Source organism: Mesorhizobium sp. M0514, assembly GCF_040321145.1.
Classification (GTDB): Bacteria; Pseudomonadota; Alphaproteobacteria; order Rhizobiales; family Rhizobiaceae; genus Mesorhizobium.
The window spans coordinates 1-112,822 of the sequence record NZ_JAMYQZ010000005.1 but is presented as its reverse complement, the minus strand read 5'-3'; the positions used below and the strand labels follow the sequence as shown (position 1 = coordinate 112,822).

112 protein-coding genes and 1 pseudogene (1 of these 113 cut by a window edge) are annotated in these 112,822 nt (G+C 60.6%); 73 read left to right on the top strand and 40 right to left on the bottom strand.

Features of this window, described 5'->3' with window-relative positions; translation table 11 throughout:
* A pseudogene (locus NKI61_RS04055) lies at window positions 1–361 on the top strand (SDR family NAD(P)-dependent oxidoreductase); its annotated part reaches 42 nt to the left of the window's first position; the annotation flags it as partial.
* A gap of 90 nt (window positions 362–451) precedes the next feature.
* Window positions 452–700, top strand: a complete 249-nt coding sequence (locus NKI61_RS04050) for a hypothetical protein (RefSeq protein WP_023681163.1) — start codon at window positions 452–454, stop codon at window positions 698–700.
* Window positions 701–876: 176 nt separating this feature from the next.
* On the opposite strand, the gene NKI61_RS04045 is transcribed toward NKI61_RS04050, so the two are convergent.
* Complete coding sequence (locus tag NKI61_RS04045) at window positions 877–1,293, bottom strand: response regulator (protein WP_023741815.1); 417 nt, start codon at window positions 1,291–1,293, stop codon at window positions 877–879.
* On the bottom strand, window positions 1,290–4,403 hold the full coding sequence (locus NKI61_RS04040; RefSeq protein WP_023704632.1) for a CheR family methyltransferase: 3,114 nt from the start codon (window positions 4,401–4,403) through the stop codon (window positions 1,290–1,292). The genes NKI61_RS04045 and NKI61_RS04040 overlap by 4 nt, the downstream gene beginning before the upstream one ends.
* A gap of 158 nt (window positions 4,404–4,561) precedes the next feature.
* Here NKI61_RS04040 and NKI61_RS04035 point away from each other — a divergent pair, with 158 nt between their 5' ends.
* Together NKI61_RS04035 and NKI61_RS04030 are read left to right on the top strand one after the other, a co-directional pair.
* Complete coding sequence (locus tag NKI61_RS04035) at window positions 4,562–5,116, top strand: response regulator (protein ID WP_050588792.1); 555 nt, start codon at window positions 4,562–4,564, stop codon at window positions 5,114–5,116.
* Window positions 5,117–5,118: 2 nt separating this feature from the next.
* On the top strand, window positions 5,119–5,409 hold the full coding sequence (locus NKI61_RS04030) for a hypothetical protein (protein ID WP_031197822.1): 291 nt from the start codon (window positions 5,119–5,121) through the stop codon (window positions 5,407–5,409).
* 225 nt (window positions 5,410–5,634) lie between these two features.
* Here NKI61_RS04030 and NKI61_RS04025 read toward each other — a convergent pair whose 3' ends face one another.
* The 4 genes from NKI61_RS04025 to NKI61_RS04010 form a co-directional block, all read right to left on the bottom strand.
* Window positions 5,635–5,898, bottom strand: coding sequence for a hypothetical protein (locus tag NKI61_RS04025; protein WP_023681159.1), 264 nt, complete (start codon window positions 5,896–5,898; stop codon window positions 5,635–5,637).
* Between the two features lie 338 nt (window positions 5,899–6,236).
* Complete coding sequence (locus NKI61_RS04020; RefSeq protein ID WP_023681158.1) at window positions 6,237–6,401, bottom strand: hypothetical protein; 165 nt, start codon at window positions 6,399–6,401, stop codon at window positions 6,237–6,239.
* Between the two features lie 244 nt (window positions 6,402–6,645).
* Window positions 6,646–8,139 (bottom strand): alpha,alpha-trehalose-phosphate synthase (UDP-forming), encoded by a 1,494-nt coding sequence (locus NKI61_RS04015; protein WP_352838871.1) that lies wholly within the window; start codon window positions 8,137–8,139, stop codon window positions 6,646–6,648.
* Window positions 8,140–8,433: 294 nt separating this feature from the next.
* Entirely contained in the window at window positions 8,434–8,658 is a 225-nt protein-coding gene (locus NKI61_RS04010) for a hypothetical protein (protein WP_023830864.1), read from the bottom strand.
* A 192-nt stretch (window positions 8,659–8,850) separates the two neighbouring features.
* Between NKI61_RS04010 and NKI61_RS04005 the strand changes: the two genes are divergently transcribed.
* Together NKI61_RS04005 and NKI61_RS04000 are read left to right on the top strand one after the other, a co-directional pair.
* Window positions 8,851–9,321, top strand: a complete 471-nt coding sequence (locus NKI61_RS04005; RefSeq protein ID WP_352838870.1) for a GFA family protein — start codon at window positions 8,851–8,853, stop codon at window positions 9,319–9,321.
* 173 nt (window positions 9,322–9,494) lie between these two features.
* Entirely contained in the window at window positions 9,495–10,379 is an 885-nt protein-coding gene (locus NKI61_RS04000) for an alpha/beta fold hydrolase (protein WP_352838869.1), read from the top strand.
* Here NKI61_RS04000 and ligD read toward each other — a convergent pair.
* From ligD to NKI61_RS03985, 3 genes are all read right to left on the bottom strand, one after another.
* On the bottom strand, window positions 10,359–13,001 hold the full coding sequence (ligD, locus tag NKI61_RS03995) for a DNA ligase D (protein ID WP_352838868.1): 2,643 nt from the start codon (window positions 12,999–13,001) through the stop codon (window positions 10,359–10,361). The two genes, NKI61_RS04000 and ligD, sit on opposite strands and share 21 nt — an antisense overlap.
* 162 nt (window positions 13,002–13,163) lie before the next feature.
* The gene (locus NKI61_RS03990; RefSeq protein ID WP_023817832.1) at window positions 13,164–13,457 is read right to left on the bottom strand and encodes a hypothetical protein; all 294 of its coding nucleotides are present in this window, start codon (window positions 13,455–13,457) and stop codon (window positions 13,164–13,166) included.
* Complete coding sequence (locus NKI61_RS03985; protein WP_155921617.1) at window positions 13,454–13,678, bottom strand: hypothetical protein; 225 nt, start codon at window positions 13,676–13,678, stop codon at window positions 13,454–13,456. The genes NKI61_RS03990 and NKI61_RS03985 overlap by 4 nt, the downstream gene beginning before the upstream one ends.
* A gap of 192 nt (window positions 13,679–13,870) precedes the next feature.
* On the opposite strand from NKI61_RS03985, the gene NKI61_RS03980 reads away from it, so the two are divergent.
* Window positions 13,871–14,863: a YihY/virulence factor BrkB family protein gene (locus NKI61_RS03980; RefSeq protein WP_023739551.1), complete on the top strand. Its 993-nt coding sequence runs from the start codon at window positions 13,871–13,873 to the stop codon at window positions 14,861–14,863.
* A gap of 73 nt (window positions 14,864–14,936) precedes the next feature.
* Entirely contained in the window at window positions 14,937–15,233 is a 297-nt protein-coding gene (locus NKI61_RS03975; protein WP_023668045.1) for a hypothetical protein, read from the top strand.
* A 91-nt stretch (window positions 15,234–15,324) separates the two neighbouring features.
* Here the strand turns inward: NKI61_RS03975 and NKI61_RS03970 are convergent, their stop codons facing one another.
* Window positions 15,325–16,725, bottom strand: coding sequence for a phospholipase D family protein (locus tag NKI61_RS03970; RefSeq protein WP_023752159.1), 1,401 nt, complete (start codon window positions 16,723–16,725; stop codon window positions 15,325–15,327).
* 422 nt (window positions 16,726–17,147) lie between these two features.
* Between NKI61_RS03970 and NKI61_RS03965 the strand changes: the two genes are divergently transcribed.
* From NKI61_RS03965 to NKI61_RS03945, 5 genes are all read left to right on the top strand, one after another.
* Window positions 17,148–17,675 carry a YciE/YciF ferroxidase family protein gene (locus NKI61_RS03965; RefSeq protein ID WP_023681150.1) on the top strand — a complete coding sequence of 176 codons (528 nt, stop codon included), beginning with the start codon at window positions 17,148–17,150 and terminating at the stop codon, window positions 17,673–17,675.
* 215 nt (window positions 17,676–17,890) lie between these two features.
* Window positions 17,891–18,103 (top strand): hypothetical protein, encoded by a 213-nt coding sequence (locus NKI61_RS03960; protein ID WP_245259911.1) that lies wholly within the window; start codon window positions 17,891–17,893, stop codon window positions 18,101–18,103.
* Between the two features lie 68 nt (window positions 18,104–18,171).
* Window positions 18,172–18,948, top strand: a complete 777-nt coding sequence (xth, locus tag NKI61_RS03955; RefSeq protein WP_352746679.1) for an exodeoxyribonuclease III — start codon at window positions 18,172–18,174, stop codon at window positions 18,946–18,948.
* Between the two features lie 119 nt (window positions 18,949–19,067).
* Window positions 19,068–19,631: a hypothetical protein gene (locus NKI61_RS03950; RefSeq protein ID WP_033000226.1), complete on the top strand. Its 564-nt coding sequence runs from the start codon at window positions 19,068–19,070 to the stop codon at window positions 19,629–19,631.
* Between the two features lie 14 nt (window positions 19,632–19,645).
* A complete protein-coding gene (locus NKI61_RS03945) occupies window positions 19,646–19,942 on the top strand; it encodes a SemiSWEET family sugar transporter (protein WP_023681146.1) in 297 nt (98 codons plus the stop codon).
* Between the two features lies 1 nt (window position 19,943).
* Here the strand turns inward: NKI61_RS03945 and NKI61_RS03940 are convergent, their stop codons facing one another.
* The gene (locus tag NKI61_RS03940) at window positions 19,944–20,543 is read right to left on the bottom strand and encodes a cupin (RefSeq protein ID WP_023681145.1); all 600 of its coding nucleotides are present in this window, start codon (window positions 20,541–20,543) and stop codon (window positions 19,944–19,946) included.
* 125 nt (window positions 20,544–20,668) lie between these two features.
* A complete protein-coding gene (locus tag NKI61_RS03935) occupies window positions 20,669–21,178 on the bottom strand; it encodes a pyridoxamine 5'-phosphate oxidase family protein (protein WP_023712198.1) in 510 nt (169 codons plus the stop codon).
* 120 nt (window positions 21,179–21,298) lie between these two features.
* Between NKI61_RS03935 and NKI61_RS03930 the strand changes: the two genes are divergently transcribed.
* Window positions 21,299–21,487 (top strand): hypothetical protein, encoded by a 189-nt coding sequence (locus tag NKI61_RS03930; protein ID WP_023681143.1) that lies wholly within the window; start codon window positions 21,299–21,301, stop codon window positions 21,485–21,487.
* A gap of 192 nt (window positions 21,488–21,679) precedes the next feature.
* On the opposite strand, the gene NKI61_RS03925 is transcribed toward NKI61_RS03930, so the two are convergent.
* Window positions 21,680–22,597, bottom strand: coding sequence for a glycoside hydrolase family protein (locus NKI61_RS03925; protein WP_023681142.1), 918 nt, complete (start codon window positions 22,595–22,597; stop codon window positions 21,680–21,682).
* Between the two features lie 353 nt (window positions 22,598–22,950).
* On the opposite strand from NKI61_RS03925, the gene NKI61_RS03920 reads away from it, so the two are divergent.
* The 3 genes from NKI61_RS03920 to NKI61_RS03910 are packed head-to-tail and all read left to right on the top strand — an operon-like array spanning window position 22,951 to window position 25,837.
* A complete protein-coding gene (locus tag NKI61_RS03920; RefSeq protein ID WP_023681141.1) occupies window positions 22,951–24,123 on the top strand; it encodes a glycosyltransferase family protein in 1,173 nt (390 codons plus the stop codon).
* Window positions 24,124–24,125: 2 nt separating this feature from the next.
* Entirely contained in the window at window positions 24,126–25,268 is a 1,143-nt protein-coding gene (gene glf, locus NKI61_RS03915) for a UDP-galactopyranose mutase (RefSeq protein ID WP_023681140.1), read from the top strand.
* Window positions 25,269–25,315: 47 nt separating this feature from the next.
* Window positions 25,316–25,837 carry a ferritin-like domain-containing protein gene (locus tag NKI61_RS03910; protein WP_023681139.1) on the top strand — a complete coding sequence of 174 codons (522 nt, stop codon included), beginning with the start codon at window positions 25,316–25,318 and terminating at the stop codon, window positions 25,835–25,837.
* A gap of 69 nt (window positions 25,838–25,906) precedes the next feature.
* Here the strand turns inward: NKI61_RS03910 and NKI61_RS03905 are convergent, their stop codons facing one another.
* Entirely contained in the window at window positions 25,907–27,064 is a 1,158-nt protein-coding gene (locus NKI61_RS03905) for a hypothetical protein (protein ID WP_023691420.1), read from the bottom strand.
* A 299-nt stretch (window positions 27,065–27,363) separates the two neighbouring features.
* On the opposite strand from NKI61_RS03905, the gene NKI61_RS03900 reads away from it, so the two are divergent.
* The 5 genes from NKI61_RS03900 to cyoD all read left to right on the top strand — a co-directional run bounded on the left by NKI61_RS03900 (window position 27,364) and on the right by cyoD (window position 32,501).
* A complete protein-coding gene (locus NKI61_RS03900; RefSeq protein ID WP_352838867.1) occupies window positions 27,364–28,254 on the top strand; it encodes an MBL fold metallo-hydrolase in 891 nt (296 codons plus the stop codon).
* A gap of 197 nt (window positions 28,255–28,451) precedes the next feature.
* A complete protein-coding gene (gene cyoA, locus NKI61_RS03895) occupies window positions 28,452–29,417 on the top strand; it encodes a ubiquinol oxidase subunit II (RefSeq protein ID WP_084627195.1) in 966 nt (321 codons plus the stop codon).
* Window positions 29,418–29,419: 2 nt separating this feature from the next.
* Window positions 29,420–31,420, top strand: coding sequence for a cytochrome o ubiquinol oxidase subunit I (gene cyoB / locus NKI61_RS03890; protein ID WP_352838885.1), 2,001 nt, complete (start codon window positions 29,420–29,422; stop codon window positions 31,418–31,420).
* The gene (locus NKI61_RS03885; protein WP_352838866.1) at window positions 31,417–32,094 is read left to right on the top strand and encodes a cytochrome (ubi)quinol oxidase subunit III; all 678 of its coding nucleotides are present in this window, start codon (window positions 31,417–31,419) and stop codon (window positions 32,092–32,094) included. Before cyoB ends, NKI61_RS03885 begins: the two co-directional genes overlap by 4 nt.
* Entirely contained in the window at window positions 32,091–32,501 is a 411-nt protein-coding gene (cyoD, locus tag NKI61_RS03880; RefSeq protein WP_023712206.1) for a cytochrome o ubiquinol oxidase subunit IV, read from the top strand. The genes NKI61_RS03885 and cyoD overlap by 4 nt, the downstream gene beginning before the upstream one ends.
* 217 nt (window positions 32,502–32,718) lie before the next feature.
* On the opposite strand, the gene NKI61_RS03875 is transcribed toward cyoD, so the two are convergent.
* Window positions 32,719–33,609 carry a LysR family transcriptional regulator gene (locus NKI61_RS03875; RefSeq protein WP_352838865.1) on the bottom strand — a complete coding sequence of 297 codons (891 nt, stop codon included), beginning with the start codon at window positions 33,607–33,609 and terminating at the stop codon, window positions 32,719–32,721.
* Between the two features lie 151 nt (window positions 33,610–33,760).
* Between NKI61_RS03875 and NKI61_RS03870 the strand changes: the two genes are divergently transcribed.
* Window positions 33,761–34,144, top strand: a complete 384-nt coding sequence (locus NKI61_RS03870) for a DUF1330 domain-containing protein (protein WP_023748057.1) — start codon at window positions 33,761–33,763, stop codon at window positions 34,142–34,144.
* A gap of 99 nt (window positions 34,145–34,243) precedes the next feature.
* Window positions 34,244–35,086 carry an SDR family oxidoreductase gene (locus NKI61_RS03865; protein ID WP_023752166.1) on the top strand — a complete coding sequence of 281 codons (843 nt, stop codon included), beginning with the start codon at window positions 34,244–34,246 and terminating at the stop codon, window positions 35,084–35,086.
* Between the two features lie 131 nt (window positions 35,087–35,217).
* Here the strand turns inward: NKI61_RS03865 and NKI61_RS03860 are convergent, their stop codons facing one another.
* Entirely contained in the window at window positions 35,218–38,547 is a 3,330-nt protein-coding gene (locus NKI61_RS03860; protein WP_352838864.1) for a DEAD/DEAH box helicase, read from the bottom strand.
* A gap of 310 nt (window positions 38,548–38,857) precedes the next feature.
* Between NKI61_RS03860 and NKI61_RS03855 the strand changes: the two genes are divergently transcribed.
* The 3 genes from NKI61_RS03855 (at window position 38,858) to NKI61_RS03845 (ending at window position 40,333) form a co-directional block, all read left to right on the top strand.
* Entirely contained in the window at window positions 38,858–39,697 is an 840-nt protein-coding gene (locus NKI61_RS03855) for a Crp/Fnr family transcriptional regulator (RefSeq protein ID WP_245259912.1), read from the top strand.
* 19 nt (window positions 39,698–39,716) lie between these two features.
* Entirely contained in the window at window positions 39,717–39,953 is a 237-nt protein-coding gene (locus tag NKI61_RS03850) for a DUF6894 family protein (RefSeq protein ID WP_023725511.1), read from the top strand.
* Between the two features lie 203 nt (window positions 39,954–40,156).
* Complete coding sequence (locus NKI61_RS03845) at window positions 40,157–40,333, top strand: hypothetical protein (protein ID WP_023725512.1); 177 nt, start codon at window positions 40,157–40,159, stop codon at window positions 40,331–40,333.
* A gap of 186 nt (window positions 40,334–40,519) precedes the next feature.
* Here the strand turns inward: NKI61_RS03845 and NKI61_RS03840 are convergent, their stop codons facing one another.
* The 4 genes from NKI61_RS03840 to NKI61_RS03825 all read right to left on the bottom strand — a co-directional run bounded on the left by NKI61_RS03840 (window position 40,520) and on the right by NKI61_RS03825 (window position 43,140).
* Window positions 40,520–40,912 (bottom strand): response regulator, encoded by a 393-nt coding sequence (locus NKI61_RS03840; RefSeq protein ID WP_352838863.1) that lies wholly within the window; start codon window positions 40,910–40,912, stop codon window positions 40,520–40,522.
* 240 nt (window positions 40,913–41,152) lie between these two features.
* Window positions 41,153–41,683, bottom strand: coding sequence for a DUF1003 domain-containing protein (locus NKI61_RS03835; RefSeq protein ID WP_023687817.1), 531 nt, complete (start codon window positions 41,681–41,683; stop codon window positions 41,153–41,155).
* A 19-nt stretch (window positions 41,684–41,702) separates the two neighbouring features.
* Window positions 41,703–42,761, bottom strand: a complete 1,059-nt coding sequence (locus NKI61_RS03830; RefSeq protein ID WP_023736067.1) for an alpha/beta fold hydrolase — start codon at window positions 42,759–42,761, stop codon at window positions 41,703–41,705.
* 124 nt (window positions 42,762–42,885) lie between these two features.
* Window positions 42,886–43,140: a hypothetical protein gene (locus tag NKI61_RS03825; RefSeq protein WP_352838862.1), complete on the bottom strand. Its 255-nt coding sequence runs from the start codon at window positions 43,138–43,140 to the stop codon at window positions 42,886–42,888.
* Between the two features lie 223 nt (window positions 43,141–43,363).
* On the opposite strand from NKI61_RS03825, the gene NKI61_RS03820 reads away from it, so the two are divergent.
* From NKI61_RS03820 to NKI61_RS03760, 13 genes are all read left to right on the top strand, one after another.
* Window positions 43,364–46,516, top strand: coding sequence for a GAF domain-containing hybrid sensor histidine kinase/response regulator (locus tag NKI61_RS03820; RefSeq protein ID WP_023696348.1), 3,153 nt, complete (start codon window positions 43,364–43,366; stop codon window positions 46,514–46,516).
* Between the two features lie 365 nt (window positions 46,517–46,881).
* Complete coding sequence (locus tag NKI61_RS03815) at window positions 46,882–47,850, top strand: manganese catalase family protein (protein WP_023681124.1); 969 nt, start codon at window positions 46,882–46,884, stop codon at window positions 47,848–47,850.
* Window positions 47,851–47,985: 135 nt separating this feature from the next.
* A complete protein-coding gene (locus tag NKI61_RS03810) occupies window positions 47,986–49,035 on the top strand; it encodes a chemotaxis protein CheB (protein ID WP_352838861.1) in 1,050 nt (349 codons plus the stop codon).
* 272 nt (window positions 49,036–49,307) lie between these two features.
* A complete protein-coding gene (locus tag NKI61_RS03805) occupies window positions 49,308–50,090 on the top strand; it encodes a heme-binding protein (RefSeq protein ID WP_031202575.1) in 783 nt (260 codons plus the stop codon).
* Window positions 50,087–51,964: a methanol/ethanol family PQQ-dependent dehydrogenase gene (locus NKI61_RS03800; RefSeq protein ID WP_031205621.1), complete on the top strand. Its 1,878-nt coding sequence runs from the start codon at window positions 50,087–50,089 to the stop codon at window positions 51,962–51,964. The genes NKI61_RS03805 and NKI61_RS03800 overlap by 4 nt, the downstream gene beginning before the upstream one ends.
* A gap of 58 nt (window positions 51,965–52,022) precedes the next feature.
* Window positions 52,023–52,814, top strand: a complete 792-nt coding sequence (locus NKI61_RS03795; protein ID WP_023815901.1) for a substrate-binding domain-containing protein — start codon at window positions 52,023–52,025, stop codon at window positions 52,812–52,814.
* Window positions 52,811–53,344, top strand: a complete 534-nt coding sequence (locus NKI61_RS03790; protein ID WP_023681119.1) for a c-type cytochrome — start codon at window positions 52,811–52,813, stop codon at window positions 53,342–53,344. The genes NKI61_RS03795 and NKI61_RS03790 overlap by 4 nt, the downstream gene beginning before the upstream one ends.
* Complete coding sequence (gene coxB / locus NKI61_RS03785) at window positions 53,341–54,354, top strand: cytochrome c oxidase subunit II (protein ID WP_023668010.1); 1,014 nt, start codon at window positions 53,341–53,343, stop codon at window positions 54,352–54,354. Before NKI61_RS03790 ends, coxB begins: the two co-directional genes overlap by 4 nt.
* The gene (gene ctaD, locus NKI61_RS03780; protein WP_352838860.1) at window positions 54,351–56,321 is read left to right on the top strand and encodes a cytochrome c oxidase subunit I; all 1,971 of its coding nucleotides are present in this window, start codon (window positions 54,351–54,353) and stop codon (window positions 56,319–56,321) included. The genes coxB and ctaD overlap by 4 nt, the downstream gene beginning before the upstream one ends.
* Complete coding sequence (locus NKI61_RS03775) at window positions 56,318–56,923, top strand: cytochrome c oxidase subunit 3 (RefSeq protein WP_023733209.1); 606 nt, start codon at window positions 56,318–56,320, stop codon at window positions 56,921–56,923. The genes ctaD and NKI61_RS03775 overlap by 4 nt, the downstream gene beginning before the upstream one ends.
* Window positions 56,923–57,264, top strand: coding sequence for a hypothetical protein (locus NKI61_RS03770; protein ID WP_023687807.1), 342 nt, complete (start codon window positions 56,923–56,925; stop codon window positions 57,262–57,264). The genes NKI61_RS03775 and NKI61_RS03770 overlap by 1 nt, the downstream gene beginning before the upstream one ends.
* Window positions 57,261–58,139, top strand: a complete 879-nt coding sequence (locus tag NKI61_RS03765) for a cytochrome c oxidase assembly protein (protein WP_023700004.1) — start codon at window positions 57,261–57,263, stop codon at window positions 58,137–58,139. The genes NKI61_RS03770 and NKI61_RS03765 overlap by 4 nt, the downstream gene beginning before the upstream one ends.
* Complete coding sequence (locus NKI61_RS03760) at window positions 58,120–58,536, top strand: c-type cytochrome (protein WP_023700003.1); 417 nt, start codon at window positions 58,120–58,122, stop codon at window positions 58,534–58,536. Before NKI61_RS03765 ends, NKI61_RS03760 begins: the two co-directional genes overlap by 20 nt.
* Window position 58,537: 1 nt before the next feature.
* On the opposite strand, the gene NKI61_RS03755 is transcribed toward NKI61_RS03760, so the two are convergent.
* From NKI61_RS03755 to NKI61_RS03720, 8 genes are all read right to left on the bottom strand, one after another.
* Window positions 58,538–59,344, bottom strand: a complete 807-nt coding sequence (locus tag NKI61_RS03755) for a lanthanide ABC transporter permease protein PedC (protein ID WP_023691435.1) — start codon at window positions 59,342–59,344, stop codon at window positions 58,538–58,540.
* Window positions 59,341–60,066, bottom strand: a complete 726-nt coding sequence (locus tag NKI61_RS03750; protein WP_023700002.1) for a lanthanide ABC transporter ATP-binding protein PedB/LutE — start codon at window positions 60,064–60,066, stop codon at window positions 59,341–59,343. The genes NKI61_RS03755 and NKI61_RS03750 overlap by 4 nt, the downstream gene beginning before the upstream one ends.
* Complete coding sequence (locus tag NKI61_RS03745; protein WP_023729523.1) at window positions 60,063–61,025, bottom strand: PQQ-dependent catabolism-associated beta-propeller protein; 963 nt, start codon at window positions 61,023–61,025, stop codon at window positions 60,063–60,065. Before NKI61_RS03745 ends, NKI61_RS03750 begins: the two co-directional genes overlap by 4 nt.
* A complete protein-coding gene (locus NKI61_RS03740) occupies window positions 61,013–62,188 on the bottom strand; it encodes a lanthanide ABC transporter ABC transporter substrate-binding protein PedA1 (RefSeq protein WP_023714660.1) in 1,176 nt (391 codons plus the stop codon). Before NKI61_RS03740 ends, NKI61_RS03745 begins: the two co-directional genes overlap by 13 nt.
* Window positions 62,185–62,856 carry an ABC transporter ATP-binding protein gene (locus NKI61_RS03735; protein ID WP_352512460.1) on the bottom strand — a complete coding sequence of 224 codons (672 nt, stop codon included), beginning with the start codon at window positions 62,854–62,856 and terminating at the stop codon, window positions 62,185–62,187. Before NKI61_RS03735 ends, NKI61_RS03740 begins: the two co-directional genes overlap by 4 nt.
* A complete protein-coding gene (locus NKI61_RS03730; RefSeq protein WP_352673098.1) occupies window positions 62,856–63,740 on the bottom strand; it encodes an ABC transporter permease in 885 nt (294 codons plus the stop codon). Before NKI61_RS03730 ends, NKI61_RS03735 begins: the two co-directional genes overlap by 1 nt.
* The gene (locus NKI61_RS03725; RefSeq protein WP_031204096.1) at window positions 63,634–64,668 is read right to left on the bottom strand and encodes an ABC transporter substrate-binding protein; all 1,035 of its coding nucleotides are present in this window, start codon (window positions 64,666–64,668) and stop codon (window positions 63,634–63,636) included. Before NKI61_RS03725 ends, NKI61_RS03730 begins: the two co-directional genes overlap by 107 nt.
* Before the next feature lie 157 nt (window positions 64,669–64,825).
* Window positions 64,826–65,167, bottom strand: a complete 342-nt coding sequence (locus NKI61_RS03720; protein WP_023667997.1) for a DUF768 domain-containing protein — start codon at window positions 65,165–65,167, stop codon at window positions 64,826–64,828.
* 188 nt (window positions 65,168–65,355) lie between these two features.
* Here NKI61_RS03720 and NKI61_RS03715 point away from each other — a divergent pair, with 188 nt between their 5' ends.
* The 4 genes from NKI61_RS03715 (at window position 65,356) to NKI61_RS03700 (ending at window position 68,683) form a co-directional block, all read left to right on the top strand.
* Window positions 65,356–66,312, top strand: a complete 957-nt coding sequence (locus NKI61_RS03715) for an NAD(P)/FAD-dependent oxidoreductase (protein WP_352512456.1) — start codon at window positions 65,356–65,358, stop codon at window positions 66,310–66,312.
* A gap of 165 nt (window positions 66,313–66,477) precedes the next feature.
* A complete protein-coding gene (locus NKI61_RS03710; RefSeq protein ID WP_352673101.1) occupies window positions 66,478–67,764 on the top strand; it encodes an SDR family oxidoreductase in 1,287 nt (428 codons plus the stop codon).
* Window positions 67,764–68,246, top strand: a complete 483-nt coding sequence (locus tag NKI61_RS03705; protein WP_352838859.1) for a DUF2269 family protein — start codon at window positions 67,764–67,766, stop codon at window positions 68,244–68,246. The genes NKI61_RS03710 and NKI61_RS03705 overlap by 1 nt, the downstream gene beginning before the upstream one ends.
* A gap of 110 nt (window positions 68,247–68,356) precedes the next feature.
* On the top strand, window positions 68,357–68,683 hold the full coding sequence (locus NKI61_RS03700) for a low affinity iron permease family protein (RefSeq protein ID WP_023681103.1): 327 nt from the start codon (window positions 68,357–68,359) through the stop codon (window positions 68,681–68,683).
* A 215-nt stretch (window positions 68,684–68,898) separates the two neighbouring features.
* Here NKI61_RS03700 and NKI61_RS03695 read toward each other — a convergent pair whose 3' ends face one another.
* Complete coding sequence (locus tag NKI61_RS03695; RefSeq protein WP_023667991.1) at window positions 68,899–69,174, bottom strand: hypothetical protein; 276 nt, start codon at window positions 69,172–69,174, stop codon at window positions 68,899–68,901.
* Window positions 69,175–69,391: 217 nt separating this feature from the next.
* On the opposite strand from NKI61_RS03695, the gene NKI61_RS03690 reads away from it, so the two are divergent.
* The 9 genes from NKI61_RS03690 (at window position 69,392) to NKI61_RS03650 (ending at window position 78,610) form a co-directional block, all read left to right on the top strand.
* Complete coding sequence (locus NKI61_RS03690) at window positions 69,392–70,498, top strand: NAD-dependent epimerase/dehydratase family protein (RefSeq protein WP_023681102.1); 1,107 nt, start codon at window positions 69,392–69,394, stop codon at window positions 70,496–70,498.
* On the top strand, window positions 70,495–71,568 hold the full coding sequence (locus tag NKI61_RS03685; protein WP_352838858.1) for a GDP-mannose 4,6-dehydratase: 1,074 nt from the start codon (window positions 70,495–70,497) through the stop codon (window positions 71,566–71,568). The genes NKI61_RS03690 and NKI61_RS03685 overlap by 4 nt, the downstream gene beginning before the upstream one ends.
* Complete coding sequence (locus NKI61_RS03680) at window positions 71,565–72,857, top strand: TIGR04295 family B12-binding domain-containing radical SAM protein (RefSeq protein WP_023725527.1); 1,293 nt, start codon at window positions 71,565–71,567, stop codon at window positions 72,855–72,857. The genes NKI61_RS03685 and NKI61_RS03680 overlap by 4 nt, the downstream gene beginning before the upstream one ends.
* The gene (locus NKI61_RS03675) at window positions 72,842–73,942 is read left to right on the top strand and encodes a glycosyltransferase family 4 protein (protein ID WP_023681099.1); all 1,101 of its coding nucleotides are present in this window, start codon (window positions 72,842–72,844) and stop codon (window positions 73,940–73,942) included. The genes NKI61_RS03680 and NKI61_RS03675 overlap by 16 nt, the downstream gene beginning before the upstream one ends.
* A 2-nt stretch (window positions 73,943–73,944) precedes the next feature.
* Entirely contained in the window at window positions 73,945–75,075 is a 1,131-nt protein-coding gene (locus NKI61_RS03670; protein WP_352838857.1) for a CgeB family protein, read from the top strand.
* The gene (locus NKI61_RS03665; protein ID WP_352838856.1) at window positions 75,072–76,166 is read left to right on the top strand and encodes a CgeB family protein; all 1,095 of its coding nucleotides are present in this window, start codon (window positions 75,072–75,074) and stop codon (window positions 76,164–76,166) included. The genes NKI61_RS03670 and NKI61_RS03665 overlap by 4 nt, the downstream gene beginning before the upstream one ends.
* Window positions 76,163–77,266, top strand: coding sequence for a CgeB family protein (locus tag NKI61_RS03660; RefSeq protein ID WP_023725529.1), 1,104 nt, complete (start codon window positions 76,163–76,165; stop codon window positions 77,264–77,266). The genes NKI61_RS03665 and NKI61_RS03660 overlap by 4 nt, the downstream gene beginning before the upstream one ends.
* Window positions 77,267–77,289: 23 nt before the next feature.
* On the top strand, window positions 77,290–78,330 hold the full coding sequence (locus NKI61_RS03655) for a UDP-glucuronic acid decarboxylase family protein (protein ID WP_023681096.1): 1,041 nt from the start codon (window positions 77,290–77,292) through the stop codon (window positions 78,328–78,330).
* Between the two features lie 94 nt (window positions 78,331–78,424).
* The gene (locus NKI61_RS03650) at window positions 78,425–78,610 is read left to right on the top strand and encodes a hypothetical protein (RefSeq protein WP_023667982.1); all 186 of its coding nucleotides are present in this window, start codon (window positions 78,425–78,427) and stop codon (window positions 78,608–78,610) included.
* An 8-nt stretch (window positions 78,611–78,618) separates the two neighbouring features.
* On the opposite strand, the gene NKI61_RS03645 is transcribed toward NKI61_RS03650, so the two are convergent.
* Complete coding sequence (locus NKI61_RS03645; RefSeq protein WP_352521484.1) at window positions 78,619–80,433, bottom strand: hypothetical protein; 1,815 nt, start codon at window positions 80,431–80,433, stop codon at window positions 78,619–78,621.
* A gap of 85 nt (window positions 80,434–80,518) precedes the next feature.
* On the opposite strand from NKI61_RS03645, the gene NKI61_RS03640 reads away from it, so the two are divergent.
* The 11 genes from NKI61_RS03640 (at window position 80,519) to NKI61_RS03590 (ending at window position 89,491) form a co-directional block, all read left to right on the top strand.
* Window positions 80,519–81,622, top strand: a complete 1,104-nt coding sequence (locus tag NKI61_RS03640) for an inositol-3-phosphate synthase (RefSeq protein ID WP_023681094.1) — start codon at window positions 80,519–80,521, stop codon at window positions 81,620–81,622.
* The gene (locus NKI61_RS03635; RefSeq protein ID WP_023667978.1) at window positions 81,619–82,215 is read left to right on the top strand and encodes a histidine phosphatase family protein; all 597 of its coding nucleotides are present in this window, start codon (window positions 81,619–81,621) and stop codon (window positions 82,213–82,215) included. Before NKI61_RS03640 ends, NKI61_RS03635 begins: the two co-directional genes overlap by 4 nt.
* Before the next feature lie 14 nt (window positions 82,216–82,229).
* The gene (locus tag NKI61_RS03630; protein ID WP_023714676.1) at window positions 82,230–83,330 is read left to right on the top strand and encodes a CgeB family protein; all 1,101 of its coding nucleotides are present in this window, start codon (window positions 82,230–82,232) and stop codon (window positions 83,328–83,330) included.
* Window positions 83,330–84,133, top strand: a complete 804-nt coding sequence (locus NKI61_RS03625; RefSeq protein ID WP_023712232.1) for a sugar phosphate nucleotidyltransferase — start codon at window positions 83,330–83,332, stop codon at window positions 84,131–84,133. Before NKI61_RS03630 ends, NKI61_RS03625 begins: the two co-directional genes overlap by 1 nt.
* 3 nt (window positions 84,134–84,136) lie before the next feature.
* Window positions 84,137–84,898, top strand: coding sequence for a TIGR04290 family methyltransferase (locus NKI61_RS03620; RefSeq protein ID WP_023687791.1), 762 nt, complete (start codon window positions 84,137–84,139; stop codon window positions 84,896–84,898).
* Entirely contained in the window at window positions 84,891–85,823 is a 933-nt protein-coding gene (locus NKI61_RS03615) for a glycoside hydrolase 5 family protein (RefSeq protein ID WP_023681092.1), read from the top strand. Before NKI61_RS03620 ends, NKI61_RS03615 begins: the two co-directional genes overlap by 8 nt.
* Before the next feature lie 36 nt (window positions 85,824–85,859).
* Window positions 85,860–86,987 carry a glycosyltransferase gene (locus tag NKI61_RS03610; RefSeq protein ID WP_373420135.1) on the top strand — a complete coding sequence of 376 codons (1,128 nt, stop codon included), beginning with the start codon at window positions 85,860–85,862 and terminating at the stop codon, window positions 86,985–86,987.
* Window positions 86,988–86,995: 8 nt separating this feature from the next.
* Window positions 86,996–87,973 (top strand): GNAT family N-acetyltransferase, encoded by a 978-nt coding sequence (locus tag NKI61_RS03605; protein WP_023714679.1) that lies wholly within the window; start codon window positions 86,996–86,998, stop codon window positions 87,971–87,973.
* Window positions 87,974–87,977: 4 nt separating this feature from the next.
* Complete coding sequence (locus tag NKI61_RS03600) at window positions 87,978–88,880, top strand: class I SAM-dependent methyltransferase (protein WP_023681090.1); 903 nt, start codon at window positions 87,978–87,980, stop codon at window positions 88,878–88,880.
* Between the two features lie 73 nt (window positions 88,881–88,953).
* The gene (locus NKI61_RS03595) at window positions 88,954–89,172 is read left to right on the top strand and encodes a hypothetical protein (RefSeq protein WP_023681089.1); all 219 of its coding nucleotides are present in this window, start codon (window positions 88,954–88,956) and stop codon (window positions 89,170–89,172) included.
* A 142-nt stretch (window positions 89,173–89,314) separates the two neighbouring features.
* Window positions 89,315–89,491 (top strand): hypothetical protein, encoded by a 177-nt coding sequence (locus NKI61_RS03590; RefSeq protein WP_023681088.1) that lies wholly within the window; start codon window positions 89,315–89,317, stop codon window positions 89,489–89,491.
* Here NKI61_RS03590 and NKI61_RS03585 read toward each other — a convergent pair whose 3' ends face one another.
* The 5 genes from NKI61_RS03585 to NKI61_RS03565 all read right to left on the bottom strand — a co-directional run bounded on the left by NKI61_RS03585 (window position 89,492) and on the right by NKI61_RS03565 (window position 95,424).
* Complete coding sequence (locus tag NKI61_RS03585; protein WP_023681087.1) at window positions 89,492–90,055, bottom strand: sigma-70 family RNA polymerase sigma factor; 564 nt, start codon at window positions 90,053–90,055, stop codon at window positions 89,492–89,494.
* A gap of 623 nt (window positions 90,056–90,678) precedes the next feature.
* Window positions 90,679–91,650, bottom strand: a complete 972-nt coding sequence (locus NKI61_RS03580) for an amino acid ABC transporter permease (protein ID WP_023687785.1) — start codon at window positions 91,648–91,650, stop codon at window positions 90,679–90,681.
* A 19-nt stretch (window positions 91,651–91,669) separates the two neighbouring features.
* Window positions 91,670–92,950: an NAD(P)/FAD-dependent oxidoreductase gene (locus NKI61_RS03575; protein WP_023687784.1), complete on the bottom strand. Its 1,281-nt coding sequence runs from the start codon at window positions 92,948–92,950 to the stop codon at window positions 91,670–91,672.
* Between the two features lie 144 nt (window positions 92,951–93,094).
* Window positions 93,095–93,922 (bottom strand): transporter substrate-binding domain-containing protein, encoded by an 828-nt coding sequence (locus tag NKI61_RS03570; RefSeq protein ID WP_023691453.1) that lies wholly within the window; start codon window positions 93,920–93,922, stop codon window positions 93,095–93,097.
* A 299-nt stretch (window positions 93,923–94,221) separates the two neighbouring features.
* Window positions 94,222–95,424 carry an MFS transporter gene (locus tag NKI61_RS03565; protein WP_023714681.1) on the bottom strand — a complete coding sequence of 401 codons (1,203 nt, stop codon included), beginning with the start codon at window positions 95,422–95,424 and terminating at the stop codon, window positions 94,222–94,224.
* A 176-nt stretch (window positions 95,425–95,600) separates the two neighbouring features.
* Between NKI61_RS03565 and NKI61_RS03560 the strand changes: the two genes are divergently transcribed.
* From NKI61_RS03560 to NKI61_RS03545, 4 genes are all read left to right on the top strand, one after another.
* Window positions 95,601–96,512, top strand: coding sequence for a LysR family transcriptional regulator (locus NKI61_RS03560; RefSeq protein WP_023691455.1), 912 nt, complete (start codon window positions 95,601–95,603; stop codon window positions 96,510–96,512).
* 289 nt (window positions 96,513–96,801) lie between these two features.
* A complete protein-coding gene (locus NKI61_RS03555) occupies window positions 96,802–97,005 on the top strand; it encodes a hypothetical protein (protein WP_023667962.1) in 204 nt (67 codons plus the stop codon).
* Window positions 97,006–97,229: 224 nt separating this feature from the next.
* Window positions 97,230–97,484 carry a hypothetical protein gene (locus tag NKI61_RS03550; protein ID WP_023699977.1) on the top strand — a complete coding sequence of 85 codons (255 nt, stop codon included), beginning with the start codon at window positions 97,230–97,232 and terminating at the stop codon, window positions 97,482–97,484.
* Window positions 97,485–97,797: 313 nt separating this feature from the next.
* Window positions 97,798–98,772: a L,D-transpeptidase family protein gene (locus NKI61_RS03545; RefSeq protein ID WP_023736093.1), complete on the top strand. Its 975-nt coding sequence runs from the start codon at window positions 97,798–97,800 to the stop codon at window positions 98,770–98,772.
* 88 nt (window positions 98,773–98,860) lie between these two features.
* Here the strand turns inward: NKI61_RS03545 and NKI61_RS03540 are convergent, their stop codons facing one another.
* The 5 genes from NKI61_RS03540 to NKI61_RS03520 all read right to left on the bottom strand — a co-directional run bounded on the left by NKI61_RS03540 (window position 98,861) and on the right by NKI61_RS03520 (window position 105,890).
* Window positions 98,861–100,831 carry a CHASE2 domain-containing protein gene (locus tag NKI61_RS03540; protein WP_352838855.1) on the bottom strand — a complete coding sequence of 657 codons (1,971 nt, stop codon included), beginning with the start codon at window positions 100,829–100,831 and terminating at the stop codon, window positions 98,861–98,863.
* Between the two features lie 90 nt (window positions 100,832–100,921).
* A complete protein-coding gene (locus tag NKI61_RS03535) occupies window positions 100,922–101,746 on the bottom strand; it encodes a FecR family protein (protein WP_023815926.1) in 825 nt (274 codons plus the stop codon).
* Window positions 101,743–103,017: a tetratricopeptide repeat protein gene (locus tag NKI61_RS03530; protein ID WP_023667957.1), complete on the bottom strand. Its 1,275-nt coding sequence runs from the start codon at window positions 103,015–103,017 to the stop codon at window positions 101,743–101,745. Before NKI61_RS03530 ends, NKI61_RS03535 begins: the two co-directional genes overlap by 4 nt.
* Before the next feature lie 475 nt (window positions 103,018–103,492).
* Window positions 103,493–104,680, bottom strand: a complete 1,188-nt coding sequence (locus NKI61_RS03525; RefSeq protein ID WP_352838854.1) for a magnesium transporter — start codon at window positions 104,678–104,680, stop codon at window positions 103,493–103,495.
* Between the two features lie 493 nt (window positions 104,681–105,173).
* Entirely contained in the window at window positions 105,174–105,890 is a 717-nt protein-coding gene (locus NKI61_RS03520) for a pentapeptide repeat-containing protein (RefSeq protein ID WP_023687777.1), read from the bottom strand.
* Window positions 105,891–106,778: 888 nt separating this feature from the next.
* On the opposite strand from NKI61_RS03520, the gene NKI61_RS03515 reads away from it, so the two are divergent.
* The 5 genes from NKI61_RS03515 to NKI61_RS03495 all read left to right on the top strand — a co-directional run.
* Window positions 106,779–107,045 (top strand): hypothetical protein, encoded by a 267-nt coding sequence (locus tag NKI61_RS03515; protein WP_352838853.1) that lies wholly within the window; start codon window positions 106,779–106,781, stop codon window positions 107,043–107,045.
* Window positions 107,046–107,335: 290 nt separating this feature from the next.
* The gene (locus NKI61_RS03510; RefSeq protein ID WP_352838852.1) at window positions 107,336–108,799 is read left to right on the top strand and encodes a TolC family protein; all 1,464 of its coding nucleotides are present in this window, start codon (window positions 107,336–107,338) and stop codon (window positions 108,797–108,799) included.
* A gap of 37 nt (window positions 108,800–108,836) precedes the next feature.
* Complete coding sequence (locus tag NKI61_RS03505) at window positions 108,837–110,969, top strand: type I secretion system permease/ATPase (protein ID WP_023687775.1); 2,133 nt, start codon at window positions 108,837–108,839, stop codon at window positions 110,967–110,969.
* Between the two features lie 43 nt (window positions 110,970–111,012).
* Complete coding sequence (locus tag NKI61_RS03500; RefSeq protein ID WP_023667951.1) at window positions 111,013–112,302, top strand: HlyD family type I secretion periplasmic adaptor subunit; 1,290 nt, start codon at window positions 111,013–111,015, stop codon at window positions 112,300–112,302.
* Window positions 112,292–112,822, top strand: a 531-nt coding sequence (locus NKI61_RS03495; protein WP_352838851.1) for a ribbon-helix-helix domain-containing protein, incomplete at its 3' end; no start/stop codon positions are given. The genes NKI61_RS03500 and NKI61_RS03495, both read left to right, overlap by 11 nt.

Here is a 112,822-nt window from a genome sequence, read left to right as displayed (position 1 = left end):
TTCAAGCCACAGGAACAGAAGTGGCCGGGTTTGGCCAGCAAAATGGTGCCGCGCCCGGACCACGGCGAAACGACCTACAAAGGATCAGGCAGGCTTGCCGGCCGCAAAGCGCTGATAACCGGCGGCGATTCCGGTATTGGTCGTGCGGCGGCGATTGCATTCGCGCGCGAGCGTGCGGACGTTGCTTTCGGCTACCTCCCCGAAGAACAGGAAGACGCCGACGAACTGGTGGACCTAATAAAAGCGGCAGGTCAAAAGGCTTGCCGGCGATATCCGCAATGAGGCCTTTTGCAGAAAGCTGGCCGATGAAGCAGCAACGACCCTCGGCGGTCTCGACATCCTGGTCAGCAACGCTGCCCGCCTCACTCGAGTCCACGGTCCTCAAAAAGGGCCGCCAAGGCCACCGCTCCTTAGGCGTGGTGGGCTTTCAGACTGTCTACAGGAGGAACCAATGGCTGGCGATGAAATAGAAAGAAGGCGACTGCAGATGTTGATCGAACAATATCTGGAGACCCGTAAGCGACGGCACGATTTCGTGTCGATCGCGAATGCCGAACTCGCGATCAAGGCGGTCATGCCGCATTGCCCGGTGTCAAACGCAGCGTTGGCAGAGATGATTGCCGCTGGCGCCGTCACTTACGGCCTTGGCGTCCTATTCGACGCGAAGCAAACCGAGGGCGAACTGCCCGTTGTTTGCTAGGCTCATCGCCTGACCAATCGTCGCGCCGTCGCGAAGTTTCGCCCAGCTCTGGAATACGCCAGACCGGGAGCATGCCATCGTGCCGGCCGGATCGCAGGCACTTGCCGGCGACGTCGTCTCGGGCCTGGACCCGAATGTCGTCGCATATCTGATGAAAAACCAGTGTCTTTGTGCAGTTACCGGGCTTCTCGTTGGGTTGGCACCGTTCCGCTGTCCTGGTGTCTTGCCAAAGCTGTCGGTTGAACACCGAGCATATTTCGCACGGCCTCGACCAGCGCGGCAGCCCACACGGGTTTTGACAGCATCTTGTGATGACGCAAATCCTGCGGAATGTCGGATGTTGTGTACCCACTGACGAAAATAAACGGAATTCCGCGTTGCGCTAGAAGAGGGACAAGGGCAGCGCTGGTCTCGCCGCCGAGACCAATGTCCAGGACCGCGGCAGATATGACTTCACTCTCGATCAGCTTTTTCGCGCGAGCAACGGACGGCACTGGCCCGGCGATGGCGAAGCCGGCCTCTTCCAGAATTGCGCGGTGCTCCTCCGCGACCAGCCATTCATCTTCGACGATAAGGATACGAGATGCAGTCACGTTTCGCTCTCCCGATGATCAAACGGAAACTCAATCCGCAAGCTCAAACCATCGGAACCGAAAGATGTTTCAAAATTTCCGCCAAGCCGATACTCAATTTCGCCTTTCACCAGCGAAAGACCAAATCCCGTCTTCTCAGGCGGAATGACAGCGGGACCGCCGCTTTCTAACCATTCGAGCTGAAAACCGTGATCCGACGCCGACCAAGTCACGGACACCACGCCGTTTGGCACGGACAAGGCGCCATATTTTCCAGCATTCGTGGCAAGTTCATGGATCACCATGCCAAGCGACAGGCCCTGCTGAGGCTTGAGCCGAATGTCCTCGCCTGTGGTGTTGATGCGTTCCAGCCCGAACGGCTCGACTTCCTGCCGCACGATTTCCTCTACCGAGACCTCTTTCCAGCTTTCACGCGAGAGCACTCCGTAGGCCCGGGCCATGGCGCGCAGGCGACCGATGAGCGCTTCGGCGAAAGCCTCCGAAGAGGGAGCATTTTTCAGGGTCTGACTGGCAATGCTGACCGTAACAGCCAGCATGTTCTTGACCCGATGGTTGAGTTCCGAGATCAATACCCGCTGGTGGGCTTCGGCTTCAGCCATGGTCGTCACATCGACAAAGGTCACCACCACGCCCTGGATTTTCCGCGCGCTGTCGCGGTAGGGGATCAGCCGCACGAGATAGTGGATGCCGTTGCTATCGCGCGGCAGCTGGTGCTCGATCATCTCGCCGGCCCTGAAAACCTGGGCAATATGGTCGCGCAGGTGCGGATAATCGAGCCGGCTGGCAAGATCGGTCAGCGGTCTTCCGATGTCGGTCGGCAGCAAGTTGAAGAACGAAGACGCCGCCGGCGTGAAGCTGCGGATAACCAGCTTGGTATCGAGAAAAACAGTCGCGATCTGTGTGCTCTCGAACAGGTTCTTCAGATCGCTGTTGGCACGATCGAGATCCTCGATCTTGGAAACCAGTTCGGCATTGATGGTGTTCAATTCCTCATTGAGGGACTGCATTTCTTCCTTGGAGGCCTCGAGCTCCTCATTGGAGGACTGGGCTTCTTCGTTGACCGAGACGAGTTCCTCATTGGAAGATTTCAACTCCTCCAACGCGGTCTCATATTCTTCGATCGTCGATTGCAGGCGCTCGCGCGTATCGCGGAGCTCGCGTTCGAAATCAGCAATCCCAGATGCCACCGGCTGTCGAACCTTTAGAGCCTCCAGCCGCGGCTGCGGCTGGCCCACCGGCTCGAACAGGACGAGAAACAGCGGCTCGCCGCTGCCGCGATCAGTCAAGGGCTCGATCGTCAATGTGACGAATTGGACACGATCTTCATCTTCTTCAATGGCTATCGCTTCGCGCACAACCGTGCGCCGGCCCTCGGCGGCTTCCCGCAAAGCGCCGCGCAATTCCAGACGCAGGCCGCTGCGTGCCATTGTGAGCAATTGTCTGCTCGGCACCCCTTGCGGCGGCTCGAGATATTTGCCGGTTCGGACCGAGTAATAGACGACATCGCCATCACCATTGACGACGACGTGAGCCGGAGCGAAGCGTTCGAGAACCTGCGCTTCAACGGTTTGCCTTAGGGAATAAGACAACCCGCGGCGGGCATGAGTGTCATTGGCGCTGGAAAAGTTGCTTGCAGGCGCAGCATTCAACAAGATCGGCAGCCGCGGCGGCGCCGTATGTTCTCGTGCCTTGAATATCCGTTGTTTCTTGTCGACCGGTGCAAACAGATCGGCATGCTGGCTTATGCTCTCGGAGGTGCCAAGGAACAGATAGCCGCCGGGCTTCAGCGAATAGTGGAAGGTCGGAATAACCTGCTTTTGCACATCGGGGCCGAAATAGATCAGCAGGTTCCGGCACGACACCATGTCCATGCGCGAGAAGGGTGGATCACGGATGACGCTGTGCGCCGAGAAGATGCAGAGATCACGTACGCTCTTGCTCAAGATGAAACTTGTGCCGTCATTGCTGAAGAAGCGTTCGCGACGTTCAGGCGAAACGCCCGCAAGCAATGACTCCGGATAGCGCGCCGAACGTGCGATGCCCAACGCCGCGTCATCGATGTCCGTGGCGAAAATCTGGATGCGCGGCACAGCCGAAAGTGTATCCATATGCTCGCGCATCAGCATTCCGATCGAGAAGACTTCCTCGCCGGTTGCGCAGCCGGGCACCCAGACGCGGATCGTATCGTTGGCGTCCTTGCCTTCGAAAAGTTTGGGGATGACGGTTTCTTCCAGGGTCTTGAAAGCGTCCGTATCGCGGAAGAAATTTGTCACGTTGATCAGCAGGTCGCGAAACAGCGACCGCACTTCCTCCGCATTTGAACGAAGCAACTCTATATAGGCATCGATCGCCGTGTTCTGTGTTATTTGCATGCGTCGCCTGACGCGACGCAAGAACGTCTTGGCCTTGTAGCCCGAGAAATCATGTCCCGAATGGCTGCGCAGGATCGCGTAGATTTCCTCCTGGCCCTTGCGGAGTTTCAAAGCACTGGCCTTGCCATCGTCAGCTTCAAGCTCGTCGAGCAGTTCAAAGCTATGGGCAAATTCCATGAGTTTCGCACCCATCTCATCGGCCGGGATGGCGATATCGATCAGACCGGAACTGATCGCGCTGCGCGGCATGTCGGGATTGCTCGGACCCGACTCGTCGGAGAGTTGCGCCAGCGTCAGGCCGCCATGCTCCTTGATTGCCTTGATGCCCAACGTACCGTCGGAATCGCCGCCCGACAGGACGACGCCGACGGCGTATTCGCCCTGATCCTCGGCCAGCGCGCTGAAAAAGATATCGATGGGCTTGCGCTCCCTGGACACCGAATTCGGTTGGCGCAGCTTTAGGCTGGAATTTTCGATGGTGAGGATCGCGTTGTGCGGCATCACATAGACGGTGTCAGGATGGATATCCATTGCATCTTCAGCGACACGAACCGGAATTCCGGTGTAAAGCGCAATCACTTCGTGCAGCAGACTTTCCCGTTCCGGGCTGAGATGCGTGACGATCACGAACGCCATCCCGCTCGAAGACGGCATCCCGCGAAAAAATCCCTCCATGGCGGCAATGCCGCCCGCAGAGGCGCCAATACCGACTATGGGGAACCTCGGCAGCTTTTGCATCAATTGTCCTGCTTCAGTGAAATGCAACGCGGCAGCGCTGATTTCGATCCAATGTGTAAACCGTTCCTGGTCGAATTCCCATCCCGCACCGCCGATAGCCACGGAACCGATGGACGCGACCGCCGTTTAGAGCCCGGAGGGCTGCTATGTTATTAGGCATGCGAATTCTGCTCGTCGAGGACGAATTCTTGCTGGCAAGCGAACTTGCCTCTTATTTCAGCGATTGTGGGGCGACCGTTTTGGGGCCGGTGTCGTCAGTCAGCCGGGCTCGACGATATATCGATTCAGCGGACGGGGCGGTGCTGGACATCGATCTTAACGGTGAGACTGTTTTTCCCCTCGCCGATGAGCTGACGGACAGAGGCATCCCGTTCGTATTCTTCTCCGGAAACGATCAGATCACCCTGCCGGAGCGGTTCCGGTACACCCAAAACCTCTCCAAGCCGGCCGGGTTCAGGACGGTTGCCGGGATCCTCGCCGCGCAATCAACAGCGCTTGGTGAAGACAATGTCTTCCGCGCTCTTCCAAAACTGAGGCTGTCCGCGCGGCTGCTGCTGGGCGACCCACAGGCGGCCGATCGCCTCGTGGAACGCACATTGAAGGCGGCGCTGGAGGAGCGGTTGTCGACGCGGCATGACCTTCCCTTGAGCGAATGGCTCAATACACTCATGGAGGAGGTGCTCCGCAACGACAGGTCTGGCATCATGAATTAAGATTGTCCGATAGTTTGCCGCAGGCCGCCCTGTCGACCGCCCCCGCTACGGTACCCCTCCCCAAGAGCGCTTCGCTTCGTCTTGCAAATACGGCCGCATTCCTGCTAGAAATCCTCGTGGCCAAACCTCCGCAAACCAAACCTGACTCATTCCGCGATCCTGTTGAAGGCGACGCACTCGCAGCGCTGCTCGACGAAATCGCGGAAGAGGAAACACCTGAACGGCTGTTGAAGCTCGCCCTTGAGCTGCAGCAGCAACTGCTGTTGTCAAAGCAGCTGAAAAATCCCAACTGAACGGCCTGCAGCTAGGCATCTTGATTTGCCTCGAGTTCCACGATGGCGTCATCGCCTCGTTCGCCAGACCGATGCTGCTGCGGTAATCTTTCTGCGCTCGATGTGGGCGAAACCCCAGTCTCAATAGCTCAGCGGTTCCTGCGCCCAGAAGGCCCTGATCCCATCATGACGCCGATGAGACGACCAGGAAGATCAGGGCCAACTTGGGTCGCAGCCCAAGGTCGATCACTGCTGCCCTGGCATCTCGGTATTTTCTTGCGGGTTCTTTTTAACGCCGGGCGCGGGTGATGTCTCAGCGGGGGCATTACCGCCTTGGTTCTGTTCCGGGGTGCGCTTTACTGGCGATGTCTGCCACGATCCGCCTGAAAGGGGTATGAACACAAAGAAGGCTAGCAGGGCGACGAAGATCACAGCCGCAATGACGACGCCCCACCCGAGTACATTTCGGGTGCCACGCTGTTCTTCCTTCCGGGACACATGCTCCGTCATCACTGGACTCCTTGTGTCATTCGACGAGGTACAAATTTATCGTGCAGATCGACCGCACGGTCTGCTCTTCCCCGACGCGTGCCGCCGGCACAGCCGAAGAAGCTGAAGCTAATCTTCTCCAGCTTTTCGGCTGCCTGGTTTGGCGGCCCGCTTTGGGGCTTTCGGCACTGCCGGTTTCCGCTCGGGTGCAGGCGGATTGATCGCCTCGTGCGCCAAACGGGCTTTGCGCAATCGCGCCGTTTTCTCTTCCCGCGCCTTGCGCTCGGCTTCCATTACGCCTTGTGCGTAGAGGGTGGCTCGTGCGTCTCTGTCGTTTGCGGATCCACTGGCCGCCATAGTCAGCCCTCCGCCTTGTAATTTCTTGCTTCCTTCTTGGCGCCGTCTTTGCCGTGCTCGGCTGCAAGCTCTTTGGCCTGCCCGGGTGACACGTCGGTGGCTTCGGCCAACTTGATTGCCTCTTGTTCAGAGAGATCTCTGTCCTTTCGCGTGGGGTTCTTTGTCATCGCAGATCTCCTATCAGAGCCCAAACGACCGGACCGGCGGTGTGTTCCCTGGAGCCTTCGATAGTCCACCGATTGAGGCGGGCTATCGCGCTTCCGTCAATGAGCGAAAAGTTTTGATGCGGACGACAAGATACATGATCAGCTTCAAGGCCTTTCGAACTGCTCCGGCCAGCCGGGTTATGGCCGGGCTATGGCCGCGTGGGACGCGTGACACACGGACGGATTCAGGCATCGATGCCAGGCGCTAGTTCTCGCCCGCGAGCGTGGCGAGAAATGACCGCCGCCATTCTGCTGCGTCATTGCGCGTGATGCGCTTGAGCAGTGCACTATGCCTTGCAATTCTTTCCTCAAGCGGCATCGCGAGCGCTTTTGCGATCGCGTCAGCAACCTCGTCGACCGCATACGGGTTCACGATCAAGGATTCGGCAAGTTCTTCGGCCGCACCCGCAAAACGCGACAATACCAGCACTCCGGGATCGGCTTCGTCCTGCGCGGCTATGTATTCCTTGGCGACGAGGTTCATTCCGTCACGCAGGGGCGTGACCAATCCGACCTGGCTAGCGCGCAACAGGCCAGCAAGCCGAGAGCGTGATACGGCACGGTGGATGTAGCGGATCGGGGTCCAAGCCAAATCCGCGTATCTTCCGTTGACCGCGCCGGCGGTTGCCTCAAGCTGGGCCCGGATGTCGGCATAGGCGCTGACCTCCTCGCGCGTCGGCGACGCAATCTGCAAATATGTTGCCGCCCGCTCGTGTTCCGGATGCTTTTCCAAAAGACGCGCGAAAGCCTGCATGCGGCCGGGGAGACCCTTGGAGTAGTCCAGCCGATCGACGCCGATGATTTGCTTGAGGCCCAGAATCTGGCGGCGCATGGAATCAATCTGCACATCCTCCGCCGCCTCATTGGCCATGCGTGCGATTGAATCGACGTCGATGCCTATCGGAAAACACCTCGATAACACCGTGCGGCCGTTCATCTCAGCCGAACCATTGATATCAAAAGTAATGGAGTTGGCCGCCTGCACTGAGCGCCGGAAATTCCCCACGTCCGTTTCGGTCTGGAATCCCACGACGTCATACTGAAGCAGATCATCGATGAGTTCTTCATGGTCGGGCGTGGCTACAAACAGGTCAGGCGGCGGGAAGGGTATGTGAAGAAAGAAACCGATCCGATTCCGGACTCCCAGCCGCCGCAACTGGGCGGCCAAGGGGATAAGGTGGTAGTCGTGAACCCACACCAAGTCGTCGTTGCCCGACAGCAGTCCTGCGAGCGCCTTCGCGAACCGCGCATTGATCTGCCGGTAGGCGTGTAGAAACTCTGCCCGGTGGTTCACCAGGTCGAGTCGGTAATGAAAAAGCGGCCACAGCGTGCTGTTGGCATAGCCATTGTAATAGAGCGAATACTCCTCATAGGGCAGGGTAAGCGCAGCCGTCTCGATCTTTCCCACGCGTTCCAAGCGGATCAGCGGTTCGTCGCTCGCGGCGTAGTCCTGATACTCGGCGCTTGCTCCTAGCCACAGGCCTCCACGCTCGGCCAACGCATCCCCGATGCCTACAGCAAGTCCGCCGGCTTGCGACAGATCGCGAATGTTCCCCAGCCTGTTCGAGACGACAACCAGACGACGCGGGATGGCGCGATCGCCAGTTAGCTCAGCCTCCCCACCTACGGCGTCGCGCTCAAGGGGATCACCAACCGTTTGCGAAGCCTCGTTGAGAATTTCATCCGGTCGCTGCAACAAGAGCAAATCCTGAGCGTGAAGATCGCTTGGGGAACGGTCCGCGCGTGCGATTGTTCCCGACGTAAGTGTCCAGCCGGATTCGCTGGATCGCATTCTCGGCCCGCTCGGGCGCCTCTTTCAGCGGCTCTCGCTGGATCGTCGTCGGACGCACCGGTGATGAGACCCCGATCCAGCACGCCGAGCAGCCGTGGCTTTGGCGAGGGCCGGACTTACCGCCTTGGTATTCATGCTGCCGCATCCCCTGCCCTGTCATATCAACTCCCCACCTTGGCAAAAGCGTCAACTGACCAACCGTCAGTCCACCTCGATTACCTTGCGCGTGGGCTTTCGTTGACGGGGCGGCGGCTTTACCGCTGCGGGCGCGGGCGGGGTCCGCGCTATCGATGCCTCCAATAACTGTCGCTGTTCTCTAAGCCGCGCCGTCTTGGCTTCCCTGGCATGCCGCTCCGCTTCCAACAGCAACTTGGCTTCTCGATCCGCCCTCTCGATCTTTTCCCTGTCGATGCGTCGTGTTTTCAAGGTCGCCTCCTTTGGTCAGACGGCGAACAAAGTGCGGACCTGAAAAAATGTTCCCAACAAATTAAGGCCTGATCTGCCTCAAATGATATTGACGAGCAGCCCGCCGGTTGCGCGCATCTGCGGCTCTGTGACGTCCAAAGGAACTGCTTGCCGTCCGCGGCGTTGCGCCACCACGCTGGCCGGAAGATTACCATGGACGACAAACCCCGAACGACGATCAGAAAACCGGCCCGGATTGATCGAGGGCGTTGCTTTTGCGGAGCCATCACAGCTGAATTCAGTGGCGATCCCTTTTGGATTTGTTTCGACCACGACGATGACTGCCGACGAGCGATCGGCAGCCCACTGACGATCTGGATTGGCTATCGTCCAGATCAGGTCGATTGGCTCGGCTCCAAACCAAAAACATTTTCGAAAACCAGGGGGGTCGTGCGCTCCTTCTGTTCGGAATGTGGCACCTCGATTGGGTACACCGATGAAGGCTTGCCAAACGAGTTCTACATCTCGATCGGATTCATGGACGCGCCCGAGAAGTTCCATCCCCAAGCCCAGGCTTATTGGGAAATGCGACTGCCGTTTATCAGGATGGATGACCGTTTGCCTCGCGTCGAGGGCTACACCCGAGCGCGCGACCCCACCCTGGGCAATCCCAGAGACCGGTGAGGCAGGAGGCTGGATCCGGGCGTCAGCGCCAGGGCTGGCGGATCCTGAAGGCGGCCGAACCATTGGAATGAGAGAAATGTCCAAACGGACAAATGCCCGAAACCAATTTCACCGGGGTGGGTTGAAGATGGACATGCGGGACTTGTTTTCACAGTCTGACGACAAAGAAGCGGATGTTTGAAGGATTCAAGCTAGAGACCGTGGATCTGCCCGAGTCCTCACTGAGAGTCAGGTATGGAGGTTCAGGCCCGCCGCTTCTTTTGCTGCATGGCCATCCTCGGACGCACGTTACCTGGCACCGGGTAGCCCCACTTCTCGCCGCCGACCACACAGTTGTCTGCCCCGATCTGAGGGGCTTTGGCCGGTCCTCGGTACCGGCGGACGCCGTGGACCATGCTGGATCCTCCAAGCGTGCCAAAGCCAGGGACTGCATCGCTCTCATGCGACATCTCGGCTTTGGCCGGTTTGCGATCGCAGGCCATGACCGCGGCAGCTACACAGCGTTCCGAGCAGCGATGGATCACCCGTCAGCGATCAGCCATCTGATCGTCATGGACAGCGTCCCTATCCTGGAAGCCCTCGAACGCTGCGACGCCCGCTTTGCGAAGCTCTGGTGGCACTGGTTCTTTTTTGCACAGCCGGACAAGCCCGAACGCGCAATCATGGCCGATCCTGACGCGTGGTATGGCGGCTCAGCCGAGTCCATGGGGGCTGAGGCCTATGTCGACTACAAGGACGCAATCCACGATCCGAATGTTGTTCACGGCATGCTTGAAGACTATCGGGCAGGTCTGGCCATCGATCAATTGCACGATACCGACGACAGGAAAGCTGGTCGCCGGGTCGCGTGCCCGACCTTGGCGCTCTGGTCCGCCCGCGATGACCTTGAGGCACTCTACGGCAACGTGCTCGATGTTTGGCGACCCTGGACCACCGAACTGAAGGGCCAACCGATCGAAAGCGGACATCATATGGCCGAAGAAGCAGCCGAGGCGGTAGCCGCAGCCGTCATGGCGTTCTTGCGCGAACCGACGTCGTCATGCGGCGAGCTTTGCTGAACCAATCCGTTTGATGGCACTGCTGATCGACCGTTCGCCATCGTCGTAGTCAGCCCAGGCGACGGTCTTTTTCAGGTGGCCCGGGACCGTGCGAACGGTGTATTTTTTCGGATCGAGATCCGCCTTCACCTGACTCCAGGTCAGCGGCATGGATACAGTCGCGCCTTCCCTGGCGCGAGGGGAGAGAGGGGCGACGGCTGTCGCCATGCGATCATTCCTGAGATAGTCGAGAAAAATCCGGGATGTCCGCAGCTTCTTGGCCATGTTGACGAGGTAGAGATCCGGGCTATCTGCCGCCATCTGGATGCAGACGGCCTTTGCGAAGGCCTTGGCCTCGGCCCATGTCGTCTTGCTGCGTTCGGCCGCCAATGGCGTCACGACATGCAAGCCTTTGCCGCCCGTGGTTTTGCAGAAGCTCACCAAGCCCAGATCTTCGAGACGATCGCGCATTTCCTTGGCTGCCGCGACCACCTTCGCAAAAGGGACTTCCGGACCGGGGTCAAGGTCGAAGACAAGTCGGCCAGGTATTTCGGGATGACCCGGCTGGCAATTCCAGGGGTGAAGCTCAAGGCCGCCTATCTGGGCGATCGCGGCCAGACCCTCGACGCGGTCGATTTGCAGATACGGTTTGTGATCGCCGAAGACTTTTACCAGTTCCAGCAGATTGGATGTGCCTGGCATTGCGTGGCGCTGGAAAAACTGCTCGCCGGCGTAGCCATCCGGCGCGCGCACGAGTGAACAGGGACGACCTTTGATATGTCTGATCATCCAGGGGCCAACGGTCTCGAAATATTCTGCAAGATCGAGCTTGTCGACGGGCTGACCGTCGCCGGCATTCGGCCAAAGCGGCTTGTCCGGCTTGGAAATGATGACGCCCATGACAACCGGGCTTTTTCCTGTCTTGCCAGTCACCTTGGCAGGGTCGGCAATCGGCGTCTCTTGAGGATCGGCTGGACGCTCGGCCTCGACGTCTTTTGCGGGCTTGTCTTCACGCAGGCCTTTGAAGGCGGCCTGCCGGATATTGCCACCCCCGGTCCAGCCGGCGAACTCGATTTCCGCGACCAATTCCGGCTTCGTCCAGAAGACGGTTGAATTCCTTTTCGGTGCGCCATCGCCGGTAAACGGCGACGTCGCGGCTTTCATCTCCTGCAGCCTAGGCATCAGCTGCTTGACCTTTGCCTCGCTGAATCCGGTCCCCACACGGCCGATATAGGCGAAATGTTCACCGCGATTGACGCCGACGAGCAATGACCGGAATTTGCCGTTGGTCGTCGACCAGCCGCCGATGACCACCTCATGCCCGGCGCGGCATTTCGATTTTGCCCAGGTGTCGGTCCTCCCCGAAACATAGGTCGCATCGGCCTTTTTGGAGACAATCCCCTCAAGCGAAAGGCGACAGGCAGAACGCAGCACCGCGTCGCCGCCATTGCTGAAGTGCTCGACATAGCGGATGAGATTTTGCTCGCCGCGATCGACTTCGCCGAGCATCTCGCTCAGACGTTCCTTCCGTTGTGAGAGAGGCATCTTTCGCAGATCGACGCCATTTGCGAAGAGCAGGTCAAAGGCAAAGTAGATCAGGTCCTTCGTCCGGCGCTCCGACAGCGCTGCCTGCAGTGCGGCAAAATCGGGCGCGCCGTTCTCGCCAAGCGCTGCGATCTCGCCGTCGATGATGACGTTGGGAAGACTGGCGGCCTCCTTTGCGATGGCGCCAAATTTCTCCGTCCAGTCAAGACCCTTGCGGGTCCTAAGCGCGATGTCCTTGTCTTCCACGCGCAACTGGACGCGATAACCGTCAAACTTGATTTCGTGAACCCAGTTCGTCCCGGCCGGCGGCCGGGAGAGCGTCGCGCAAAGCTGTGGTGGGATGAAGTCGGGCATCTTCGCCGCTGAGGCACCAGCGGCTCGCTTCGGCCGCGGAGCAGGCTTTGCCGACCTGGCGGCGCGCTTGTCGGCATGGCCGCGCTTGCTGTCCCAAACGGCATCCGCATCGGCCAACGATGAACCTTTCATCATGAACGGCTTCGGACCTGCCCCCTTCCCCGCTGCAATCCTCTCCATGCTCCGACCCGAGGCGACGGATCGATCCTGAGCCAGCACCGCATCGCCATTGCCCTCTGTCGCGTATTTGTCGCGGTGTTTGATCAGCAGCCAGTTGGTCCGCTTCCCGCCATTGCGGTCATGCTTCATGCGCACGAGGACGAAACTTCCATGCAGGCGCTTGCCCTGCAGCGTGAATTTCAGGTCGCCTTTTTCCAACGCCTTTTCGGGAGACATGGCGCCTTCCGGTTCCCAATATCCGCGATCCCACAACTGCACCGTGCCGCCACCATATTGTCCTTTGGGAATCGTGCCTTCGAAGTCGCCGTACTCCAGCGGGTGATCCTCAACCTCCACGGCAAGTCGTTTGTCGTGAGGATCCAGTGATGGACCTTTGGTCACAGCCCATGATTTGAAGACCCCGCCAAGCTCGAGGCGAAGATCATAGTGCAGCCGCGTGGCCGCGTGTTTTTGGATGACGAACCGGAGTCGGTTCGAACCCGCAATCGAGCTTTCGCCGCTGGGCTCTTTCGTCTTCGCGAAATCCCTTTTGGCCCGGTAGGTTGAAAGCTCGCCCGTTTTCATGGAAGTGCCCCGACTAATGACGCAACGCCGGACTCAACGCAGTGGGTGAGATTTGGTTCGGTTCATGGCCGAGACGGCGCCGATGCTGCTTTTCCGCTTCAGAGCGGCATCGGCGTCAAATGAGGGCCTTCAAGGATACTACACGTGTCGTCACCGCTGACGTTAAGGTTCCTTGGTTTGCCCAACCATTTTTGCAAGCTCTGAAAATGGTGGGATGTCCAGTTCGCCTTGCGCGTTGTTTGCGATCTGCAGAAGCCGGATCGGGAAGCAGATCGCGTCACGGTTGGCCGGTGACATGTCTTCGTAGGTCCGCTCGTCACTTGTCATGGACGCCTCTGCCTTTCGCAGGGCGGTATCGATCTCGTCAATTGACAGCAGACCTTTGTGAACGAGCAGATTGTTGATTGACGCGACCGCCATCATCAACCCTTCAAGCTGAAGATTGGCAACGTTCATGGCTTAACCGTGTTTCCGCCGCCCGGCCTCGCCGGGGCGTTCTGGCCATCGGATTGGTGCGTCTTGTCATCCACTTCGTTGACTGGCCGCGTCAGACCGACCCCACTCTTGGGTTTCTTGTTGCCGGCCGCATCCTGAGAGAACGCATCCGAAGGATCAGGACCTGTTCTAGCCGGGTACTTCGTTGCGCCGGTCTCGCGACGGTTTTCATTATCAGGCATTTTTGATCACTCCAATCGGATGACCGATAACCATTACGAGCCCGGCGAGTTCCGGCGCCGCATGGAACATTTCTGGGCGTGGTGCAGAGACAAGCGGGCGTGTCTCGGCAGTCACGCCTCGCGCACTGGCGGCAGGTCTCGCTTTCGTTGCCCACAGCACTAGGTTACTCGTTGAGGCAAAAGGAATTCCCCATGCGGGTGGCACGCGAAGCCTGGGTTCTTGGCAAGGAGAGCATCCTCGGATTCATCAACGACAATGCCCTCAGCCACGGTGCGGCGATGGCATTCTATGCCGTTACGTCCCTGGCCCCGATCTTGTTGATCGTTGTTGCGATTGCTGGACTTGTCTTTGGGCATGAAGCAGCTCAACTCGCTCTGTCGGCCGAAATCGCAGGCGTGATGGGATCGCAAACCGGCGACCTTCTGCGCAGCACCATCGAAAGCGCTTCTCACAGAACCGCCGGCACTGTTGCCACTTTGGTGGGCATTGTCACCCTCTTCGTGACAGCCTCAGGGGTGTTTGGCGAAATGCAGCTTTCGCTCAACACAATCTGGAAGATTGAGCCACCACCCATGTCTGTGTCGCGATTGGTGCGGGCGCGGGCGGCCAGCCTGGGTCTGGTTGCAGCGTTAGGATTTCTACTGCTTGTCTCGTTGGCGGCGAGCGCCGCCATTTCCGCACTTGGCGCTGCCATCAACGCCCATCTGCCGTTCGGCACGATCATTCTCGCGTCGATAAACGGCATTGTATCATTCGTGCTGATTTCCGCTCTGTTTGCCGCGATCTTCAAGATCCTGCCGGACCGGTCGCTCGCTTGGCGCGATGTCGCAATTGGCGCGGCAGTGACCGCTTTGCTCTTCACCATCGGCAAGTCGCTGATTGGCTGGTATATCGGAACCAGCGCGATTGCATCCTCCTATGGCGCGGCGGGTGCACTGCTGGTCGTGCTGCTTTGGGTTTACTATTCGTCTGAGATATTCCTGCTCGGCGCCGAGTTCACGCGGGCCTATTCCGTCCGTCTCGGCAGTCGGTCCGACCTTCAACCGATAGTGGAGGCAGAGAGCCCGTCGCGACAGACATCGAACCCTGGACCAACCATCCAACGCGAGGTGCAGGCCTGGATTGTGATCACGGGTTTGCTGACCTTCGTGGCGACACGGGTCTGGCCATCGCGGCGATCTTAGCTGCTTCCCACCAATTCTGTTTCTTTGGAACGCAACCCGGACACCGGAATTGCATAGGAACAGGAGGTTGCCCATGCCAAAATTCCGCTTTGAGACGACAGTATCCGGCCAGACTACCGCTCTCGAGGAAGAGCTAGCGAGTGCGGAGATGGCCAGTCCGAGAGCAATAGAGATGGCGCGCGTAGCAGTGGCGGCGGATCCTGGGTCAGGAACCAAGCAATCGGGATCGACTATCAAGGTCTACGATGAAGCCGGATATCTGGTCGCCACAGTCAATTTTTCCGACGTGTTGCCGAGTGATCCGGACGCCGGACAGCATGGGATTGGCGACGCGGTTGTCGAAGAACCGGGTGTGATGCGGTCTGGCTGACCCGTGGTAGATCAGGGTTTCACGTTTCGCTCACGCGATCCCCGGAAGGGCAATTCGCTGAGATCGCGAGGTCCTCGGCCATCATCAGATGCTAGAGCTGAGATTCGATCGGGAGGTGACGGACGAAGACCGCCAGGATACGGCGAAAAAATCCGGCTTCTGGTTCATGCGTATAGTCCTGAATCTTGCCTTCGCCGCATCCATGCCAATGCAGGACATTGTGTTTCAGTTCGAGCCGATAGCTTGTTTCCGGAGATATTTCCGATTGGAATCGATGCCGCAACTCGGCGACCAATTTCGGATCCTCAAACAGCACGCCCATTTCCGAGTTCAAGGACACTGACCGTGGATCGAAATTGAAGGAACCGACGAAGCCGATATTGTCGTCGACGGTGAAAGCTTTCGTATGCAGACTGGCGCCCTTCGAGCCAAACACCGAGATTGCCGAGCGCCGGTTGAACGGCTGAAGCTCGAAAATATTGACGCCATTCCTCAGCAGCCGCTTGCGATAATTTGCGTAAGCGCCATGGACTGCGGCGACGTCCGTGGCGGCCAGGGAATTGGTCAGAACCGAAACGTCAACACCGGCGCCGACAAGGTCCAGCAAGATCGCTGTGCCCCTTTTGCCGGGGATGAAATAGGGCGACACAATTTCCAGACACCCGCGCGTGGATTGGATGATCGGACGCAGCTCTTTCATAAGCCAGCTGCGACGTCTCCAACCACGAACCTTCTCCGGCGGATCGGAAATGACCCGCACGCCATCCACCCAATGAACGTCGTTGCTGGCCGCAATAAACTCCGTGATCGAGCCCCGGTTGCCGATGCCGTTCAAGAATTTGGGATCGGGGCCGGTATCGCTTCCTTCAAGCCATTTGGCATGCTCATGCTCAGCCACTGATCCCAAGGTTTTGATTGGCTTGGCTTCATTGCAAGCCCAGAAGGCATCGAATATCGCCGCGGTTTGCCGTACCGCAGGCCCCAGGAGCAGCAGATCGAGGTCCCGGAAATTGGTTTCTGCCGCATCGAAATAGGCATCGCCAACATTCCGACCGCCGACAATGGCAAATTTGTCGTCAACGATCCAAGCCTTGTTGTGCATCCGTCGTGTCAATGCAAAGAGCCGCAACAGCACTTCCACACCACGCATGATCCGGCCGCGCCTGATACCGCTCGGATTGAACAACTTCAATTCGATGTTTGGATGGTTGTTCAGCGCCAGATATGCCGCATCATTTTTACGCGGATTGACGTCGTCAAGGAGCATGCGCACCCGAACACCGCGCTCAGCAGCTCGAAAAACCTCGCGAAGCAGCAAGCGGCCGGTGTGGTCATCATGCCAAAGGTAATACATCAGGTCGAGGCTGCGCTCAGCGCTCCTTGCCGCCAGCACGCGCACGGCGAAAGCGTCATAATTGTCCGAGACAAGCAGCAAGCCGCTCTTGCCGGCCTTGATGTTGTGGTCTGCGGTTCGCGAAACCGATACGTCCATGAAAATTGCCACCTTTGGACGGCGCTCGCGCCATCCCGCTCAAATCATAGCTAGAACCATTCTGAGGTATTCTGGTTGCATACGCAGCGTCCAATCACCCAATTCCTGGATGCAAGCGGGGCCCAGCAATCAAGCGGCTGCAGAGCGGTCAGGAGGCTTGAGAGGCGTTGCCCCGACTGCTCTGCTGCCGCCGCGGAACTTGCTTCTCCTGTAGTCCCAGCCCCTCACACCGTGAACTGTTGGCGAGAGCCCGATGGCGTGCGCCCCGCCGCGGCTCTTCGACGAGAATGACGTGGTCGTTGTTCTCACTGAAGCGCACGACCCTTTAAATTTAGATATCTCCATTATGCCGGAACCGGGTTCGGGTTTCCGAGTTAAGAAAATGCTCGCGACGGGCAATTTTCAACAGAGGAGACGGCACAATGCCCACTGCCAAGAAAGCCAATGGCAACAACAAGGACCTGGAGGACCTTTTCCTCGATGGCCTCAAAGACATCTACTATGCCGAGAAGAAAATTCTGAAAGCCTTGCCGAAGATGGCCAAAGGCGCATCCGAAGAGCAAGTTTCGGCAGCATTCGAGAAGCACCTCGCTGAAACCGAGGGGCAGGTCGAACGTCTGGAGGAGGTCTTCGAGATTCTCGGCGCTGCCGCGCGCGGCAAAACCTGCCCGGCGATCGACGGCATCCTGGAGGAAGGATCTGAAATCCTTCAGGAGTACAAGGGTTCGACTTCGCTCGATGCAGGGCTCGTCGGTGCCGCGCAAGCCGTGGAGCACTACGAGATCGCCAGGTATGGAACCCTGATCGCCTGGGCTACGACGCTCGGCAAGGACGACGTGGTTGCGCTCCTCAATGCGACACTTGAAGAGGAGAAGGCCACCGACGAGGCGTTGACTGCCCTCGGTGAAGCCGGCGTCAACGAACGAGCGGCAGAACGGAAAGCGGCTTGATTGATCGCCTACCCAACCGCCTCGGCGACCCATGTGCCGAGGCGGTCCCGGGAGATGAAGGACATGATCACGCATATCTACAAAGGACTGGAATGTTTCCTGCTTGAGTGTTCGGCCGCGCTGGTCAGGCGCCGCGCGCTTGGCGGTTCGCGCAGCGGTCCTCGGCAGCTGCGAGAACAGCGCAGAGATGAGTTCAGGGCCCGCAAAGCCGCCGAATGAGCGCCAAGATGGAGAGTCGGATGGGCTTCTTTGGAAAATATTTCTCAGGACTGTTGAGCAAGAAATCGACTGACGGCAAGGGGAGCGGCGATATGCGGAAAGCTACCGGCGCGGGTCCGGCAATTGCCGCGCATTCCAAAGATGCAAAGACATCCGCTGCTTCCGGTCAAAGCACCAATGCTTCGAGCAAAAATGCAGATGGACGATGACAAAAGGCAAGATTTGGCTACCGACTCTAGGTCGCATCGAAGCGGCGCAAAGACGTTAAATCGTCGAGATGACCCGCATCGCAACCTTCAACGTCAATGGCGTCAACGGCCGACTGCCAGTGCTTCTCAAGTGGCTTGGCGAAACCGGCTATGACATCGTCTGCCTTCAAGAACTGAAGACCTCTGACGAAAAATTTCCCGTCGATGCGATTAGAAACGCCGGCTATGGCGCAATCTGGCACGGACAGAAGTCCTACAATGGCGTGGCAATCCTCGCTCGCGGGATTGAGCCGCTGGAACGTCGTCGAGGTCTGCCGGGCGATCCCGACGATTCGCACAGCCGCTACATCGAGGCAGATGTGAATGGGCTTGTTGTCGGCTGCCTGTATTTGCCCAATGGCAATCCAGCGCCGGGGCCGAAGTTCGACTACAAACTTCGCTGGTTCCGAAGCTTGATCACCTATGGCCAGGTGCTGCTCGGCGACAGCTCACCGACAATCCTGTGCGGCGACTATAACGTCGTTCCAGGCCCGATCGACGCGGCGGTGCCGGGGCGCTGGGTTGGCGATGCCGTTTACTACCCCGAGAGCCGGAGCGCATACGCCGAAATGCTTGCTCAGGGCTGGTTCGATGCGGTTCGTCGCATTCATCCAGAAAAAGGAATTTACACCTATTGGAACTTCTCCTACCGCGGCGGGTACGATCGGAGTTCCGGGCTCCGGATGGACCATCTCTTGCTGAGTTCATCCCTATTGGATCGCCTGAAGAATGCCGGAGTAGATGCCGAAACGCGTGCATGGGACAAGCCGAGCGATCATGCGCCAGCCTGGATAGAACTTGATTGAGCTTCCTCGGCAAGGAGCCTGAAGAACCTGGTGGCGCTCCTTCGTGATTACATTTGGCCGCGCATGTCTATCGTCAACAATGAGGACTGCCGGCGCCAAGCGATTCAAAGGACGCAATGATGACAAACACTCAAAAGGAAGCTGAACTGATTGCGCGCCTTGCACGCCAGCAAGGCGTCACTGATGGCGCTGTCATGGCTGTCCTTGAGGCGTTGCGGCGTGGTGGTGGAACCATGGCCCAGTTCAGCCACGTCGACTTCGGAGGAATGTCACAATGGTCCTCCGGCATGACGATGGTCGGCGACATGTTTGATGACAGCCTCAAGGCGAAGCTCAACACTATCGCGGCGGAGCTCTCGGCCTACCTGCGCGATCATCCCGCCAAGCCACAACGCGACGACACGAGCTATCGTTCTGCAGCTATGGCCCACGCCGGCTCATGGTGGCCTGAGGAGTTTGGGAGCCCGTCTGCCGCTGGTTCTCAAAACAATATGCGCTACGCAGCGTTTCCTGAGCGAAGCCGGCTGGTCATCGACGATCATGGAAAGATGGAGATTTATGACACAGGCGACCATCGCATATCCGGTGTTTCGCAGAGCCAGAGCACGGACTCCACCCTGACCTTTGTCAGCCAGCACGGCGTGGTCCGCGTATCTGATCTTAAGCGCGTATCTGCGACGTAGGGCAGGCCGCTTCCATGCAGACAGTCACGCTCATCGGCTATCTCGCGACCGTCTGCTCGATGAGCAGTTTCACGCCGCAAGCCTGGAAAATCATCAGGACACGAGAGACAAGCGGCATCTCCGCACCGACGTATGCCATCACTGTGTTGGGGTTCGCCTTGTGGCTGGCCTTCGGCATCATGAAGGCAGAGTGGCCGATCATAATCACGAATGGCGTTTGTCTCCTGCTGTCAGCGTTCATTCTCACAATGACAGTCCTGCCGCAGGCTGAGAAAGATGCAGTTGCCAAGGCTTTCGACCCCGACGACTAAATTAACGCTTCCAACTTTTCAGAAGCGGACCTTGGCTACCATATGCAGGATCCTTGCGCGGACGCCCCACCTTGGGGATGGTTGCGAGCGCATCGCTATGCTGATCCTTGCTCCTACATTCGTCATAAGTCCCAAATGGAGGATACGCGCCGACAACCAAAAAATCATCGGATGCCGAGAGGCATTGGTGCCCGGTGCCTGCCGGGAGGACCGCGACGTCGCCAGCCTTCAGCGACAGCGTTCGTCCTTTCTTGCCGCCAAACCGGACTTCAGCATTTCCGCGGGCAATGCCCAGAACCTCGTGTATTTGCGAATGATAGTGAACGTAATCATAGATGCCGTTTCGCCAGCTATCGCCCCATCCGTTTGCATCGAAAAGCACCTCCATGACGGCTGCTGGATCAAGTCCTTCGGGCAATTCGACGGCGCCGCGATAAACGACGAGCGGCCATGCTGGATGATTGGGTACAAGTCCATCATCCTTGAACCAGAACTCATTCGACTTTCGCTGCCTCACAAATCCGGCGACAGCTTCCTTGCGCGGTCTTGCGAAACCGGTGACGTTCTCGATCACTTTCTTGCTGGTTTCCAAAATGCTCATCGACGCTGCCTCTGCGGAAAATATCGAACACGTTTTAGTCAACATGCACCAGAAGCGCTCCGTTCCGCAGGGTCAAACAAACCTTGCATGGATACGCGGCCGGAAAGCAGAGGTTAGCCGCTCGCTCAGAGCTCGACCTTTGCGTTGTCGCCCACATTCGGCTTGGCGCCGGTAACGGCCGCAAACACCATCGTTGCGGTAGCCATCATTAGCCCCGGGCTGTCCCACAATTCGCCTTCGTCGGGTTTGACCGTTATCAGACGAATCTCGGGATCATCGGCATTATCCCACCAGGCTGAGTCAGTTTTCTCCCAGAGCTCGGCGATCTTTTCCCTATCATTTGTCACTGTGGCCGGGCCTGACATGGTGACGTATTTGTAGTGGCTGTTGTCACTCCAGGCCAATGTGACCTTTGGATAGGTCGACAGCTGCTTGCTCTTGGCGCTGTCGTCATTGACGAGGAAGTATATGGCGTTTTCTTCACGGACCACACGCGCAGATAGCGGACGGGCTCGATTGTACTCGCCGTCCCAGGTCACAAACATGCAGACGTCGATGTCCTCGGCGAGTTCCCAGATGCGGTCTGTTGCCTCGGCGGGCGTGAGGTCCGTCTGCTGCTCTCGGCGGTTAGCCATAAGCGTCCTCCTGCGGGTGAATATCCTCGCTTACAACTCACGTCCCGCCACGACGTTCCAACTCACTGGGTCCTTCGGCTTGCTAAAGCGGTGGAACTTTCGAAATTGCCGGAAGTTTGGATGGCAAACGCGATGGCGGACAAGACGCTTCGAACATCAAAACGGACACCCGAGCAGGACGCAAAGGGTCAGTCGGAAAAGGACCACAAGGGCGGCGGAAACGACGGCGTCGCCAGCGCCGATCCGCGGGTGATCTCTGGCAAAAAAGACGGCGACGCGACATTCCCTGTCAAGGCACCGAAGAAATAGCTATGAGCTCATTGCGATCGCGGCAATCGTCGATCCGCATCGGCCATGTCGTTTCTCCTGCTGCGTCGGATGACACTTTACTTGCCGTCCCCGACGCGGATCACCTTCACCCTCAGGAGTTTCATGGCCGCATGACGCGCATCCGCCTCAAGGCGCTAATGGCAGCCTGAAGGCGCTAATGGCAGCCTGGAATCACGCGACCTTTGAAAAGAGAGCGACGTCGCATCTGGCCAAACCGTAGCGCCATCGGTGATCGGTTGTGGCAACCCGGCTCTGGTAGAACAGCGAAAGCTGACTTCCTTCGATCATCACTGTCGAGTGGCCGTTCTCGCCCGGTTGACCTGGCTCCAGCACCGGGCCGATCGAAACGTAAGGTCCGCTGACCTCGTCGGCTATGGCAAAAAACACCCGTTGCCGGTTTCCCCGAAGGCCGTCCGGAAGAAAGCACGTGGCATTGAGAAGCACCCGGCCGTCCGGCAATTCGATCAGTTGCGCGCCCTCAATGCCCCATTCGTAGTCGGGATCATCTCTGGTGTTATGGTGGGGAACATCGTTGTGGTCGAGGATTTTGCCGATCCGCTTCCACGGACCGAACCACGAGTCGGACTGGCTACGCGCCAGATAGATGTCGGGCTGAGGCACCCTGGTGAATTTTGGCATAGCCGAATAAACGAGGTAGCGCCCACCGCCAATGACCGCCGGATGCGGATCGTAAATTCCGTCCTCTTCCGTGTCCGGGATGGCCAGAATGGCCGGACTGAGGACTACCCAATGGAACCCGTCGTTGGAAACCGCATGCTCGCAACGGCCACCCGACTTCATGAATTCCGTCTGGATGAACATGTGGAAGACGCCGCACTCGTGGGTCACACCGGGAGCCGCAACACCAGTGCCGTTGATTGGAAGTTCGATCGGCTCATGCTCGGCCCACGGTCCATACAGATCGGGCGCCGTGGCATGCAAGATTCTCCACGTCTCAGTGGTGACCGTGCCGCTTGACCCGAAGACGTGCCAGACACGGCCATCGAAGACAGGACACGGGTCCTTGAGATCATCCACGCTTTGCGGATGAAACAGTGGAAAAACGTTGGTTTCAAAGTTGATGTTCATGTCAGCCCCGGAATTCGCCTCGGCAGTCGGAGACGCGCAGAGATACAGGCGAATCATTGATGTTAGGCACATTCTATAGCCAACGAGTTCAACGCAAATACGGCAATGCCGCTGTCCACCAGCATTCCTCGTTGAACCACGGTTTCAGTGGCGGCCGGGTTCCGACAGCCGCCCTCGCCTCCGCAACCAGATCCCGCTTCGTGCGTGGAACAAGCGGGCGACCGGGCCTTCTTCATTTCAGTTGGAACAACTCACCTGATCGAAAGTTAGGAGCTGGAACTAAGTAGTTCTCTCCATTCGCGATTAACAAATGTTAATCGTAACATAAATAGTGTCACAGAGGGAGTATGTCAATGGATGCGGCCTTTGGCGGGGTAACCGGCAGTCAATATGTTCGTCGCGAAAATATACTGGTCTGCTTCTCCCACTTACGATGGAATTTTGTTCACCAGCGTCCGCAGCATCTCCTCACTCTCGCATCCGCTCAGCAGCGAGTGGTCTACTTTGAAGAACCCCTTTTCGAAGAATTGCCGCAGCCGCTGATGCGGACGAGCGTGGCATCGGAAAACATTCTAATTGTCACACCAGTGCTGCCGCTCGGCACGTCGGCCGCGAAAGCAGATGCCGTCCAGCGGAGATTTGTGCAGCAGACCATCGCTTCTATGCCGCATAGCCGGCTGATCGCCTGGTACTACACCCCAATGGCTCTTCGCTTCACGGAATTCCTCGACCCAGACATATGCGTCTATGACTGCATGGACGAACTCTCTGCGTTCAAGAATGCGCCCCCCGAGCTGGGCCAGATGGAAAAGGCGCTTCTGCGCCGCGCGGATCTGGTTTTCACCGGTGGTCTAAGCTTGTTCGAGACCAAGCGTCACCTCCATCCCGCCATCTTTCCATTTCCGAGCAGCATCGATGTGAGGCACTTTCACACCGCAAGACGGCCAGGAAGGGACCCAGCCGACCAGGCCGGCATTCCTTCCCCGAGGGTTGGATATTTCGGCGTCATCGACGAGCGGCTGGACGTCAATCTCGTGGCGCTAGCGGCAAAGACAATGCCGGACGTGCATTTCGTCATGCTCGGTCCGGTCGTCAAGATCGACCCTGCAAGCCTGCCGCAAGCCGAAAACCTGCATTGGCTTGGCCCGAAAGCCTACTGCGATCTGCCCGACTATTTGCGCCATTGGGACGCCGGATGGATGCCGTTTGCCCTCAACGAGGCGACGCGTTTCATCAGCCCGACCAAGACGCCGGAATTCCTCGCCGCGGGTCTGCCGGTGATCTCGACGGCAATCGTCGACGTGGTGCGCAGTTACGGTGCTGCCGGGCTGGTGGAAATCGCCGACTGTGACGATCTGGAAATCAAGTTGCGCTCCGTTCTTTCGCGACCGCGTCAGATGCTCCTGCAGCAAGTCGATGCCTACCTTGCGGACATGTCCTGGGAACGGACATGGAATGCCATGGCAGCTCACATTGAGCGCGCCTACCAACGCAAGAAGGTCGTGCCCCTTCGCAGGAGTGCATAGCCATGTTCGATTGGCTGATCGTCGGCGCGGGTTTCGCCGGCAGTGTGCTTGCCGAAAGGATAGCGTCGCAGCGTCAAGAAAGCGTTTTGCTGATCGACCGCCGCAGCCATGTGGGAGGCAACGCCTACGACTGCTACAATGAAGCCGGCATCCTCATCCATCGCTACGGCCCGCACATCTTCCACACCAACAGCCAAACGATCGTGGACCACCTTTCGCAGTTCACGCAATGGCGGCCGTACGAGCACAGGGTGTTGGCGGCCGTGGACGGGCAACTGGTTCCCATCCCGATCAATCTCGACACCATCAACCGGCTTTACGGGCTAGACCTGACCTCGGCACAGCTGGAGGATTTCTTCGCGTCGCGACGCGAAACGGTGGAGGATGTCCGAACGGCTGAGGACGTCGTCGTCAGCACCGTGGGGCGCGAGCTCTATGAAAAATTCTTCCGCGGCTACACAAGAAAGCAATGGGGCGTCGATCCCAGTCAGCTGAGCAAATCCGTGACGGCACGAGTGCCGACCAGGACCAACCGTGACGACCGCTATTTCAGCGACAGCTTCCAGAAAATGCCGGCCGGCGGGTACACGCGGATGTTCGAGCGCATGCTCGACCATCCGAATATCAAGATCATGCTGCAGACCGATTTCCGTGAAATTCGTGAGAAGATACCGTTCAGGCGCATGGTTTATACCGGCCCGATCGATGAATATTTCGGCTGGCAGCTCGGGCACCTTCCGTACCGTTCGCTTCGTTTCGAGCACGTTACACTGGATTGCGAGCAATTTCAGCCGGTTGCCGTGGTCAATTATCCCCAGACGGAAGATTACACGCGCATTACCGAGTACAAACATCTGACCGGCCAGCAGAGTTCGCGGACCAGCCTGACCTACGAATACCCCACGGACATCGGGGACCCGTACTATCCCGTGCCCCGGCCCGAAAACGAAGTGCTCTACAAGCGCTATGAAGCGCTCGCGGCAAGCTGCCCAGACGTCTGGTTTGTCGGTCGGCTTGCAACTTACCGCTATTACAACATGGACCAGGTAGTCGGACAGGCTCTGGCCACTTTCGCGCGCATCCAAAAAAGCCTCCCGGCCTGGGCGCGCACGGAGGAGCCGTTGTTGGCAGAGCCGAGAAGATAGTTTCTTCCAAGACGGAAGATCGGGCGGGTATCAGAAGGAGAAACTCGATGGATACAAACTTCAACTCGGAAAGCCGTGAGATATTTATCGTCGGCTTGCGCAACGCGCACGCCATGGAAAATCAAGCGCTGGCGATCATGAACCCTCAGGTCGAGCGTATAGAGAACTATCCTGAGGTGGCCGATCGCTTGCGCCGGCACATTCAGGAAACCGAAGGCCAGATCACGAGACTCGAGTCCGTCCTGGAGGGCCTTGGTGAGGAGCACTCCACCCTCAAGGACACTGCCTTGTCGATGGTTGGCAGCGTGGCCGCCATGGGACATTCGATGGCCGGCGACGAGATCATCAAGAACAGCCTGGCGAATTTCGCATTCGAGAACTACGAGATTGCTGCCTACAATTCGCTGCTGGTACTGGCCGACGCCGGGGGCTTCCAGGATGCTGAAAGGGCCCTCAAGCAGAACCTGAACGAAGAGGAAGCCATGGCCAACTGGCTCAAGGAAAATCTGAGCGACGTTACCATGCGATATGCCAGGCTGCGCGAGGCTGGGGCGACTGCAAAAAGCTGATGCACCGCACCGGCGCGGGCGGCGTTTCGAAGCAGACGCTCGCCCGCCCCTCCCTCGTTTTAGCCCTCTTCAAGGCGTCGTGTCCGCCACGAGAAGAGCTTGCTGACGGGCCAGTTCATCTGCTGTGGGTTTGCGCAGGTGTCGCCTGCCATCAGCCTGGATGACGGAAAACAAACCAACCTCGGCATGTCGCGAATTGTCCCAGCCCGGGTAGGCCGTTATCGGGTACAGGCAAATACCCTCGATCGGCGCTCCGAGACTGATTGCGGAACGCACCTCGTCGCAGACATAATGGAGCCAAGCCGGCCCGCCGGATCCCTCGGAGCCGGTCTCCGCAATGAACATCGGCTTGCCGTATCGATGAGCAACTTCTAGCAACATTTCCGACAGGGCGCGGTACTCGTGGTGTCCCATCGGAATCGTCGGCCCGTTTACGTACCATTGATTGTGCGGGTAAAAATTCAAGCCCACGACATCGACAACATCTTCGCTCCCGCCCAACTCAGGTTCGACGCGGCCCAGCAACATGTCGTAAGCTTCGAACTGTCCCTGTCGGGCGTTTTCGGCCCGGCGCCGTTCGCTGCGGGTCCGGTCACGAGGGGCGATATGGATAAGCGGCTCGGCCCAGACAAATCTGCAGGCGGGATCGATCTCCCGCATTGCACGAACACCCGCGATGGCGGCCTTCACGAGGTGCCGCTTGAACCATCCACGTTTGTTCGGCCCCACACGCGGGAAATAGCCGACCTCGACAGCCCATGCGAAAAAGGAGATTTCGTTGATGGGACACAACAGAGGCGATGTTCCGGTGATCGAACGGTGTACCTTGACGGCTTCTGCCGCGAACGAGGCATAGGCGTCGATGAAATGCAGCGAGCCCTGATCGACATGGTCCGGAGATCCGTAGTGAAAGATGTCCCAGATTACCTGAACACCTGCCGATCGGGCTGCCTCGACCATTGGCGCCCAACTTGACCAGTCATAGGTTCCGGGAGCGGTTTCGATCAAATGCCAACGCAGGCCGTCGCGGATGGTGCGAAGGCCGAGTTCGGCGCAGCCGCGGTAGTCGCCCAGGGCATGCAAATTATGCGAGGTCGCACGAATAAGATCGAGGCGAACGCCGTCCTTGCGCCGGTGCGAGGAGCATTCAAAGCCTGCCATGAAAAAACTGGCGAAGCGCGAAGCTTCCGGAACCGAGGCCTCCGTCTGGCGTCCCACTTCGCTCATTTTTCGAAGTCTCCTTTGGGCAATCGGCTTCGAACTCGGCCGCCTTGTCCGGACCGGGAACCGCGTTGGCGAAATACCGAATTCAGTCGGGCGCGCCCCATGTTCGTTGCTCAGTCCAGCTCGTCCTTGCGTGGCCGGGTAGTGCCGAACCCATTGGTAGAGCCTTTGTTCCGGTGGTGAACTGTCCGGGCGCCGCGTGCAAATGAGGAACAAGGAGGCCCGTCCCAAGTTCGGGGCGATGTACAGCCGCCGTCATCCACTCGAGCGGCTGCTCGGCAACAACAGAGGCATGGGATCACATGACAGTTCAGATTCGACTTTCCGAGATCGACCACGCCAGGCGCGAGGATCGTGGCGACGGCGCTTGGAGCATCGCACCGGACCTGGGTTACTTGCGGCTAGCAATCGTGAATGTCGTGTTCTTCGGCGCACCGGGCAGCGGAGATCGGAACTGGGTGCTGATCGATACCGGGTTGCCGACGTCTCGCAGCAGCATTCTAGCGGTCGCGGAAAAGCGGTTCGGCGTCAACGCACGGCCGGCTGCAATCATCCTGACCCATGGCCATTTCGACCATGTGGGAACGGTTCTAGAACTCGCAAATGGCTGGGACGTGCCTGTCTTCGCCCATCCACTCGAGCACCCCTATTTGGACGGAACCACATCCTATCCGCCACCGGATCCCTGGGTTGGGGGTGGACTGATGGCGCTGCTTTCACCGCTTTTTCCACGCGGGCCAATCGATCTTGGCAGCCGTTTGCAACCCTTGCCCGCCGATGGATCGATCCCCGGAATGCCCGGATGGCAATGGCTGCACACACCCGGACATGCCCCTGGGCATATCTCGCTCTGGCGCGAGCAAGACCGCTCGCTCATCGTAGGAGACGCTTTCATCACCACCGGTCAGGAGTCGGTCTATGAAGTCGCCATTCAGGATCTCGAGATGCACGGTCCGCCGCGCTATTTCACGCCAGACTGGGATGCAGCGGAAAGGTCCGTGAAGCATCTGGCTGCCTTGGACCCCCAGATGGTCATCAGTGGACACGGTGCGGCTGCTGCGGGAGTGGGCATGCGTCAGGCTCTCGATAATCTGGCTGAGCGATTCAGGGTATTCGCCGTCCCGCCGAAATTGAAATTCGTGCGGGAGCCAGCGTCGCCGATAGCTAGGCCAATCGAGCCTCCATCGTTCTGAAATTATGGTCGGATTGGCGAACGCGGGACCATCGGACAGAGTAACTCGGTCCAGCGGAACAAACCCGGCCGGCGACAGTTGGGGCACTCGCTCAGGGGGCGACACCCTGCGAAGTGCCGCGAGGTTCCGCGCCATGGGGAGGCTCAGATGGAAACCCGATGAACGCATGCCCCTAGCACGCGTTCCCGCAAAGAGAGATTGCAGAACCGGTGTTGTTGCCATCCAGCCCTAAGTTGACACGCCAACTGCTCTGGATCCTCGGAGGCGCATTCTTGCCCGGTTGCGCGGGGGGAGTGCTCGATCCCCAAGGACCAATTGGCGTCGGCAATCGCACGATCCTTTTGAACTCGCTGGCGGTGATGCTGGTGATCGTTGTTCCCACGCTTGTTGCACTTCTGGCATTCGCCTGGAAGTTCCGCGCCTCGAACAGCAACGCCCGCTATAACCCGGAGTTCACCTATTCGGGACGCGTGGAGTTGATCGTCTGGTCGATCCCGACGCTCACCATCCTGTTCATTGGCGGTCTGATCTACTACGGATCGTATCAGCTCGATCCGCGCAAACCGATCCCTTCTAGCCAGCCGCCGCTCGACATTCAGGTGGTGGCGCTCGACTGGAAATGGCTGTTCCTCTATCCGGAGCAGGGCGTGGGCGCTGTCAATCAACTGGTTATCCCCGCCGGTGTTCCAGTGCGTTTCAAGTTGACCTCGGCCAGCGTGATGAACACGTTCTTCGTGCCCCAGCTTGGCAGCATGGTCTACGTCATGAACGGCATGCAGACCGAATTGCATCTGCAGGCCGACCGCGAGGGCAGCTTTTTCGGCCAGTCGGCGCACTTCAGCGGCGACGGCTTCTCGGATATGAATTTCAGTGTGAGCGCGGTTTCAGCCGATGCCTTCACCCGCTGGGCGTCATCGCTGCGTGGCGGGGGCGGCGTGCTCAACGCCAACGCCTATCGCGAACTCGCCCGGCAAAGCACAAATGTGGCGCCGGCTTCCTTCGGTCATGTCCAGCCTGGGCTGTTCGAAGCGGTCGTTCAGCAGACGCTCCCACCGGGTCCGGGGCCTGCTGAGAGCGCAGCCAGCGGCGAGCCACAGGTGAGCCCAAGGGCATTACCCGCGGCGGCGGCAACGATGACCCATCATCCACAAGGCGCAGAATGACGATGCTGGGCAAGCTCGACTGGTCGGCCGTTCCTTTCGATCAACCCATCCCCCTCGGCGCAGCCCTTGGCGTCTTTCTGGCAGCAGCCGCCGTGCTTGGCTGGATAACGGTGAAGGGCTACTGGCCATATCTGTGGAGCGAGTGGATAAGCTCGGTCGACCACAAGCGCATCGGCGTGATGTACATTGTGCTGGCGATGCTCATGCTTCTTCGTGGTTTTATCGATGCTATCATGATGCGCACACAACAGGTGCTGGCGATTCACGGGCCGGGCTACCTCCCGCCGGAGCATTACGACCAGATCTTTTCCGCGCACGGCACGATCATGATCTTCTTCGCCGCGATGCCGTTCATGATTGGCCTGATGAATTTCGTCGTGCCGCTGCAGCTTGGCGTACGCGATGTCGCTTTCCCGACGCTCAATTCCGTCAGCTTCTGGCTGACGGCTTCCGGAGCCCTGCTGGTCAACATCTCGCTTGTGATCGGCGAGTTCGCGCGCACCGGCTGGCTGCCCTATGCCCCTTTGTCGGAAACCACCTACTCGCCGGGCGTCGGTGTCGATTATTATCTGTGGGCGATCCAGATCTCCGGCGTCGGCACGCTGCTCACCGGTGTCAACCTGGTGACGACTATCCTCAAGATGCGGGCGCCGGGAATGGGCTATCTGCGAATGCCGATGTTCTGCTGGACCTCGCTCGCGTCCAACCTGCTCATTGTCGCAGCCTTCCCGATCCTTACCGCCACGCTCGCAATGCTGACGCTGGACCGGTACCTCGGCTTCCACTTCTTCACCAACGAAGCCGGTGGAAATCAGATGATGTTCGTCAACCTGATCTGGGCGTGGGGCCATCCCGAAGTATACATCCTGGTGCTTCCCGCCTTCGGAATCTTTTCCGAGATTTTCTCGACTTTTTCATCGAAGCCGCTGTTCGGATACCGTTCGATGGTCGCGGCCACGATGTTCATCTGCATCGTCTCGTTCATGGTCTGGCTGCATCACTTCTTCACCATGGGTGCTGGAGCGGACGTTAATGCCGCCTTCGGCATCGCCACGTCGGTCATTGCCGTGGGAACCGGTGTGAAAATCTACAACTGGCTCTTCACCATGTATGGCGGGCGCGTTCGTTTCGACACGCCGATGCTTTGGGCACTGGCTTTCGTGACCACCTTCACCGTCGGCGGCATGACTGGCGTCCTGCTTGCCGTCCCGCCGGCCGACTTCGTGCTACACAATTCCCTTTTCCTCGTCGCGCATTTCCATAACGTCATCATCTCGGGCGTGTTGTTTGGAGCATTCGCCGGCTTCACCTACTGGTTCCCCAAGGCGTTCGGCTTCCGTTTGCACGAAGGCTGGGGAAAGGCGGCATTTTGGGTCACCTTGGCCGGCTACATGCTGGTCTTCGTACCGCTCTATATTGTCGGTCTGCTCGGCATGACGCGGCGCCTGCAACATATCGATATGGACCTTTGGGCACCGTGGCTGGTGGTGGCCGCTTTCGGCGTGGTGGTGATGATCGCCGGCGCGGCGCTGCAGATCACACAGCTTTTCGTTTCGATCCGGCATCGCGACAAGTTTCGCGACGAAACCGGCGACCCGTGGGACGGGCGTTCGCTGGAGTGGTCGACATCTTCTCCTCCTCCTGTCTTCAATTATGCACGGCTGCCTCACGTGGAAGACGAAGAGCCCTACTGGAGCATCAAGCAACGAGGGATCGAACAGAGCTCGGACGAGGAAAAGGCATATGAGCCGATCGAGATGCCTCGCAACAGCCCGACTGGCTTCGTCACCGCCTTCTTCAGCACACTGATCGGCTTCGCGCTGATCTGGCATATATGGTGGCTGGCGATCGTCGGCTTCATCGGCGCCTACGCAACCTTCGTCGTATTCGCCTGGCGCGATCATGGAGACTACGAGATCCCTGTCGACGAGGTCGCCCGCATCGACCATGACCACAAGGCAGCCCAGTTTGCCTGGCTGCGCGGGTGGGAGCGCCCGGCATGAGCGATCATGCATTCTCCAGCGTCGGCACCCAGGCACGGGACCCGTATCGGCTCAATCACACCGGTCGGCACGCGGTGCGCTCTGCGACCGGCCACGGAGAAGGCGGCCCGGCCTCAAAGTTCGTCACAGTGACTTACGGCTTCTGGATCTTTCTCCTGTCCGACATCATCATGTTCTCGGCATTTTTCGCCGCCTACGCCGTGCTCGCCAAGGCAACCGCCGGCGGACCGACAGGCAAGGATCTGTTCGAACCGACACGCGTTGCGGTCCAGACGGGCCTTCTGCTCACTTCGAGCTTCACCGGCGGCGTGGCAACACTCGCCACCCTTCGCAGATCAATGGCTGCCACGCAGTTCTGGCTTCTCGTCACGGGGTTGCTCGGGGCAGCGTTCCTGTTCCTGGAACTGCAGGAGTTCGCGGCAATGATCGGCGAGCAGGCAGGCCCCTCGCGCAGCGCATTTCTTTCTGCCTTCTTTGCGCTCGTTGGCTGCCACGGTGCCCACGTCGGTCTCGGCCTGCTTTGGCTGGGAACGATGATGGCGCAGCTGTGGGTCAAGGGCTTTCGGCCCGACATCTTGCGGCGGCTCCACTGCTTCGGGCTCTTCTGGCACACCCTCGACATCATCTGGGTTGCCATCTTCACCCTGGTCTATCTGCTGGGAGCATCGTCATGACCGAGATCGAGAGCAAGACCGGCGAGTTGCAGGACCGCCGCGATTCAGCGCCGGGCGAGGAACACATAAGCGAGCACGAAACCGCTGGGGGCCTCTCGGGCTATGTGCTCGGCTTCGGCCTGGCCATTCTGCTCACGATCGCGTCATTCCTGGCGGCGCGAACCGATCTGATTTACCAGCCCGCGGTCATCTCGGCCCTGGTGGTGCTCGCTGTTGCGCAGATGGGCGTGCATCTTGTCTTCTTTCTGCACCTGACCACCGGGCCGGACAACACCAACAACATCCTGGCCCTGGCCTTCGGCGTGCTGATTGTCGCGCTGGTGGTTCTGGGCTCTATCTGGATCATGGCCCATCTGAATGAAAACATGGCTGCCATGACACCCCATCAAGCCGGAACGATGCCTTGAACGCTGCCCTGCGAACGCACGGCCGCCCACAGTGCACCATTCGCACCGATGGCCCGAGCCAAGCTGCGGCGGCAACGCTGAGATGATACTAGGCAGTGAACTCATAAATTGGGGAGACTGGGATCGGTGGGAAACGGGCGCTCCGGACTTCCTGTACTGGGCGGCTTTGATAGGCGCCATGGTCGTCGAGGTCTGGCGATCCTTATTTCAATCGCACTCAGTCGCGGTAGCGCAGCCTTTCCAGCGCGAGTGCGAAAGCCGGCGAGTGTTGGCGCCGGCTTGGATAATACAGGTGATAGCCCGGCCGAAGGGGGCACCAGTCCTCAAGAACGCGCACTAGGCGACCCTGTTCGAGTAGGTAGGTCACTAGATCCTCGGGCAGATAGGCGAGCCCGAACCCTTCAAGGCTGGCCTGGCAGATCATCGCGAGGGTGTTGAAGGCGGCGTGTCCGTGAACGCGCACCTTCAATTCCCGCCCCTCCTTGCGAAACTCCCACGGTGCAAAGCCGCCTGTGGGCAGTCGCAGGGGTATGCATGCATGATCGGCAAGATCTTCAGGCGTGACCGGACGGGAGCGGCTTACAAAGTATGAAGGCGCTACCACAACCGCCATGCGGAAGTCTGGCCCAATGCGCGCCGAGATCATGTCCTTATCCACCTGTTCGCCGAGCCGTACACCCGCATCGAAGCGATCGGCCGCAATGTCAGCCAAGCCGTAGTCGTGGATAATCTCGACCCTGATGTCGGGATAGTCGCGCATGAGCCCGACCATGGCGGGCCAGATGATGGTCTCGCCGGCATGCTCCACGGTGGTGATCCGGACTGTACCGGCCGGCTTGTCGCGCAGGGCGCTGAGGGCGGCAATCTCGCTTGCGATCTCATCTAACTTGGGAGCGATGCTTCGAAACAGGCGATCCCCCGCTTCGGTTAGCGAGACGCTGCGGGTCGTGCGGGTCAGCAGCCGAAGGCCGAGGCGTTCTTCCATCGTCCGGATCGAATAGCTCAGGGCAGACTGCGACACGCCGAGCATGGCGGCCGCCTTGGTGAAACTGCGCTCGCGGGCGACGGCGACGAAGGTCAGGAAGTCATCCAGACTGTCGCGACGCATTCATCAATCCTACTTCTAAGCCCATGCAGATTATACCACCTAATTGCATGTCGCTAAAGGAGCTAACTTCCTGACTCAAGGCCAGACGGTCAACCGGAGCAACTCTCCGCGCATTGCCTACCGTCCCACTGGCCCACTGAAGGAGAACAATATGAAGAAGGTAATCGTGGGCGCGCTCGCCGCCCTCACCATGATCGTGAGCCCGGCCGCCTTTGCTCAGCAAGCGACGGGCGTCGCTCCCCGCGCCTACATGATCGGCAGCTATGACATCAAGGATCAGGCGGTGTTTCAGCAGTACATCGAAGCGGCGTCGCCGCTCGTCACCAAGTATGGCGGCCGCGTGATCGTCTACAATCCCAATGTCACTGCCATCGAAGGAAGCTCGAGATCGGTGATCGCCATCGCCGAGTTCCCGAGCCTTGCTGACGCCAAGCGCTACTACAACTCGCCGGAATACACAGCGGCCCGGCAGTTTTTTACCAGGTCGACCGAAGGATTTCGCATCATCACCGAAGGCGCCGGCCTTCCGCAGTGACGCAGTCCGCCGGCGGATGGATCAACATGGGGATCAGTCCCTGCTGGCCATCGCGTCCAAATCCGGGCCGAGCTGCGGCCTAGAGAACAGGAGCCCAATATGAGTGTTTGGTTCATCACCGGCGCAGGCCGGGGCCTCGGTCTGGATATCGCCAAGGCCGCATTGGCGGCGGGCCACAAGGTGGTGGCAACCGGCCGCAACACGGAAAAAGTCGCAAGGGCCGTGGGAAACGCCGAGAACCTCCTTATCGTCAAGCTGGACGTGACGAGCGCGGCCGACGCCGAAGCCGCTGCCCAGGCCACGTTTGACCGGTTTGGCCGCATCGACGTGCTGGTCAACAATGCGGCGAGTTTCTTTGCCGGGTACTTCGAAGAGTTGACCGCCGAACAGATGCAACTGCAGCTCAGCACCAGCCTCGTCGGACCCATGAATGTGACGCGGGCCTTTCTGCCAGCGATGCGCAAGCAGCGGTCCGGCAGGGTCATTTCGATCTCCTCGACGGCCGGGCTAATGGGTTTCGAGTTCTGCACGGCCTATTCAGCCTCGAAGTTCGGCCTCGACGGCTGGATGGAGGCGCTGCAGACCGAAGTCGTGCCGTTCGGCATCGAGACGATGATCGTGAACCCGGGCTTCTTCCGCACCGAGCTTCTCACGGAAGAGTCGACCAACTATGCCGCCCCCTCCGTCGAGGACTACCATGAGCGGCGGACGGCGCAGATCGCCTTCTGGCGCTCTCAGAACGGCAAGCAGGGGGGTGATCCGGCCAAGCTCGCGCGCGCCCTGATCACGCTCACGTCTGGGGACGTGCTCCCCCAGCGTTTCCTTGCCGGTACTGACGCCATTGCGACGGCAGAGCAGAAGATTGCCATTCTGCAGCAGCAGATCGGTGCCTATCGCGAGCTCTCGAGTTCCCTCGCCATGGACGAGAACGGCCGCAACTAACGACCCCTGCGGAACATCCGGACTTGCGGTACTGGTGGCTGAACACCACTGGCACTGCAATTCCGAGGTGAAGACTCGTGGCTGCGGCACTCCCATTGTCGTGCCGCCGCCGGATGGAGAGAAAAGGCTAGTCAGATCTCGTGCTTTGGCTGAGCTGCACGTATGGCATCAAGCGCTAAGCGAACGGCGTCGACGCCAGAGACGCCGGGCGGGATCGGCCTGAAAATCAGGCGGCCGTTCCGGTACTCCAGGCCCAACGCCTTGCTGTTCCGCCATTGGGACGCCGACGGCTTGTTCCGAAGGGTGATCGCGATGGCCTCGGGACCCAAATCGACTTTGCCGATGCCCAGTTCCGACGCTGCTATTCGCAACCTGGTAAATTCCAGCAAAAGGGCTACTTCGCCAGGCATGTCTCCAAAGCGGTCCTCGAGCTCTTCGCTGAATGTATCGAGGTCCGGCTCCGAACGGATGCGGGAGAGCCGCGCATAGAGGCCAACACGCACCGTAGGCTCTTCGACATAGCTCTTGGGAAAAGCGCCCTTTCCCGAACCGTTGATCTCGGCAAGTTGCTTGTCGAAGTCGGCCCCTCCGCCAGCCGCCGAGACCGCCCGCTCCAGCAAGTGCTCGTACAAGCCCACTCCGATCAGCTTCATATGCCCGGCCTGGTCTTCTCCGAAAAGATCTCCGGCGCCACGCAGGTCGAGGTCCCTTTGACTGATTGCCAGGCCGGAGCCGAGCCGATCGAGCGCAAGCATCGTCGAAAGCCGGGCCCTGGTGCTGTCGGCCAGTTCAACGCCAGGCTGGGTCAGAAGAAACGCAACAGCCTGCACCGCCCCCCTTCCGACCCGGCCCCGCAGCTGGTGCAACTGCGCCAGACCGAACCGGTCGGGGCGCCAAACGATGATGGTGTTGGCCCGCGGCACATCGAGGCCGCTCTCGATGATGTCGGTGCTCAACAAAATGTCGCCATCACCGTCGGCGAATCCGACCATGACTTCGTCCAGCTGTCTCCCCTTCATTTCACCATGCGCCGTCTTGACCTCGAGTTCCGGCACCAGTCTGTTCAGCTGGTCACAGGCCGGGGCAATATCCTCGATCCGCGGGATCACGAAAAAGCTCTGTCCACCCCGGTGAAATTCACGCAGAAGGGCCGCGCGCACCGATGCTGGATCGAACGCTGCCAAGATCGTGCGAACGGGACGTCTTTTGGCGGGCGGAGAGTTTAGAACGCTGACGTCCTGGATACCCGACAACGCCGATTGCAGCGTCCGGGGTATCGGTGTGGCGCTCATGCTCAGCGTATGGAGGCGAGGCGCCATGGTCCGCAGGGCCCGCTTCAACTTGACCCCGAACCGGTGCTCCTCGTCGATCACCAGCAGTCCAAGATTGGCGAAGGTGACGCTCCTGGACGCCAAGGCCTGGGTACCCACAACGACCGCAACCTGGCCGCTCCGCAGACCCTCTTTTGCCGCTCTCGCGTCCGCTGCCCCGACCATTCTTGAAAGGTGGGCGACCTGCAGGCCGGTTCCTGCGAAGCGGCGGCTGAACGTCTCATAGTGCTGCCGTGCCAACACCGTTGTCGGAGCTATGATAGCAACCTGTTTCCCGCAGAGAGCGGCGGCGGCGCAAGCACGCAGGGCGACCTCTGTCTTGCCGAAGCCGACATCGCCGCAGACGAGCCGGTTCATTGTCCTTCCGGAGGAAAGGTCATCGAGCACAGCGAGGATGGCGGCCGCTTGGTCGGGCGTCTCCGTATAGGGAAATTTCGCCGCAAAACGAGCCAAGTCCGTGCGGGAGGGCTTCATGATCTCGGCAGGCTGGCTGGACCTGATTTTGGCAAGACCCAAGAGGCGCTTGGCCAGCCTGTCGATCTCGCGCAACGCAGCTTCGCGTCGCTTCGGCCAGCCCTCGCCGTTGAGGCGATCAAGGGACACTGCCTCCGGTTCCGAGCCGTAGCGCCATATTCGTCCAAAGTCGTCGACCGGAACCAGCAAGGAAGCCCCGCCATGATATTCGAGCCTGACGACATCCTGTTGCTGGCCAGCCAACTCGACCTGTTCGACCGCGGCGAGCACGCCCAGGCCATGGTCTTCATGGACGACGACATCGCCAATGCGCAACTCGGGTTCGAGTATGCCCGTGGTCGCGCTCCCGTTCGCCTTCAACGCGGGACCAAACAGGTCGGATGCGGCGACCAAGGCGATATTGGATTGCGCGTCGACAAACCCTTCGTCGAGGACGAATTCAGCCTTGAGAAGAGAGCCCCTTGCGGCCGAAAGTATTTGCGGCAAGTCGGCCGCTTCCTCTGCCCGCCGGCCTAGTCTCCTATCGAGCAGGCGATCTGCTCGCTGCAATTCAGAGGCATCGCCGGTGAACACTACTCTGACTCCGGCGCTCGTCTGCCTTGTGACGAATTCCGCGAAATCATGCCCGGGTCGGGCCTGGCGGAAGAATTTGGGAACTCCCACGGCAGAAACGGCAAGTCTCACGCAGCAGCGGTTAAGCAGAGCAGCGTCCCACTCTTCACGGGATAGGTAAAATCGTCCCGGCAAAGGTTTTTTCGTTCCGGCTGCCTCCTGCCTGGCACGACGTGCATCCTCGACCAGATCCAGAATTCTGCCGAGCGGCTGCCCGTCGGTCCCTTCAAGGAAGGAGATCGAGGCGCTGGAAGCCGCATCGAAGACGGATGGCATAGCGCCATACGATGCGACCAGGCGCTCTTCCATCGACGTCGCGCGCATCGCTGTCAGCTCAGGATGCTCACCAGCTTTAAAGATCAGCTCGGATGCCGGTCCGACCGTAACCGAGTCTCGAACCTGATCGCTGAGCTGACTGAGCGGGTCGTAGGTCTTGAGCTGGCCGATGCAGGCATCGGGACCAACGATGATGCGAACGGGGCCATCCGCGCCAGCAGGGAAAATATCGATGAGATCGCCCCGAAAGGCTATCTCACCCGGTTCGTCGACCCTCTCGTCGACGACATAGCCAATGGCTTCGGACCTGGTTCTGAAATCGTCACGGTCGAGCTTTTGGCCTACCTCCAGAATTGTGAAACCGCCAGCGATGACGGGAGCAGGCGGCACCCGCTGCAGAATGGCTTCGAGCGACATTACAGCGATGCGCGGGCGATCCGGCTTCGTTGCGATCTCATGCAACGCACGAAGCCTTCGCCCCATATTGGCACGTGTGGGCCACACCCTGTCGTAGGGCAGGCAATCCCAGGACGGCAGCAAGATGATATCCGCGTCAGGCAGGAACTGACGCAAGGCGCCGGCGATCTCCTCGGCACTGCGTTCCGAGGGAGCTATATGGACGATGTGCTTATCCCGACTGGTCTCCAGGCCACGGGCCAGCGCTACCGCGATTGCTGAGGATGGCGGTCCGCCATGCTCTATCGCAAACCCGCTGTCATCCGTGTGATCGATTTGTTCGACATCCGTCCGCGAAATATGCCTGTTCACTGAAATCTCACCTTGCCATTGAGACAACGTCAGCGGAGCCACCCCGTTCCTGGTGGCGCATCAAAGAGTTCCAGGACTGGCTGCGGGTGCAGCCCTTGAAATTGGGGGGAGCGACTGGGTCAAAGCTGCGCCGTGATCGGCGAACTCCTGGGGCTGGCTGCCCAGCGGGACAATTTCTAACCGAGCCTATGTCATAGGTTAATGCATTGCTGCCTGGCTCACCTATGGCTGTCCTAAAAAACTGGTGCTTGGATCATTCCGGGATCTTCAACCACCCTCGACGCTGGCAAAACGCCCCAGGCACGGGACCATGCCGCACGGCGGCGCCTTCTGCCGCCGCGCATATGTCCCCATGCCAATCGGAACTTTTGGCGCGGATAATAGTTCGATCACCAACATCAGCCAGGTAGTCAATTTGTTCCCCACCTCATCCTCGGATGTACTCATTCGCAAGCTTCAGACCATCTCGGATCTTCGAGAGGCCGACATCGGCGTTCTGAAAGGCATTCCGATCCAGGAGAAGGAATATTCGGCCAACCACGATCTGGTGCGTGAGGGCGACCGTCCTGTTTACTCGTTTATCGTTCTTGATGGCTTGGTCGGTTCCACCAAACATACGGGCGAAGGAAAGCGACAAATCACATCATTCTTCGTCGCTGGCGACATTCCTGATCTGCATGGGCTGCATCTGTCGGTCATGGATTGTAACTTCTCGACCCTTACGCCGGCCCGAGTAGGTTTCATGCGGCATGACACTCTGCGTGCCGTTTGCGACCAGCACCCTCGCATCGCCACCGCTTTTTGGCGGTCGACGTTGATAGATGCCGCGATTTATAGGGAGTGGGTCATCAATGTGGGAAGACGCGAGGCATACACCCGCATGGCTCACATCCTGTGCGAACTGATTTTTCGCTTGCGCTCTATGGGGCGCATTGAGGATCACGTGGCGGATATTCCCATTACACAGGCGGCCCTTGGCGATGCACTGGGTTTGTCCACGGTCCACGTCAACCGGATGCTCCAGGAACTACGACGCAGAGGCCTCATTGCCACCTCGGGATCAAAAGTTCACGCACTGGACTGGGCTGGCCTCACTCACGCAGGAGATTTCGACACGACCTACCTGCACCAAAGGAACCCCGCAGATTAGCAGTGACGGAAGCTCTCCGATGGCACGATTTTTCTTCGACAGCGGCGATGGCGATCTCATCTTCGAGGACGAAATAGGTGTCGAATGCGCTGGCCTCGAAGAGGTCCGCCGCGCGGGATTCGAGGGCCTTGTCGACCTCACGAGAGAGTCACTGAAGAGCGTCGACGGGCAGCAATTGTTTATCGAAGTGCGTGATGAAAACGGCGCCAAGATTTTGCGGCTGAGCCTCTCGCTTCGGGTAAAATCGATCGCTTAAATTTGCACTCTGCGCTCAGCGTTAGGCGCGCGGATTGAGACTGCAAACATCCACTGGCATGTCGTTGTCTCAAAACCAGGGCCACTTTTGAGCGACATACATTAACCCATAGATTGTGCCTCGATTCGCCTCGATTTGTGTACAGGACGGGGAACCATCAAAGAGCCGCAGAGTTCGTCCAACGGACAAGCTCGGGTTCTAACATGGAAGAAATCGGCAAGGCACAACAAAAGGTCATAGCCCGCCTCATACGGCAGTGGATTTCATCGGACGCCAATCGTCGCCAGCTTCGCCAGTTGCTGGATCTGCCGACAGATACGGACATGCCCAGCGAGCATCGGTCATTGCTTGACGAACTCGACCGAAAGCTCAACCAATGAGCGCCCCTGCTTTCGGGAGGGCTCCCGAGTGGATGCGAGCCGGTGGCGAGGGGAAAGGAGCTGAGGTCGACATCTGGTTGAGGCCGCCGACATTTGACCCAAGCAGACGCGAACGCTTTACGCCGGACGGCGCCGATTGGCCGAAGAAGAATGTTCGGTGGTGTTCGCGGAGCCGCGGTCCGATTCCTAAAGGTGAGTTTCTGCACCTTGCTGCGCGTTTAAAAGTTGAGAAACGGCAGTTATGATCTGCGGCAGAAAAAAGGGCTTGGTGATCATTATGCTGTTGGGCACGCCTTCCGCTCCCCAGTGTACCGCGCTGTCGCCACTGATATAGACAACCGGGATGGTCGAGTTGGACCTTCGCAAGTGCCGAGCGACCTCCCACCCCGACTGTCCTGCTCCCAGACGGATGTCCGTGAGCACGGCCTTGAACTTGGTCGGATCGGGGTCGAAAGCCGCCAGCGCCTCGGCGGCACTCCGAGTGCCGACCACCTGGAAGCCGGCCTCCTCCAAAGCTGACTCGAGGTCGAGCAGGATCATTGTCTCATTTTCGACGATCAGAACAGCACCTTCGCTCATCCGGAATCTCCCCAAGCCGCCCGCTAATACGATTTCGGCGTCAACTTGGTTCCATCTGACGCGCAGCAGCCTGTTGGTTATCGAAGCTCTACGCTGCCTCGGTTGCGCGGCGGACTTGTGACGTCGGGAAGCCGCCGTGGAGAACGCCGACGCCGGCTTAGCTGCGTCCACAGCCTTGGACAACGAGGCTGATTACAGGCTGTAGCCGACGCTGAACCGTTGCCGACGAGGTCGCTTTGATCAAGCGTTCTCCTGATCTCCAGAAGCTTGCTGGATCTGCGTCATCACCTTTTGGGGATCGACATTCTCGGCGAGTTCCGGCAGCTCTTTGTCGGCCGGGGTCGAGATATTCAGACGCGCCGTCAAGGCAGCCACCATCTCGATCAGCCGCGTGGTTTCATGTTCGTTTAGAAGGCTGATCTGCAAATCCAGTTCGGCTCGGCGCTCGCTGTGGGCGGCCATTCTGTTCTGATTGATCAGCACAAAGGTAGACAGGAAGATTGCCTCAACCGAGGCGACCATGGCCAGGATCACGAAAGTCGGGTCCCAGGCTGGGACGGCTGGTATCTCGCCAAGGTTTGCGAGGACCCAGACGACAAGAATTGCAAGGTGCAGATAGACGAAAGTCATGCTTCCCGCGAAGCGCGAAACAGCGCCGGCGACCCACGCTTGAACGCCTTGGTGCTCTTCTTGCTGCCGCCTGTGCTCGACCAGCGCCTGTATGTTCTGGTGGAGCACCGACTGCATGTCGGCTGGACGTTGGTCGCTCATTTGAAAGCCCCGTTGGAGATCATTCCGTGCAAGCGGCGTCGCTTATCGCCGGTGGCTCCCGCGAGGCCGGATCTACCTTGAACTCGTCGGCACGCGACTTGGGTCGCTGCCGACGGCCCGCTTGGAACAAGGCGTGCCGCCCTGCAATAGTGTGCACCATGCCGACCACTGCTTGCGGGGCGCTCTGATGAACCATATGGCCGGCGCCCGGAACCACCTCGAGGAGAGACCCACCGACTTCCGCGTGCAAGCGTCGTGCATCGCGTTGCGCGTCGAACAAACGATCCCCGGATCCCGCCATGATGCCGGTGGGCACGGCAATGTCCCTATAGTTGGCTTTTCCCAACAGGGACGCGGCCAGCATCGATGCTGTCTCCAGAGAAACCGCCCGCAGTTGGGAAGGGCGGCTGGCGACATCTTTGGCAAGTGCGGCGAACTCGCCGGCGACGACGGCGGGTTTAAAGATCTTCTCCATTGCCCAATGCCAAGCAAGCCTTACAAGCGGCGGCAGCAAGGTGTGACGAAACGCGGTGCCGATCACAGGCAGTGCAGGGAGTGCGGCCAGTGCAAGATCCAGCCGCGGTGGCGGATAGTAGTAACCCGAGACCAGCACGATGCCGGCGACCGATGGAGAATGCCTGCGCGCCAATTCGAGGGCGATCCAAGCTCCCCAGGAATGTCCAAGCACGAGGTATTTCTCTATACCCAGCCCGCAGGCGGCGGCATGTATAAGGTCGGCTTGGTCGCGAGCGGACCAACGCCGGCCGCGCGGCCGTGAGCTTCGCCCAAAACCGGGACGATCAAATGCAAGCACCCGATAGGTCTTTGCCGCCTCATCGAAGATGCCGCTCGACTTGAAATCCTCCGCCATGGATCCATTGCCATGCAGGAGAAGCAGCGGCATGCCGGTTCCGGCTTCGATAAAATGCAGGCGCAGACCATCGATCTCCATCACACGTCCGCATGCCCGGCCGGCAATCGCACGTTTGGCGCGGATGGCGTTGTATGCCGCCAGCGCCGCCAATGAGGCCGCGAGCAACCCGGTCGCGAGTTTCGGTCCATCTCTGTCGAACGCCATGCCGTGCCTGTTGGAAACCATCTGCCGAACCCAACTCTCGGGGCGAAAGCTTGTTCCGCCAGACAAGACACGCTGTACAACCGGCTCAAGCGTCTTGGAAAGTAGGCCCATGGAGTTGGGACCGTTAAGCCTGGGCAGCGCTGCTGTCTCCCAGTTTCCAATCACCCTGCCAACGTGCGCGCACGGCAATCATCAGCATGGCCGCTTCCGTCATCCCGGTCTGGAAAAGTCTGACCAGCTCTCTCGCGATGGATTCTGCCGCGGTAGTGTCCGACGAAATCTCAAATTCCTCACACAGCGCGTCGAAAACCGACCGAAGCGTTTTCAGGTCGTCTGGATAGAGAGCGTCCGTATTCGTAAGAATGGGTCGGTCAAGCATCAAAACGTCTCCAAACGAGTGAAGTGCGGTTCGGGCACCCAGCCAGCGGGAGCTCGTCAAGTGCCCGCTGGTTTCCCCTTTATCCGCCACAGCGCGCCAAGCTGTCATTAACCTATGACCGCGGTGCGGCGTGTTCGGCTGACCGGCCCGCCAAACAAACTGCCGTCCTGCGGGGAACTCTTGGCCGCAGACTGCATTTAAGTCCGGGCAAAACGGGGGCGAAATGGGGGCCACTTCAAGCAATCCGCGATCTGAACTGCAGCGCTTCGAGCTTTTGGCAGCGCTGGGCGACCGTATTCGCGAGATTACGGATCCCGCAGAACTGGCCTACGCAGCCGCGGAACTGCTGGGGAACCATTTTGGCATCAGCCGAGCCGGATACGGCACGATCGATCTAGAGAAAGAAACGATCACCATTGACAGGGACTGGAACGCGCCAGGCATCAAAAGCCTGGCTGGGACGCTGAATTTCAGGAACTACGGCTCGTATATCGAGGATTTGAAGCGAGGCGAAACCGTTGTCTTTGAAAACGCCGAGACAGATCCGCGAACCAGCAGCCATGCGGAGGCACTCAAAGCCATCAGCGCCCAATCCGTCATCAACATGCCCGTTACCGAGCATGGCGGGCTGGTGGCGCTGTTATACCTGAACCACTCCGCGCCCAGACGCTGGGCGACGGAGGAAGTAGCCCTCATTTCGGCAGTCGCGGACCGGACGCGTACGGCGATAGAACGCCTTCGCGCCGAACTGGCCCTGCGTGAGAACGCCGAACGCCTTGCTTTTCTCGACCGCCTCGGCAGGGAGATAGCCCTCGCGGCCGACGCCGATGCTGTCATGCAGATCACCACTCGGCTCCTCGGCGAACATCTTGGCGTCTCGATTTGCGCCTATGCCGACATGGAGCAGGACCAAGACCATTTCACCATCCGCGGCGATTGGAGCGCACCTGGCTCGCCCAGCATCAGGGGATATTACAGTCTTGCCGATTTCGGTCGCCTGGCTGTCACCAACCTCAGCGCCAACAAGCCGCTTATCATCAACAACAACCTTGAGGAAATCGCTCCCGAGGAAGCGAAGACCTTTCAGGATATCGGGATAACGGCAACCATCTGTATGCCTTTGGTCAAACAAGGCCGACTGACTGCCCTGATGGCCATCCACGACAAGCAGCGCCGCGTCTGGTCGCAACGCGAATTGTCCTTGCTGACCGAGGTGACGGAGCGGTCCTGGGCTCACATCGAGCGCGTTCGCTCGGAACAGGCGGCACGGGCGAGCGAGGAGCGGCTGAGGCTTGCCACCGACGCGGCCGCTATTGGCACCTGGGATTACGATCCCATCAGCGGAGTGCTGCGTTGGGACGACCGGTGCAAAGCCCTTTTTGGTTTGCCGCCGGACGCGGAGGTGACATATGAAAGCGCCTTCCTGGCGGGCCTCCACCCGGAAGATCGCGCACGGGCCGACGAGGCCGTACGCCAGTCGCTCGCGCCGGGCACCCCCTCCCGCTACGACATCGAATACCGGACGATCGGCCTTCGGGATGGCAAGGAGCGCTGGATTGCCGCAACCGGGGAAGCACTTTTCCAGTCCGGCCGTGCGATCCGCTTCATCGGCACCGTGGTTGATGTCACCGCGCGAAAGCGGGTGGAGCATCAGCTTCAGTTGATGAACGCTACTGCGGCAGCCGTGGCGGCCGAGCTTGACGTGGAGCGAATTGTCCAGACGGTAACCGATGCCGGCGTCGTGCTGTCGGGCGCACAATTTGGAGCTTTCTTCTACAATGTGATCGACGACAAGGGCGACAGCTATGTGCTCTACGCCCTTTCGGGGGCACCTCGTTCTGCTTTCGAAAACTTTCCCATGCCGCGCAACACCGCGGTGTTCGAGCCCACTTTCCGCGGCACAAGCGTGGTGCGTTCCGACGATATCCTCACCGATCCGCGTTACGGAAAGAACTGGCCCCGCAAGGGAATGCCGGAGGGCCATCTGCCGGTGCGTTCCTATCTCGCCGTGCCGGTCGTCTCGCGTTCGGGCGAGGTCCTGGGCGGCCTCTTCCTTGGTCATTCAGAGACCGGCGTGTTCGCCGAACAGCAAGAAGCGGCCTTGCTGGGGCTTGCCGGCCATGCCGCGACGGCCATCGACAACTCCCGGCTGTTCAAGGCGCTGCAGGCACTCAACGGCACGCTCGAACAACGTGTCAAAGATGAAGTTGCGGAACGCGCCAGAGCAGAAGAGCACCTGCGCCAAGCCCAGAAGATGGAAGCTGTCGGACAGCTCACCGGTGGCATCGCGCACGACTTCAACAATATGCTGGCCGTCATCATCGGCGGCCTGAACCTTGTGCAGCGCAAGCTCAGAAACGGCGATACCAACGTCCACCAATTCGTAACCGGCGCGATCGATGGAGCACAACGTGCCGCAGAACTTACCAGGCGACTGCTCGCCTTTTCCCGCCAGCAACCACTGGCGCCGAAGCGGCTGAATCCAAATCGCCTCGTCTCCGGTATGAGCGAATTGCTGAACCGGACGCTTGGCGAGACCATCCAGATCGAGACCGTGCTCGCCGCGGGGCTATGGCATGTCGAGGCCGACGCAGGGCAATTGGAAAGCGCGCTGCTCAACCTTTGCGTCAACGCAAGGGATGCCATGCCTGCTGGCGGCAAGCTGACGATCGAGACATCAAACGCCCACGTCGACGAGCGCTATGCCAGGGAGAACGCGATCCCCTCCGGCCAGTATGTGATGATAGCGGTCACCGATACAGGAACGGGCATGACTGCTGATGTTGTCGCAAGAGCCTTCGATCCGTTCTTCACCACCAAGGGGGTCGGCAAAGGCACCGGGCTGGGACTCAGCCAAGTCTATGGGTTTGTTCGCCAGTCCGGCGGCAGTGTGAAGATCTATTCCGAGCAAGGCATCGGAACCACCTTGAAAATATATCTGCCGCGCTCGCACCACGGCGTGCTCGACAGCCAAATCGACGTCGTGGCAGGCGAGCACCCCGGCTGTGCAGACGAGATCATCATGGTTGTCGAGGATGAAGATCGCGTCCGGCTGATGGCCGCGGAAGCGCTGCGGGAACTGGGCTACTCCGTGCTGGAAATGCAAGGCCCACGCGACGCGCTGGTGGCCGTCGAAAGCGGGCAAGTGCCGTCGCTTCTGTTCACCGACGTGGTGATGCCGGAGATGTCGGGCCGGGAGCTGGTGGATCAGGTCAAGACAATGCACCCGTCGTTAAAAGTGCTCTACACCACCGGCTACACACGAAATGCGATTGTCCACAACGGCACGCTCGATTTCGGAACCGAACTTTTGACCAAGCCCTACACGATCGACGAATTGGCAGAGAAAGTCCGGAAGGTGCTGGATCGAAAGTGAACGGGCAACAGCCCGCGACGCTCGCCGTGTGACCGAACCCGGCGTTTGCCGCTAGGTGTGCAGCGAAACGGGCCGAAGGTGTCGACACCGACATCGTATTAATATGGCCCGGCTTCACTTTTCCGAGCCAGTATCCCTCCAGATTTTGTCTACCTCTTGCCCATCCGCGGCCTTGCTCATTGCCGTGATGGCGCAGCACGATCGAAATCTCGTTGCCGCCGGTCACCGGTCGGAGAAATAAATGCCGCCTCTGGCTCCCTGAGATGCTCAACACTGAAGCTGCCGTAAAAATGCTCGCTGGCCGATGGCCGGATGGAACAATCAACTTGCCGGGATGTTCGGATGATCTAACCGGAGAGATGTCCATGTTCATGCACAACAAGCGCCTGCAATACACCGTTCGCGTCTCGGAGCCGAATCCTCGCCTGGCCTGCATGATCATGGAACAGTTCGGCGGCGCCGATGGCGAGCTTGCAGCGGCCATGCGCTATTTCACGCAAGGGCTTGGCGAGGACGATCTTGGCCGTCGCGACATGTTGCTCGATATTGCGACCGAAGAACTCAGCCATCTCGAAGTGGTGGGATCAATCGTCACCATGCTCAACAAGGGGCTCAAGGCACAGCTGGCCGAGGGCCAAATGAAGGAAGCCGACCTTTACCTGATGATCGGCGCCAGCGGCACAACAGCCAAGGAATCAATTCTGTTCGGCGGCGCTCCCGCGCTGTGCGACTCAGCCGGCGTTCCCTGGACCGCGGCCTATGTCGACTCGCGCGGTGAACCTACGGTGGATTTGCGGTCGAATATCGCCGCCGAAGCCCGCGCCAAGATCGTTTACGAACGCCTCATCAACATCACCGACGACCCGGGAATCAAGGACGCGCTCGGCTTCCTGATGACCCGCGAGATCGCGCACCAGAAGTCGTTTGAGAAAGCACTCTACGCGATCGAAAACAATTTCCCTTCCGGCAAGCTCCCAGGCGTAGAGAAGTACGCCAGCATGTATGTCAACACCTCTCAAGGCGACGGCGATGTCGCTGGCCCATGGAATTCCGGCGAAGAGTGGGATCGGATCGATGACCTTGAAGAGGTGATGCCCGTCGACGGCGGAGACGGCCTGGCAACTGTCAAGCTGGGGGCCAAAGACATGAAGGTGGTGGCCAGGATGGCCGACCGTACGCTTTCCGATCCGGCTTCCGATCCGACAACAGGCGCTGATCTAGGAGCAGGCCCGGGAGCTGGCCGTACCAAGAACGCCGATTTCGGCGGCGCGGCAAGCATTCAGGAGGCCCCGGCCGTGGCAGAGGCTGCCGTCAAACGCGCACGTAGGCGTTAGCACAGAGCCGACGCGGGCATCTATGTTCCGCGATGCGGCCGGAAGCTAACACCGACGAAGGCAGGGCATCCGACCAGCAACGGACTGGCCGGAGCGCTCGCATCGACATCTGTGCTGAATGTGGGTGAAGCAACCATGGCCACCGCCGCACCACGACCAGATTCGGAGCGTGCGGACCAGCCGGATAAGGTCCGTCCCGACGGTTGCGAGAACCGGTGCATCGTGACAATCGGAGCATCGGCCGGCGGCGTCGACGCGCTGAAGAGACTTGTCCGCGATCTTTCGCCGGACATCCCGGCGGCTCTCCTCGTCGTACAGCACGTTGGTCCCACGAGTTACCTCGGCGACATTCTCGGTCGCGCTGCCAACATGCCCGTTGCAAATGCCTCCAACGGCATGAAGGTTAAAAACGGGCACATCTTCGTTGCACCGCCGGGAGCTCACCTTCTGTTACACCACGATCATATGCTGCTGCGGCGCGGGCCGCGCGAGAACCTGGCGCGCCCCGCCATCGACCCCCTGTTTCGATCGGCGGCCTGCAGCTTTGGCGGCAGCGTGATCGGCGTCGTGCTCACAGGCAGCCTCTCCGACGGCACCGCCGGCCTGCACGCAATCAAGATGTGCGGAGGCGTCAGCGTAGTCCAGGACCCCGGCGACGCTGCAGTACCCGACATGCCGCTGAGCGCCTTGCAGAATGTGGAAATCGACCATTGCGTCCCTCTGTCCGAAATGGCTGGCCTGTTGCACAGGCTTGCTTCCGAAATCGCAGGACCGACACCAGAAATCCCGTCCGGCATCCGCCTTGAGGCAGCGATTGCAGCTCAGGAGCACAGCACAATGGAATTGACCGAAGGCCAGCTTGGCGCCCCCTCGACATTTGTCTGCCCCGAATGTCATGGCCCCCTATGGGAGATCGAAGACGGGCCGATTACCCGTTACCGCTGCCACACCGGACATGCGTTCGGGGCAGACGTTTTGATGCAGGCCCAGGCTGACGATGCGGAACAGGCTCTTTGGAGCCTTCTAAGAGCGCACCAGCAGCGGGCTGAGTTGGCGAAACGTACGGCAAAACGCCAAGCCGCGCGGGAAAGACACAGCCTGGCCAGTCAAATGGCTGCGCGCGCCGCGGAATACGAAGCCGACGCTAAACTTATTGAAGAGATCATCCATCGTCGAACGCCGTGACATGCAACAGCGTTTGTCAGGGCGGGTACGTCTGCGCTGTCCCGATCGCATTTTCCTGGATCAGCCGGGTTGCCTCACCGCTTGGCATGTGGCCACGGGTGTCCAGGTCCCATGCTTTGATTGAACACCTGCACCCAAATCCAACTGCATGAATTTTATGCAAAGCAGGAACATAGAAGCATTACGCGAGTTAGGCACTGACGCACTGGACGTATCCTCGCATTCTGCGGTCTGCCGGGGTGGTCCTTGTTATGTAAACGAATGCCAGGACAATGTATCGCTCGCAGCTTTTCGTACCTCTTTTTGGCCTGCTGTTGCTGATGGGTGGCCTGTTCCACGGGCACGAGGCCATGGCGCAGGAACCCTGTCCGGCCGACCACGACAAGCTGCTTGCAGCCCTCAAAGCCAACGTGAAGGCAAGCGGCGGACCAGCCAATGGCGGCTTTGAAACCAACGAATGGGCAGCCATCGTTGCCCGTGACGGCACTGTCTGCGCGATTGCGTTCAGCGGCCCCACCCCCGACTCGCAATGGCCGGGAAGTCGGCTCATAGCAGCGGAGAAAGCCAACACGGCCAACGGTCTCAGCCTGGCTCAGATGGCCCTCTCGACGGCCAATCTCTATGCGGGGGTGCAGCCCGGGGGACCGCTATTTGGCCTGCAGGAGACCAATCCTGTCAACCAGGCCGCGGCCTATACGGGCGATCCCAAAACGTTCGGAAGCGGCGGCGACCCGCTCGTCGGCAAGCCGATCGGAGGCGTCGTGGTGTTTGGCGGCGGGCTTGCCCTCTACGACGGCAAGAGCATTGTCGGCGGCCTCGGCGTTTCAGGCGATTCCTCATGCGCCGATCACAATGTCGCCTGGCGTATCCGCGCGGCGCTCGGCTTCGACAAGGTCCCGGCAGGCGTCAATCCAAATCGCAAGGATGCCATTGTCTACGATCTGGACCCCGGCGGCAAAAGCGCTTCGGGCTGGGGCCATCCGCTTTGTGCCGGAACGGAGGCCGACATCGCGGCCGAACTCGGCGCCGGCGTGGGAGGCTCGATCAATAAATGAAAGCTATGCCGCAGTTGGCATTGACGCGCGTTGACGTAGAACGACATACCCGCAAATTGGCAGCCGGGAATTCGTTTTGCGCTATCCTTCTGGTGACGCTGCTCGCCTGCCTGCCGCTTTTGGGCGCTGCGTCCGAGCCCCCTAAAACACCAGCGATCGTACCGCCAGCCGCAGCTTCGCCACCCGATGACGGCCAATGGACGATGCCGGCCAAGAACTACGCGTCGACGCGCTTCAGCGAACTCTCCGAGATCAATGAAGGCAACGTCAAGAACCTGCAGGTCGCGTTCACGTTCTCGACAGGCGTGAACAAGGGCCAGGAAGCAGCGCCGCTGGTCGTCGGCAACACCATGTATATCGTGACGCCCTTTCCCAACTTCGTCTATGCGCTCGATCTCTCCAAGCCCGGCGCCCCGATGAAGTGGAAGTACGAACCCAATCCCGAGCCGGCGGCACAGGGGGTGGCCTGCTGCGACGTCGTCAACCGAGGGGTGGCATTCGCCGACGGGCGCATCTTTTTCAATACGCTGGACGGCCACACGATTGCCCTTGATGCGAACACGGGCAAGCCGATCTGGAACACTCATGTCGGCAACATCAACATCGGCGAGACCATCACCATGGCGCCGCTTGTGGTGAAGGGCAAAGTGCTGGTCGGCAATTCCGGCGGCGAGATGGGCGTTCGCGGCTGGGTAAAGGCGCTCGACGCCGGCGACGGTCATGTCGTCTGGATCGCCTATAGCACCGGGCCGGACAAGGACGTGCTGATCGGATCGGACTTCAAGCCGCACTACGACATGGACAAAGGCAAGGATCTTGGCGTCACGACGTGGCCGCCGGAAGCCTGGAAGATCGGCGGCGGCAACATGTGGGGCTGGATTTCCTATGATCCCGATCTGAACCTGATCTTCCACGGCACCGGCAATCCCGGACCATGGAATCCGGATTTGCGGCCGGGCGACAACAAGTGGACGTCTGGCATTTTCGCGCGCGATCCCGACACCGGCGCGGCGAAATGGTTCTATCAGTGGAGCCCGCATGACCTCCACGATTATGACGGCATCAACGAGCAGATCCTGCTCGACATGACCTGGCAGGGCAAGCCGCGCAAGGTGCTGATCCGGCCGGAGCGCAACGGCTATCTCTACATCCTCGACCGGACAACCGGCGAGGTGCTGTCGGCAAAACCGTTTGGTCCGGTCAACTCCAGCAAAGGTGTGGATCTGAAAACCGGTCGGCTGATCGTAAACCCGGACAAGAAGACCGGCACCGGCAAGGTCGTTCGCGATATCTGTCCGACGGCGTCGGGCCTCAAGGACTGGCAGCCTTCCGCGTTCTCGCCGAAGACCGGCCTGCTCTACATCCCGCACAACAATCTGTGCATGGATGAAGAAGGCGTCGAGGTGAACTACATCGCCGGCACGCCCTATGTGGGCATGAACGTCCGCATGATACCAGGGCCCGGCGGTAATCGCGGCGCCTTCACCGCCTGGGACATCGCCGCGGAGAAACCCGCCTGGAGCCTCAAGGAGAATTTCCCGGTGTGGAGCGGCGCGGTGGTGACCGCCGGCGACGTTGTCTTCTATGGCACGATGGAAGGCTGGTTCAAGGCGGTCAGCGCCAAGACCGGAGACCTGCTTTGGCAGTTCAAGACCTCGTCCGGGATCATCGGCCAGCCCATCACCTATCGCGGTCCCGATGGGCACCAATATGTCGCCATCCTCTCAGGCGTCGGCGGCTGGGCCGGCGCCATTGTATCGGGCGATCTTGACCCGCGTGACGCCACCGCCGCGCTCGGTTTCGTCAATGCCATGAAGGATCTGAAGAACGCGACAACCTCGGGAGGCACGCTTTATGTGTTCCGGCTGCCTTGATGGATTGTACTTGACCGTAGGTCCGGCGCGAAAGGCGTGTCAACGGCTGGTGATCGGCATGGCCGCCATCGCCTTCGTGTTCTTGACGGCCACAGCCGACGCACGTGAGCTGAGGGTCTGCGCCGATCCGAACAACATGCCGTTCTCCAACGCGGCCGGTCAGGGCTTCGAGAACAGGATCGCCGAAATCGTTGCGTCCGATCTCGGCGCGAAGCTGACCTATACCTGGTGGGCGCAGCGCCGCGGCTTCATCCGAAACACGCTGAAGGCGGGCCTGTGCGATCTGGTGCCGGGCACGCCGAGCAACCTCGAAATGCTGCGCACCACCACGCCCTACTACCGATCGTCCTATGTCTTCGTCACCCGCAGGGACGGCCCCGACGTAGCATCGTTCAATGATCCGCGGCTGCGCGACATGCGGATCGGTGTTCAGCTCATCGGTGACGATGGCGCCAATTCGCCTCCGGTCCAGGCGCTTGGCCGCCGCGGTATCGTCGGGCACCTCGTCGGCTATCCCGTGTATGGCGATTATTCCGCCCCCAACCCGCCGGCGCGCATCGTCGAAGCGGTGGCGAGTGGCGAGATCGACCTTGCGGTGGTCTGGGGCCCCCTCGCCGGCTACTTCGCCGCCAGGCAGAAGGTGCCGCTCCGCATCACGCCGGTTGCGCCCCGCATCGACGGACCGCAACTGCCGATGATCTACGACATCTCGATGGGCGTCCGCCGCGAAGACGATGCGCTGCGCGGGGACGTCAATGGCGCCCTGTCCAGGCACAAGGTCGAGATAGATGCCTTGCTGTCACAATATGGCGTGCCGCGCCTCGATGCCTCGGGGAGCCCGGTGCGATGAGAGCCGCTGTGGCCATGCTCCTGTTTCCAGTCCTGGCGCTCGCTGCCTGCCAGCGCGAGGAACGTGACACGCGCCCGCAATCGGCGCTCGGATCGGGCGAGCAGCCGACACCTGTGACCACGCTGGAGCCCGGCGGACAGCGCCCCCCCGCCAGCGACAACAAGGCGGCGAGCTTCGAGGCCAACGCCTTCCACATGAGCGAAGGGAAACGGCTTTTCGGCTGGTTCAACTGTTCTGGATGCCACGCCAATGGCGGCGGCGGCATGGGGCCGGCCCTGATGGACCAGAAGTGGCTCTATGGCAGCTCGATCGAAAGCATCCATGCCACGATCCGCGACGGTCGGCCAAACGGCATGCCGAGCTTCCGCGACAAGATTCCCGACGACCAGATCTGGGAGCTTGCGGCTTTCGTGCGCTCGCTGAGCGGCAACGCGCCGTCTTCCGCCGCGCCGCAACGCAATGACGACATGATGGCGCATCCGTCGGAAAACCGCATGCCCGACGCGGCCACGCTGGGGAAGTCGCCGTGAAACGTCTCGTCTCGATGGCGTTCGCCACCGCCGGCGCTCTGTTGCTCCAGGGATGCGCGGGCTGGCAATCCGCCCTCGACCCGAAAGGTCCCGCGGCGAGCGAACTGGCATGGCTGATCTGGTTCTTCACCGCGCTCTGCGCCGTGGTGTGGGTGCTGGTGATGATCGCCCTCGTCGTGCCCTTGATGATGCGGTCGCGCGCGCAGGCGGAGCCGCTCGCGATCAAGGCCGGCGCCGACGACCGGAAGCTGCGCGCGGTGATGACCGCCGTCGGGTTGACCGCCATTGTCCTGATCGGACTGACCTTGCTGAGCTTCTTCGCCAACAGGACGCTCGCCGCGATCGGCTCGGATGCCGCACTGACCATTCGGGTCACCGGCCATCAATGGTGGTGGGAGGTGCGCTATGAGGATGCCACGCCAAGCCGCATCCTGACCACGGCGAACGAGATCCATATCCCAGCCGGGGAGCCGGTGCGGCTTCTTCTGACCTCGACCGACGTCATCCATTCCTTCTGGATCCCGAGCCTTTCGGGCAAGCTCGACCTCATTCCCGGCCACATGAACGTGCTCGACCTCAAGGCAGACAAGCCTGGTGTTTACCGAGGTCAATGCGCCGAGTTCTGCGGGGCGCAGCACGCAAACATGGGCACCTTCATCATCGCCGAGCCGCGTGCGAAGTTCGACGCCTGGTGGAACGACCAGCTGCAGCCGGCCGCTACTCCGACGGGGGACGAAGCCAAGGCCGGCCAGGATCTGTTTCTGAAACGCCCTTGCGTGATGTGTCACAGAATAGGCGGCACGCCTGCCGGAGGAACGGTCGCCCCCGACCTCACCCATATAGCCAGCCGGCAGACGCTTGCCGCCGGGACATTGACGATGAGCCGCGGCAACCTCGCCGCCTGGATAGCCGACCCACAGGGCATCAAGCCCGGATCCCACATGCCGGTGGTGGAGCTCAGCGGCGACGAACTCAACGCCATGGTCGCCTATCTCGAGGCGCTTAAATGAGCAGCGCGGATCTCACAAGCGAACGCGACCTGCCGCGCGAAACGCCCGCCACAGGCGACGTCGCACCCGAGCATGACGGACCGCGCGACACCGGCATGGACGATGCCAGCCTGGATCGCTGGCTGGCGCGGACATGGCGCACGCCCCCCGGCATCATCGGCGCGCTGTCGAGCGTCGACCACAAGGTTGTCGCACGGCGCTATCTGATCACCGCCTTCGTGTTTCTGTGCCTGGGCGGGCTCAACGCTGTCGCCATGCGCATCCAGCTCTCAGGGCCGCAGCGCGGTCTGATCGGCCCGGACCTCTACAACCAGCTGTTCACGATGCATGGTGTGACCATGATGTTCCTGTTCGCCGTGCCCATCGTGCAGGCGACAGGCATCTATCTCGTCCCGCTGATGGTCGGCAGCCGCAACATCGCCTTTCCCCGCCTGAATGCGTTCAGCTACTGGATCTATGTTTCGGGCGGCATATTCGCCTGGGTGTCTTTCGCGCTCAACATGGCGCCCGACGTCGGCTGGTTTGCTTATGTGCCGCTGTCAGGCCCCGAATTCGCGCCGGGCAAGCGGGCCGACGTCTGGGCCCAGATGATCACTTATACAGAAGTATCCTCCCTGGCCGTCGCGGTGGCAACCATCGTCACCGTGTTCAAGCAGCGAGCCCCCGGCATGTCGCTGGACAGGATTCCGCTCTACGTCTGGGCAATGCTGGTTACCTCCTTCGTCGTCGTCTTCGCCATGCCCGCGGTGATGATCACCTCGACCTTCCTGATCCTCGACCGGCTGGTCGGCACACATATCTTCAACCCGGCCGAGGGCGGCGACGCACTGCTCTTCCAGCATCTGTTCTGGTTCTTTGGCCATCCCGAGGTCTACATCATCTTCCTGCCGGCGACGGGCATGGTCTCCGCGATCATCCCGGTCTTCGCCCGGCGTCCCGTGTTCGGGCATCTCGGGCTGGTCTTGTCGCTGATCGCCGTCGGTTTCCTTTCGTTCGGCCTCTGGGTCCATCACATGTTCGCGACGGGACTACCCAAGCTCGGCGCCAGCTTCTTCACCGCGTCGAGCATGCTGATCGCCATCCCCAATGGCGTTCAGATCTTCTGCTGGCTGGCGACCTTGTGGGACGGCAGGCCGGTGATCCGCACGCCCGTGCTGTTCGTGTTCGGCTTCTTTTTCATCTTCGTCATCGGCGGCCTCACCGGCGTCATGCTCGCTTCGGTGCCGCTGGACCTCCAGGTGCACGACACCTATTTCGTCGTCGCCCATTTCCATTACGTGCTGATCGGCGGTTCGGTCTTCCCGCTGCTGGGCGCGGCCTATTTCTGGTTCCCCAAGATCAGCGGCCGCATGATGAGCGAGCGTCTCGGGCGCTGGCATTTCTGGCTGGCTTTCATCGGCTTCAACGCGGCTTTTTTCCCAATGCATCTCGTCGGGCTCTGGGGCATGCCACGCAGGGTCTACACCTATCCGGCCGAGCTTGGCTGGGGCAACATCAACCTGTTCATCAGCGCCGGCGCGGTGCTCTTTTTCCTCAGCTTCGTACTGTTCACTTTCAATCTTGTACACAGCGCGTTGAAGGGCGCACTGGCCGGAAACAATCCCTGGGATGCCGGTACGCTCGAATGGGCGACGTCTTCGCCGCCGCCAAGCTATAATTTCGCGCGGATACCGATTGTCACACATGTCGAGCCGCTCTGGGCCGAACGCGAGGCGCTGCCTGTGGCGACCGGACTTCGCGTCGATGTCCGTGAGCTGTTGATCTCAACCGTGGCGGAAGCCCATCCCGACATTCGCGAGAAATCGGCGACACCGTCGATCTGGCCGCTGCTGGCGGCAATCGCCGTCGGCGGTACGTTTGTCTATTCGATCTTCACGCCCTGGGCGATCGTCTGGGGCGCCGCGCCGATCGCCATCACCTTGATCGGCTGGTTCTGGCCCAAGGACGACCCGGAGGATGAGGGATGAGTGAGCGTCCCAGCTTGGATCTTTCGGACCTCCCAACCTTTGGACATGGTCCGCGCAGCCCGACCTGGTGGGGAACGCTCGGCTTCATGGCGCTGGAAGGCATGGGCTTTGCGTTGGCCGCCGGCGCTTATCTCTATCTCGCGACCTTGTGGCCCAATTGGCGTCTAAGCGCCCCGGAACCCAACCATTGGCCCGGGACGATCGTCACCATCCTGTTTATCATCAGCGTGGTGCCGAACCACATGCTCCACGGCTACGCCAAGCAATGCGCGATCGTGCCGGTGCGGATCGGGCTGGTGGTGATGTCGCTGCTCGGTCTGGCCCCGCTTGTCGTGCGCTGGTTCGAATTCCCGGCGCTGAACATCTACTGGGACACGAACGCCTATGGCTCGATGCTCTGGGTGCTGCTCGGGCTGCACACCACACACCTGATCACCGATGTCGGCGACACCATCGTTTTGACGGTGCTGATGTTCACACGCCATGGCTATAGCGGCCGGCGCTTCGGCGATGTCGGCGACAATGTCTTCTATTGGGATTTCGTGGTGCTGACCTGGATCCCGATCTATCTGCTCATCTACTGGATGCCGAGGCTAGGCTGATGCGTGCGTTGAAAATGGGAACGTCCTGGGCTGGGCTTCTGTCGGGGCCGATGGCTTGGGCAATCTCGACGCAGCTGAACTACGCACTCGTACCATGGCAGTGCAACCGCCAGGTGCCGGTGGTGCTTCCCGTGGCACTGGTGCTCGCCGTGCTTTCGCTGCTCGGCGGTGCCTTGTCATGGCGGGCGAAGCGGCAGGGCGGCGCCGCCTTCAAGCCTGAGCGCACGCGCAGCACCGAGCAGTTCGTCGCCGATCTCGGCATGCTTGCGGCATTGCTGTTTGCCCTCGTCATCATCATGCAAGGCAGCGCGGCTCTCATTCTCGACGAGTGCCTGCGATGAGCTTCGACGCGTTCTTCTCGACCTCGATCTGCTACGGCGCCGGCGCGCCCGAGGCCGGATGGACGCTCGCATTTCCCATCACGTTTCCGCTGGCCGCGATTGCCTTCCTTTATTCCATCGGAGCGACTCGGTTGTGGCGCCGCAGCAGCCGAGGCCGTCCCGAGCGGATGCGGCAGGCGTTGTTTTTCGCCGCCGGTTGGGGCGTGCTGACGGCAGCACTGGTCAGCCCCATCCATGCGCTCGGCGAGCGGGTGTTTGCCGCCCATATGATCGAGCATGAACTGCTGATGGCGGTGGCGGCGCCCCTCCTTGTCGCCGCTTGCCCAGGCGCAGTCCTGCTCTGGTCCTTGCCGGCCTCACTTCGCCGCGGAACGGGCAAGCTCACGCGCGCAAAGACGCTGCAATCGGTTTGGGCCCTGGTGATCCGCCCCCTCAACGCGACGATCATTCACGGCGTCGCCATCTGGATCTGGCACATTCCGGCGTTGTTCCAGGCAGCGCTCCAGCAGGGCTTTCTTCATTATGCCCAGCATGCGAGCTTCCTCGGCACAGCCTTGCTGTTCTGGTGGGCGCTCCTTCCGCGCCCCGGTCGACAGCAGACCTATGGCAGCTCCGTCATGCATCTTTTCTTCACCTCGCTTCATACCGGCCTGCTCGGTGTCCTGCTGCTGATATCGCCCAAACTCTGGTATCCGGAGAATGGCGCCGGCGCGGCATTGTGGGGAATGACCGCGATCGAGGACCAGCAGCTCGCCGGATTGGTAATGTGGGTTCCGGCCGGTTTGATCTATGGCGGCGCCGCCCTGCTGCTCGCCGGCCTCTGGATAAGCAGCAGCGCAACCAGGGAGGCAACACATGCGCTCCGACCTGGGTAGGCTGATCGGGGGCGCCCTTGCCGCAATCCTGCTGCTGGCCGCGGCTGTCGCTGCGGCGACTTTGTGGTCCGACCGGCGCGAGCGCGTCCGGCACGAGTCGGATGCGGCGACCGGCGGCGTAGGCGCCCGCGCCATTCCAATCATGACGGCGAATGGCTGCTCCGGCTGCCATACGATACCCGGCGTGCCGGGTGCGCAAGGCCAGGTCGGACCCCGCCTGGACGGTGGCCTTGCCGACAGGGTCTTTATCGGTGGCCTGCTGGCAAACAATCCGGAGAACATGATCCGCTGGATACGCTCGGCGAGGGAAGTCAATCGGCACACGGCCATGCCGTCGACGAGGATCACCGAGCAACAGGCGCGGGACATCGCCGCTTATCTCTACGCGTTGAAGTAATTCATCCCTCGCCGCCGCGCCGGGACCACAAGCCGCGGCCGGGGTCATAGCCGATGACCGCCGCGAGGAAGAAGGCGATGAGGCAGCCAAGGACCACAACCGCCGCGACAGGATCGAACCGCAGATAGAGCGCGAAGCGTATCAGCTCGACCGCCGAGCTGAACGGGTTCCAGGCGGCGATTGTTGCCAGCACCGGTCCCGCCTCGGCAAGCCGCCACAGCGGATAGAGCGCCGTCGAGGCAAAGAACACCGGAAAGATGACGAAATTCATGACACCGGCAAAGTTCTCCATCTGTGTCGAAACCGAGGAGACAAGCAGTCCGAACGCGCCAAGCATGAGGCCCGCCAGCACGAGCGCCGGAAATACCGCGACGTAGCCGAAAACGGGCGGCCGCACATCCCAGAAACGCGCGATCAACAGAAACAAGTAGACCAGCGGCACGCCAACGATCACGCTGGCCAGCAGGCGCGCCGCAAGCAGGTACCAGCGCGGCAATGGTGCGGTCAGCAACAGGCGCATGCTGCCCATCTCGCGATCGTAGACCATGGCCAGCGAACTCGCCATGGCATGGAAGAGCAGCATCATGGCCGCTAGCCCAGGCACCACATACACGTCATAGAGAACATAGGTCTGGTAGGGTGGCGTGATCGACAGACCGAGAACGGAGCGGAAGCCAGCGGCAAAGATTGCCAGCCAGACCAGCGGCCGTACCATCGCCGAGAGCAGCCGGCCGCGTTGCCGCAACGTCCGCAGCATCTCCCTGCGCAGGATGCCGTTGAGCGCGCGCACTGCGTGAGACGTTTTCATTCGGACTCCGTCAGCGACGCGAAGGCCTCGCCCGTGCTCGCCACACCGAGATCGGCAGCCAGACGATCGGCGCGGCCGGCCCACCGCATTGTGCCTCGATGCAGCACCACCACATCGTCATCCGCCGTTAGTTCTTCCAGAAAATGTGTTGCCCACAGGACGGCAATGCCGCGCTCGCGGCAAAGCTCCCGCACGTGCCGCTCGAGCGCGCGGCGGCCCGGCACGTCGAGCCCGGTGGTCGGCTCATCCAGCAGCAAAAGGCGTGGGCTATGCATCAGAGCGCGTGCTATCTCGACACGGCGACGCTGCCCCCCGGAAAGCGCTCGGGCAGGATCGTCGATCCTGTCCAGCACGTCCAGCCGGCCGAGTTCGTGGATGGAGCGCTCCTTGCTCAAGGCCTGGCTAAGCCCATGCAAGGCCGCGTGGTAACGCAGGTTCTCGCCAGCCGTCAGATCGAGATCGAGGGTTGGCAACTGGAAGACGACGCCCATCTGCGCCAACGCGGCGGACGGGTTGACATCCATCGCCTGGTCGAAGACATGCACCGAGCCGGAGCGGGCGTGATAAAGACCGGTGATCAGCGAGAACAACGTCGTCTTGCCGGCGCCGTTGCGGCCTAGCAAGATGCACATCCTGCCTTGGGCCACAGAGAAAGAGACGCCGTCGAGAACCCGCCGGTTTCCGAAACTATGGCCCAGATTCTCGACCGACAAGGCGTTCATGGCCCGATCACGACGCCCCACGGCCCCCGCCCTACCGGCAGCGATTTCACCACCTCCTGGTTTTCCAGATCGATAAACGAAATATCGCCGGAATTCCCGTTTGCGCTGACCAGGCGCTTCTCGTCGCCGGAGAGCGCAACGTGCCAGGGTCGTTGACCAACAAGGTAGAGCCGACGGACCGCCAGCGTTTTCACATCGACTTCCGCAATCCTGTTGGCGGGGCCGAGCGCCACATAGACGGTCGTGCCATCGCGGGACGTCGCCATGCCGACCGCCTGCACACCCTCGCGTCGTATACCCGGCACCTCGAACTCGACTTTGCCAGTCTGCGCGCGCGTTGCCGTGTCGAAGACGGTGACGGTGCCCCGGATCTCCGAGGACACCCAGAATTGCTTACCGTCCGGCGAGAATAAAGCCGCGCGCGGCCGGGTATCGACCAGCAGATTGTCGACGAGTTCAAGCGTGCCTGCGTCGATCAGATGCACCATGCTGGTGGTCTCCGAAGTGCAGGCGACATAGCGGCCGTCGGCGCTGGCCGCCATTCCTTCCGGTTCGACGCCGACATCCACGGTGCCGATGACCTTGGCCGCGGCGATGTCCACCACCGACACCAGATTGTCATTCTCGTTGGCGACGAACAGCCGCTTGCCATCGGGATGGACTGCGAAGAATTCCGGATCGGCTCCCGAAGGCAATTCCCCGACGACCCGCCGCTTCGCGACGTCGACCACGTCGATGCGGTTGTCGTCGCCTTCCGCGACGAACAGCATCTTGTTGTCGATCGACAGTGCCAGCCCGCGCGGACGGCGGCCGACATCGATCGTCGCCAGCAAAGTCATTGTCACGCCGTCGACGACCGCGACGGTATTATCCTGCTCATTGGAAACGTAGATGGTCTCGGCGGCGGCGGGAGCAGCAAGAGCGAACGCCGCCAACAACAGCGTCATCAGAACTTGCATGTGCTCTCCTCCAGGTCGATGCCCAGCGTGTCGAGCGGCGTGCGCTGATGCAGGAAGCCCGGTTGCGGTGAGCTGGAAATCAAGAGGCGAGGCCCGGCGATCAAAATGGGCTGGCGCATCTGTCCGTCCCAGGGACGGAAACTAAGCCCCTGCCCCTTGAAGCCAGCGAGAAGAAACGCGTCGCCGCGTATATATCTGCCGATTGCCGCGGGATCGAGACTGTGCAGGCGCGTCGCCGCTTCGCCGATACTGCGCACAGCGAGCCAGGCCGCGTAGTCGCTGGGCAACATCCAGCGCCCTGCCTGCCTGTGGAAACGGTCCTGCAGTTGCGTGGCGCCCCATTCCTCGCTGACAGCGCTCCAGCCTGTGGCGACAAGCCCTTGCGTGCCGGCGACGATTCTCGGCAGCGCAGTGCGGCCCTCCAGATAGGCGCCGAATTCATCCGCCTCGTCGGCGACCACGAGCACATCATAGTCGCTGACCTGCGTGACCGCCGGTATTTCGGTCTGCAGCGTGACATGCCCTGTATCGGCACGTCCGTTGGCGGGCCTGAATGTCCACGGCTGGTCGATCGTGATCTCGGCTCCGAAGCGAGCCGCCGCCCGTCGAAAGGCCGCAGCCATCGCCTGATCCTGCGAATGCGGCCCCACAAGCAGGAACCAACGCTGCCAGCGCTTCCAGGCGAGATATTGCGCCAGCCCGTCGGCGAGCATGGCGCGGCTCGGGATCGTGTGCAGGACGTTCCCACGGCAGTCCTGCTGGCGAAGCACGTCGTCCGGCGCCCGGCTGTTGAGCAACGTCATCTGCTCGGCACCGGGCGCGGCACTGGCCTGTAGAAGCTGACTGGCGTCGAGATCGGCGACGACAAAGGCGATGCCGGCATCGGCGAATTGTCTTACCGCGTCGTCCGGCGTTTCGGTTGGTTTCAATATCCTTTCCTCCAGCCGAAATTTCTGCCCAAGAAACCGGCCGGTGCTTTCGTCGTCGGCAATGCCGAGCCGTGCGCCTTGCAGGCCGTCGTCGGTCACGGTTTCATCAAGGGGTCCAAGGGGCAGAGCCGGTTTGCGCTCCTGGCCGATATACCCGATCACCATCGTCTGTTGCTCGGTGGCGCCAGGGCCGGTGATCAGCAAAAGAAAGAGAAGGCCCAGCAACAGTCTCATTGTGTCGCCCCCAGCCCAAAGCGCGACGATCCCGCTTCATCGCCACGAGAGATTGCGACATCGCGCACGATGCGGGCCGGCGATCCCTCCAGAACAATAACCCGATCACCCAGCGACGAGGCATATGCGAGATCATGCGTAACCAGCAGCGTGGTAGTCCGCCGACTGGCGAAACAATCCTGCAGCAGGCGGCGCATGTCTTGCGCGGTCGCCTCGTCGAGTGAAGCGAATGGCTCGTCGAGGAGCAGGAGCGCAGGCTCCACGGCGAGCGCCCGGGCAAGCGCTACGCGCCGCGCCATGCCGCCCGAGAGTCGCTGCGGATAGCTCTTCTCATTGCCTTTCAGGTCGACAGCGGCAAGCCACCGGGCCGCATCGGGCGCGCGATCCGGGATGGCCATCTCTACATTGCGCAAGGCGGTGAGCCAGGGCAGCAGCCTCGGTGTCTGGAACAGCATGCCTATCGGAAGCGGTCGTCCGCTCACGCTGCCGCGAAATTCGCGGTCGACGCCCGAAACGATCGACAGCAGCGTCGACTTGCCGACACCGGAAGGGCCGGTCAGGACGCAGACCTGTCCGTCGGCTATATCAAGCGACAGCGCGCGAAAGATCGTCCGGCGCTGTCCGTCGTCACCGGGGAAAGTCTTGTCCTCGATCCTGATCCTCAGCATCAGCGTCGCCAGGCGAACAGACGACGTTCCAACGGCACAAGCAGTCCATACTCTATGGCAAGCATCACAACGCCGAAGCTGATCGCATAGGCAAGGATGTGGGTGACGTCGAAGTTCTGAAAATAGACCTGTAGCTGGAACCCGACGCCGTTGGAGCGGCCGAGCAGTTCGGCGAGCAACACGATCTTCCACGTCAATGCCAGCCCGCTGCGCAGGGTGACGAGAAAGAACGGCGCCAATTGCGGCAGCACGACATGCTGCAGCTTTGCAGCACGCCCGAAGCGATAGAGCTCAGCCATTTCGGCAAAGTCCTTGTCCAGCCGGCTGGCGCCTTCACGAATAGTCACCACGACATTGGGGATCTTGTTGAGCGCGACCGCAAGGACAAGCGCAGTCTCGGCAAGACCAAGCCAGATATAAATTAGAATGACCGTGATCAGCGCCGGCATGTTGAGGAGTAACACGATCCAAGGCCTCATCCATATGTCGGCTCTGTGCGAGCGGCCTGCCGCGTAGCCAAGGGCCGCGCCGATGACTATTGCCGACCCGAGGCTTGCCACGACGCGCGCAAGCGAGATGCCCAAATGGTATGGCAGCTCGCCCCGAACCACTTCGTGCAGGAGAACCGAAACAACCTGGACCGGACCAGGAAACAGCCGATCGGCGGCGATCGATGATGCAATCTGCCAGACGAGCACCATGGTCAGCAATGCCGCAGTGGATTGACAACGCTGCATTGTGAGGGGGAACGCTGGGACATCGGTCATTGGCGCGAGCTCAAGCCGGTATGGCCCGGAAGACACCAGGATCGAGGCTCGTCGCCTTGCCGACCAGATCCTCGCCGCCCAATTCGGCCAGGATTGCAAACAACCGGGCCGCGCCATCACGTTCGTCTTTGCCGAACCGACGAGGGATTCCGGCTCGATAGGCGGCGCGTAGCGCCGCCTGTAGGTGAGGATCGTCCGTGCCCAATTGGGGCGCGAGCACCCGCCATTCGTCGTCCGAAGACTCGAGCAGCGACTTCGCTGCCGCGGTCGCGCTCGTGAATCGCGCGAGGGCTATCGGGTTGGCCCGCGCCCAGCTTTCATGGAAGACGTAGCCGAGCATCGGCAAGTCCACGGATACGCCAAGCCCCTGCAGGATTTGCGCGACACTGAGCAGAGGCCTTGCCCCCTCTGACTCGAGACGGGCGGCGAAATTCCAGAACGTCAGCAGTGCATCCAGTCGCCCCGCCAGAAATTCCTGCTCCAACAAAGGCGGCGCGCCGAACACTGGCTCCACCTCTTCAGCAAGATCGCGCTTCACCTGACGGAGGCCGAGCGCGCGCAACAGGATCCAGCTTTTGTCCAGCGGACCACCTGCGATCCCCAGCCTTTTGCCCTTGAGGTCCGCAAGAGTTCGAATGGGCGAGCCTTGCGGCAGTTCCAGCGCGCCGACGGCACGAGAATAGGGATAAAAGACCAGATCAGCGCCTTCGCTGCGCTGGCGCATGACCCACACCCAGTCCGAAACGATGACGTCGACGCTGCCGGCCAGCAATGCGGTCTTACCGGCTTCGGTACCGGCAAGCCGCTGAGCCTCGATTGATACGCCGTGCATGGTGTCCAACGCATGTCGCCGCATGACGTCAACTTCCCAGGCGGCGGTGCCAAATCCCAGCACGCCAAATCGCACGAGCGGCGATGGCTGTGGCGCGGCTTCTGCGGAAGCACCCAATAGCCAGCAACAAATACCCGCAAGAGCGGCCCGCCGCGAGATGTGACCCTGATCATGCCGGGTCAGCCATTCGCCTGGAAGGGTAGCAGTCAGCACGGGCGCACCGGGTGTGAAGGAACTTTCCTAACGCCGTGGCGGCAGGAATGTTCCTCAATGGTGCATGGAACTAACGGGAAAGCACCTAAGGTCCGTTTTTCAGCTCGTATAGCAGCCCGGGGGGCTTGTTCAGGCGAACAGAAGAAGGTGTCAGGGGCTACGGTCCGCTCTTGGCATCATCGACCTCCAACGCGTCCATTACAGGTGCCGGATCGCTCTTTTCGGAGCTCGGGCTCTGCACCCCGGACCCGGCGTTCTCGATCGCTTGCACGATAGCATCTTCGATGTTTCCGAGTTCGTCCTCCCTTACTTCACGCCCATAACCAGCCACCTCGGCATCTTGCTCGAATTGCTGAGCGAGCACCGCGACGCTGACTTCCTCTCGACCAGGAAGTGTGCCGACATTCTCCTGTAGCCAGTTTTGAAAAAACTCTCTGGTCGCGCTCATCTCAGACCACCCTTTCGCCAAACTAAGCGCGACGATGAGCCGAAGTTCCATGATGCGTTCACTTTCCCAGTGGCGCTGTACTCACAGCGTTGGGAGCCACGAGGTTTTTGCAGGCTTGATGAGGCAGTGGCCTTTCTCTTCACGACTCGATTGGAGTTCACTCTTATCGCGCAGTGTGCATCCTGATTGCGTCCATTTCGACCCTGTGGAACAAGCCTGTTGAGTTGAAGTTAGGCCCTATGCCAAGCTTTTCGGGCGAACCAAGTTTTTCGGGCAAACAAGTTTTTGACGTTGCCATCGTCGGCGGCGGCCCCGCGGGGCTCGCTGCAGCCATGTATTTAGCCAGGTTTCTGCGTTCGGTGATCTCGCTCGACGCGGGGCATGCGCGTGCCAAGCTCATCCCAAAATCCCGCAACTGTCCCGGCTTCCCCGACGGCATCAGCGGGGAAGAACTGCTCGGCCGCCTACGAGCCCAGGCACAGCTATACGGCGCGAGCCTTGTCCATGGTTGCGTAGGCCACGCCGAAAAACGCGAGGGTTTTTTTGTCCTGACGACCACCTGCGGGATTGTCCAAGCAAGGCGCGTGATTCTGGCAACGGGCATTGTGGACAAGGCACCTCCCATTGAAAGACTGGAGGAGGCGATCGCAACCGGCATTGTCAGACTGTGCCCGGTTTGCGATGCATATGAGGCCCGGGGTAGCCGCATCGGCGTTGTTGGTCCGGAGCATCTCGCCGTCAGGGAGGCTCTGTTCCTGAAGGGATATGGCAGTCAGGTCGCCTTGCTCGCCAATAACCAGGATGATGTTTCCGAAGCTGCCCGCGGCGCCGCCTTGGCAGGCGGAGTTGAAATCTGGGACGCTGTCGATGACCTGATCCCTCGACGAACCGGGTTCGATGTCGTCATGGCCGAGGGCGCCCCGATGCGCAACATCGATGTGGTGTACCCTTCGATGGGCAGCGACGTACGCTCCGAACTCGCGGTTGCTCTGGGGGCTAACTGTGACGCAGAAGGCTATGTCCTGGTCAACCGACACCTTGAGACTTCAACGCCAGGACTCTATGCCATTGGCGACGTGGCCGAGGGGCTCAATCAAATTGCTGTTGCGTTCGGAGACGCCGCCAAGGCTGGAACTCACATTCATAACGACCTCCGCGATTGCGCCGAGCCCGCGACGAACTTCCGGCGAAGTTGACCTGCAGATGCGAACGCACCGTACCGGCTCACCTTTGGCTGCGTTGATGCCCGGAACCTGTTCCACCCGGCGTGAGACTACCGGCTTCGGCTTTGCTAGAGTTCTCCCAGGCGCAGCCGCTGGGTTGATGGACGGGCACGCGCTGGCGAACGGCTGGAGGAAGGAATGAAAATTCTCGTCACCGGCGCGTCAGGTCTGATTGGAGCCGCGCTTTGCGCGCGCCTGGCCGGCGAGAGTCATGAAGTGGTCCGCGTGCTTCACCACGCAGACACTGGCGTCCACCCGGAGATCCCAACCGTTTCCCTGGATATGGCGCGGGCCTTGCGACCTCAGGACTGGACCCCCTATCTCGCCGGTGTGGACGCCGTCGTAAACTGTGCCGGCGTCCTGCAGGATAGTGCCCGGGAAAACACCCGGCATGTCCATTCTACCGGCGCCTCGGCTCTCTTCACCGCGTGTGAGCACGCAGGTGTGAATAAGGTGATCCACTTTTCTGCCATCGGGATCGATCGCCAGCAGCCGTCCGCCTTTTCCGCCAGCAAGCTCGCCGGCGATGAGGCACTGATGGCACGTAGCCTTGACTGGGTCATCCTGCGCCCCTCCGTAGTACTGGGAAGGCCGGCCTTCGGCGCAAGTGCACTTTTTCGCGGCCTCGCGGCGTTGCCGCTCTTGCCGTTGATGCCCGACACGGGCCGTCTCCAAGTCGTCCAACTCGATGACGTGATCTCCACCGTCCTGTTCTTCCTCAAACCCGGCAGCCCATCGCACCTCACGCTGGACCTGGCTGGGCCCGAGGCACTTTCGATGAGCGAGGTCGTGGGTCGCTATCGCCGCTGGTTCGGATGGAGCAGTGCTCGGGAGTTCATCTTGCCCAATTGGGCCGCAGCTATCTTGTACAGGTTCGGGGATGCCGCGGCTCAGCTGGGCTGGCGCCCGCCGATGCGCAGCAATGCAGCAAAAGAGATTGCCCGAGGCGCTGTCGGCGATCCCCAACCCTGGATGACGGCGACCGGCATTCAACCATCAAGTCTTACATCTGCACTGCGTTTAAATCCTGCGACGGTGCAGGAGCGATGGTTCGCCGGTCTTTACTTCGTCAAGCCGGCGCTCTTTGTCATCTTGCCGCTCTTCTGGATCATGACGGGCATCATTTCCCTCACTGCCGGCTGGCGCAGCGGAGTTGATTTGCTGATTGGCACTGCTGCCGGCCCCTTGGCCGAACCGGCGGTAGTCGCCGGCGCGCTGGCTGACATCGCCGTCGGGGCGCTTATCGCCTGGCGCCCAACCAGCCGGCTTGGTCTTTTCGGCGCAATCGCGGTATCGCTTTTCTATGCGATCGCTGGGAGCATTCTGCGGCCGGATCTTTGGCTCGAGCCACTCGGGCCGTTGATCAAAATCCTCCCGATCCTCGTTCTGCATTTTGCAGCGCTGGCCATTCTGGAGGAACGCTGATGACGTACTTCGTGCTTAAATACCTGCACGTGATCGGCGCTGCTGTGCTGCTCGGAACTGGTGCCGGCATTGCTTTTTTCATGCTTTTGGCACACCGGACCGGGAATGCCGCGACGATCGCAGCCATCGCCCGAATTGTCGTGCTGGCTGATTTCCTGTTCACGGCTACGGCCGTTGTCGCACAACCTCTGACCGGACTGGGCCTCGCTAGGGTTGCGGGGTATTCGCTGTCCGAAGGATGGATCGTTCTCTCGATCCTGCTCTACATCTTAACGGGCCTGTTCTGGCTGCCTGTCGTGTGGATGCAGATCGAGATGCGAAATCTAGCCACACAGGCCGCACTCTCCAACCAACCTCCTCCCGAGCGCTACCATCAGCTGTTCAGACGCTGGTTTGTCTTCGGCTTCCCAGCTTTCGGCGCCGTGCTCGCCATTTTCTGGCTGATGATTGCGCGCCCGGCAATCGAGTGGTCATCGTTGTAGCTGCGATCGGCAAGCACTGCGCCGTGAATTCATCCGTCGCGCCTAACTGGCTCGTGCCGGCGCGATGCACTGCGGTCGGGAACCACGGTCACTGCCGCGAGTTCTTTCGCATGGCCAATCATCCCGTCACCGGCGTGCTTACTTCAATCGGCACATTAACCTCCCGCCCCGCGGCATTCCTGATCCTGTTGGTCTACGCAATCCTTTGGATGATCTTCGAGCGACAGACCCTGGACTGGCATGGAGCGGCTACCTTGTTTACGTGGGCCATGACGCTGTTCATCCAGCGTGCCGAGCACCGCGACACTCAGGCCATTCACGCCAAACTGGATGAGATCCTGCGATCAGACCACAATGCCTCGAACATCACGCGGATCGACGATGAAGAGCCCGAGGAAATCGAAAAACACCGCCACCGCAGGCAGCAGGACGACTGATGAGCGGCGTTTTGGTTTCACGGCAGGACGAGTAGCGGGTTTCCGGCTTTTGACGCCTATCCAGCCCCGCCGCCTCCTGCGCTCAGGGCCAAGGCCTTCGATCCTTGCTGCGGCTGTGGTTCAGCGACGGAAGGATCGGAGCCCCTATTGTTCCACCGCATCCAGAAAAATTTGCCCGAGAACCAGGTCAGGCAAATCGGCCGGCTCGAAGTGCGTCATTCGCCCTTCTGGTTGCGCTCGACGAACTTGTTGAAACGGCTGGTTTGTCCGTCACCAGTCTTGGACTGGTAAAGAAAGGCCAGATCGTTCTCGTCGAATATGCGGAAGAACTCATCCCATTCGACCGGCTCGAATGCTTCCTCGGGTTTGCCGAAGTCGATCCGCAGGATGCCGCCCGCGCCTTTGGTGCGAACCACTGCCGGCCGTCCATCCCGCTCCTCCGCCCATTTGCGGATTTCGTCGTGATTGGTGGTCGTTTGCGACTGGGACATTGAAATCTCCTTTGATCATCGGCGTTGCCAACATCGGGCATCGTCGGGGCTGCCGGCGTCCTAACAGCACAAGGGCGGCAATGTTCCGGCACGGCGCGGCGAGCGCGATGTGGCTGCTTCCGAACGAAGCCGGCCAAAGGAACTTTGTTGAAGCCAAGGGAACAAACCTTTTGCCGAAAAGTTCGGGTCGCCAAGATTACCTGTCTGAGGAGTGGTCGTGAAACGGATATTGGTTACAGGGGGCTGCGGCTTCATCGGCCGGCATGTCGCCCAGGAACTCATCGAGCAGGATTATTCGGTTCGCATTTTGGATGTGCTGCTGGAGCAGGTGCACGCAGGCGAAACAGTCGCCCTTCCCGCCGGGGCCGAGCTGATCAAGGGCGACATTCGGGACCGGGAGGCGGTCGCCAAGGCGCTGGAAGGCGTTGACGCGGTCATTCATCTAGCCGCGGAAGTCGGCGTCGGACAGTCGATGTACGAGATCGCGCGCTATGTCGGCACCAACGATCTCGGCACCGCGACCCTGCTTGAGGCGCTGATCAAACACCCGGTCGAGCGCATTGTCGTCGCCTCATCGATGAGTGTCTATGGCGAGGGCCTCTATGCTACATCGGACGGCCGGCGCATCGACAATGCCCGGCGCAAGGCGAGCGACATCAAAAACGGACAGTGGAATCCGCTGTCGCCGGAAGGCGAACCCCTCTCCCCCCTGCCGACGGACGAGGAAAAGCCGGTCGACCTCGCCTCTATCTATGCACTGACGAAATACGCCCAGGAACGCGCCGTGCTGATCTTCGGCGAAGCCTATGGCATCGATGCGGTCGCGCTGCGCCTGTTCAACGTCTTCGGCGCCGGCCAGGCGTTATCGAACCCCTATACCGGCGTGTTGGCCAATTTTGCTTCGCGTCTCGCCAACGGCCAACGTCCAATGATCTTCGAGGATGGCGAACAGAAACGCGATTTCGTCCATGTGGATGACGTCGCCCGCGCCTTTCGTCTTGCGCTGCAGCAACGCCAGGCAAGGGGTCACGTCATCAACATCGGCAGCGGCCGAGCCTATGCTATCAGCGACGTCGCGCGGGTACTTGCCGAGGCCATGGGAACGCCGGACCGCTCGCCAGAGTTGCTCGGCAAGGCGCGCTCCGGGGATATCCGCAACTGCTTCGCCGATATTTCCAAGGCCCGTGAGCTGCTCGGTTTCGAGCCGAGGCAACAACTGGAGAATTCGCTCGCCGATTTCGTTTCCTGGGTGCGCAACTCGTCCGCCATCGACCGCGGCGCCGACATGAAACGCGAGCTTGAAGAACGTGGGCTGGTGTCATGAATACGCGCAATCGACGCGACGCGCCCGTCGCCATTGTCGGCGGCAGCGGCTTCATAGGATCGAACCTGGCCGACAGCCTGTTGTCGGATGGCGAGCCGGTGCTGGTGATCGACAATCTCAGCCGCCCCGGCGTCGAACAGAACCTTGAATGGCTGGCGCAGAAACACGGAAGCCGCCTCATGGTCGAAACGATTGACGTGCGCGACGCCAACGCGCTTGCGCCCGTTCTGAAGAATTCCAAGGCGATCTTCCACCTGGCCGCGCAAACCGCCGTCACAACGAGCCTGGTCCAACCGGACGAGGATTTCGACATCAACCTTCGAGGAACGTTCAATGTCCTCGAGGCGGCGCGGCTGAGCAGTGAGTTTGTTCCGGTGGTCTTCGCCAGCACCAACAAGGTCTATGGCAGCCTGCCCGACGTCGCGGTGCGCGAGGACGGCGATCGTTACCTGCCTTGCGACGGCATCATCCAAGCGAATGGCATCGACGAGACCCACGGCCTGGATTTCTGCACGCCCTATGGCTGCTCCAAAGGCGCGGCGGACCAATATGTGCTCGACTATGCCAAATCCTACGGCATGCCCACGGCGGTGCTGCGGATGAGCTGCATCTACGGGCCGCGCCAGTTCGGAACCGAGGATCAAGGCTGGGTCGCGCACTTCCTGCTGAGTGCGCTGACGGGACGTCCAATCACCATTTACGGCGACGGCAGACAAGTGCGCGATATACTGCATGTCTCCGATGCGGTCGCCGCCTACAGGGCCACGCTCGATCGTATCGAGACGACCAAAGGCCAGGCATTCAATCTTGGCGGCGGCCCCGATAATGCGATCAGCCTGCGCATGCTGTTGAGCGAGATCCGTAGCTTGACCGGCCATGAGCTTTCGATCCGCCATGATGACGAACGCACCGGCGATCAGCCCTTCTTCGTCGCCGACACCCGCAAGATCAAAGCGATGCTTGGCTGGAAAGCTCGTGTTTCATGGCGCGAAGGCATTCGCGATCTCGCAGACTGGCTGCAACAACACCGGCTCCAGCCTCGCCCCGAAGTCGTGAGGTACGTCGCATGAAAATCGCCCTGGTAAACCCGTTCTGGACCTATGACGACAGCATCTATTTCGGCTGCCGCCAACCACATCTCCCGCTGGAACTCGGCTATTCGAAATCCCTCCTCGAAACAGCCGGCCATGAGGTGTTGATGCTGGATGGGCAATTGCAGAAGCTCGACAACTCGGACCTCTCCGAGCGTGTGGCTGATTTCGCGCCTGCAATGACGGTCGTCAGTACCGCCCCGACTTATCTGTTCTGGCGCTGCGCACCACCCGAGTTGCGCGTGCCGGCCGATTTCCTCAACCGTCTCGCCGGGCGCGGTGGACGCACAGTCGCGGTCGGGCCGCATGGCTCGGCTACGCCCGCGCCAACCTTGCGCAAGCTTGGCGTCGACATTGTTGTGCGCGGCGAATGCGAGGAAATCGTCGCGGAACTTGCCCGGCGCGACGACTGGAGCGCGGTCCCCTCGACCGCTTACCTGCGCGACGCCAAGGTGGTTTTGAACGGCGGCGTCCACGCCAGCTCGTTTGTCGATCATCCGCCACTCCAATGGCCATCAGACTGGATCGCAGCCCATTCGCATCACCATCACAGGTTCGATGACAAGCAGGTTGGGTTCGGCGCGGAGGTCGAAGCATCGCGCGGCTGCCCCTACAATTGCAGCTTCTGCGCCAAGATCGATTTCCGCGATGCCTATCGCCGCCGAAACCACGAGGCTGTCATAGCGGAAATCGATGGGCTGATTGCCCAGGGGGTCGGCTACATTTATTTCATCGATGAAATCTTCCTGCCGCAAAAAGCGCTGCTGGAAGCGTTGATCCATCGCGACGTGAAGTTCGGTGTGCAGACCCGCATCGACCTTTGGAAGCCCGAGCTGCTGGAACTGCTCGGTGCGGCTGGCTGTGTCTCCATCGAGGCCGGCCTCGAAAGCCTGACCGTGGAAGGTCGTGCGATGCTGGCGAAACGCTGCCGGCTGGGTACCGAGGAACTTGCCGCGCTGCTCGTCAATGCCAGGCGTCACGTTCCGTTCGTACAGGCCAATCTGATCGGCGTCGTCGAGGATGACCCTGCCCTTGTGGACTACTGGCGAACGCACCTGATCGACAACGGCGTGTGGGCCAATGAACCCGTACCGCTTTATCCATATCCGAGTTCGCCAAGCTATCGCGAGCTTTGGGGCGAACCCGACGACCTCGCCTGGGAGCGCGCCCATGATCACTATCTCGCATCATTCCAGAAGTTCAGCGACATCCAGGAAAGGCGCCCGCGTCCGCTGGCGGAACTGGAGGCGACATGTTGCGGACACTGACGCCGCGCTCGCGGCGCATCCTGATGACGGTCGACGCCGTGGGCGGCGTGTGGCGCTATGCGCTCGACCTGGCCAGGGAACTTGTCAACGGCGGCGATAGCGTGGTGCTTGCCGGCCTCGGTCCGCCACCGTCCAGGCAGCAGGCCGACGAGGCGGAGGCTTTCGCGAAGCTGATCTGGCTGAACACGCCGCCGGATTGGATGACCCGCAACGGCGGTGATCTCGACGCGCTGCCGCGGGAGTTGCATGCGCCCATGCGCGACCACGCCATCGACCTTGTCCATTTCAACGCGCCTTCGCAGGCGGCGGGATTCGACGCGCCATGCCCGGTCGTGGTGGTCTCCCATTCCTGCGTGACGACCTGGTTCCATGCGGTCAGAGGACAGGCGGCGGATGGGGCATGGGCCTGGCAGAAGGAGCGCAACAGACGCGGCATGGATCGGGCCGACGCGGTCATCGCGCCGAGCCGCAGCCATGCCGACATGCTAGAGACCTGCTACGGCCCGATCGCGCGCTTGAGTGTGGTCACAAATGGTGCCCGTCCTCTGCCGAAGGCCGAAAAGCATCAACCGCTCGTCTTCGCCGCTGCCCGCTGGTGGGACGAGGGCAAAAATGCGGCGGTGGTCGATCAGGCGGCGTCCCTGACGCGATGGCCTCTGTTTGCCGCCGGTTCGACGAACGGCCCAAACGGCGAGCATGTCAGCTTCAGCCATGCTGTTCCTCTGGGAGCAGTGCCGTCCGATGAGGTGCGTTCGTTGATGGCTCGCGCGGGTATTTTCGTATCGCCATCGCTCTACGAGCCATTCGGCCTGGCCGCGCTGGAAGCCGCCATGTCGGCTACGCCCCTGGTGCTTTCCGATATCGCCACCTATCGCGAACTATGGGACGGGGCCGCGATATTCTTTGACGCGCGCGATCCGCACGATCTCGCTGCCTGCCTCAACCGTCTCTCCAGCGATGCCGAGCTCCGGCGAGAGCTTGGCCAGGCAGCCATCCGACGCAGCCGCAGGTTTAGGCTGACAAAGCAGACAGCGGCTATGCGCGGCGTCTACGACAAAGCGGCCTTAGCGATGGCGGAGCGCTGATCATGCGCTTTGTGTTCTACACCCACTCGGTCGTTTCCGACTGGAACCATGGCAATGCCCATTTCCTGCGCGGCGTCATGCGAGAGCTGGTCCAGCGCCGGCATCAGGCGATTGCGCTGGAGCCGGCGAATGGCTGGAGCCGGTCGAATCTGCTGGCTGAGAAGGGGTCGTTCGCCATCGAACGCTTCCGCAAGGATTTTCCCGAACTGATGCCGGTGACCTACGATGCCGGATTTGATCACGAAGCCTGGATCGCCGAGGCCGACGTTGTGATCGTTCATGAGTGGACGGATCCGGAGCTTGTCGCACGTATTGGCCGTGCCCGGGCCGCCGGCGGCAACTTCATCCTTCTTTTTCATGACACCCATCACCGGGCCGTGTCTGCGACCGAGGCGCTCTCGGCGCTCCGGCTGGAGCACTATGACGGCGTTCTCGCCTTTGGCGAGACCTTGCGCGAGAGCTATCTGCGCGCCGGCTGGGGCAAGCGCGTCTTCACCTGGCATGAAGCGGCGGACGATCGCCTGTTCAAGCCGCACCCGGAGATCCACCCCACCTCCGATCTGGTCTGGATCGGCAACTGGGGCGATGATGAGCGGACCGCCGAACTCAAGGAGTTTCTGATCGAGCCGGTGCACGATCTCGGCCTTGATGCCGCTGTTCACGGCGTACGCTACCCCAAGACCGCACTTGCGGATCTGGCCACCGCAGGACTGCGCTATGAGGGGTGGATCGCCAATGCCGACGTGCCGAAGGCCTTCGCCGCGCATCGTGTCACCGTTCACGTTCCACGGCGCCCCTATCGCGAGAGGTTGCCCGGAATCCCGACGATCCGCATGTTCGAGGCACTCGCCTGCGGCATTCCGCTGATTTCAGCGCCATGGTCCGATGTCGAGCAGCTTTTCAGGCCCGGTGTCGACTTCCTGTTTGCCGAGAATGGCTCGCAAATGCGGCAACAGCTTCGGACGGTGTTGTCCGACGAGGACTTTGCGGCCTCCCTGGTGACCTCGGGTCTCGAGACCATCCGCTCGCGGCACACCTGCCGCCACCGCGTCGACGAGTTGCTCGGCGTGCTCACGCAATGCGGGAACCGACACACCGCCGTCCCGACAGCCGCAAAGGAAGCCGTCGCATGAAGATCGCATTCTATGGATCGAGCCTTTTGTCGTCCTACTGGAACGGTGCCGCGACGTACTATCGCGGTTTGCTCAAGGCACTTTCGCAATTGGGTTACGAGATCACGTTCTACGAACCCGATGTCTACGACCGGCAGAAGAACCGCGACATCGAAGCTCCCGACTGGTGCACTGTCGTCGTTTACGAGGCGACCCAGCATGCGCTGATGCAGGTCGCGGCACGTGCCGCCGGCGCCGACATCGTCGTCAAGGCGAGTGGCGTCGGTTTCGAAGACGAGGCGCTGCTTCGCGCCGTTCTCGACCACGCCCGCAGCGACGCGCTTGTCGTATTCTGGGACGTGGATGCGCCAGCCACGCTTGCCCAGTTGCGCGACGAGCCGGACCACCCGCTCCATCGTGCACTGCAGGAGATCGACCTCGTGCTGACCTATGGTGGCGGCGATCCCGTTGTCTGGGCCTATCGTGCCATGGGCGCCAAGGAGTGCGTGCCCATCTACAATGCGCTCGATCCCGAAACGCACCATCCGGTCGCCAGCAAAGCGCGTTTTGCCTGCGACCTGGCGTTCCTCGGAAACCGGCTGCCGGACCGTGAAGCGCGTGTCGAATCGTTTTTCCTCGATCCCGCCAGCCAGCTGCCGAAACAGCGTTTCCTGCTCGGAGGCTCGGGTTGGGGCGACAAGCCGCTCCCCACCAATGTAGGCTGGCTCGGCCATGTCCGCACCCGCGATCACAACGCCTTCAATGTCACCCCAAAAGCCGTGTTGAACATCAGCCGCGACAGCATGGCCGCCAACGGTTTTTCACCGGCCACGCGAGTGTTCGAGGCGGCCGGCGCGGGCGCCTGTCTCATCACGGATGCATGGCTGGGCGTGGAACTGTTCCTGAAACCAGGCGAGGAGATCCTGGTCGCGCGTGACGGCGGCGATGTCGCCGAAATAATGCGCTCGCTGACCCCCGGGCGGGCCAAGGCAATCGGCCAAGCCGCACTTCACCGCGTGCTGGCGGACCATACCTACGCGCTTCGGGCGGATGTGGCGGATGCCGTCTTCAAACGTCATTTCGAGCACGGGGCCGTGGAGGCAGCGGAATGACCAAGAAACTGGACATCGTCTTTCTCGGCCTGTCGCTGTCCTCATCCTGGGGAAACGGCCACGCCACGACTTTCCGGGGTCTTTTGAAAGGCTTGCACGGACTCGGTCACCGGGTGACTTTTCTGGAGCGCAACGTGCCCTGGTACGCCAATCACCGCGATCTGCGCGATCCGGAGTTCTGCGCCTTGCGCTACTACGAAACCACTGCGGAGCTGCAACGCGACTACGCACAGTGCCTGGAGCAGGCCGACATCATCGTCATCGGATCCTTTGTTCCAGAAGGACGCCAGGTCATCGACATCGTCGCCTCGCTTTGCAAGGGGCAGCTCTGCTTTTACGACATCGACACCCCGGTGACCCTGGCCAAGCTTTCAGCCGACGATTGCGATTATCTGAGTTCGCGGCAAATTCCGTATTTCGATGTCTATTTCTCCTTCACTGGCGGACCAACGCTCAACCATCTGGCGCAAGACTTCGGCGCGCGCCATGCCGAACCTCTCTATTGTTCGGTCGATCCAGAACGGCATCACCCGACAGGAGATCCGATCCGCTGGGATCTCGGCTATCTCGGCACCTACAGCATGGACCGGCAGACAACGCTGAACGCTCTGCTGCTCGAGCCCGCACGGCATATGCCGAACCTCCGTTTCGTCGTGGCCGGCTCCCAATATCCATCCGACATCATCTGGCCGGACAATGTCGAACGCATCGAACATTTGCCGCCAGCCGATCACGCCGCGTTCTATAGCCGTCAGCGCTACACGCTGAATGTCACACGCAGTTCCATGATCACCGCAGGATGGTCGCCCAGCGTGCGCCTGTTCGAAGCGGCGGCTTGCGGCACGCCCATCGTCAGCGACCACTGGCCAGGGCTCGACAGCTTCTTTCCCGCATCGGCGATCCACACCGCCGCGGAGACGGACGAAGTCATCGATATCCTCGTTGGCGAGTCCGAGCGCGCACGCCTGGCCATGGCCGGCCGGGCTCGCAAACTCGTCCTCGCTTCCCACACCGGTGGGGCCAGGGCTCGCGAATTCGTGGCGGCGCTGACCCAACCAAGGGCGACGGCCCTCGATCTCGACATTGGAAGTGCAGCATGAACGGCAGACAGGAGAAAACAGCGATGCGACAGACAAGAAAGGCGCACAGGGCAAAGACGGTGCTTGTTGCCGGCGGCGCGGGTTTCCTCGGTTCGCATCTTTGCGAAGTATTGCTCCGCAACGGCTGGCGCGTGATCTGCGTCGACAATTTTCTGACCGGGCGCATGGAAAACATCATCTCGATCATGGACCGGCCGGGTTTCCGGTTGATCGAGCAGGACATCTGCCGGCCACTGGATCTCGGCGAGCCCGTGGATCACATCTTCAACCTGGCCTGCGCCGCCTCACCGCCGCGTTATCAGGCCGACCCGATACACACCACGCGTACCTGCGTGATCGGAACCCTCAACCTGCTCGAACTCGCTGTCCGCAATGACGCGCGACTGCTGCAGGCCTCGACGAGCGAAGTGTATGGCGATCCGGAACAACACCCGCAAAGGGAGGACTACGTCGGTCATGTGAACTGCACCGGCCCACGCGCCTGCTACGACGAGGGCAAGCGCACCGCCGAAACGCTTTGCTTCGACTATCTAAGGGCCGGCAAGGCCGACGTCCGCGTCGCGCGCATCTTCAACACCTACGGTCCGAGAATGGATCCGGCCGACGGTCGCATCGTCTCGAATTTGATCATGCAGGCGCTCGAGAAGCGTCCGCTGACGATATTCGGCGACGGCCAGCAAACGCGATCCTTCTGCTATGTCTCCGACTTGATTGATGGATTGATGCGCCTGATGAACATCGACCCCAATCCGGGCAAGCCGGTCAATCTGGGCAATCCCGGAGAATTCACCATCGTGCGACTGGCGGCATTGGTGAAGGCGATGACCGGCACCAAGTCGGATCTGAAATTTCTGCCCCTGCCGCAAGACGATCCTCGGCGCAGGCAGCCTGATATTTCGCGTGCGAAAACGCTGCTCGGCTGGTCGCCGAGAGTGCCGCTCAACGAAGGGCTCAAGCTGACGATCGATTATTTCGCGGCGCTCGAAGGCACCGGCATCGGCGATCAGATGACAGGCCTTGCCAAAAGGAGACCCGCAGGCGGGCTGCAGAACCTTCCTGCATGACGTGGGCCGCGGCCGGACCTGCCCGGAGATCGTGCGGAACATCCATCCAACCTTGTAGTTTGGCGGGAGGGACCCGATACGGAGGATCATCCTCATGCAACCAAAGCGACCCGCGAAGGATGTCGACAAGATTGCCGAACGCGAGGCGGCTGCCTATTTGCGGCGCTCCTCGATCACCTATCTCGAGTGCTGCGTCAGCTTGATGATGACGCATCTGCAGCGCGAGGAAGTGGCCGCTATTCTTGAGCAGGAAGCAGACATGCTGCGAAGGCTGGATTGATCGAAACGTTACACCTGAGATTCGTCCAGGAATCGTATCAGCCCCGCCCTGTATCGGTCTGCCGTCCCGGCCAGCCTTGCTTTTTCCTGGCCATTTTCGGATTGCGCAGCCGTGCTCCAGAGCCCGATTTGGAACGCCAAATAGCAGGGTTCGAAAAAATCGATGTGGCCATTGTCAATATCGAGCCCCATCCCCTCGACCAATGTCGTCACATCGCTGTCGGACAGTCCATATTCGACACAGGCGCCGGCAATGTCCCACTCTATCGGCTGGCAGCCAATCAAATCGTGTGCCCGGCAATGGTCGACGGCATCTGTCTTGACCACCGTGCCATCGGCACAAACGAGAAACTCCCACGCGTGAAGCTTTCCGTCGATTTCCACCCGCTGCAGAACATGCGCAGGGGTTTTTTTCGAGAGCCAATGGCGCAACGTCGCCGCTCGGTTCTCGCCCAGGGCTTCAGATGTATTGGAAACAGCCATTTCCGCGAGTGCGAGCAATGATGCACCCGGTTCGCAGGTTCGGAGATTGAGCGCCCGCCAGGCTAGATAGCGCGTCAACTCCGCGACCAGCCTTCCTCTGGGCAGCGGCGCCTGGTCCATCGTGGTGCCGTCAATCCACCGTTCGACCAGAAAGCCGTGGCAAAGCCCGACCACTTGCGATCCGAACCCGGCTTTCCCCAACATTTCCGCGGCTCGTCTCTTACGCCGTCCGGTTTCGCCGAGGCCGGCAAATTTGACGAGCCAGCGACCACACCCCGCGGACGCCAGGAATTTACGCCGCTCGATGCCGCGCGGGCTCGGCGGCCAATGCTTTTCGTCGACGTAGTGGACGCTCCTCCATTCGCCACCAGACAGTTCGGTCAGGCGTAATTCGGGGCTGCCGACCGCCTCGGCCACCCATTCGCTAAGCGTGGGAATGTTCGAGCTTTCGGGGAAGGTGCATTCGAGCGCCGTCGCCACATGTTTCGGACAGCGCGACCATGTCTCCCTAGCCTCCCGTGACGCTTCGATGCCCGGGTTGCCAGGATGGCTGGGAAACAGGTGAATGCGGTCCATACCAATACCCAGTTCCCGCAGCCACGCGACGACGGCGTGCATCGAACTGCCGGACAGACCGGGACCTTCGTCTACAACGGCGAAGCGTGCCGATGGATTGTTCTTCCAGGAAGCGATCGAGCGCGAATCGGCATTGATGTGCCTGCGGAAAGGATGGCCGACCGGACGAACGCTGAACGGCGCCGGCGCGCCAATCGCGGCAGCCACTATGGCGGCAAGCCCCAGGCCGATGCTGCGGATGCCGATCACGCATGTGTTCGCATCGAGACCTGACTCCTGCGCCGCTCCCAAATAGCTTTCGGGATAAAGCGCGTAATGCGCGTAACCCTCGGCAGAACCGGTCAGAACCTCAGCCTCGCAATCCAACCCGTCCAGCAGTTGGAGAAGTCCCGGCTCGATGCCACCGCCCACGGCGAAACCGCTTCGCCACGACTTCGCCACCTCTGCCGCAAGACCAACCAGCAATCTGGCGCCTTGCTGTTGCCGCGGCGAAAAGATGTCGATGCCCCTGTTCTCGAAATCGACATCGGCAAGCGCGCGAACCAGTTCCGATACGCTGATGAATAGGCCGACCAACGCGGCATGGCGTCGGACGCCATGAGCCATGCGGTCCAGACTTTGAGCAACTTCGCTCGCAGCATCGCGAAGCCGTTCTGCGCTCTGCCTCCGCTTCTGGTCGCCGTAAACGATCATCGACCGGTTTTCCAATGCTTTGCCTTGCGGCAACGCAGCCAGCGCTGCTTCGATCCATGCTGTCTTGCGCAATTTTTCGGCAGGCCAAGGAACATTCCGGCACGCTGGTGGTTCGGCGGCAGGAACTTACCTTTGAACAGCATAGGGCGGCAGTTTCGTGGGATCGAAAAAGGTTCGTGTCGGTATCGTCGGGGTCGGCAATTGCGCATCCTCCCTGGTGCAGGGCCTCTCCTATTATCGTCACGCAAAAAGCAACGAACCAATCCCAGGGCTGATGCATGCCGACCTCGGCGGTTACCATGTCGACGACATCGAGATTGTCTGCGCATTCGACGTCGCCAGGAGCAAGGTTGGCCTCGACGTCGCTGAAGCAATCTACGCCGCCCCAAACAACACGTTCCGCTTTGCCGATGCGGCGGCAAACGGCGTTCGCGTCGAGCGCGGACCGACACTTGACGGCATCGGAAAATACTTGCGCGACGAAATCGAGGAGGCGCCGGAGCCGGTTGCCGACGTCAGCGAAATCCTGCGCAACAGCGGCGCCGACGTGCTGGTCTCTTACCTGCCGGTGGGCTCCGAGGAGGCGACGCGCTTCTACGCCGAATGCGCGCTTGAGGCCGGCTGCGCCTTCGTCAACTGCATACCCGTTTTCATCGCCTCACGTCCGGAATGGCGCCGGCGCTTCGAGCAGCGAGGGCTGCCGCTGGTCGGCGATGATATCAAGAGCCAGGTCGGGGCGACCATCGTTCACCGCCTGCTGGCCAATCTCTTCCGCGAGCGCGGCGTGCGCATCGATCGCACTTATCAGCTGAATTTCGGCGGCAACACCGACTTCCTCAACATGCTGGAACGCGAGCGGCTGGAATCAAAGAAAATTTCCAAGACCCAGTCCGTGGCCAGCCAGTTCGATGTTCCCCTGGAGCCGGGCAATATTCATGTCGGACCCAGCGACCACGTACCGTGGCTGACCGATCGCAAATGGGCCTATATCCGGGTGGAAGGGACGACCTTCGGCGGCGTGCCGCTCAACGCCGAGCTCAAGCTGGAAGTCTGGGATTCTCCAAATTCAGCCGGCGTGGTGATCGATGCGATACGCTGCGCCAAGCTTGCGCTCGATCGCGGCATAGCGGGAGCACTGACCGGTCCCTGCAGCTATTTCATGAAGTCGCCTCCCGAACAGTTCACCGACGCCGAAGCGCGGCAGCGCACGCTCGCTTTCATCGCCGGCAAGGACGAGCCTTTGCTGGATGCCGCGGAATGACGACAACGTTCTTTTTGATCCGTCATGCAGCGCACGACAATGTCGGCTCCTATCTTGCAGGACGGATGGATGGCGTTTGCCTTGGCGAGGCTGGGAAGGCGCAGGCCGCGCATCTTGGTGGCCGCATGGCCCGGGAGCCAATTGAAGCCATCTTGTGCAGCCCGCGTGAGCGTACGCAAGAGACGGCCGTGCCGATCGCGCTTGCCTGCGGCGTCGGTGAAATCGCGATCTGCGCCGAACTCGACGAGATCGATTTCGGCGATTGGTCGGGAAAGACTTTCGACGAGTTGAATGGCGATGCCGGTTGGCGGGCGTGGAACGACCAGCGGCAGGAGGCCAGGACACCGAGCGGCGAGACCATGCTGGATGTCCAGGAGCGGATCGTCGCACTGATGAACGCAGTGCGCGAGCGGCATCCGAATCAGTGTGTCGCCCTGGTCAGCCACGCCGACGTGATCAAAGCCGCCGTCTGCAAGGTGCTTGGCTTGCCGGTCGGCGACTGCTTCCGCTTCGACATCGATCCAGCCTCGATCACGACGATCGTGTCGGGTGACTGGGGCTCCAAGCTCCTGCGAATGAACGAAGCTGCCTGACGAGGACTTTCCGGATGCAGATGGTCATTTTCGGTCTCACCGTTACATCATCATGGGGCAACGGCCATGCCACGCTCTGGCGGGGACTGATCCGCGCCCTGGGTCGGCTGGGATGGTCCATCACCTTCTTCGAACGCGATACCCCCTACTATGCCGGGACGCGTGATCTCGATCGGCTCGATGGCGGCAACGTCGTCATTTATCCGGACTGGGAGGACATCCGTCGCGTTGCGGAGCGGGCAATGAAGCAAGCGGATGTCGTCGTCGTCACCTCCTACTGTGCCGACGCCGTGGAGGCCTCGCGGCTGGCGCAGCAGACAGGTCGCGGATTGCGTGTCTTCTACGATCTCGACACTCCGGTCACGCTTGCCCGCATCGAGCAAGGCGAGCGTCCGCCCTATTTCGGACCTGAGGGTCTCGCCGATTTCGACCTCGTTTTGAGTTACACCGGCGGCTCTGCGATCGAGGCGCTTAAGTCGGTTTTGGGCGCGCGTCACGTGGTGCCGCTCTATGGGCATGTCGATCCCGACCAACACCGGCCGGCAGAGAAGCGGGCGGAATTCGCCGGTGATCTGTCCTATCTCGGAACCTACGCGGCGGATCGCCAGGCCGGCGTCGAAAAGCTGCTGGTCCGCCCGGCCGCGCGCCTGCCTGACCACCGCTTCATCATTGGCGGCGCGCAATATCCGCAGGAATTCCCATGGAGCGACAATATCTTCTTTGTCAGGCATCTTCCGCCCGCCGATCATCCGGCTTTCTTCTCATCATCTCGCCTTACATTGAACGTCACCCGGGAGGCGATGGCGCAAAAGGGCTGGTGCCCGTCGGGACGGCTCTTCGAAGCGGCCGCGTGTGGGGCTGCCATCGTCACCGATGCATGGCCGGGCCTGGCCGAATTTTTCGAACCCGGCCGCGAAATCTTGTTGGCGCATGACACCGATGATGTGGTCGCCGCATTGCGATTGCCGGAGCGCGAGCTCGACGGCATTCGAAGGCGTGCCCGCGACCGGGTCTTGGGCGAACACACTTCCGCACGGCGCGCGGCGGAACTGGATCGCATCCTGAACGATGCCTTTCAAAGATCTCCCGGCGAACCGATGAGGGAAGCGGTCTGATGTTGGGCATCGTACCCGCTGCCGGGCGCGGCAGCCGCATTCAGCCGCTCGGCTTCTCGAAAGAGCTGCTGCCGGTCGGTAGCCGGATCGATGGACAGACCGAGCGTCCCTGCGCCGTGAGCGAGTATCTGGTACGGCGCATGGTGCAGGCCGGCGTCGACAAGATTTGCTTCATCATCGGATCGGGCAAATCCGACATCCTTGAATACTACGCCGCCGGCTACGGTGACGCGGCGGCTCTCTTCGTGGTGCAGCCGAACCCCGTCGGTCTGTGCGATGCGATCTTCCGGGCGGCGCCCCTCGTCGCGCCCGACGAGGTCGTCCTGGTCGGCCTTCCCGATACGATCTGGTTTCCCGAGGACGGTTTCCGCCATTTGCCCGACGATCAGCTCTCATTTCTGCTTTTCCCGGTGGATCAGCCGGAATTCTTCGACGCCGTCGTCACCGACGTCCACGAGCGCGTGATCGAAATCCAGGTCAAACGACAGGATGCCGCCACGAACTGGGTTTGGGGTGCGTTCAAGATGCCGGGCCATATCCTGCATCAGCTTGCGGGACTCTGGCGTGAGCGGGAGCGCAGTGACGAATATATCGGCACTTTGGTCAACGCCTATATTGCGGCCGGCGGTACAGCTTTTGGTGTCAGGGCTGGGTCGGACTATGTCGATGTCGGCACTTTCAACGGCTATCGCACAGCGCTGCGGTTGCTTGAAAACGACGCCCCATCCGCGCACCGCCGGCCCACCATGATCATGCCCGGCGCGCAGTCGCATGTACCCGTCGTTCCTGGCGAAGGAGCCTGAGCCATGCTGCATTCCCATGCCGAAATCCGCCGCCGCATCGATGCGCTCGGCCCGTGGTTCCACAACATGGAACTTGCCGGCGTCGAAACCGCTCCCAACCATTTTCTGGGCAACTACCCGCTGATCAAATGGCGCAAATTTGCCAATGCCATTCCCGCTGATCTGACGGGCAAGGCGGTACTCGATATCGGCTGCAATGCAGGATTCTACTCCATCGAGATGAAACGGCGAGGTGCTGACCGTGTCCTCGGCATCGATTTCGATGACGCCTACCTGGCGCAAGCTCGCTTTGCCGCCGAGGTTGCCGATTGCGAGATCGAATTCCAGAAGCTTTCGGTCTACGACGTCGGCTCTCTGCGCGAGACGTTCGATGTCGTGCTGTTCATGGGGGTGCTTTACCATTTGCGCCACCCCTTGCTCGCGCTCGACCTGATCCGCGAACATGTCGCCCGTGACCTGATGATCTTCCAGTCCATGCAGCGCGGCAGCGCGGATCTGCCCGAGTTGGAAGAAAACTATCATTTCTGGACGCATGACCTGTTCGACCAGCCGCAGTTTCCCAAGCTGCATTTTATCGAGCACCGCTATGCCGACGATCCCACCAACTGGTGGATTCCAAACCGCGCCTGCACCGAAGCGATGCTGCGCAGCGCCGGTTTCGAGATCGTTCTGCACCCCGAGCAGGAGGTCTATTTCTGCCGCGCAGCCGGGGACCCGGCCGGCGGCGGCGCCATCTACCCCTCGAAAGGACAGCTCCATGATTGAAGCCGCCATGATCTGGAACGAGCCCAACAACAAATCGCATTGGGACCCAGAGCTCGATCCCGATTGGAGCCGCTTTGCCAGGATGGCGATCTTGTCGGCTGACGCAATCGCGTCGGAGAACCCGTCTTTGACGAAAGTACTCGGTGGCATCTCGCCGATAGATCCGGGCTTTATCACCCGCATGAAGGAATTCGGCGTGCTGGACCATGTCGATGCCGTCGCCGTGCACGGCTTTCCGCTCGACTGGAACCTGTGGCAGATCCACGAATGGCCACAGAAGATCGGCGAGATCGCGACCGTCACCAACCTTCCCATCTGGGTCAGCGAAGTCGGCGTATCAACCTTCGGCGCGGAAGAAATCCAGGTTTGGGGGCTCAAGCGCACCGCTGAGTTGCTGATTGGCAACGCACCACGCATCCAGTGGTACAGCCTCTACGATCTTCCGCGCGAATGGGAAGCAACGACGCGGCATCGCGAGGCGGAGGGCTCTTCTTACTATCGACATTTCCACATGGGGCTGCTGCGCCAGGACGGCACGCCAAAACCAGCGCTGGAGGAGTTCCTGCGCTACTCGCCCGCAATGGGGCTGGTGCAGTGGTTTCATTTCGAGGACCCCCGGCTGGACGATGCCGTCGCCTGGATGAAGCGGCTGGGCGTCACCAATATGCGCACGGGGCTTTCCTGGGCAGACAGCTTCCGGCCGAACGCGCTGGACTGGTTCGACCGGCAGATGGAGGCACTCGCCGATTTCGACGTGACGGTCACCTTTTGCTTTACACCGCAGCATCGGGGAATGATGCCCCACCACACCAGCCCGCCACTGGTGCCGGAGGAGTTCGCGGAATTCTGCGCAACCATGATCCGCCGCTATGCGCCCGGCATGACGTCCGCTTCGCTCCCGACGCGGCGGGCCTCGGCAGCGTGAAAGTGTCATGCTGCCATGCATCAGACGCCTGACACATTGGACGAATTAGCGGCATCATCGACAGGTGGTGCGGCATACGGGACCGAGGCGCAACCAGCCGCGGCGCTCACTATCCTCAATGTCGCCTACCCTCTCGCACCCGTCGGACCCGATGCTGTCGGCGGTGCCGAACAGGTTCTGTCGATTCTCGATCGGGGGCTGGTTCGCGCCGGCCACCGCTCTATCGTCATTGGCTGCCGCGGCTCCAGCGCGAGCGGTACCCTTGTGGAAATACCGGCTGAAAACGGCGTGCTCGACGAGGCGGCGAAGAGCCGCGCGCAGCAGGCTCATCGCAAAGCGATCGCCGCTGCCCGCGCCCGATGGCCGATCGATGTGGTTCATCTGCACGGCATCGATTTTCATGCCTATCTGCCCGACGATGGTCCGACCCTGGTGAGCCTCCACCTGCCCTTGGACTGGTATCCGGCCGAGGCTCTGCGACCGACGCGCGACGACCTGTGGCTCCATGCGGTCTCGCCCACCCAGCAGCAAACGGCGCCACCAGGGGCCAGACTGGTGGCGCCGATTCCCAACGGCGTTGACATCGAAGCACTGAGCCTGGTGCAGCCGAAGCGAGACTTTGCCCTGGTTCTCAGCCGAGTCTGCCCGGAAAAGGGCATTCACCTGGCCCTGGACGCGGCCAAACAGGCGGGCGTGCCCCTGATCATCGGCGGCAAGGTCTACCCCTACGAAACACATACGCGCTACTTTCGCGACGAGGTCCAATCCCGTCTTGATGCTCGCCGCCGCTTCCTGGGCCCGCTCGGTTTTAACGCCAAGAGGCGCTTTCTCAACGCAGCCCGCTGTCTGGTCATTCCGAGCCTCGCCGCCGAGACAAGCTCGCTTGTCGCCATGGAGGCCCTCGCCTGCGGTACCCCGGTGGTCGCATTCCCGAATGGCGCGCTTGCGGATGTCATCGAGCACGGCAGGACGGGCTTTCTCGTCAACACAGTCGACGAAATGGCCCAAGCCATTCTTGCGGCGCCCAGCCTGGACGCCGAGGCGTGCCGGGTGGAGGCGCGACGGCGGTTTTCGCTGGAACGGATGATCTCGTCGTATATGGCTGCCTATCAGGCGCTGGCACAACTTGGCACAGATTGCCGGCGCTTCGCTGCGGCACCGTGAGAAAAGCAGTGTTGCGCAGCGAAATCATCGATGACCCCGTAAAATTCGATGCCTTGACGCCGCACTGGTGGAAACTATGGGAGCAGAGCTCCTCTGCGACGCCGTTCCAATCCCCCGCCTGGCTGGTGCCATGGTGGCGCGCATTCGCACCCGGTGAACTGGCGACAGTCGCGGTCTGGCGTGGCGGCGATCTGGTCGGGCTGGCGCCACTCTATCTCGAGCATGGAACGGCCGGTTCGAAGCTGCTTCCGGTCGGTATTTCGCTCAGCGATTATCTGGACATCCTGGCTGTCCGGGATATCGAGGCGGCGGTCGTGTCCACAATTGCCGAAACGATCTGCTCGGTCGGGTGGTCACAATGGATCTTGTCTGATCTGCCGCAAAACAGTGCCGGTCTTACGATCGCGCATCCCGGTTTAACGGTCGAGAGGCCGGCAATTCATGCAGCCTGCCCCGTGCTTGCTGTTGCCGGCGACGAAACATTGGCCGGCTGCGTTCCCGCTCGGCGCAGGCGCCAGTTGCGCCGGGCGCGCCAAGCGGCGTGCAGACGCGGCCGGCTCGCGTTGGCGTCAGCCCGGGGCGACCAGAACTTCCTGAACCAATTGATCCGCCTGCACCATGCACGCTGGGTTGGACATGGAGGTGGTGTATTGGCCGACCCCGCCGTGCAGCACTTCCATGGGCTTTCACTTCCCTTGCTCGATGCTCACGGTCTGGTCCGATGCTGGTTGCTCGCGATCGATGGCACGACTGTCGCCGCCTATTACGGATTTCACCACCGCGGCCGCGCCTATGCCTATCTCGGCGGCCTCGATCCTGCTTATGCCGAGGAGAGCCCAGGTGCGATCCTGATCGGCCACGCGATCGCGGAGTCGATCCGCGAGGATGCGCGCGAGTTCGACTTCCTGCGCGGCCAGGAAGCCTACAAATATGGCTGGGGCGCCGTCGACAGGTGGACGATGCGGAGGATCTGGACGCGGAGTTGATGTCATGAGTGTGCTCGCGCAGCGCCGGACATCGGTCAGACGGGCGGTCGAAGGTTGTGTGGCCGGTGGTGCCTGCGCCGAAGCTGTTCTCGTCAGGCTGGCGCTTCACCTGCCGCCCACAATTGAAGCGGCGGAATTGGCGGAGGTCGTGCTGAAAGTCCGTCCGGCGGATACCGGCGATGCTGAAAGACTGCGAAAGGTCGCTGGACTGCTGCGCCACAAACCGGGCGTCCTTGCCACTTTGCGAGCGACAGGCGGCGCCGTTCGGCATGAACGCGGTAACGGCGAGACGGATGTCGCCGTGGTCAGGAGGCTGGCCTCGAGTTTTGATGCCGCGGCAGCAATTTCGACAGCCGCAAGTGTCCAGTTAGGATCCCTTGGCGATGACGAGCGGCTGACAGCCATGACCGACGAAATCGTTGAATGGCTCGAGGCGCGAGAATTCACCGGAATTGAACGAGACATTCTCGACATCGGTTGCGGCATCGGACGTTTCGAGCGCGCGCTGTCCAATTCCTTCAAGCGGATGGTCGGCATCGACATATCATCGCGGATGATCTCTATCGCCTCCGAGCAATGCGAAGCGCTCGGCAATGTCGAACTGCGCCAAACCTCCGGTCTCGATCTGGCCGACTTCGACGACGACAGTTTCGATTGCGTGTTGGCGGTCGACAGCTTTCCCTACCTGGTCCTGGCCGGCATGGCTGAGCGGCTTTTCGATGAAATTGCGCGCGTTCTCAAACGGCCGGGCCGGCTCGCATTGCTGAACTATTCTTATCGCGGATCGCTTTCTTTGGACCGGGCCGACATCGGCCGTCTTGCGCAAGCTCACCAATTGCGGGTCGTCATCGACGGCGAGAAGCCGTTTCGGTCATGGGATGGCGACGCCTTCCTGCTTGCTGGGTGAGACGGAACATTACAGCGCGATGCCGGTTCGGGCGTCGGCACCGATCGGTGTCCTGGATTCGAAGGAGGAGATCATGGCATCCGGCGGCAAAAAGCATTTCGGCCAAGGCAGCCAAGGCAAAGGTGCCGGCGCCGGCGCAATGACCACCTTGGACAAGGACAAGATCGAGGAAAACGCGGTTTTGTCCAACCGCGACAGGAAGCAACATGGCCGAGAGCGCGGGCTGGACGGCAATCGAATCAAGTCCGATCAATTTCAGGATCACGCCGCAAACCGGTTGCTGAAGGACTGACGCCACCGCGCCGCGTCTTGCCGCGGCACGGAGGAAAAACTGTGCAAGGGCCGCCGGTGAGCCTCTCGGCGGTCGACAACGCCTTGTAGTGCCGAGCGCTCATCATCAGACTTGGATCTAGGGATGCTATCAAGAGAACGTGATGTCTCATTCGAGCGACGATACCACGGATCTGCGTGTCGAGATGGCAGTGGATCAGGAGATTGCTTCCCTCCTGGCCGCCATAGAGCAGGAAAAGATACCGGACCGCCTCTCCAAGCTGGCGATCGAATTGCAAAACGCTCTCGTCGAGAAGCGTCGGCGAGACGTGAAGAGCTGACTATCTGCGGTTGTCGACCTCTATATCGAGCTGACCATCCGACAGCTGATTTCGCCTTTCTATCAATGTCTGCAACGAGCTCTCCCCGAGTAGCTCAAGGATGTTGGCGCGGGCACGGTTCAGCCGGCTCTTGACCGTCCCTACCGCGCAGCCGCAGATTTCGGCGGTTTCCTCGTAGCCCACTCCTAAAACGCCGATCAGCATCAGCACCTCGCGCTGATGTTCGGGCAGCTTTTGGATGGCGCCGTGAACTTCCTTGCTCTGAACGGTCCATTCCTGGGTAGCTTCCGAAATCGGTCTCGAAGACGCGCAGTCGAGAAGGCCTGGCGCTTCCCGTGCAGCGATCTTGATCCGGGTGTAGTAGGTGTTGCGCATGATGGTGAAGAGCCACGACTTCATGCGTGTACCAGGTTCGAACTTGTCGATGTTGGCGAGCCCTTTGGTCAACGTTTCCTGCACCAGATCGTCGGCATCGTCTGGAACGCGGCAGAAGGTGCGCGCGAAAGCCCGCAGGGCAGGTATCAGATCAACGATGGAAACGTCATTGGTTTGTTGGTCGGCCAAGAGATAGCCTCCGGATGACAATGGTCCAGCTCCCAGAAGAAAGAGTGAATGAACGAAGCCAGAGCTAAATGCATGGAAGTTTGGTTCGTTCCCGCCGTTGGAAACAACTCTTCGAAAATTCCACCGGGCGCGAACACGCCGACTACGGTCTTCCCCCAACCACGCCCACTTCAAAGGAACGAAACACCATGCCGAGCTTCATTCCCGGGAAGTCTCGCCGGTGCGTTTGGCTGTGCAGGGCATGGACCGAGTCGTGCGGCTGGTAACGCGCAAACCACTGCTGACAAACCTATTGGCGAACCACGTGGCGAACTCGGCTACCATCGATACATAGCGATAATGGTTGGCCGGAGACATGTTAGAGTCATTAATTTTGTTAACTTATTGGCGCGGGTGAAATCCAGCAATCGGTCGTAGTTGCCGGGCGGTCGGCCAACGAACATGCTCGTCCAGCACTTGCTCTATTCTGCCCTCCGATCGGGCTAAGCCGATGAAATACCGGGTTGATTCACCCCTCACGACGTCGCCGAACGGCATGCTGTCGCGTACAATCTGCAGCTGCTCTCCGAAGCTGGCTGTTGCGGTGCTGTGCAACTCGCTTTGGCGAAGATCACGGATGACGATCAGCGCTTGAGTGAGCGCCCGAACCGGTCCTCGATCCGCGACTGAAGGAACTCGAGCCCCATCGAGAGCAGCCAATAGATCATCGAGGCGGTGATGAGCATCTCGATGTGGCGGAACTCGGTCTGGCCCTGCGTGCGTGCGAGATACATGATCTCCCAGACCCCGACCACCGAGACCAGCGAAGAATCCTTCAGCATCGCAATGAACTGGTTGCCGGTCGGCGGCACGATGACGCGCATCGCCTGCGGCAGGATGACCAGGAACATCGTCTGGTTAGCGCTAAGGCCGAGTGCCGTAGCACCCTCGGTCTGGCCGCGCGAGATGCTTTCGATGCCGGCCCGGAAGATCTCGGTCATGTACGCGCCGTAGCAGAGCGACAGCGCCATGATGCCAGCCGGCACGGCGCCGATCACATAGCCAATCTGCGGCAGGCCGAGATAGATGATGTAGATCTGCATCAGCAACGGCAAGCCACGAAACAGAGAGGTATAGAAGGTCGCCAAGCCATAGACCACGCCGTTGCGGGAAAGTTTGGCGATGGCGCCAACGAAGGCGATGAGGGTGGCGATGGCGATCGAAATGGCCGAAATGTAGAGGGTCGTCACCACACCCTTCGAGACGAGGAAGCCGATCTTCTTGGCGATGAACGCGAAGGACAGGTCGAAGGAATAGAAAAACAACATTAGCAACACGAACAGCTCTATCCAAACTGCCACAATCTGCTGTTTGCGGCTGAGATACCGCAGCGCGTTCCAGTTCGCCACCAAGATCAATGCGATCAGCACCGCCGAGACCGCCCGCCCGACGTCCGGGTTGGCGGCGAGCCACTCGACCGACCCCGGAACGAGCTTGCCGAGCCAACTGGCTTTGATGCCGAGCCCATACAGGCCGGCGGCGATGGCGGCGAGCACGAAGAACACGCCAACGCGGCGCGCCGCGTCCGGGTGGTTGAGCAATAGTCGGCCGATCACGTCTTCGATCTCCCTGCGGTCAGCGGGCCCGCTCGCGCCACCAATCCTGCGCCTGCAGCTTCCAGTAGGTGAGTTGCGCAACCGCAAGTCCAGCCGGGCCGCCCGCCCAGGCAAGGCCGAATGGTGCAAACAGCCGGTAACGGTCCGATTGTCCCAGTATGGCTTCGGCGATCAACTTGCCGGCGATCGCCGTGGTGTTGATGCCATGGCCACCAAAAGCCGTGAGGTACCAGACGCCCGGCTGCAACGGGCCTATCTGGGGCATCATGTGCCGGGCATAAGACATGAGCCCGGACCAGGCGAGTTCGGTCTTGAGGTGTTCGAGCTGCGGATAAGTGGTGACCATCTCACGGCGCAATTGCCTCGCCAACACGCCCGATGAGGCTGCCCGGGTGGTGATGCGCCCTCCCCAGAGCAGCCGCCTGCCGCCTTCGACAACACGGTAATAATCGCCTGCGCGACGGTTATCGCCGACGGCGTCGGTCGTCGTAATCGCCTTGGCGATGAGGTCAGGCGCCTCCTCGCTCACCATAACGTAAGTGGCGATAGGCAGGAATGCCCGCTGCAGCCGGCCGACCAGTGGGCCCGTATATCCGCCGGTGGCAACTACGGCCTGGCGGGCGCGCACTTCGCCGCTGTCGGTACGCAAGATCTTTTCGGCGCCGTCAAGGTTGGCTTCAACGGCAGCCGTTCTCTCGTATATCCTGCCGCCCAGCCGCTCGATCTCGCCAGCAACGGCGCGCAGATAGTTAAGCGGATGCATGTGGAAGGCGCTGGGATCGCGCAGGCCTTGGTGGTAGCGATCCGAATGCAGCACCGCTCGCACCTGGTCGCGATCGAGATAGTCGAGCCGGTAGTCGAAATCCCGCGCCAGTTGCTCGGCATATGCCTTGAGCACGGCGCCGCCATCGTGGCGAAGCACGCTCAATATACCGGAGCGCGGCTCTGCCGCCTTGACGTCGAGATCGCGGATCGTCTGCCGCACGAAGTCGACGCCTTCGATGGACAGGCGGTGCAGTTTTTGTGCCGCGTCGACGCCGGCCATCGCGGCGATGTTGTCGGTGCCGGTGGCGAAACCGGGATTGACGAAGCCGCCATTGCGACCGGAAGCGCCGAATCCTATCCGCTGCGCCTCAAGCACGACGACCTGCTGGCCGGCGCGAGCCAGCTGCAACGCCGTCGTCAGGCCGGCCAGTCCGCCGCCGACAACGACTGTCTCGCACTCGGAAACGCCGCTCAGCGGCGGTCTGATGGTGTTGTCGGCAAGCGTGCGTCGGTAATATGTGTCAGGACATGTCATGATCAATATGATGAGGTGGCGGCACTAGAGCATTTTGCAGGCAGGCGGAGCCGCCCGGTGTCGTGGAAATGCGGCTGAAACAAAACAGATGGAGCGGGATGTTCAATTGAATGCACCCCGCTCAAGCTTTATCCACGATGCCTCTCAGTCAGAGCTGTAATCCTTGCCGTACCACTTGGTGGTCAGTTTCGCGAGGGTACCGTCCTTCTTCATCTCGTCGAGAATGCCGCCGATCTTGGCATTCCACTCGGCATCACCTTTTTCCGCGATCACCACCAGTGGCTCACGGAAGGCATAGCCGCCTTCCAGGACACGCAACGGGTAGCCGTTCTTTATCGCGTTCTGAGCCGTCTGTTCTGGTGCGATGACCGCGTTGAGGCGCACGCCGTCGCCGAGCCTCAAATCGTCGAACGGCAGCATTGAGTCAGCGAAAGTCCTGATCTCACCGGGCTCCAGCTTGTATTCGATGGGCGGCAGGCCGGGAGCATCGATCTCGAGTTGTCTACGGATGAAATCCTCCGACGTGGTGGCGGTCTCGACGCCGATGATCTTGCCGTTCAGGTCGGCGACCGATTTGGCCGGGCTGTCCTTGTGAACCACGTAAACGTAGGGGCTATAATAATAGATGCCTTCGAAATCGATCACCTTGGCGCGCGCTTTGGTCGGCGTCACCGAGCCGACACCCAGATCGTAACGTCCCTGCCAATGGCCGCCCGTCATCGTCGCCCAGTCCGGCGTATCGAAACTGACCTCGACACCGAGGCGCCTTGCGATCTCTTTCGAGACATCTATGTCGAAGCCGACCAACTGATTGCTGTCGTCGAGGAAACTCTGCGGCGGCCAACCGCTGTTTGTGGCGACCACCATTGCCTTCTTCGAGGTAACCCGGTTGATGGTTTCACCCGCCGAGGCCGCAGACGCGAACGCGAGCGTGGTAGTGGCCAAGGCCAGCCACGCGATCAATTTCCTCACTTGAACCTCCCTCTTCATCGTCATTCAGACATATGCTTCCCAGAGCGCGCTCCCGTAGAGAAACAGCAATTGAGAGCGCGGCATGAGATCGATCTCATATCAGCACACATATCGACGAGGGGATCAAGTCCTTTTTCAAGTAGCCAGTTGTCCTCCGGGGGCGCAAAGCATCGGCACCCGCACGGTGCGGCGGAACCCGCGTTTGATGTGATGCGCGTGACTTTCAAGACAGAGGAAACGAAGATCTACTTCAACCTATCACATCATTGCCAGATGGGCGGCACAGGATGGCTTGCTGTCTACGAGTTTCCGATGTTCCGGTTAAGCATGGGTGCGCGGCACACCGGCAGCAGCACCAGCAGGATGATGGCGGAGTCGACCCAGAGGACCCTGTTCACGCCCATCGTGTCGACGATCTGACTGGTCGCTAGGGTACCCACGGAGATGGCAAGATTGAAAGTGAAGCAGTAGATGGCCGTCGCGGTCTCCGCGCTTTCTGGTGCTGCACTCAGCACCCACGTCTGCAGCGTGATGGGCGCCGCGCCATACGCGAAGCCCCACACCAGCAGCAGGATGGTTCCTGTGAGCGGCGTGACCCCGAGCAACGGGAAGAGAGCCAGCGTGGCGCCGAGCCCAATGACGATGCAGGCCAATGTGCGACCGACGGATTTGGCGGCCCAGACGCCTGCGACGGCGTTGCCAATCATTCCGAGAATGCCATACCCCAACAGTAACCAACCTATGCTCCCTGCAGTGACGCCCGAGACCTCCAGCAACACCGGGCTCACGAAAGTGTAGGCACCGTAGTGGGCAGCCACCAGCAGTGCGGTCGCAACCACGCCCGACAGGAGGGCGGGATTGCGCAATTGCGCACGCAGGGCTTTCACCTCCACAGGCTGCGCCGCCTCCAGCTTCGGAAGCACAAGCAGGGCGGCGAGCAGTATGGCAAAGCTCAGGCCGGCGAGAGACCAGAACGCGCCGCGCCAGCCGACTAGATCACCGATGATCGTGCCGGCCGGCACGCCCAGCACCGCAGCGGCACTTACACCGCCGAAGACAATAGTCATGGCGCGCGGCACGGACGGTCCAGGAACAAGTCGTACTGCGATGCTCCCGGCTATCGCCCAAAAGCCACCGATGGTGATCCCGACGAGCAGCCTGGACGCGAGCAGCACGGGAAAGTTCGTTGCGAGCGCTGAAATCACGCTCGCCGCAGCCATTACAGCGAGCAGGCCCGCCATCAGAATACGCCGGTCGAGCCTCCCCACTGCCAACGGCAAACCGATAGAAGCGAACGCCGCAATTACGCCGGGTATCGTCACCGTGAGACCGCCACTCCCAATAGAGACATTCAACTCGGAAGAAATTGCCGGAATCAGCCCCACAGGGAGTTGCTCCGCAGTGATCATCGAAAAAATACCCAGCGATACAGTGAGCACGGAGAGCCACATGCGAAAAGTGGCTCCCTGTTTCTCCCGAAGGGCTGCTTTGGTCAGAGACATGATCACCTCCAGCCCGCGAGAAGGCACTCGACGCCAACGTTTCGGGCAAACGTTAGAGAGACGGATCGGGCAATTGATCCCGGCCTGGTTTCAGATAATCTGTCCACTGCGGATTGATAATCGAGGGAGATATGGATGGTGAATTCACGAAACGTGAATGAAAGAGGTGATTGCAGTTGGACCGGCTGACCAGCATGACCGTGTTTGCCAACGTCGTCGGTGAAGGCAGCTTCGCTGGAGCGGCCAAGCGGATGCGACTATCGCCAGCGGCCGTGAGCAAACATGTCCAGATGCTGGAAGAGTGGCTTGGCGCACGCCTTCTCAACCGGACGACCCGGCGCATAAGCCTGACAGAGCTCGGCGCCTCCGTCTACGAGCGCAGTCTGCGCATAATCGAGGATGTCGAGGAAGTTCGTACGAGCGCGGCCGAGAGCAAGACACGTCCCACCGGCTCACTGCGTGTCAGCGCGCCGATCTCCTTCGGCGCGATGCACCTTGGGAGAGTCGTTGCAGAATATCTCGCGGTCTACCCGGAGGTGTCGGTTGAGTTGGTGTTGGACGACCGTGTGGTTGACATCGTGGAAGAGGGCCTGGATGTCGCGGTACGCATCGCTCCACTCACGGTTTCCAATCTGGTTGCTCGCCGAATCGCGCCTTCACGCGAGGTGGTCTGCGCTTCGCGCGATTATCTGGACAGACGCGGGCGTCCCACAAAGCCGTCGGATCTCCACGACCATGATTGTCTGGACTACGCGTTGCGCGCCAGCCGCGGAAAATGGCGGTTCGACGGACCAAAGGGGGAAGTGGCGGTAAAAATCACTGCACGGATGACGGCAACGAACGGGCAGCTCCTGCGCGATGCGGCGCTGGGTGGAGCAGGCATAGTACTTTGCCCCACTTTCCTTGTTGGAGAAGCCATTCGTTCGGGCCAACTGGAGACAGTGATGCCCCAGTTCAAGCCGGTAAGCCGGTCGATCTACGCGATGTACCCGTCAAGAAGGCATCTTTCCGCCAAAGTTCAAAGCTTCGTGACGCTTCTCGCCGCCCACTTTGGTGAGAACCCACCTTGGGACAACTTTGGACCATGACGACTGGAATGTTGAGCCCAGAGGCCGCGCGCACTTGCACGGCCTTACTGTGCATGGGACCAGCACCCAGGGCCAAGGGGCGGTGCATATCGAGCCGTCCAGCACCTTTTCGAGACTGAAGCATCCGCTATTTGCCGACGGTCATTCGCTGAGGCTCAATCCACCGCCCATCCTAAGCGCCGCCAAAGCGCAAGTTGTAGCATCTGCGGTGTCTCTGGTTCTCTGCGGCCACCGGCGGAACGGGTTGTAAGCAGGCGCGTTCCTCCAGCGTCAAGCTTGGAGAACATACATGGATGACGAGCTGCGCCTGAAGTTACAAGAGCTGAGCCAAAGCATGCAAACGCGAGCGGCCGAACTTTCGACGCTCGGCGGCAGCGCAGACATAAGTACGGTGATGTCGGGGATCGCCGTCGCTCTGGAGGCGCTACTGGTGATTGCCGAAGAGATGAAAACGCCACGTTCCGGCCCTTCGGTCCTGCCCGACGCTACATGAACATCTCCGATCGTTTGGGAGAGGCTCCAGAGCGAGAGCGCCTACCGCTCACCAGCAAATCGCTCGCCGAGGAACTGGCTTTAATCCACATTCTGGGTTGGAGAGTGGAGAGCGCAATCTACTCGGTGGAGTACTCCAGGTGGGGTGAGCGTCGGCAGAAATGGATTTTGCACTCGACGATGCCTTTTGGGTAATCGGGGACGGCCTTAGGACGGAGGACCACGATGGCTTGGATGGCCGCAATTTGCCCGATTACAGATGAGCAGGCGCTCGTTAATTCGGAGACAGTTGGTGACATCCGGGAGTTTCGCTGTCCGAGTTGCGGCGACTTCAAAATCACGAACTCGGCCACCGCGATGTTCAAAGGCCTATCGGCAGAACAGAAGTTGGAGCGCTTCGAATACGCTAGAGCAATCGCGGGCGACAACGCGATCACAGTGACGACGGAACATGGATCTATCGATACCGAAGATCAATAGAATACCCGCCCGATAAACCGGTTCCCAGCGCATCTCCTCACTTGCTGCCCTGAGACCATTTGACTGCCGGTCCAGGTAGTGGGCAGTTTGAAGGTAGAAGCTCACGTCAACATGGCCAGACCATTTTTACACTGCCGATCTGCGCGGCCAGCAACGCCTCTCGTGAGGGGCAAGGCATGGGCATCAAACGTCTCGGACCGGTCGGCAGCGTAAGGCTGGTTGCCTATGATCCCCTACCGGCGAATGGAACCAGATCTGCCACAGCGCGTCATAGAAGCAGATCAGGTGCGATTTAACGTAAGGAGTGACATCGATGATCAGGCTCCTTCTCCTCCTCGCCATTGCACTCGCCTTCGCATGCGGCGGGACGGAGGCGGCCAAGCTGGACCTAGCCGCGGTAAATCAGGCGCAATTCTCCGCCGGCGATCCGAAAGGGCTCGATCCTGCCGTGCTGAAGGCGCAAATTTTTTTGGATCGTGCGCGCTTCTCACCGGGGCTCATCGACGGCCGCCTTGGAGAGAACTTCGCCAAGGCGGTCAAGGCCTTCCAGGCGTCGAACGGACTGGCCCCAGATGGCAAGCTCACCCAGGCGACTTGGGACAAGCTGATGGCAACCTCCACCAGCCCAGCTCTGATCACCTATGAACTGACCCGCAAAGATGTACGCGGCCCCTTCACCAAACGCATTCCGGGGCGCATGGAGAGGATGGCTCGCCTGAGAAGGCTTGGCTATCACGACTCGATCGAGAAGCTGGCGGAGCGCTTCCATGTGAGCGAACCATTGCTCAGGAGGCTAAACCCAGGCACCGGATTCAGGAAAGCTGGAACCACGCTGCTGGTACCAGATGTTGGCCGGGGTGAACCTCCCGCCACCATTGCCGGCGTCGAAGTCGACAAAGGCGCTCATCAGGTGCGCGTGCTCGACCCCTCCAATAAAGCGTTTGCCGTCTACCCTGCCTCGATCGGGAGCGACGAGAAGCCGGCACCAAGTGGGCAGGCAGAGATCCAAAGGGTGGTGCACAACCCGACCTATCACTACGATCCCGATTTTGCATTCAAGGGAGTCAAAACCAAGCGGCCCTTCACCATTGCTGCCGGCCCTAACAATCCCGTGGGATCAATCTGGATCGACCTCTCCATCGAAAGCTACGGCATTCACGGCACGCCCGAACCCGGCAAGATCGGGAAGACCTTCTCTCACGGCTGCATCAGGCTAACGAACTGGGATGCCGAGGACCTCGCCTCAATGGTGCACAAACATATGAAGGTGACTTTCAAGGACGAGTGACGCAAGCCGTCGCATCCCTCGATGGTCGCCGAAACAAGATGTCCGTCTGTGCCCGTGACAATTGCATCTTGCGATCCGCTGGATCCGATCAGCGGATGCTCCGGGTTCGGGGTGTCAGGTCAAGCGGCGCCATTTGCACGGATGGCGGCGAACCAACCACCATGGCGGGGGCGCCAGATTGCTCACCACGTTGGCTCTCTACTTCGCGGCTCATACCTTGTTGAGCAGCTTGCATCTCCGGAACGGTGAAAACCGGCACCTCGCCCTTGAAACCCTGGAGCTCAAAGGCGCCCGCCTGGACGACCGGCATCGATGCTGCTGCCGCAAAGCCGGGTCCAAGCACCAGGGGGATGCCCAGCTTCTTGGTCGTCGATTCGAGCCGTGCCGCGCGGTTCACGGGGGAGCCGATCGCGGTGTAATCGAAGCGCCGTTCGGAGCCGAAATTGCCTACCGAGCAGATGCCGGTCTCGATGGCGACGCCGATTTCGATGGAGCGATGGCCATCCGCGGTGAAGGCGGCGTCTTCGCGCCTCACCCGCTCGATAAGGGCCAGGCCCGCGTCGAGCGCACGCTCACGATGATCGGGTTGATCTAGCGGTGCGTTCCAGAAGGCCAGCACCGCATCGCCCATGAACTTGTCGATGGTGCCGTCGCGCTTGAGGATCTCATCGGTCGCAATGCCGAGGAAATGGTTGACCACCTTGGCGATCTCTTGGGTGTCGAGCTGTTCGCTCATGGTCGTGAAGCCACGTATGTCGCTGATCAAAATTGTGATCTCGCGCTTCTCGCCGGACAGGATTGCCTCGGTGTCCGAGCTTGCGAGGCGCTGCACCACGGAGGGCGACAGATATTGGGAGAACTGTCGCGTCAGGGTGGACCGGCGCTGCTCGCTGCGCCTGTAGAGGACATAGCCTTCGAAGCCCGCAACCATGATGGTTGCAAGCGCCGGCTGCAGCGGGTCATAGAGTGCACCCTGCAGGCTGTACTCGAGAGCGCCGAACACGAACGGCGTGAGGGCCAGCAGCGCCAGGGAGATGGCGCCAAGCACGACACGCCCGGCGAGCACTCCGGAAACCCCGATGAAAACGAGGGCACTGAGGAGAAACCAGAGCCGCTCGAGCATACGCGCGTGCGCTGGCTCTGCCAGGAAGCGCCCGGCAAGCATCTGGCCGATCGCATCGGCGTGGATCTCCGCTCCTGGTCGCGCTGGACTCGTCGGCGTGGGCAGGTACTGCGTCAGGCCCACAGCCGACAGGTCGACAATGGCGATGGCGTCCCGCAGCCGCGGATCGCCATGGCCCGAAAGGATAGTGCTGGCAGACAGGCGAGGCGTGTCCGTGGCGGTTTCCCAGAGGCGGATGCTCCCCTCCGGCTCGAGCGGCACAATGGCGCCTGCCATCCTGAGTGCGTCGAACCCGGCTGCATTCATCCGGGCTGTGTAACCGTCCTGTCCAGCGTAAAGGCGCAGGAGCTCGAGTGCGAAAGACGGCCACAGCTGCGCGCGTTGAGGGGTATTGCGAAGCCAGAGCAGCGGCACATGGCGCAGTACGCCGTCGGGATCGGGCAAGGTGCGAATCACGCCGAGGCCTGCGGCGGCGTTCGAGAATTCGGCAAGCGACCCGGTAAGACCGGTGAAGCCGGGAAGTGTATCGGGTACTTGCCCGACGATCGACCAGCCGGCTTTGGGTTCTGCTTCTGAAACCGTCGCTTCATTGCCCAGGCTGACGGCAAGCGCCGTTCGATTTTTGGACAGCGCCGCTGCCAGGCGCTTGTCTCCGGCCATGCCCTCAGGCGAGGTGTCAGCCTCGGGGAGTACCAGCGCAAGCCCGACCACCGCCGCGCCGGATTGCGTGATGCCATCGACCAGATCGGCCAAGAGGCCACGGTTCCAGGGCCATCGCCCATGTGCCTTGAGGCTGTCGTCGTCTATCGAGACGATCACGACAGGATTGCTCGTCGCCTGGCGTGGGGCGAGAAACTGATAAAAGTCGTACGTCCGCTCACGCAGGCGCGACAACGGCCCGTCAAAAGCCAAATGGCAAGCGAGCAGCAGGAGCACGACCAAAAGGCCGGATATTTTGCGCCTGCCGGCTTGCCGCCAATCAGCCCAGCGCCTACCGACCGAGTGGCTCATCTCGTGCAGCCAGGCCTAATCGCAGTTGTAGTAGTAGCAGCAACCCTCACCCTCACACTCGCCCCGCCGGCCCCCGCTGCCCGCAGGTGGCGTTGGGCTGTCAGGGAATTCCATGACCACTCCTGGCAGTGCGCCGTCCCTGGACCCGCAGACTTTGAGCGAGGAGCCTAGAGCCGACGTACAAATTGCGCTTACGTCCAACCCAGGACCCGGTGCGCCCGGCAGGCCGGTTCCCGCTATCCGGTCGATACTGTCCAAGATCGGGAAGGCGTCGATGCCGCCGTAGCCGGCCAGAAGCTTGCCATCGTCCGACGTGCAGGCATAGCCCGGGTTCGTGATGACCAGCCGTTTGCCATTGATCGTGCAGGTCATGCGGCCGGCGCGCAATATGCCGACGGTCTGGCCGGCTGCCACCAGCACTTCGATGATGCCGCCTCTCGCTCCGAGCACCATGTGCGGCGTCGCAACCTGCATGACGCCCCCTTTCGAAACCTGGCCGCCATAAAAACGGGCCAGGCCGCTGTTCATCCCGATGTCGATCTTTCCCGACCCGGAGCCCGGATTGTAGACGAACTCATCGATCGTCAGGCTGGTGTTTGGACCAATTTTGGCGCTCGATTCATCCCGGAACACCAGCATTCCGAGACCGGTGGGATTGCTGCGCAACTGGTCGCCGAGTTCGACGCCGGCGCCAACGTTCATCGTCCCGCCGTTATTGCGGACGATGATGGTCTGGTAGGCCGTCATCGACCCGACCGTCTCAGCAGCGGATGGTGCCGCGAAGGCGAGGCAGGCGATAAAAATGACGATCTGATGATACCTCATCGCGGCCTCTTTCAATTGAGCGTCAACGTATAGCTCATGAGCATTTCGAACGATTTTCGGTCGCGGTTGGCGAGGGCGAAGTTGGTTTTGCGGTAGGCGAGATCGACGCTGATCTTCTGCGCTTCCGTCAGCTGAAAATCGCTTTCCGAGGCAATGCGCCAGAAGTCGCTCTTGATATTTGTGCCGATGCCGACGGACAGATCGGGAGTGTCGCTGTGGCCGGCCGATAAGGCGATCTGGTGCGACCATGCGAAAAAATCCGGTACGTTCATCAACAGGCCGCCATAGCGGACCTCGCCCGTATAGCTGCGGCTGATTTCGCCCGATCCGGAAGCGAAGTCATTCGAGCCGACAAAGCGCAAGCCGAGCGCCTGGCCATTGCGGAAGCGGTAGCTGCCGCCTGCCTCGTAGAAGACCCTGCTATCCGCGAAAATGCCTTGCGAGGCGCTTAGATCGATGTAGCCGCCACCGGCGAAGAGCGTCGTCTCGACCGTCGGGCGAACGACGAAACGTCCACTGAGGCCGATACCGGTTTCGTAAATGTCGCTGTCGAAACGATCCGTAACGGTGAACGCGGAAAGCAGCAGGCGCAGCGAATCGATCCCGCTGTTGGGCAGTCCCTTGTCCCAGGTTATCGCTGCGTTGCCGTGGATAAAAGTCTTCTCGCCACCCGGAACCGACAGGTCTTCCGTGAAAAGACGCTCAGTCGCGGTCAACGACCCCGAAAGAACGAGCGCGTCGGCACTTGGCGTGCCGAGGTCCCACCGCACAAAACCTTCCGCCTGCCCGTAAGGCGAGACGAAGCTGTCGTCGTCCTGCGCCCCGCCTGGCTCAAAATCGGTGAATGCGCTGAATACGCCGCCGGTCAGGGCGAGTTCCCAGGTGACGCCACGCAACGCGCGCTCGATGCGGGCGAGCAGGCGAACAGCTTCCTGTTGCTCACTTGCGGTCAGACCCCCGACTTCGATGCCGTACTGCACCTGCCGCCGGGCCAATTCATAGGACCCGACATGGTAATACAACCGGCTGGCCGCAAGCCGGGCGCGCGCATCGCGGGGGTACTGGATCAGATACTGCTCGATCGAGGAGATCGCCTGATCGTATTGCCCAGCGTTGACCGCAACCGTGACGAATTGGGCGAGCGTTCCATTGTCGGCCGGACTGGCGATGCGGGCCGCAAACGCATCGTCATAGGCCCCAAAAAGACCTTGTGCGCCGGCCGGCAACACGCCGGCACAAAGCAGCGCTGCGGCGAAGCCGAAGATCGTTCGAAACGAAGATTGCATGCCGAGAACCCACCCCAAACCCGACTAGTGCGAGGGATTTAGCACGACTGCAAGAAAAAGGCGACTGAACGGTCGCCGGACTTATGCGAGTCCTCAGCAGCTGTTGCAGCTGCGCAACAAGATATCGGGTTTATTCCTATTTCGGCTGCGCTGATTGTCAAAAACTCTTCTCAACATTGCTGCACGTGATTGAAGTATTTGGCCCAAGGCTTAACAAAATCAAATCTCATCAGTAGTGGATCGCACAGCCGACAAGATTAATATTGGGTGGGCGATCCTGCGTATCTGGTCACCAGGCTTCAAGGTCACCCACGGCTTCTCCAAAGGCCTTCCGTCGCGTTTCGCAAGGGACGGAGAGCTGCCGGAGGTGCTTCTCACGAGGCGTGTGCGATTCGGCCCGGGTCTTGCAATTTCTTTGAACGCGAGGTCAGCTCATTGCCTCAACGCCCAGGGACGCGTCACCGCACGCAGCTTGCTACAGCACGAGCATGGTGGCCAGCCCCAGCATCAGGCCCATGCCTACAATATCGGTCACAGTGGTGAGGAAGATCGCCGAGGCGACCGCCGGATCGGCGCCTACCCGGCGCAGGCCCAACGGGATCAGCACGCCGGAGATGCCGGACATGAGGCACGCTCCGGACATGGCAAGCAGGATCACAAGTGCCAGCATCGGCGCCTGCGCCGCCGACGCCGGTTGCCTCGAGGCATAGAACCACATCGCCACAGCCGCAACAACGCCGACGAGCACGCCGTTGGCGGCCGCGAGCGCGCCCTCTCTCAGCACCAAGTGCAGCTTCGGTCGTTTGTCCACATCCCCCAGGGCAAGGCCACGCAGCGTCATAGCCAGTGCCTGGCAGCCGGTGTTTCCGCTCTGCCCGGCCAAGACCGGGAGAAACGCCGCCAGAGCGACGATCTTCTCGATCGTGCCTGTGAACGAACTGACCACGAATGCGGCCATGAAGGCCGTCAGGAGATTCAACTGCAGCCACGGATGACGCTTCAGGAAGGCTGAAAACAGCGGCGTAAAAGAGCGCTCCTCCTTCTGGAGGCCTACCATCTGGCCAGACTGGGCGGAAATCTCGATGATTTGCTGCTCGAACAATCGCCAGCCGCGAACCTGCCCGAGCAGCCGGTTCTCCGCATCCACCACCGGATAGACAGGATAGTGACGCCGTACCGCCGCCTTGCATGCGTTACTCAAAGAGAGACCGACATCAAGAGCGAACGGCCTGGGCAGCATGATGTGATCGACAATCGCGTCGGGTTCGCTCAGCATCAGATCGCGCAGGACCGCTAGGCCAACCAGTCTATTGCCCTCGTCCGTGACGTAGAGATAAGTGAGCTCGGTCGGCACCTGGGCGCCTCTGACAGCTTCCACCGCGGCAGCAACCGTCGTCCCGACAGGAACGCTGGCGGGGATCGGGTCCATCACGTCGACGAGCGACTCGGGGATCGCGAAACCCATCTCACCGTCATGAGAGCTGATGGGCCGCATATGCAGTGGCAAATGCTCGGCCACCTTACGGGCGTGCCCGTCCGGCAACAGCTTTAGTGTGTCGCGGATGAACTCGGGAGACTCTCTAGCGAGCAATTCAGCTGCGTCATCAGGTGCTCGAGCACGCAGCGTGCGCACCAACTTCTGAACGCCGGTCTCTTCGTTCATTTGCTATGGCCCCCCAATTGGAAAGTGAAGTATCGGATCGCACCGGGGCGGAAATACGACAGCTTCTTCCGGCCCCAGCAGTCCGCCTTGTGGTTGTCGCAAGCGCCGCCTGCACACTCCTAGCTTGAGAAGGCAAAGCAGACGTCTACATTTTGGGCGTGCCTTCGGTCAGGTCAGCATGGGAGTGTCCGCGCTACTTCCCTCGCTTTTCAATCTTTAGATTTGGGAGGTCGGGTCGCTTGGATACCACACCGGCCTCCTTCAAGGCTGTGTATCCAACCTTTTTGAGGAGCTTCTCTGTTTTGGCGCGCTCCTTGTCCAGAGCGGTATCACCTTTGACCTTGGGCATCCGTCCTCCATTTGGTCGTTGTCGTTCGCCGGTAAATGAGATTGCCGGAAATGTCCCGCAGTGTCGTGCTTTGACCCGCGGCCGAGGACTGAATTGAGGCGCTTTGCCGCCCGGCAGCCTTTGGGCGGGAAGCGGACGGGCGGGCTATTCCTGCTGGAATTGACAGGGCCAATCTTCTGGCCTCGTCATGCCAGAAGGCAACTCGGTCCGGGCGTCTCCACAAGCCATGTTGAGCTGCCACTGGGACAGACCCGCCGAATTGGATAGATCGAGGCCCTCGATACGGGTCAGAAAGAAAAAAGCGCCGTCAAAGTCTATCGGTGCGGTGAACTTCGCTCCTCGGAAATCCGCCCGCGCGAGATTGGCAAACGAAAAGTGGCTGCCGCTGATATCGGCGTCATGGAACTGTGCACGCCCCAATTCCGCCTTTGTGAAATCAACATTGACCAGATTGGCGTTCTGGAAATTCGAGCGCTGCACTTCCGCGCCCGTAAACACAGCGCCCTGCGCGTCCATCTGGCTGAAGTCGGTCCTGTACGCCTCGATTTTGTCGAACCGGGCGCCTTTGGCGGTCGAGCCGGCCAGGGAAGCGCGCACAAGCGTTGCCTTCTCAAAATTTGCCGCAAGGAGATTGCTGTTCCTGAGGTCGGTCGAAGTGAAATCAACACCGAACAGGTTTGCCCCGCTCAGGTCCTGTCCTTCCAGGATGAGAAGCTTTTTGTCACACTCCTGCCAATTGACGCCAGGCGTCGCGGCTGCGTAGCAATCCTGAGCGGCGGTGGCGTTTTGCCAAGCCAATACAGTGCAAACCGCCAGAACCAAGCCGGATCCGCCGTAAGCTCTGGTTCGTCTCAAAGTCATTGTTGCTGGACCCCTCTGCTACTCGTCGACAATCAGCCTTACCACATCTGCTGACACTCGAGCCACGGTAACGACCGCCGTCACAGTTGCGCATCAACGATCCGCCGATAGCCAGCGGCAGCTTGCGAAATTATCGAGAGGTGGGGAAAAGCTTTGACGGTAGAGTGCTTTTTCGCGGATGCGATCACAAAACAAAGAGTTCGGCGTAAGCCGTGAGTTATTGGTGGGCCCGGAGGGCGAACGGAAATCGTTGATGTTGCTGAATTTTTGGTGGGCCAAAATCTGAAAGGTTCCCGTATCATTCCGTATGCTCCCGCGACCCCAAACTGCCGACCATAGCTGACCTCGTTTTGCAAACGTTGGGAGACAGGGTCCAGAACGGCGGAAATGGGGGCGGTTGCAGATCGGCAGCTGTGGCAACAGCGCGCGACCAGCTGACGGTCTAGCGCCTCGATATGGCCGACGAGACTTGGGAAGTAACAAACAAGCGGCAGCTTGCAGGCAGTTGTGATCGGTGGAATGGATTTACGAGTCGAGGCGCCGGACCAGGACGGGCTCACTTGCCTCGAAGTTCAGCCTGTTGGAATGGCGCGGAGGAACGAGTAGTGGTATCTAACGAGCCGGCGGCCCTCGATGTTTGACCGCTCGTCCTGCAACTCTCGTATGTCGTCCCGCAAAGTGGTGGCGCAACCGACCACTTCGTTCCGCATTGTTTAAACAGCGTATGACTCAATTCCAGTCAGATTTTTTTCTGAACTGCGAAAAGGCGGACACTAACCGTCAAAAAAATTGCACTTTTGATTTTAACGGAAAATCGCCGCAAGAAATATTTTGAGGTTTCACCAGCTATCGGGTTCAATGGAGCGATTTTGGACCTTGCGGCATTCGATGGCCTACAGAACCGCCTCAAAAGGTACCGTCACCTCTTCGGTTGACCGAGTCGTTGATCGGCCGTCATACGAGCCCTATGCTGGCACGCTGGCCAGTGAAGCAGTCGTCGGCGTTTATTCGCCGGCTCAGGCATTTATGCCCACGCTTCAGGTCGAAGAAAGACCGGGGTGTCCGTTCCAGGCTCTTGGCAAGCGGGCTAAGATTATCCTGCCGATTGTAGCCGCCAACCAAGATGTTGTCGGTCCCCTCGCTGAAAAAATATAACCAGAAATAGTCAAGCTATCAGGAGCAAATAGGTCATAAGGTGGCCTTGCGGTCCTCCTTCCCGGAGCGGTTTCGCTTGCCTGTTCAAACTCGGACGGCTGTTACCCAAAAACCGCAGTGGGTATTTTATGTGCCATTTTTGCGACATTCTATAGAATTTTGCTAGAATTCAGCGTTTTAGCGGTCACTAAATCAATAAGTGCTCCCATATTTTGCAAATTTGTGAACAATCACGGCTGAGTTGTAACGCCTGGCAATAATGGCGCAGGGGAACGTTGGGGTGGGGTGAAATGAATACGACATCTATGTCGGCCATAGGCAAGCGCCTCGGCCTGCTGACGACGGTCGCCATGACGACGGTCGCCATATTGAGTTGTGGGAATGCTCACGCGCTCACTCTCCAAGAGGCGATGGCGGTTGCGGTGGAGTCCAACCCCGAAATTGGCCAAGCGATCGAAAACCGTGAAGCAATCGAATTCGAGCTACGCCAAGCGAAGGGACTTTATCTTCCCAGCGTCGATGTCGAGGCGTCGGCGGGGGTTCGTCGTCTCGACAATTCCTCCCGGCGTTCGCTGTCCATAGAGGATGACGCGCTCTATCCGGCGGAAGCCGATGTCGTTGTCACGCAGACGCTTTATGACAGCGGCGCCAGGCGGGCGGAACTGAACCGTCAGGCGTCCCGGGTCGACGGCGCATCGTTCCGGGTGCTGGAACGGTCTGAATTCATTGGACTGTCTGTCGTCCAGGACTATCTCGAATACATGCTGCAGGCTTCGATCGTTTCAGAAGCGAAGAAGAATCTGGGCTTTCACCAGGCAATCCTCGGCGACATCCGGCAAGGTATTGCAGGCGGCGCGTTGAACGAGGCTGATCGCCAGCAGGCCGAGGAGCGGCTGTTCGCTGCCAAGGCACGTATGCAGGAGGCGACCGAAGAACTGGAGGCTTCCAAGATACGGTTCTTCAAGACGGTCGGTAAGCCGCTGACCAACGCGTCAAGGCCAGGCGATGTCTCGAGCGCGCTGCCAAGGTCGCTCGACGACGCGCTAGGGCTGGCGCGGCAGAACAACCCGCGCGTCCACATGGCCAACAGCGATATCGACGCCGCCGCCTCCCTGGTGGATGCGGCGCGGGCGAAATTCGGGCCCTCCGTCATCGCCGAAGGCCGCGCCCGCGGCGGCTATGACATCGACGGCGACGATGGCGATGCCAGCGACCTGCAGGCGCGGCTGGTGCTGCGCTGGAACCTCTATCGCGGCGGCATCGACAAAGCCAACGAGCAAGAGCAGGTCCGCCGCACCAGCGAGCAGCGCCTTGTGCTGCACCAGGTCCTGCGCGAGATCGAGGAAGCCGTCCGTACATCATGGGATCGCCGCTTCCGGCAGGCCGATCTGGCAAAGACATTGAAGCTTCAGGCTGCCGCCAACGAAAGGCTGGTGGCGTCCTATCGCGAGCAGTTCAAGGTCGGACAGCGCTCGCTGCTCGATGTCCTCGACGCGCAGAACACGCGGTTCAACACAGCTACGCTTGCCGACACCGCATCCTACGCGTCGCTTTTCGCGCAGTACCGGCTGCTGGCGGCAACCGGGCAGTTGCTGAAGACCATGAATCTTCAGCCGGCAAAACAGGCCACCGCCTATGCCAAGGCCGAGTTCAATGCGCCTGAAACGGCCGATACCGAAACCTATGCGCGCACGCCGTCGGAGCAGATGAACGATCTGCCTTTCGACATCCTCGCACCGGTAAGAAAGAAGTAGGAAGGTCAAGGACGAACGATAGTCCTGCGGGCCAATCGTGAACCCACAACCCAAAATCCTCTCCCCAAAAGAGGCGTTCAAGGCCTGCTTCTCCGCTGTTGCCGGGTACCTCGGCAGGCCGAGTTCCGAGACCGTGCTGTTTGCCGGCGTGCCGCTGTCAGACACCCGCATCGATATCGACGCCATCCGGCATCTTGCCGAACGCATCGGTCTTGAAATCACGGAATTCAGCCATCGCGACTTTCTTCGCGGACGCATCGACCTTCCCGCCATTCTTTTTCGCGTCAGCCAGTTGCCTGTAGCGCTGCTTGCCCAGACCGAGGACGGTGGATTTACGACCGCTCCCCAGGAAGACGGCCGCACGACAATCAGCAAATCCGAGTTTTCCGGAAGTTATATTAGTGGCGGCGTTTCGTTCTCGATAACCTATGCCAACGCAGTAGAGGCGATGAGCGTCGGTTCGGCGGCCAAGATCGAGCGGCGACATTGGCTGACTGGCACGATGGGGCCGTTCTGGCGCACCTATTCGAAGGTCATCCTGTCGGCGGTATTCATCAATCTGCTGGCTCTTGCCTCACCGATCTTCACCATGAACGTCTACGACAGGATCTTGCCGAACAAGGCGATATCGACGCTCTGGGTGCTGTCGATCGGGATCGGCGCGGTCATTCTGTTCGACCTGCTCTTGAAGACCGCCAGAGCGTCACTGATCGACTATGCCGGGCGCAAGGCCGATCTTCGCATCTCCTATATGCTGTTCGAGAAGGTTCTGAACTCGTCCTTGTCGGCACGGCCCGGCTCAACCGGCGAATATGCAAATCGGGTGACGCAGTACGAGTTCGTGCGCGAGTTTTTCACGTCGAACACCATCAGCGTTTTCATCGACACAGCATTCGTCTTCGTCTTTCTTCTTGTCATCTATGCGATAGGCGGTTGGCTGGTCGTCATACCGGCCATTGCTTTTGTCGCCTCGGTGATCGTCGGGCTGATCACGCAAAGGCGCATCGGCAAACGCGTTGCCGCTTCCATGAACGAGGCTTCGCAGCGCCAGGCCCTGCTGGTCGAATCCATCTCCACGCTGGAAACGATCAAATCGCTGCGGGCAGAGGCGTACCTTCTGCGAAAATGGGCGGAGCATTCCAAGAACGCATCCAACACGTCCGAGAAGATCAAACAGCTTTCGGCTGCCGCCGGCAACATAACCCAAGCCATCCAGCAGATGGTCACCGTCGCTTTGATCGTGGCCGGCGCCTATGCCTTTTCGGAAGGGCATGTCTCGACCGGCGCCATCATCGGCACCGTCATGCTGGCAGGCCGGGCGGTGGCCCCGCTTGGGCAGATTGCGATCACCTTGTCCAGACTTCGCCAGGCGATGCTGTCCCTGCGAATGGTGAATTCGATCATGGCGCAGCCTGAGGATCGGCCGGACACGGTTGGTTTCGTCAACCGCCCCATTCGCAACGGTGCAATGGCATTCAGGAATGTTGGCTTTGTCTACCCGGGTTCCGAAAACGAAGTGCTGACCGGCCTGAATTTCTCGGTGAAGCCCGGTGAGCGGATTGGCATCATCGGCCGCATAGGCTCGGGAAAGACGACCATGGGGCGGCTGATCGGCAGGCTGTTCCTGCCGACCTCCGGCGAGCTGCTGCTGGACGGGATCGACATCCGTCAATACCACCCGTCGGAGGTTCGCGCCGCGGTCGGGATCGTCGCGCAAGCAAACGATCTGTTTTCGGGCACCATCAAGGAAAATCTCCTGATGGCGTGCCCGGAGGCGACCGATGAGCAGATCGTCGACGCGGCCAAGGCTGCCGGCGTCGACGACTTCGTCTCCCGCCATCCGCGAGGCTACGACATGAATGTCGGCGAGCGCGGCACCAATCTTTCGGGCGGTCAGAGGCAGACAATGGCAATTGCCCGCCTGTTGCTGACCAAACCGAAAATCGTGTTCCTGGACGAGCCGTCCGGCTCGATGGATCTGGCTTCCGAGCGCCAGCTGATCAAGCAGCTCAAAGTGGCTTTCGATCGCAACACGACCCTGATCGTATCGACGCACCGCTTCAGCATGCTCGAGCTGGCCGACCGCCTGATCGTCATCGAGCAGGGCAAGATCGTTGCCGATGGACCGAAAGACCAAGTGATACAAGCGCTTCAGAAAACAAGCGCCTGACGAACAGAATTATGCGTCAATACAGCACGTTGGGACGTGGTAAATGCTAGCCAGGGAAGACCGTCCGCCGCTTTTTGCGTCGGCTTCGATATTCATTATCGGAGCGCTTTTTGCGAGTTCGGTAGCCTGGGCATCCTTCGCCGAGGTCGATGAAATCGCACGGGGCGACGGCAAGATCATACCGGCGTCGAAGACCCAGATCATCCAGGCCAGCGAGCCGGGCGTGGTTCAGGAAATCGCGGTGACGATCGGTCAGGTCGTCAAGAAGAATGACCTCATCATTCGTCTCGACAACACCTTCAACACTTCCAGCCTTGGCGAGCAGCAGGCCAAGGCGCGGGCGCTGCAGACGCGCATTGCACGGCTCCAATTCGAACAGACCGGCAGCCTCGAGGGCGCGTTTCCCTGTCCGTCCGAGATCCAGAAGGTGGCGCCGGAAATCTGCGACAACGAGCAGAAGCTGCTAATCGCGCGGCGCGACAACTTCGAAGTCAAACTGTCGGTTCTAAAGTCGCGGCTCGATCAGCGTGAGAAGGAACTCGACGAAGCCAACGCCAATGCCGATCGCCTCACCAAGAACCTGGCCGTCAGCGACCAGGAGGCGAAGCTGGTCGAAGCGATGGTCAAGAAAGGCCTGATGGCGCGAACCGAGCAGCTCCGCGTCGAGCGCGAGCAGACAGAGCTCAATGGTCAGCTGACGCTTGCCGGAGAGACCATCAAGAAAGCCAGGTCTGCCATCACGGAAGCCAAGCTTCAGGTCGACGAACTTGGCCTGCAACTGCAACAGGAAGCGCTCAGCGATCTGACGCAGGCGCTGGCCGATCTCTCGGTGGTGGACGAGACGATACGCGGTGCCACCGACAAGGTGGCGCGTACCGATATCCGTTCGCCTGTCGACGGTATCGTCAACACGCTTGACATCAACACGGTCGGCGCCTTCGTCCAGCCCGGCGCGGTCGTCGCGGGTATCGTGCCGACGTCCGAGACCCTGCTGGTCGAAGCCCGGGTCTCACCGCGGGACGTCGCCTTCATCCGGCCGGGCCAGGATGCCCTGATCAAGGTGACCGCCTATGACTTCTCGATCTTCGGCGGCATCGAAGGCAAGGTGTCGAACATCACTGCCGACAGCCTTGTCGACCAGAAGACCGGCGAACCGTACTATCAGGTGCGTGTCGCCACCGACAAATCGACCCTGACACGCGACGGCAAGACCTATTCGATCATCCCCGGCATGATCTGTTCGGTCGACATCAAGACCGGACGCAAAACGATTCTCACCTACCTTCTGAAACCAATCAACAAGGCGCGGGAGGAGGCAATGAGTGAGCGATAGTGCGATCTCCCGCCCGGTCGATCGCGACCGGCTGCTGCCACCGCTGGCGAGTGAGGATTTCGGTCTCGAGTTCCGGGTTGTGGCGCGTGGCGGCACTCGTCTGGAGAGGGCGTTCTGGACTTCGCTGAAGCAGATGGCGGAAAGCCGCAAATGCACGATCGGCACACTGATCGAGGAAATTGCAGAGAGCCACGCCAACGCCGGAAACCTGACATCGGCAATCCGCGTAGCCTGCATGCGTGGACTGGCCGACCAGAACGTCACCTTGCAGAGGCTCGCGTCGATCAAGACCATCAACGCCATTCTCGTCGCCTGTCCCTCGCCGGCCTTTGCCCTGGCATCGTCGAAGAAGATCCTGACCTTCAATGCGCCGTTCCAGCAGCTGGTGCGGCGGCAATTGCCGGTGGCGCCGAACGAGGACGCGCGCCAGGATCTCAAGCTGGCGCTGGACCTCAATGTCGCCGACATATTCGCCAGGCTCGACGCCAATGGCGAGACGCCGGTCGCGACCGGTTTCGTC

Excerpts from the sequence above, each read along its gene's own strand:
- glf (WP_023681140.1), top strand. The coding sequence starts at position 24,126 with ATGTTCGATTGGCTGATCGTCGGCGCGGGTTTCGCCGGCAGTGTGCTT.
- NKI61_RS03760 (WP_023700003.1), top strand. The coding sequence starts at position 58,120 with ATGCGCTCCGACCTGGGTAGGCTGATCGGGGGCGCCCTTGCCGCAATC.
- NKI61_RS03620 (WP_023687791.1), top strand. The coding sequence starts at position 84,137 with ATGCTGCATTCCCATGCCGAAATCCGCCGCCGCATCGATGCGCTCGGC.
- NKI61_RS03965 (WP_023681150.1), top strand. The coding sequence starts at position 17,148 with ATGCCCACTGCCAAGAAAGCCAATGGCAACAACAAGGACCTGGAGGAC.
- NKI61_RS03550 (WP_023699977.1), top strand. The coding sequence starts at position 97,230 with ATGGCTTGGATGGCCGCAATTTGCCCGATTACAGATGAGCAGGCGCTC.
- NKI61_RS03510 (WP_352838852.1), top strand. The coding sequence starts at position 107,336 with ATGAATACGACATCTATGTCGGCCATAGGCAAGCGCCTCGGCCTGCTG.
- NKI61_RS03820 (WP_023696348.1), top strand. The coding sequence starts at position 43,364 with ATGGGGGCCACTTCAAGCAATCCGCGATCTGAACTGCAGCGCTTCGAG.
- NKI61_RS03920 (WP_023681141.1), top strand. The coding sequence starts at position 22,951 with ATGGATGCGGCCTTTGGCGGGGTAACCGGCAGTCAATATGTTCGTCGC.
- NKI61_RS03630 (WP_023714676.1), top strand. The coding sequence starts at position 82,230 with ATGCAGATGGTCATTTTCGGTCTCACCGTTACATCATCATGGGGCAAC.
- NKI61_RS03910 (WP_023681139.1), top strand. The coding sequence starts at position 25,316 with ATGGATACAAACTTCAACTCGGAAAGCCGTGAGATATTTATCGTCGGC.
- NKI61_RS03855 (WP_245259912.1), top strand. The coding sequence starts at position 38,858 with ATGCCGCACGGCGGCGCCTTCTGCCGCCGCGCATATGTCCCCATGCCA.
- NKI61_RS03835 (WP_023687817.1), bottom strand. The coding sequence starts at position 41,683 with ATGAGCGACCAACGTCCAGCCGACATGCAGTCGGTGCTCCACCAGAAC.
- NKI61_RS03730 (WP_352673098.1), bottom strand. The coding sequence starts at position 63,740 with ATGGCGCGGCCCGGTTGTTTGCAATCCTGGCCGAATTGGGCGGCGAGG.
- NKI61_RS03705 (WP_352838859.1), top strand. The coding sequence starts at position 67,764 with ATGACGTACTTCGTGCTTAAATACCTGCACGTGATCGGCGCTGCTGTG.
- NKI61_RS03885 (WP_352838866.1), top strand. The coding sequence starts at position 31,417 with ATGAGCGATCATGCATTCTCCAGCGTCGGCACCCAGGCACGGGACCCG.
- NKI61_RS03985 (WP_155921617.1), bottom strand. The coding sequence starts at position 13,678 with ATGCCTGATAATGAAAACCGTCGCGAGACCGGCGCAACGAAGTACCCG.
- NKI61_RS03960 (WP_245259911.1), top strand. The coding sequence starts at position 17,891 with ATGAGCGCCAAGATGGAGAGTCGGATGGGCTTCTTTGGAAAATATTTC.
- NKI61_RS03685 (WP_352838858.1), top strand. The coding sequence starts at position 70,495 with ATGAATACGCGCAATCGACGCGACGCGCCCGTCGCCATTGTCGGCGGC.
- NKI61_RS03840 (WP_352838863.1), bottom strand. The coding sequence starts at position 40,912 with ATGAGCGAAGGTGCTGTTCTGATCGTCGAAAATGAGACAATGATCCTG.
- NKI61_RS03750 (WP_023700002.1), bottom strand. The coding sequence starts at position 60,066 with ATGAACGCCTTGTCGGTCGAGAATCTGGGCCATAGTTTCGGAAACCGG.
- cyoB (WP_352838885.1), top strand. The coding sequence starts at position 29,420 with ATGCTGGGCAAGCTCGACTGGTCGGCCGTTCCTTTCGATCAACCCATC.
- NKI61_RS04025 (WP_023681159.1), bottom strand. The coding sequence starts at position 5,898 with ATGACGGAGCATGTGTCCCGGAAGGAAGAACAGCGTGGCACCCGAAAT.
- NKI61_RS03945 (WP_023681146.1), top strand. The coding sequence starts at position 19,646 with ATGCAGACAGTCACGCTCATCGGCTATCTCGCGACCGTCTGCTCGATG.
- xth (WP_352746679.1), top strand. The coding sequence starts at position 18,172 with ATGACCCGCATCGCAACCTTCAACGTCAATGGCGTCAACGGCCGACTG.
- NKI61_RS04040 (WP_023704632.1), bottom strand. The coding sequence starts at position 4,403 with ATGCAAAAGCTGCCGAGGTTCCCCATAGTCGGTATTGGCGCCTCTGCG.
- NKI61_RS03950 (WP_033000226.1), top strand. The coding sequence starts at position 19,068 with ATGACAAACACTCAAAAGGAAGCTGAACTGATTGCGCGCCTTGCACGC.
- NKI61_RS03905 (WP_023691420.1), bottom strand. The coding sequence starts at position 27,064 with ATGAGCGAAGTGGGACGCCAGACGGAGGCCTCGGTTCCGGAAGCTTCG.
- cyoD (WP_023712206.1), top strand. The coding sequence starts at position 32,091 with ATGACCGAGATCGAGAGCAAGACCGGCGAGTTGCAGGACCGCCGCGAT.
- NKI61_RS03975 (WP_023668045.1), top strand. The coding sequence starts at position 14,937 with ATGCCAAAATTCCGCTTTGAGACGACAGTATCCGGCCAGACTACCGCT.
- NKI61_RS03795 (WP_023815901.1), top strand. The coding sequence starts at position 52,023 with ATGGCCGCCATCGCCTTCGTGTTCTTGACGGCCACAGCCGACGCACGT.
- NKI61_RS03715 (WP_352512456.1), top strand. The coding sequence starts at position 65,356 with ATGCCAAGCTTTTCGGGCGAACCAAGTTTTTCGGGCAAACAAGTTTTT.
- NKI61_RS03865 (WP_023752166.1), top strand. The coding sequence starts at position 34,244 with ATGAGTGTTTGGTTCATCACCGGCGCAGGCCGGGGCCTCGGTCTGGAT.
- NKI61_RS03940 (WP_023681145.1), bottom strand. The coding sequence starts at position 20,543 with ATGAGCATTTTGGAAACCAGCAAGAAAGTGATCGAGAACGTCACCGGT.
- NKI61_RS03830 (WP_023736067.1), bottom strand. The coding sequence starts at position 42,761 with ATGGCGTTCGACAGAGATGGACCGAAACTCGCGACCGGGTTGCTCGCG.
- NKI61_RS03520 (WP_023687777.1), bottom strand. The coding sequence starts at position 105,890 with ATGACTTTGAGACGAACCAGAGCTTACGGCGGATCCGGCTTGGTTCTG.
- NKI61_RS04000 (WP_352838869.1), top strand. The coding sequence starts at position 9,495 with ATGTTTGAAGGATTCAAGCTAGAGACCGTGGATCTGCCCGAGTCCTCA.
- NKI61_RS04050 (WP_023681163.1), top strand. The coding sequence starts at position 452 with ATGGCTGGCGATGAAATAGAAAGAAGGCGACTGCAGATGTTGATCGAA.
- NKI61_RS03800 (WP_031205621.1), top strand. The coding sequence starts at position 50,087 with ATGAAAGCTATGCCGCAGTTGGCATTGACGCGCGTTGACGTAGAACGA.
- NKI61_RS03970 (WP_023752159.1), bottom strand. The coding sequence starts at position 16,725 with ATGGACGTATCGGTTTCGCGAACCGCAGACCACAACATCAAGGCCGGC.
- NKI61_RS03870 (WP_023748057.1), top strand. The coding sequence starts at position 33,761 with ATGAAGAAGGTAATCGTGGGCGCGCTCGCCGCCCTCACCATGATCGTG.
- NKI61_RS03625 (WP_023712232.1), top strand. The coding sequence starts at position 83,330 with ATGTTGGGCATCGTACCCGCTGCCGGGCGCGGCAGCCGCATTCAGCCG.
- NKI61_RS03675 (WP_023681099.1), top strand. The coding sequence starts at position 72,842 with ATGTTGCGGACACTGACGCCGCGCTCGCGGCGCATCCTGATGACGGTC.
- NKI61_RS03740 (WP_023714660.1), bottom strand. The coding sequence starts at position 62,188 with ATGAGACTGTTGCTGGGCCTTCTCTTTCTTTTGCTGATCACCGGCCCT.
- NKI61_RS03710 (WP_352673101.1), top strand. The coding sequence starts at position 66,478 with ATGAAAATTCTCGTCACCGGCGCGTCAGGTCTGATTGGAGCCGCGCTT.
- NKI61_RS03805 (WP_031202575.1), top strand. The coding sequence starts at position 49,308 with ATGTATCGCTCGCAGCTTTTCGTACCTCTTTTTGGCCTGCTGTTGCTG.
- NKI61_RS03930 (WP_023681143.1), top strand. The coding sequence starts at position 21,299 with ATGGCAAACGCGATGGCGGACAAGACGCTTCGAACATCAAAACGGACA.
- NKI61_RS04035 (WP_050588792.1), top strand. The coding sequence starts at position 4,562 with ATGCGAATTCTGCTCGTCGAGGACGAATTCTTGCTGGCAAGCGAACTT.
- NKI61_RS03665 (WP_352838856.1), top strand. The coding sequence starts at position 75,072 with ATGAAGATCGCATTCTATGGATCGAGCCTTTTGTCGTCCTACTGGAAC.
- NKI61_RS03900 (WP_352838867.1), top strand. The coding sequence starts at position 27,364 with ATGACAGTTCAGATTCGACTTTCCGAGATCGACCACGCCAGGCGCGAG.
- NKI61_RS03525 (WP_352838854.1), bottom strand. The coding sequence starts at position 104,680 with ATGAACGAAGAGACCGGCGTTCAGAAGTTGGTGCGCACGCTGCGTGCT.
- NKI61_RS03755 (WP_023691435.1), bottom strand. The coding sequence starts at position 59,344 with ATGAAAACGTCTCACGCAGTGCGCGCGCTCAACGGCATCCTGCGCAGG.
- NKI61_RS03990 (WP_023817832.1), bottom strand. The coding sequence starts at position 13,457 with ATGAACGTTGCCAATCTTCAGCTTGAAGGGTTGATGATGGCGGTCGCG.
- NKI61_RS03670 (WP_352838857.1), top strand. The coding sequence starts at position 73,945 with ATGCGCTTTGTGTTCTACACCCACTCGGTCGTTTCCGACTGGAACCAT.
- NKI61_RS03545 (WP_023736093.1), top strand. The coding sequence starts at position 97,798 with ATGATCAGGCTCCTTCTCCTCCTCGCCATTGCACTCGCCTTCGCATGC.
- NKI61_RS03635 (WP_023667978.1), top strand. The coding sequence starts at position 81,619 with ATGACGACAACGTTCTTTTTGATCCGTCATGCAGCGCACGACAATGTC.
- NKI61_RS03745 (WP_023729523.1), bottom strand. The coding sequence starts at position 61,025 with ATGCAAGTTCTGATGACGCTGTTGTTGGCGGCGTTCGCTCTTGCTGCT.
- NKI61_RS03600 (WP_023681090.1), top strand. The coding sequence starts at position 87,978 with ATGAGTGTGCTCGCGCAGCGCCGGACATCGGTCAGACGGGCGGTCGAA.
- NKI61_RS03615 (WP_023681092.1), top strand. The coding sequence starts at position 84,891 with ATGATTGAAGCCGCCATGATCTGGAACGAGCCCAACAACAAATCGCAT.
- NKI61_RS03850 (WP_023725511.1), top strand. The coding sequence starts at position 39,717 with ATGGCACGATTTTTCTTCGACAGCGGCGATGGCGATCTCATCTTCGAG.
- NKI61_RS03980 (WP_023739551.1), top strand. The coding sequence starts at position 13,871 with ATGCGGGTGGCACGCGAAGCCTGGGTTCTTGGCAAGGAGAGCATCCTC.
- NKI61_RS03770 (WP_023687807.1), top strand. The coding sequence starts at position 56,923 with ATGCGTGCGTTGAAAATGGGAACGTCCTGGGCTGGGCTTCTGTCGGGG.
- NKI61_RS03810 (WP_352838861.1), top strand. The coding sequence starts at position 47,986 with ATGGCCACCGCCGCACCACGACCAGATTCGGAGCGTGCGGACCAGCCG.
- NKI61_RS03700 (WP_023681103.1), top strand. The coding sequence starts at position 68,357 with ATGGCCAATCATCCCGTCACCGGCGTGCTTACTTCAATCGGCACATTA.
- NKI61_RS03825 (WP_352838862.1), bottom strand. The coding sequence starts at position 43,140 with ATGCTTGACCGACCCATTCTTACGAATACGGACGCTCTCTATCCAGAC.
- NKI61_RS03735 (WP_352512460.1), bottom strand. The coding sequence starts at position 62,856 with ATGCTGAGGATCAGGATCGAGGACAAGACTTTCCCCGGTGACGACGGA.
- NKI61_RS03595 (WP_023681089.1), top strand. The coding sequence starts at position 88,954 with ATGGCATCCGGCGGCAAAAAGCATTTCGGCCAAGGCAGCCAAGGCAAA.
- NKI61_RS03680 (WP_023725527.1), top strand. The coding sequence starts at position 71,565 with ATGAAAATCGCCCTGGTAAACCCGTTCTGGACCTATGACGACAGCATC.
- NKI61_RS03815 (WP_023681124.1), top strand. The coding sequence starts at position 46,882 with ATGTTCATGCACAACAAGCGCCTGCAATACACCGTTCGCGTCTCGGAG.
- NKI61_RS03660 (WP_023725529.1), top strand. The coding sequence starts at position 76,163 with ATGACCAAGAAACTGGACATCGTCTTTCTCGGCCTGTCGCTGTCCTCA.
- NKI61_RS03565 (WP_023714681.1), bottom strand. The coding sequence starts at position 95,424 with ATGTCTCTGACCAAAGCAGCCCTTCGGGAGAAACAGGGAGCCACTTTT.
- NKI61_RS03925 (WP_023681142.1), bottom strand. The coding sequence starts at position 22,597 with ATGAACATCAACTTTGAAACCAACGTTTTTCCACTGTTTCATCCGCAA.
- NKI61_RS03720 (WP_023667997.1), bottom strand. The coding sequence starts at position 65,167 with ATGGAACTTCGGCTCATCGTCGCGCTTAGTTTGGCGAAAGGGTGGTCT.
- NKI61_RS03650 (WP_023667982.1), top strand. The coding sequence starts at position 78,425 with ATGCAACCAAAGCGACCCGCGAAGGATGTCGACAAGATTGCCGAACGC.
- NKI61_RS03500 (WP_023667951.1), top strand. The coding sequence starts at position 111,013 with ATGCTAGCCAGGGAAGACCGTCCGCCGCTTTTTGCGTCGGCTTCGATA.
- NKI61_RS03530 (WP_023667957.1), bottom strand. The coding sequence starts at position 103,017 with ATGCAATCTTCGTTTCGAACGATCTTCGGCTTCGCCGCAGCGCTGCTT.
- NKI61_RS03575 (WP_023687784.1), bottom strand. The coding sequence starts at position 92,950 with ATGACATGTCCTGACACATATTACCGACGCACGCTTGCCGACAACACC.
- NKI61_RS03845 (WP_023725512.1), top strand. The coding sequence starts at position 40,157 with ATGGAAGAAATCGGCAAGGCACAACAAAAGGTCATAGCCCGCCTCATA.
- ligD (WP_352838868.1), bottom strand. The coding sequence starts at position 13,001 with ATGAAAACGGGCGAGCTTTCAACCTACCGGGCCAAAAGGGATTTCGCG.
- ctaD (WP_352838860.1), top strand. The coding sequence starts at position 54,351 with ATGAGCAGCGCGGATCTCACAAGCGAACGCGACCTGCCGCGCGAAACG.
- NKI61_RS04005 (WP_352838870.1), top strand. The coding sequence starts at position 8,851 with ATGGACGACAAACCCCGAACGACGATCAGAAAACCGGCCCGGATTGAT.
- NKI61_RS03790 (WP_023681119.1), top strand. The coding sequence starts at position 52,811 with ATGAGAGCCGCTGTGGCCATGCTCCTGTTTCCAGTCCTGGCGCTCGCT.
- NKI61_RS03935 (WP_023712198.1), bottom strand. The coding sequence starts at position 21,178 with ATGGCTAACCGCCGAGAGCAGCAGACGGACCTCACGCCCGCCGAGGCA.
- NKI61_RS03590 (WP_023681088.1), top strand. The coding sequence starts at position 89,315 with ATGTCTCATTCGAGCGACGATACCACGGATCTGCGTGTCGAGATGGCA.
- NKI61_RS03695 (WP_023667991.1), bottom strand. The coding sequence starts at position 69,174 with ATGTCCCAGTCGCAAACGACCACCAATCACGACGAAATCCGCAAATGG.
- NKI61_RS03875 (WP_352838865.1), bottom strand. The coding sequence starts at position 33,609 with ATGCGTCGCGACAGTCTGGATGACTTCCTGACCTTCGTCGCCGTCGCC.
- NKI61_RS03515 (WP_352838853.1), top strand. The coding sequence starts at position 106,779 with ATGGCCTACAGAACCGCCTCAAAAGGTACCGTCACCTCTTCGGTTGAC.
- NKI61_RS03655 (WP_023681096.1), top strand. The coding sequence starts at position 77,290 with ATGCGACAGACAAGAAAGGCGCACAGGGCAAAGACGGTGCTTGTTGCC.
- NKI61_RS03765 (WP_023700004.1), top strand. The coding sequence starts at position 57,261 with ATGAGCTTCGACGCGTTCTTCTCGACCTCGATCTGCTACGGCGCCGGC.
- NKI61_RS03555 (WP_023667962.1), top strand. The coding sequence starts at position 96,802 with ATGGATGACGAGCTGCGCCTGAAGTTACAAGAGCTGAGCCAAAGCATG.
- NKI61_RS03775 (WP_023733209.1), top strand. The coding sequence starts at position 56,318 with ATGAGTGAGCGTCCCAGCTTGGATCTTTCGGACCTCCCAACCTTTGGA.
- NKI61_RS04020 (WP_023681158.1), bottom strand. The coding sequence starts at position 6,401 with ATGACAAAGAACCCCACGCGAAAGGACAGAGATCTCTCTGAACAAGAG.